Origin of the sequence: Arthrobacter sp. B1805 (assembly GCF_002929745.1) — a bacterium.
Taxonomy (GTDB): Bacteria; Actinomycetota; Actinomycetes; order Actinomycetales; family Micrococcaceae; genus Arthrobacter_D.
Map to the genome: position 1 here is coordinate 114,011 of NZ_PJIQ01000008.1, position 109,580 is coordinate 223,590.

The window sequence follows — 109,580 nt, forward strand, 5'->3', positions numbered from 1 at the left end:
CGTCGCGCAGGGCAAGGACGAGGGCGCCTGGCCCCTCGTTCGCGCGGCCGTCGATCCCACCGTCCCGAACGGGGCCTACTGCGGGCCCGACGGCTGGTTTCAGCTCAAGGGAAGACCAGTACTCGTGCGGGCGGAGCCACGCGCCCGCGAGGCCAACACCGCGTCGAGGCTCATCGACCTCTCGGCCGAACTCACAGGCATCGAGCTCCGATTCTGACGGGGACGGCGGACCTGCGGACTACTGGCTGTCCTCGGGCCAGCGCCCGCCCGTCATCTGCAGGAACTCGGCTTCCGACAGCACCTCGATCTCCTGGCCGCGTTCGTGCAGCTCCAGGACCCGACGGGCCTTGCCGGTGACGCGCCCGGTGCGCAGGTCCGATGCGACGAACCCGTCGCCGACGACCAGGACCGTCGTGCGGCGCGTGACCGAGCTTGCAGGCTGGGCACCGAGGCGGGCCGCGCGCTCCTTCGCCTGGGGACGCGGAATGCCGAGATTCCCGGTGAAGACGACGGTCTGCCCGTAGAGCGGGTGCCGCGGATCAGCCTGCGCATTGGCGTGGGGGTTCTCCCCCTCCTCCGGCCAGCCCGACCAGCCCGTAGGGGACGACCCCCGCTGCAGCACCGTGCGGGTGGCCTTCGAGAGCTCGTCGAGGCCCGGCGCGTAGGGCTCGGCGCGGGAGAGCGCGAGGTTGTGGCATCCGAGCACGTCCTCCACCGACAGAGCGTCGTACCGCCGCGCGATATCGATCATGATGCCTGCGCACGCCCGGGCGTCCTCGACGGCGTCGTGGTGGTTCACCAGTGGGACACCAGCCGCCTCGGCCACGAACGGCAGGGAGTAGGAGGGGAGCGAATAGCTCTTGCGCGACAGCACCACTGTGCAGGCGTAGTCCCAGGCCGGGCCGGCCAGCGCCGATACCTCGAGCGCGGAGCGGATGACCCCGAGGTCGAAGGCGGCATTGTGCGCCACCAGCACGTCGGATGCGATGAACCCGCCGATTTCCGGGAAGAGCTCTCCGAAGCGCGGGGCGTCCTCGACCATACGCGAGGTGATTCCGTGGATCGCGATGTTGCGCGAATCGAATTGGTCGTGCCCAACGGGGGGCCGCATCAGCCAGGAGGCCTCGTCCACGATCCGCCCGTCCCTGACCTTCGTCAGTCCGACGGCGCACGGGGAGCCACGGAAGCCGTTCGCAGTCTCGAAGTCGATGGCCGTGAACGCAATTCCCACGAGTCGAGTTTACCGCCGCGGTCCCCGTGCGCCGTTCATGCAACGTTCATCGTCCGCTCGGCGCGTCCCAGGGGTAGTGGTTCTACCCTGAACCATGGCCCGCACGAACAGCTCCCGCCGGTGGTACCTCTTCGACTACGGCAATGTGATCTCGACTCCTCCGACGCGCGAGGACTGGGAGGTGCTCGCCGAGGCGACCGGGGTGCCATCGCTGCAGGAGTCCACCTCGCCCTACTGGCAGCACCGCTACGCCTACGACGCCGGTGCGCTGACGTCCGACGAGTACTGGTCGCTCGTGTGCGGTGAGCGCACAGGCCCCGCCAGGGCCGCATGGCTCGACGTCCTCGACGGCAACCAATGGTCGCACCCGAACCTCGACACCCTGGACGTGCTCGAGGACCTCGATGCACAGGGCGAGCACCTGGCCCTGCTGTCGAACATGCCGGCAGCGATGGTCTCGCAACTCGGCGACGCCGCGTGGGCGCGACTCTTCGAACACCGCTTCTTCAGTTCGTCCCTCGGGCTGGTCAAACCCTCGGCCGCCATCTTCGAACACGTACTGACCGCGCTGTCGGTGGAACCCGGCCTCGTCACCTTCGTCGATGACGCTCCCGCGAACATCGCGACGGCCCGCTCCTTGGGGATCGATGCCCGGTTGTTCGACGCATCGCTGGATCTGTCCCGCATGCTGGCCCGCGAGCCTGCGGGACCGCCGCGGTCCGCGCAGGCGGCAGGGGTTGCCGCAGGAATGACCGTCACGGCTCCGGGCGTCGGTCCTTCGCGCCAGGAGTGAGGACTGCCAGCGCTGCCGGAGCTCCCCGCACCTGGACCGTCCACGCCGGCTGTACGAAGTCCTCGCGCATGAGCAGCACGTTCTGCTGCAGCTGCATTTCGCCCTATCGGGCCTTCACCAGCGCGGTGCCGTTCAACGAGTAGCCAAGCCGTCGCGACACGCCGAGGGCTGCTCCGTGAGCAAGGCTCCTCCGGTCACTGCACCCGCTTCTTCGCGCGGTGCTTGCGCACCTTGGAGACCACGAAGTAGATGGCGAACAGGACGACGGCGACGATCACGATCTTCTGAAATGTATTCGCGTACTGCTCGACGATGTGCCAGTTCTCGCCGAGGTAGAACCCGGCCAGCACGAAAATCACGTTCCAGATAAGGCTGCCCGCGGTGGTGAGCAACAGGAACTTACCGACCGGCATACGCTCGATCCCCGCCGGGATGGACACGAGACTCCGGAAAAGAGGAATCATCCTCCCGAAGAAGACGGCACGGTACCCGTGCCGGTTGAACCAGGCCTCCACCCTGTCGACGTCCTCGAGGTCGATGAGCGGGACCTTGGAGACGAGCCGACGCATCCGGTCTCGACCGAGCCAGGCGCCGAGAGCATACAGGGCGTAGGCTCCGACCACCGATCCGAGTGTCGTCCAGAGGATCGCCTCGAACAGCGAGAAATTGCCGCGGCTGGCCGTGAACCCGGCAAGCGGCAGGATCACCTCGCTCGGAAGCGGCGGAAAAAGGTTCTCGAGCGCGATGGCGAGCCCTGCACCGGGAGCACCGATGGTCTCCATCAGGTTGACCGCCCAGTCCGTGACACTTCCGAGGGCGGAGCCGTCCGACGTCGTGGTCGCCGTTGCGACCTGGACTGCTTCGACTGCCTGGATGATGCTCACGGTGGTATCCGTCCCTCTCATGGTGCGTCCCGATGGGCGCCCGGTGGGTGGTGCTGGGTCTCTGGTGGTCTATGCAGGGTCTTGATGCTGGTCAGGTGATCAGGTCAGTGCGTCGACGAGGTGCGGCAACAGCGCCCTGAACGCGATGCCCCGGTGGCTGATGGCGTTCTTCTCCTCCGACGACAGTTCAGCGCAGCTGCGATCGAGGCCGGTCGGAACGAGGAGGGGGTCGTAGCCGAACCCTCCTGCGCCCCTGGGCGCCGCGAGCAGCGTACCCCTCAGCTCACCGCGCTCGGTGCGGCTTCCGATCCCGCCGCCCACGGGCAGCGCGAGGGCCGCCGCGCAGACGAAGGCCGCACCCCTGCGCTCCGCAGGGATATCGGACAGCTGTGCGAGCAGCAGCTCGAGGTTGGCGGCGTCATCCCCGTGCCTGCCCGCCCATCGGGCGGAGAAGATGCCCGGCGCGCCCCCGAGGACGTCGACGGCGAGGCCGGAGTCGTCGGCGACAGCGATCATGCCGGTGGCGCGGGCTGTCTGCTCGGCCTTCAGCAACGCATTCTCCTCGAAGGTGGTGCCGGTCTCGACGACGTCGGGAGCCCCGGCGGTAGCGGCGTCGACCACCTGCGTGTCGACATCGAGCCCCGGCACCTGCCCGCGCAGCAGCTCACGCAGCTCCCGTAGCTTGCCGGCGTTGCGGGTTGCCAGGACCAGTCGGGGTGCAGGCGCGTCAGGCACCCTGGGAGTCCCGGAGCGTATCGATCTGGATCTGTGCGAGCTGTGCGGTACCCAGCAGTGCGAGATCCAGCAGGGCGTCGAGCTCGGCGCGGTCGAAGGGGGCGCCCTCCGCCGTGCCCTGCACCTCGACGAACTTCCCTGAACCGGTGACGACGACGTTCATGTCGGTCTCCGCGCGGACGTCCTCGACGTACGGGAGGTCGAGCATGGGGACACCGTCGATGATCCCGACACTGATGGCGGCCACGGTGTCCGTCAGGGGGGAGGCAGAAGCGGCGATCAGCTTCTTGTCCTTCGCGTAGCGGATCGCGTCCGCGAGCGCCACGTAGGCGCCCGTGATGGCTGCCGTGCGGGTGCCGCCGTCGGCCTGGAGGACGTCGCAGTCCAGGACGATGGTGTTCTCGCCGAGCGCCTTGGTGTCGATGATGGAGCGCAGTGAGCGACCGATGAGGCGCGAGATCTCGTGCGTCCTGCCGCCGATCTTGCCCTTGACCGACTCGCGGTCGGAGCGCGTGTTGGTGGCGCGGGGAAGCATCGCGTACTCGGCGGTCACCCACCCCTTGCCCTCACCCTTCAGCCAGCGAGGCACGCCAGTCGTGAGGGAGGCGGTGCACAGTACGCGGGTGTTGCCGAATTCGATCAGGGCGGACCCCTCGGCCTGCTTCGACCACCCGCGGGTGATGCTGATGTTGCGCAACTGGTCCGGCGTCCGGCCGTCCGCCCGCAGCACAGGAGTGTCGGTACTGGCAGGAGGCACGGGCGTGGAATTCGCGGAGGTCATGATTTCCAGTCTAGACGGGAGCACTTGGGAGATGGCTGGCAATCGTGTGAGCCCGGTCCCGAAGCCCTTGCCCGTGAACCGCTCACACCGTGTAGGACACACCCGCGACGGCGACCGCGAGGTGCCCGTCATAGCTCTGGCGGGCCTCGCTGACGGCGAGGTTCGCATCGTTCCACACAGGAAGGTGCGTCAACAGGAGGCGCTTGGCCGAAGCGCGGGTCGCGACGTCGCCGGCGCGCTTGCCGGTCAGGTGAACGCCAGTGATGGCGTCATCACGGCCCTCGTGGAAAGCGGCCTCGCAGAGGAAGATGTCGGCGTCGCGGGCTGCATCGACGAGGCCGTCACATGCGTCGGTGTCGCCGGAGTAGGTCAGGACATGCTGCCGCACGACTCCCTCGGCGTCGGCCTCTGCCACCTCGACCCGCAGTGCGTACGCCTCCTCGATGGGGTGCAGCACCCGGTAGGGCGTGATCGTGAACGGACCCACCGATACCGGGCCACGTTCGCTCCACGACCGGAAATCGAAGTCCTCGTGCATGCCCGGGTCGAGTTCGAGCCCATAGGCGCTCGCCATCCGGTCCGCCGTCGCGGCCGGTCCCCACACGGGGATGCGGGGCAATCCCCAGCCGGAGGGGTCCCAGTGCACGGCGACGTGCAGTCCGCAGAGGTCCATGCAGTGGTCCGGGTGGAGGTGCGACAGGAACACCGCATCGATCTCGCGCAGGTCCATGTAGCGCTGCAGCGCCCCGAGGGACCCGTTGCCGAGATCGAGCAGGATCCGCCAGGTGCGTCCCTCCCACTCCGCGCTCAACAGGTAGCAGGACGCCGGGGACTGCGGCCCGGGGAACGATCCACTGCACCCGACGATGGTGAGTTTCATGCGGGCGGGAACCCGGCGGCGGCGATCATCTCCGGCGTGATGCGCGCCAGGCTGCCCGTGGGGTACTGCGCGGCGACGTGGTCCACATGCTGCACGCTCACCACTTCGGGGCCGAGGAATCGGCGCGCGAGCACTTCGAAGCTGGCGGCATCCCCGGTGGCGATGAAACGGTGCTCGGCCCGGGAGGCGTTGTCCCGCTCGAGCTCGTGCGACACGAGAGCACGGTACACGTCCTTCGCCGTCTCCTCGGCACTGGAGACGAGCGTGACGGCGTCGCCCATGACATAGGAGATGACCCCGGTCAACAGGGGATAGTGCGTGCAGCCCAGCACGAGGGTATCGACGTCCGCGGCCTTCAGCGGAGCCAGGTATTCCTCCGCCGTCCTCAGCAGGGCCGCACCGCCGGTGATACCCGCCTCGACGAACTCGACGAAGGCAGGGCACGCGACCGACGTGACGTCCAGGTGCGGTGCTGCGGCGAAGGTGTCGTCGTACGCCCGTGACCCCACCGTCGCGGAGGTCCCGATGACGCCGATACGGCCCGAGCGGGTCGAGGCCACGGCACGGCGGACGGCCGGCTGGATGACCTCGATGACGGGTATGCCGTACCGGGCGGTGTAGCGTTCCCTCGCGTCCCGAAGGACTGCCGCCGACGCCGAGTTGCAGGCGATCACCAGGAGCTTGACGCCGGAGTCGACCAGTTCGTCCATCACATCCAGGGCGTGCGCACGCACCTCGGCGATGGGAAGGGGCCCGTACGGTCCGTTGGCGGTGTCACCCACGTACATGATGGACTCATGCGGCAACTGGTCGATCACCGCGCGCGCCACCGTCAGTCCCCCGACGCCGGAGTCGAAGATGCCGATGGGCGCTTCGCTGCGCTCCCTATTCGCTGGCTCTGGGCTCATAATCCTCTGAGAATATGACGTGCCGCCGATGAAAACTATTCGCCGATCCGTGGGTTATGTCACAGGGACCCGATGATTCCGGGCGAGCGGTGCGCTGCTGCAGGAATCAGCGGTCCAGGCGGGTGGCCTTCAGCATGGCCTGGACGAGTGATTCCTGGAGCCACGTGACGAAGTTGTAGACGAGCGCGAGATAGGACTCGACGTCGTCGACATCCTTCGAATCCGCGATGTCGTGCAGGTGCTCGGCGTCCTCCTCCGTCTCGATGCTCAGCCGGTCGGCGAGGACGAGGCGGACGTCGTTGAGAGCCTGGGCGAACAACCTCGCCTGCTCGTCGTTGAGCGTCATGGGACTGGATTCGATCAGCAGGGCGGTGCCTCGCAGGGCCCCGATCTTCTGCTCCCGCAGCGATCGCTCGGTCAGGCGGCGGAAGGCGAGCGCCTCGTCGTCGTCGCCGCGTACGGCGTCGGGCAGCAGGCGCCGCACGGCGGAGTCATCGGGGGCGGTCGCCTCTGCATCGAGCCCGGACATTCCGACGAGGGCGGCCAGCGGATCCTCGCTGGGCGCCGTGTCGGGCTCGAGCATCGAGATGACGTCGTCGAGCAGGGCACCGAGGAGGCGCGCCTCGCCTGGCTCCAGCGCACCCGTGATGCCGCGGCGCGTCGATCTGAACGGTTTCGCCACGGGGACTACTCGCTTCCGGCTTTTTCGAAGGTGGCCCACAGGCCGTACGAGTGGAGAGCGACGGTGTCCTGCTCCACCTTCTCGCGGCTGCCCGACACGACGGCCGAGCGGCCCTGCTCGTGGACCTCCAGCATCAGCGTGCGAGCCTTGGCCTCGCTGTAGCCGAAATAGGTCTGGAACACGTAGCTCACGTAGCTCATCAGGTTCACGGGATCGTTCCAGACCACCACGACCCAGGGCTGGTCGAGGTCGGTCTTCTCCTCTGTCCGCACCTCTTCCCGGGTATCGGTGCCGGTCGCAAAGCCTACTGTCATACCTGCCATTCTAGGGTTCAACCCTCCTGCCCGGAGGCCGGGTACTCCTACAGCGGACGCCCCGCTATCGTTTTGGGGGTGACCAATGCCCCCACCACAGACCCGCCTGCCGCCTCGTCGGCGGCTCCCGTCATCAACGTTCCGAACAGCGCGCTGTTCACCGACCAGTACGAGTTGACGATGCTCCAGGCCTCGCTGCACTCGGGCGCCGCCCATCGTCGCTCGGTGTTCGAGGCGTTCGCTCGCCGACTGCCCGCGGGCCGCCGCTACGGGATCGTTGCGGGTACGGGACGCCTGCTCGAGGCGCTTGCCACCTTCCGCTTCGAGGACGCCCAGCTCGCGTTCCTCAGCGACCACCGGATCGTCGACGACACGACTCTCGCGTGGCTCGCCGACTTCCGCTTCACCGGCTCGATCTCAGGGTACGCGGAGGGCGAGGCCTACTTCCCGAACTCACCCATCCTGACGGTGGAGTCGACGTTCGCCGAGGCGTGCATCCTGGAAACGCTCATTCTGTCCGTCCTCAACCACGACAGCGCCATCGCCTCCGCCGCGTCCCGCATGACCGGCGCAGCGGCGGGTCGGCCCTGCATCGAGATGGGCTCGCGCCGCACGCACGAGGAGGCCGCGGTCGCCGCAGCGCGCGCGGCGATCATCGGAGGCTTCGCCAGCACGTCGAACCTCGAAGCGGGTCGGCGGTACGGCCTGCCGACCGTCGGCACGGCCGCCCACTCCTTCACGCTCCTGCACGACTCCGAACGCGCCGCCTTCGAGGCGCAGGTCGCCTCGCTCGGTCGCGGAACGTCGCTCCTCGTGGACACGTACGACGTCGAACAGGGCGTCCGCACGGCCGTGGAGGTGGCGGGACCCGAGCTCGGCGCGGTACGCCTCGATTCCGGTGATCTCGTCGGCCAGGCGCGCTGGGTACGCGAACTCCTCGACGACCTCGGCAACCACAGCACGAAGATCGTGGTGACGTCCGACCTCGACGAGTTCGCCATCGGCCTCCTCGCTTCGGCTCCCGTCGACTCCTATGGCGTCGGCACCTCGCTCGTCACAGGATCAGGTGCACCGACCGCAGGCATGGTCTACAAGCTGGTGAGCCGCCAGGACGACGACGGGACCTTCGTCTCGGTTGCCAAGGCCGCCAAGAACAAGGCCTCGGTAGGCGGCCTCAAGCACGCCCTGCGGCGTCTCGACGAGAACGGGGTCGCGCAGGCCGAGGTCGTCGGCATCGGCCTCACTCCGGCCGACGACGGCAACGACCGCCCGCTCATCCAGCAGTTCGTCCGGGACGGCGTCGTCCTGCCGGGCTGGACCGGTGCCGAGGGTGTGCTCCGCGCCGCGCAACGCCACCAGGAGTCCCTTGCCGAACTGCCGGGGGCAGTGCGGCGCCTGCAGCGGGGCGAACCAGTCATTCCCACCGAGTACGAGGAGCCAGCACAATGACGCGCGCACTGATCATCGTGGACGTGCAGAACGATTTCTGCGAGGGCGGGGCCCTGGCCGTCGAGGGCGGTGCCCAGGTCGCAGCGGACATCAGCGACCACATCGACGAGCAGGCCGGCTCCTACGACTACATCGTCGCCACGCAGGACTGGCACATCGATCCGGGAAGCCACTTCTCCGACGAGCCCGACTTCGTCGACTCCTGGCCCGTCCACTGCGTCGCAGACACCAGGGGCGCCGACTTCCACCGCGACCTCGATACCGAGAGCATCGACGCCATCTTCCGCAAGGGCCAGTTCGAGGCGGCCTACTCCGGCTTCGAGGGCGTCAAGGCACCCGATGACGAGGTACCGACGGGAGAGCAGAAGCTCGGAGGCGAAGCCGTGGACAACGACGAGGATCCCATGACCCTCGACGACTGGCTCCGGGACCACGAGGTCGACGACGTCGTGATCGCAGGCCTCGCGACCGACTACTGCGTGCGGGCGACCGCCCTCGACGCCCTGCAGGCGGGCTACTCCGTCACCGTGATGGCGGGACTCACGCGCGGTGTCCACGCGGACGGCTCCGAGGACGCCCTCGACGAACTGGAGTCGGCCGGCGTCGAGCTGGTGCGCTAGGTCGGAACCACGAAGGCCGGGCTGGTCGTTCCAGCCCGGCCTTCGCGTTCCCTGCTACTTCTTCCCGCTACTTCTTCCCGATGAACCAGTCCTGCAGCTTCTGCAGCCGGCGCTGGAGTTGGTCCTCGTTGGCCTGCGCCACCGCGGGTCCGCCGCACTGGCGTCGGAGTTCGGTATGGACCTGGCCGTGGGGCATTCCCGTCCTGGCCGCCCACGCGGAGACATTCTTGGCGAGCTGCCCGCGCAGTTCCGTGAGCTGCCGGTGGTCCACCACGAGGGGCTCGGCGGCAGGCGCCGCGGGCGACTTGGCCTTCCGGCGCGACTGCTGTTCCTGCTGGCGCTGGCGCAACAGCTGCCCCACCTGGTCGGCGTCCAGCAGTCCGGGAATACCGAGGAAATCGAGCTCGTCCTCGCTCCCCATCTCGCCACCGGTACCGAATTCGCCGCCGTCGAAGAGCACGCGGTCAAACGACGCCTGCGATTCGAGCGCCTCGAACTTCTGCTTGGTCAGGGAGTCGGAGGCTTTCTCCTCCCGATTCGCGGCCTCCATGAGCCCGTCCTCCGGGCCGAACCCCTCGTCGTCCTTGTCCGGCCGGTCGAGAGCGTGGTCGCGTTCCATTTCGAGCTGGTTGGCGAGTGCCATCAGGTTCGGGACCGACGGCAGGAAGATCGACGCCGTCTCCCCCCGCCGTCGTGCGCGGACATAGCGGCCGACCGCCTGCGCGAAGAACAGCGGCGTGGCAGTCGAGGTCGCGTAGACGCCGACGGCGAGGCGCGGCACGTCGACGCCTTCGGAGACCATGCGCACGGCGACCATCCAGCGCTTGTCCCCGTCGGAGAACTCCTCGATCTTCGACGAGGCCTTCGCGTCGTCGGACAGGATGACGGTCGGGGACTCCCCCGTGATCCGCTTGAGCTGGCCCGCATAGGCGCGTGCGTCGTCGTGGTCCGTCGCGATGACGAGGCCACCGGCGTCGGGCACGGTGCGCCGCACCTCCGTGAGCCGCTTGTCGGCGGCGGCGAGAACCGCGGGGATCCATTCTCCGGCCGGGTTCAGCGCGGTCCGCCACGCCTGTGCGGTGATGTCCTTGGTGACGGCGGCTTCGCCGAGCGACGCTGCCATCTCCTCGCCGCCGCTGGTCCGCCAGCGCATCTGGCCGGAGTAGGCCATGAACATGACCGGGCGGACCACGTGGTCGCGGAGCGCCTGCCCGTAGCCGTAGGTGTAGTCGGCTCGCGAGCGGCGGATGCCGTCACGGTCCTCGACGTACTCGACGAACGGGATCGCGGCGGTGTCCGATCGGAACGGCGTGCCGGTGAGGGCGAGGCGGCGGGCAGCAGGCTCGAACGCCTCGCGGATGCCGTCACCCCAGGAGAGAGCGTCGCCGCCGTGGTGGACCTCGTCCAGGATGACCAGGGTGCGGGCGGCTTCGGTCTTGGCCCTGTGCAGCATGGGCTTGCTCGCCACCTGGGCATAGGTCACGGCGACGCCGATGAAGGCACCACCGTGCCGGCCGTCCGCGTTCTTGAAGTTCGGGTCGATGGCAAGGCCGACGCGAGCCGCGGCGTCGGCCCACTGGCGCTTGAGGTGGTCCGTAGGGGCGACGATGGTCACCCGGTTGACGACTCCACCGTCGACGAGCTCTGTCGCTACCCGGAGGGCGAAGGTCGTCTTGCCCGCACCGGGGGTGGCCACGGCGAGGAAGTCGGTCGGGGATTCCCGGAAATACTTCTCCAGCGCTTCGCTCTGCCACTGGCGCAGCTTGGGGGCGGTCCCCCACGCTGCACGCTCCGGATACGCGGGAGGCAGGGCTGCGCCGGCACCGAACAGGGTGTCATTACTCACGCCGAGACAGTACCTTCCATTGACTTGCTGGGGGTGAGGTCGGAGCCGTCAGCTGATGACCTGGCCCCTCTCAGACCCGAAACTATACCCGCTGCCGTGAACACCCACAGAGCCAGCCAGATCGCAACAAAGGTCGGTACGTGTCCGGGATCCGCGTCGTCGTGGAGGAGGGCGAACAGCGCACCCGCGCCTGCCGTGCCAACCACTCCGCCGAGCTGGTCGGAGAGTTGAAGGGCCGCCGAATTGCGCCCCTGCTCGCTGCGCTCCGATAGTTTCAGTACCAGGACCGAGGTGCTCGAGAGCGTCATTCCCATCGCGAACCCGGACAGTCCCCAGACGACCACGAGTACCCAGAGGGGGGCTTCCACCGCTGTCGCCAGGGCGAACGCGGCGAGCGATGCCGAGAGGACGGACGATCCCGCGACCAGGAGCCACTGACGTCCGAACGTGACCCGAGCCTGCACGAAGGATCCCGCGCTCCAGCCGAGCGCTCCGGCGCTCAGTGTGAGCCCGGCGGTTCCGGGATCGATCTCGCGTGAGTTCACGAGCATCAGCGGGATGAAGGCCTCGGTGCCGAAGAATGCCACGTTCACTATGCCGCGCGTCGCGATGATGCTGGGCAGTCCGCGAGCCAGCATCAGGGTGCCCTTGGGCAGGAGGGCGGGCAGGACGACCAGGGCGACGACGACGCCGACCGCTGCGATGCCCGTCAGCCCCAGGACCGTTCCCGGCGTGGGGCTATCCCTATCGGCGAGGTGGACGACAGACCATTGCGCCGCGAAGACGCCACCCGCGAGCGCGAGACCGCGTAGTACCCGGTCCTTGGCGGGAGACTCGTGCGCAGCGTCGATCGGCCCGAGCTCTCGTGTTTTCGGCCAGACGATCAGGACGGCGGCCACCACGACGGGCACGACCCCGAGGAACACCCATCGCCAGCCGAAGTGCTCGGTCACGAAGCCGGCGACCACCGGTCCGACAAGCGCAGGCACCACCCACGCCGCGGCCAGCCAGCCGAACACCACGGGCTGCGCCTGCTGGGGGAAGGAGCGCCCGATCACGACGTACACCGCAACGATCATGAAGCCCCCGCCGAGCCCGGAGACGGCGCGGCCGACGGTCACGAGCCAGAAGTCGGGTGCCACCCCCGCAGCCAACAGCCCGACGATCATGAGGGACATTCCTACGGCGAGCGCGGGCCTCGGACCCTTGCGGTCGCACCAGGAACCGGCGACGACGGTGCCGAGCAACGACGCAGTCAGGTACATCGAGAACGCGAGTCCGTAGCTCGATTCGCCGGAGAGCTCTCGGGCGACCGACGGCATAGCGGTGACGACTGCCATCGCCTCGAAGGCCGCACACGTGATGATCGCGAGGATGCCGATGGTGAGGGGACGCAACTCCGGAGACATGGCTCCGGAGGGCTTGCTCGCATTCTTTCTCATGGGCCTTTTGTACTGGTTGTCGGTCCTGTGGTTGCGTGAGCGGCGTACCTCGTGCGTGATCCGGACGGACACGTGAACGACGGCGGGAGGCTGGGCTTTTCGCGCGGCGGTGGTGCCTAGGACCGAGCAAAGCAGGTCGACCAGAATCACTGCCAGAGACAAGCGGCCTTGTACCTCCATTACACGCTCCGGATGACGCGCCCGCGCCGGGTCGACGTCGGCGCAGCCAGTGCTCGGTTGGCGCTTCGTCAGCGCTTCGGTCATCGCTTCGGTCATCGCGCGGGCCCTGTCGCCGGGTATCCGGGCCAATCGATCAGTCGGCGCTCCCCTAACGGAGCTGGCCGGTCCTGGCCGGTCCTACCGGTGCTGGCCCGTGCCGCCCGGTGCTGGCCCGTGCCGCCCGGTGCTGGCCCGTGCCGCCCGTTGCTGGTTGTGGCGCGTCAGCCCTTCGGCTTGTCGTCCCCTGGGCGCAGGCCGTTGTAGATCTCCTTGCATTCCGGGCAGACCGGGAACTTCTCCGGATCCCGGCCCGGAGTCCAGACCTTGCCGCACAGAGCGATGACTGGCTCGCCCGTGAAGGCGGACTCCATGATCTTCTCTTTGCGCACATAGTGGGCGAAGCGCTCTGCGTCCCCCGGCTCTACCTCCTGGCGCACTTCCTCGCGTTCGATGGTTGCGGTGGAGCCGCCAGTGCCACCGTCCAGGGGATCGTTTGCAAAGGGATCTGCAGGCATAGTCATGCTTCCAGTCTATCGCTCGCTCTACACGGACAGGAGGTCTGAGTACGCTGTCCTCACACGGGCACACCCTGCTGCAGGACATGCCGCGGTGAGACCCGGCCGATTGTCGCGCCTCACTCAGCAGGTTCCCCATCCGCCCGAAGAATGTCAGTGGCGGACGCGACAATAGGTCTATGCAGAAAGCAGCGAAACATCTGTCTCAGTTCGATCGGATCTCCGATCGAATAGTGTCGCTGACCGCTGATAAAGCCCGCATCGAGGCGGAAATTGCTGTCGCAACTGAAGATTTGCGGCGGCTTTTCGAAGACCGTGCGATGCAGGGCTCTGGGAGCGCGAGCCGTCGCACGAATATCGCTGACACAACCACTGCGTCGGAGCTTGCTTGTCTGCTGAGGATTACAGAGAGATCAGCTCATCGACTCGTTCAACACTCCGCACTCCTGGTAAACCACCACCCGAATACTCTCGAGGCATTGCGTTCCGGTTCCATCTCCTGGGCACACGCAACCACCCTGCTTCATGAATATGCCGGGCTGCCGCCGGGAACCGCCGTGAACATCGAGAAGACGCTGCTGCCAGTAGCAGAAGCGACCACTGTCCCCCGGTTGTCGTACAGAGCTCGGACCCTGAGGACCACCCTTCACCCCGTGGCGCTCGATGAACGTGCACGAACGGCGCGCAGCCGGCGACGAGTCGATTTCGAGCCGGCCGATGACGCCATGGCGTGGCTGCATATCCACCTCCCAGCCACTGACGCAGCCGGTATCGACACGCGCCTGACCGATGCTGACCGCGCCCTCCAGGGTCCCGGCGACCATCGCACGTTGCAGCAGCTGCGAACCGATGTGGTGATGGATCTCCTCCTCATCGGTGCGAGTCCCACGGGGTGCAACCACGGCCTTCCTCACGGCGGTTCCGCCGAGAACACGTCGACACCAGAGTGGGTTGATTGTCCACACGCTTCTGCTGCCCCGAGGGTTCGCGCCCACATCAACGTGACAGTGCCGGTTCTCACGCTGCTGGGGGTGGACGACGCACCCGCTGACCTCGAAGGGTACGGGCCTATACCGGCAGACGTAGCCCGGCGCCTGGCTGCACACGCGCCGTCCTTCACGAGGCTACTCACGCACCCCGAATCCGGCGCCGTCCTCAGCGTCGGCAGGACCACCTATGCTGTGCCGGCCGATCTCAAGAAGTGGTTACGCGTGCGAGACAGGACCTGCCGACATCCCGGCTGCGCCGTTCCTGCAGCCAGGTGCGACTTGGACCACACGAGACCGTGGTCTCAGCAGGGGACGACAGCACACAACAACCTCGCACATCTTTGCCGCAAGCATCACATGCTGAAGAGCGAGGGCATCTGGCACTACCGGCAGCCGAGCCCTGGTGTACTGACCGCAATATCCCCCGCCGGTAGGACGTATCGCTCCACGGTGGACCCGCTCCTCGCATAGACGAGTCCTCGCGTAGACGAGCACACGCCTGATCGCAGTGCCCGGTCTGGATCAACGGATAGGGGCCTCGCAGCCGATGCCGGTCGGATTCTCTATGCAGTTCTCACTCACGTTGTGCCCGCGCGTGCGCCAGATACTCATGAGGTGTGGCTGCGATTGGACGGCGGCCTCACCTGCGACGGGTTGGAAGGGTCCGCCGTCGACCGAATAGTCGCCTGCAAAGAACGTGGTCAGCGTGAGGTTGAAGTCGCCGGTCTGGGCGTACTGGTGACTCGTGGCGGTTCGAGTGTCGAAGGTATTACCTTCCACTGGGCCGCCAGGGGTCGCGGTTGTCGCGCTCGTGCCGTCACCATAGCTCCATTGGTAAGACACCGGTCGAGCTTTCAGGACGATGGTGGCGTCCTGAAACTCGAAGGTGAATTCCTGTTCCTGCGCCTCTGCATAGACGTTCGAATGCGCGTTCCTCAAGCCGAAGTTCAGCGGCTGGGACACGATGGTCGCCGCAACCACCGGCTGCTTCTGGAACTCCTCGAGAGTGATCACGATCGGAGCCTCTTCGGTTGCGTCTGCGCCTTCAACGGGTGGCATCGGAGGCTCACCTGGATACATGCACGACGATCGCCCTGTCGGAGTCTCGGTTGCTGGTTGTGCGTTGTTGTTGACCTCGATCCAGTTGACCAGCACGCCGCCCTCGCGAGCGTCACACTGCGCATTCATCGTCGGGCACGTTGCAGGATTCAAATCACTGCCGACGCCGGCCGTGCAGGCACGCTCATAAATGATGTCGATGCCGTCTTCAGGCGAAAGTACCGCAACCGCGGCAGGTTCTGTATCGCGGGCGGTCACACCCGGCAGCTGCTCTTGCTCTCCTGACACCTCCTGTTTGCCTGTATTTGTTGCCTTCACAAAGTGGTCTTCAAAGTCAATCCCAGTATCTGCTGCGAAAGACGCCTGTGGAGCAGCAGTCATTGCAAGCACAATGGCGGAAATGGTGATGACCCTGCGAGCCAGTCGAAAATCTCGCGCCATCAGTCAGTCCCCTCAGGCGGACCAAAATCGAGCATAAGCCATTCGTTTTGTTCGTACACTGCAAATGTTACCGACACTCTCGGTTCTTTCTTAGGATCGTCGCCGGTTAAAGTTCCACCCTTGCTATAAGTGCGCGTTTCATGCTGAACAACCTGCACAATGGAGCTGACCGATCCCCGCGTATTCGTGCGGAAATCAGTTGAATAGTCAGTGACACTTGATTGGGCTCCAACAACCCATCCGCCAGATGCATAGATATCTTTGACGGCCGCGGAGACACCTATACAAGTTCCACAACCGGGGTCCGTGACTCTTTCGAAATGCGACCAGTCATTCGTCGCGTATCCATATGAAAAGAGCTCGAACCAGTACCTCGTGAAAGCTTCCAGGCCCTCCTTGGAGTTCTCGTCGGCGAGTGCCGGCTTCACGGGAACGGGCAGATTTGCCGCCGGGCCGAGCGACGATGCAGGGGAAGGCTCAGGACTCGACGAGGCTGAAGCGGAGGCCTCCGCGGTCGCGGACCCCACTGTCGGCGACGCTGAATCGGACGTTCCGCTGGCTGAGGGTTCGGCATCGCCCTGGCATCCCGTTACCAGCATCAACACGACCGCAGCCGCCGCCATCGCTGGTGCCCTACTCCGCCCACCATTCGCACGCACGGAAATCACGCAACTCCCCCATTACATCTAGTTGCTCACCCGGAACGGCCCCAGCATAGCCCGCAGCTTCCAGCGGTAGAGCGGTTATACACAGGGGCTAGCGGGTATAGCTCCTACAACCTGTGCGGCTCTTGCCAGGTCGACAAGGGCGATCTATGGTGCGTCCAATTCGATCGGCTCACGGCTGCATCCTGGAACAGTCAACGGTTCCCGGACACCGCAAGCAGCAATTCGGGTGCCCTCCGGTCATACCAGCGACCACCCACCCGAATACCGACCACCAGGAAAATCACTCCCAGCACAACACCGACCAGCAGGGTCAGCCATCCGAACAGTGCATCGCCGGTCACGAAGTACACGATGGTCAGGATGATCTCCGGCAAGGCGAGCAGCAGCATGACCAGCCACCCGATGAACTGCACGGCGAACATCAGAAAATTCGTTCCCGGTGGTGTCTTGAAGGCACTCTCGCCGGGAAGCGGCACGTTGTAGGTGTACCTCGCCGACACAATGCTCGACAGGCCCGCACCGGTCAGCAACAAACCCGTGGACAAACCGAGCATCACCGGCAGGTCCTCGGCCTGGCCGGTGATGAGTAGGGGCAGCACCGTGAAGACCAGTGCCACCGGCACCGCGAAGACGAGCAGGGCACCGGCGCGTCCGAGCCGATCATCGCGACCGCTCACGCCTGTCGAAACGTGCAGGCTGAACGCCGTGTTGTCGTACGAGATATCGGCAGAGATGGACCAAGCCAGCAGGAACGCAGTGATAGGGCCGAGAAATATGAAGGCTCCACCCGAAGCACCACCGGAGAAGTACAGGAGAACCGCAAGGAACGGGATGATGACGAGTGATGCGGAGTAGCGCGGGTCGCGGAGCCAGTACGTCAGTGCCCTGGCTCCCACCGCGCCTGCGGGCGTTGCCGGGAAGCGACCGAACCACCCGAGATGTCCCGCACCCCGCTTGGTCACCGCGTTGTAAGGCGGGGTGACCAGGGCATGGCCGAGACTGCGGCTCCACAGCACCAGGAACAGCACCAGCGTCATGCCGCCGATCAGGAATCGCACCACAGCGAGGCCCGCATTGCCCGCGGCAACGTCTGCGGGAGCCGCCCACAGCGCGCCCAGTGGTGTCCACGCGAGCACGTCCGCCAGGGAAGCGGCAAAGCCCGGTGAATTCTGGAACCCCGCTGTCACTCCCCCGATGATCGGGCCGAGGAAGATCAGCGGGATGAATGCAACGATGCCGTTCACGTCCTTGAAGCGGCGGGAGCCCGTCATCGAGGACACCGCCGTCGTGACGAGTCTCGACGCGACCACGCACAGCAGGACGGCGACCAGCCCGCACACCAATGCCGTCACCGCGGCTGCCGGGTAGCGGATCCAGGTCAGCACCTGGGCCAGGGACGCGACGAGTGTCACGACGCCGGGGACGCCCACGAGCCCTCCCAGGACCAACCCGGTGAGCAGCTGGCGCATCGGGATTGCGAATGTCACGAAGCGGGCCGGATCGAGCGTCATGTCGATACCCGTGGCTGCGATCGGGATGATGATCCAGCCCAGCACGGTCGCCGATCCACCGATCACGAGGATGGTCCGGATGAGCTCGATATCGGCGGTGCCGAGGAGTACGAGTCCGACGACGACGGCGCCGAGGATGCCCAAACCGTACAGTGCGCCGAGGATGACCCCGATGAGTTGCGCCGTGCTGCGCTTGAACGAGTTCCGCAGGAGGACGAGCTTCAGCCTCAGGAGGTCCGCAACCACGACAACCCTTCCGACGTGCTGCGACCCCCGACGAGCTCGACGAAGCGATCCTCGAGCGTCGCATCCCCGCGGACCTCGTCGATCGTCCCCGCGGCGAGAACGGCGCCTCCGGCGATCACCGCCACATGGTCACACATCCGCTGCACGAGATCCATGACGTGACTCGAGACGATGACCGATCCCCCGGAGCGCACATAACCCGTGAGGATGTCCCGGATGTTCGCGGCAGACACAGGGTCGACGGACTCGAACGGCTCATCGAGCACCAGCAGCTTGGGCGCGTGAATGAGCGCCGAGGCGAGGGCGATCTTCTTCGTCATGCCCGCGGAGTAGTCCACCACCAGCGTGCCGGCGTCGTTCGTGAGGTCCAGGGCGCGCAGTAGGTCGCCCGTTCGTTCGACCACCGTGTCGCGGTCCATTCCGCGGAGCAGCCCCGCGTATGTGACGAGCTGCTCACCCGTCAGCCGGTCGAACAGGCGCACGCCGTCCGGCAGGATCCCCATGAGCTTCTTCGCTTCGAGGGGCTGCGCCCAGACGTCCACTCCATGGACGAGGACCTGGCCGTAGTCAGGGCGCAGGAGCCCGGTGGCCATGGAGAGAGTGGTCGTCTTGCCGGCCCCATTCGGTCCTACGAGTCCGTAGAAGGACCCGGGCGGCACCTCGAGGCTCACCCCGTTCACGGCGATCTTCTCTCCGAAGCGCTTGGCGAGACCGCGAACGCTCAGCGCTGCTGCCCCTGCCCTGGCCTGGGGATTGTTCTCATCGGACGGTGGTGGCACGAGGGAACTCATGATCCCACGCTAACAACGCGCCCCGACCGCCCTCGTCATCCCAAAGGAGGAGAAGGGCGCTGGTTCACCCGGTCAGAAGGTTCCTGCTCGCTCGTACTGCGGCGCGGGAACGAGGTCATGACCCAGTTCGTGTGCAGCCCGCATCCACCAGTGCGGATCGCGCAGCGCGGCACGCGCAATCAGGACGACGTCGGCCCGCTCTTGGCGGATCACCTCATCCGCCTGGCGCGGCTCGCTGATCAGGCCGACGGCGCCGGTAGGAACACCGGAGGACCGCACCTCCTCGGCGAGTGCGACCTGATAGCCCGGGCCGACCGGAATCGATGCTGCCGGAACCGCACCTCCGGACGACACGTCCACGAAGTCGACACCCTCCTCGGCCGCGCGCTTGGCGAGCCGAGCGGACACCTCGCCGTCGATCCCTCCCTCGGTCCAGTCGGAGGCGGATATCCGCAGCAGGAGTGGCATCGACTCGGGGATGACGCGCCGCACTTCCCGAATCACCTCGAGAGTCAGGCGGAACCTCGCGTCCTCCGAACCTCCCCAGGCATCCGTCCGTGTGTTCACCAGGGGTGACAGGAACTGGTGCAGCAGATAGCCGTGCGCGGCATGGATCTCGATGGTGTCGAACCCTGCGTCGACGGCGAGGGCGGCTGCGGCTCCGAAATCGCGGATGACCTCGTCGATGTCCTCGTCCGTCATCGCGCGGGGCGCCGCATACCTGCCGAAGGCCTCGTCAGTAGGGCCGACGGTCTGCCAGCCCCCCTCGGCCTCGGGGACGGAGTCGTGCTTGCCGCTGAAGGGCCAGTAGGTCGATGCCTTGCGCCCGGCATGCGCCAGCTGCACGGCGGTTTTCGTACCGATCGCACTGTGCTCGTGGATGAAATCGTTGATCCTGCGCCACGCGTCGGCCTGTTGCCGGGTGTAGATCCCCGCGTCGCGCGGGCTGATCATCCCCTCATGGCTCACGGCCGCAGCTTCGGTGATGATGAGCGCGGCTCCCCCCGTGGCGAATTGCCCGAGGTGCACGAGATGCCAGTCCGTCGGCACGCCGGGGGCGGTTGCCGGGTCGCAGGAGTACTGGCACATCGCCGCGACCCATCCGCGGTGGGGCAGGTCGAGCGACCGGAGCGTCATCGGGTCGAAGAGGCCGGGGGTGCCGGTCCGTGCAGCTGCGGAAGTCATGACATCCTTCGGATCGTCTGCGTGGAGCATCGTTGACAAGGGAACGGACCGTGAGCGGAACCTGACGGGTCCGGGGTCAGAAGAGGGCGCGGGCGAGCGCGCTGCGCGCCTTCGTCACTCGAGGATCGGCGACGCCGACGACGTCGAAGAGGTCCAGCAACCGCTTCCGCGCCGTTTCCCTGTCCTCACCTGCGGTGCGCCCTACCAGCGCGATGATGCGGTTGAAGGCGTCCTCCACATGGCCCCCCACGAGGTCGAGGTCGGCAACCGCGAGTTGGGCCTCGACGCCCTCGGGCTCATCGGCCCCCCGCTGCCGGACCTCGGCGGCGTCCACGCCCTCGACGCGCTGCATCAGTTCGACCTGCGCGAGCCCGGCCTTCGCGTCGGCGTCGGCGGGCTGCTCGGCGAGCGCCCGGCGATAGGCTGCTGCGGCGGCGGCATAGTCCCCGCGCTCGATCGCGTCGAACGCTTCCTGGTGCAGCGGCGGCAGCGGCGGTTCCTCCGCTGTTCCGGGCGCGGGCCGGGTGCCGTCATTGAGGGTTCCGGTCACACCGTTGGCCTCGGCGACCTTCATGAGCTCGTCCAGGTACGCGCGGATCTGTGCGTCCGGGAGGACGCCCTCGAACAAAGGCACCGGCTGGCCCTTCACCACGGCGACGACCGTCGGAGCTCCCTGCGCCTGGAAGGCCTGGGCTATCTGCGGCTGGGCCTGCAGGTCCACGTTCGCGAGCAGCATGCGGCCGTCCGCCTCGACGACCACTGCTTCCAGCACTGAGGTCACCTGGTTCGACTGCTCGCTCCACGGTGCCCGGAGGTTGACGACGACCGGAACCTGGGACGAGAGCTGTACCAGCTGCGGGAACGTCTGCTCCGTCACCTCGACGATGTAGGGGCTGGGAGCCGCAGCTGCCTGCGCCGCCGGTCGAGCCGCCGCGTCGGCGCGTGCCTTCAGGGCGGACAGGTCGACTGCTCCCCGCAGGTTCATGGTCGACGGCGGCAATCCGCCCCGCTGTGCTGGTGTGGACAATGCTCTGCCTTTCTCTGGCTGCTGGTCGAACCTGGACTGCTGTCGGCGTCAGCTTCAGCGGAGCGTGGCCGACAGCAACTGCTGGGCTGCGCCGATGACCCGTATCCTGTCGTCGCTTCCGGCGGGCGGTACGTACATCATCACTGCCTCACCGTAGTTGACGTCGATGCCCTTTTCGCTGGTGTCCTGACCGGTCAGGGACTGGTAGACGGTTCCCTTCAGGTCGATGGTGTCGCCTTCGGCCTTCGGGATGCTGGAGTAGGTGTGGGTGAGGTACCCGAAGACCATCGCCCCGCCGTCGCCCGTCAGCAGCGCCTGCGTGCGGTCCGGCTGGGCCTTGTGCGTGAAGGTGATGTTGGCGGCCTGGTTGCCCGGGTCGGCGACGACGCTCGACTGGAACTCGGTAATCGCCTCCGCGAAGGAGTTCTTCTCGAATGTCTCGGCGTGCGCCCCGCCGGGCGTCGTGAGGAAGTCGGCGATGGACGCCACCGCGTCCTGGGGCGCAGTAGCGAGCGCACCGGCCTCATCCAGCGGAACCGGACCGCTTGCGCCGGGAGCGGCGGGTGACGGGAAGGTGCTGCCGGGCAGCATCTGCACCGCCGACGTCAGCTTGTAGTTCTCGCGGGGGGACTCCTGCACGAGCAGGAGCGCCTGTGGTACAGGGTTGTCGTCGCCCTGGGTGAGGGCGACGATGGTCCGCGGCCACTCGGTATCGGTCGGGATCATGCTCAGGCGGACGGGCTCGGCCGCGACGGGGGCGGGGGCAGCTGCCTGTTCGTCCTTGGTACGCACGGCGTAGGCGCCGGTACGGAGATCCAGCGCCGCACCGTCGGCACGGGCGGCGAGCCGCTTCGCGTCGGAGGCAGCGTCGGCGTCCGACACTGTCGATGCCACAGCTGCCAGAATGCGTTCGAGCTGACTGTCGAGGACGACTGGCGGACCGCTGGCCGCACTGCCAGCGGAGGGCGCTCCCTCGGCAGCCGGGTTGGACGACGCGGTGGGTGAGGACGTGGACGACGCCGTCGGCGAGGCAGTCGATGAGGCGGTCGAGGTGGCAGTGGAGGTGGCCGACTCGGACGGTGACGGTGTCGTCGTCGCCATTCCGGGCGCGATGCCCAGCAACGATCCGGCACCCACGAGCCCGGTGACGACCAGGATCGAGCCCGGAGCAGCGATCGAAGGCGATCCCTGCGAGGAACCGGTCCGGGCATGCCGACGGGCGTACGAACGTGTGCCCTCGGCAGCATCACCGCTGCGACCGCCCCGGCTGCGCGGAGCGATGAAGAGCAACGCGATACCGAGAACGACCACGAGCGCGCCCCCGATGATGAGTGGCAGTGCGAAGGGGGTGGACTGGTCGTTCGGGCGTGTGACGGAGACCTGCGTGGGCGCCGGTGCCTCGCCGTCGGCCGCGAGGAGGATCGACCAGTCGCCCTCGACGGGTTCGCTCCAGCGATAGGTCAGGGTTCCGTCACCCGGCTCCTCGCTGATCCAGAGGTCGCTGCCGCTGGGATCGGGCACGGTCTCCTCACCGTCGGAGTACTGGGAGGACAGTGCGTCCTCGCTGATACCGGTGACGCTCAGGTGCGCCGCCTCCCCGACCCAGGCCTCGACGTCGGACGATCGTCCGACGGCGAAGGTGAAGGGGCCATCGGCTTCCACTGTCACCTCCACGGGTCCGCTCGCGTCACCACGCGCACCGGGCTCGATCACCGTGACGGGTGCGGACTCGACGTCCTGTGCCACACTCGCTGTGACCGTCTCGGCCGGAGCCCAGATGGTCCGCTGCCCGATGCCGAGGAGCATCAGCAGGAGACCTGCGACGATGATCGGTACTGCTGTCTTCACACGCACTGGTTGCCTATCGTTGTCCGTTACGGCGGACCGCGTGGCCCCTTCCGCTCTGATGACCCGGCGCAGCGTATGCCGCACCGGTGCCGACTCAGGAATAGTCACTCAATGGTAACGAAGTTCGCCGGTCCGGCACGGGCGGTGTGCACAGCCTCACGTCCGGAGGCAGGCGGTGTGCACAGCCTCACGTCCGGAGGCAGGCGGTGTGAGGGATCGCGCGCCCGGGACGCCGGCCGTGCCTCGTCAAGAGAATCGCCGAAATGTTCCCGGCTGTTAGGGTTTCGCTAGTCGGACAACCCGCGGTAGAGGCACCGCTCACGTGAAAGCAGAGCTCTTCGTTGACAGACCACCAGGACGTCCCGCTGGACCAGCCGCTCCCGCGACCAGAGCCTGCCGGAAGCAACGAGGACGCGCACCTGGGCACCGAGACCCCGCGTGCAGCGAGCGTCGCCGCACCGCCGTCCACCCTGCGGTCGCTGTTCACGCTCGCTCGCAGATCCCTCCCGACCGCACAGCCCAGGCCGCGCTTCGAGTTTCCCCCCACACCTGACCCGGTACCGGTCGACCCTGATGTCGCCCTCACGGACGAGCGGCTCAAGTTCGGGGATCCCTATCCGAGGAGCATGAAGTCCCACCCCATCCACTTCGGCTTCATGGTGAGCGTGGGGGTGGGCCTGGCGCTGCTTGCCTTCTTCATCATCACCAATGTGGGTCAGCTCCTCGTCTGGATCGGCGCAGCGCTCTTCATCGCGCTCGGGCTGGATCCGATCGTCCGGTCGCTCGAGGCGAAGCGGGTACCCCGGCCGGCGGGCATCGCGGTCTCCCTTCTGGTCCTCGTGGGGATCGTCGTGGGGTTCTTCGCGCTGCTCATCCCGACCATCGTGAACCAGTCGTCGCAGATCATCGAACGCGCACCGGGCTATGCGGACGATTTCCTCAATTCCGAGTTCTTCACCACCGTGGACGAACAGTTCCAGGTCCGCGAGCGGGTGAGTTCCGAGATCGACAAGTTCTTCGCCAACAGCGAGGCCGTCGGAGGAATCTTCGGCGGCGTCCTGGGCGTCGGGACAGTGATCGTCAACGGCCTCTTCGGAGCCTTGGTGATCCTAGTCCTCGCACTGTACTTCCTGGCGTCCCTTCCCTCGATGAAGAAGTGGGCGTACAGGCTTGCCCCGCGCTCCCGCCGCCCCCGCGTCGAGGTCCTGTCCGAGGAGATCACCCGCAGTGTCGGCATGTACGTGATCGGACAGGCATGCGTCGCACTGCTGAACGGCACGTTCGCTTTCATCGTCATGTCGATCGCGGGGGTCCCGTTCTCGGTGCTGCTCGCCTTCGTCGTCGCGCTGCTGGCGTTCATCCCGCTGGTGGGTGGCACGATCGCCGCCGTCCTCGTGAGCCTGATCGCCTTCACCGTGGGCTGGCACACGGCGCTCCTGTTCGCCATCCCGTACGTCGCCTACCTGCAGTTCGAGGCGTACTTCATCTCCCCGCGCATCATGCAGCGCGCGGTCGCTGTCCCTGGTGCCGTGGCGGTCATCGCCGTCATTGCTGGCGGCAGCCTTCTCGGTGTCCTCGGCGCCCTGATAGCCATCCCCACGGCAGCGGCCGTGATGCTGCTCCTCAAGGAAGTCTTCATCGCTCGCCAGGACAGCCAGTAGGCCTGCCCGTTCAGCCGGCGGGGAGCGGCGCCGGCGCGACGGCGGCCGGTCCCGTCCACTGCGAGGGCAGCGGGAGTTCGACGTCGGGGCGGACGACGGCGACGATCTCGTTGAGCGCCCGAGCGGCGTACTTCTCCCCCACCCACAGGTGCTTCGCTCCTTCGATCCCCGTGACATCGGCCTGCGGCACGCGCGAGAAACGATCAGCCGCCGCGTCGGGCACCAGGTAGTCGTCGAACTCGGGGACCAGTACCTTCAGGGGCAGCCCGCTCGCGCCCCAGGCATCGAGGTCGTCGTCGCCCGCGCGATGCAGCGGCGGAGACAGCAGGACCGCCCCCTCGATCAGCTCCGCTACCGGATCCTGGGCGCCGTACTTGAGGCACAGTTCGGTGCCGAACGACCATCCGACGAGCCAGATGTTGTGGAGACCCTGCGCGACAGCCCAGTCGACCGCTGCCTGCAGGTCGAGGCGTTCCCCGTTGCCGCCGTCGAACTCGCCCTCGCTGCAGCCGCGCGGGGAGCAGGTACCGCGGGTGTTGAACCGGAGGACCGCGATCTCGGCCAGCGCCGGCAGCCGGAAGGACGCCTTCTTGTAGACGTGGGAGTCCATGAATCCGCCGTGCGTCGGCAGGGGATGCAGCGTGACGAGGGTGGCCTTGGGCGCGCGCCCGACCGGCGCCGCGAACTCGCCGACAAGCGTCAGGCCGTCCGCGGTGCGCAATTCGATGTTCCGGCGCTCCGCCGGCAGCACCGTGGAGGCGCGGATCTCGATGGGTTCGGGGCTGGTCGAGAACGTGTAATCGGGGGTTTCGCTGGCCATTGCCCCAGTCTAGGTCTGACGGCAACCGGGTTCAGCATGGGCGACGGTTGTCAGTGTCGTGAGCTCAGTGGCGGAAGCTCAGTGGCGGAAGCTCAGTAGCGGAAGCTCCGGGTCTGCCAGCACCTCAGATGCCAGTGCCTCCGGTCGGCCAGGGCCGTCTCGGGGCCGAACAGGGAGTCCTCGCGCCACACGACGAGATGGGCGATGCCCGGCGGGATCGACGAGTGGCAGCCGGGGCAGGTATAGGTCTTGGCCGCGTTCCGTTCGGTGATCCGCCGCACCGACCACTCACCGTCGGGCGCCGATTCCCGCATCGGCAGTCCCGCTCGCGCCCGCTCCAGATCCACCTCCGGCGTAGCCCCCCATTTGGCGCGTGAGGAGCCGCGGGGACGATTCGGGCGATTGGAACGGGGCACGGTCCAAGTCTGCCTGATACGGCCCCCGGAACAGGACACCCGGAATGCTCCCCGCGCACCCGGCGAACATGATCGAAGCCGCGGCCGGTAGAGTTTCCGTCGTGCGTCTTGTCATAGCCCGCTGCTCCGTCGACTACATCGGCCGCCTCCGTGCCCATCTCCCGCTGGCCACCCGGCTCCTGATGGTGAAATCGGACGGATCCGTCCTGGTGCACTCCGACGGCGGCTCCTACAAGCCGCTCAACTGGATGAGCCCTCCAGCTACCCTGCGGGTGAGCGCGCCGGATGACGCCGACCGCGCCGAGGGGATCACCGAGGTATGGACCGTGCAGCATGCAAAGAGTGACGACCGGCTCGTGATCAGCATCCGGGAGCAGTTGCACGATTCGTCGCACGATCTCGGTGTAGACCCCGGGCTGGTGAAGGACGGCGTCGAAGCGGACCTCCAAAGGCTCCTCGCGGAGCAGATCGAGCTCCTGGGCGCCGGCTACTCCCTCATCCGACGCGAATACATGACGGCGATCGGACCCGTGGACATCCTCGCGCGCGACGCCGAGGGACGGACCGTCGCGATCGAACTCAAACGGCGCGGTGACATCGACGGCGTCGAACAGCTCACCCGCTACCTCGAGCTGCTGAACCGCGACCCGCTCATGTCGCCGGTGCGCGGAGTCTTCGCGGCGCAGCAGATCAAGCCCCAGGCGCGCGTGCTGGCGACCGATCGTGGTATCGACTGCCTGACGCTCGACTACGACGCGATGCGCGGCGTGGACGACAGCGAATCCCGCCTGTTCTAGTCCGCCGCCCCGGGCCCGCGGCGCCGACCGCCTAGAATCGGACCATGGCCCTCGCGAGCAGCACGCCCACTGCACTGTCCGGACGACTGGTGACCGAATCAGGGATCATCGACGACGGCGTCCTCCGTTGGGACGGCACCCGCGTGGTCGAGGCCGGGCCCTCCGCCGGCGCTCCGGGCGGCCGGCAGCTACCCGAGGGATACCTCATTCTTCCGGGGCTCATCGACCTCCACTGCCACGGCGGAGGGGGCGGCGACTTCACCTCCGGTTCGGGTGACGACGTCGAACTGGCCGCCCGGCACCTGCACCGCGCCGGGTCGACGACCGTCCTCGCCAGTACCTGCGCCGCGCCCCTGGAGGAACTGGAAGCGGCTTTCGAGAGGCTCGCGACGGCGGCCGAAGCCGGGCTGGTCGCCGGAATCCACGCCGAGGGTCCTTTCCTCTCCAAGGAACGCAACGGGGCGCACGACACGGCGTTCCTCCTGCTGCCCACGCAGGAGGATGTAGCCCGCCTGGTCGCCGCCGGCCGGGGTCACCTCGCCTCGATGACCTACGCGCCTGAGCTGCCCGGCAGCGACGTTCTCGTCTACGAACTGGTCATGCACGGTGTCATCCCCTCGATCGGGCACACCGACAGTTCGACCGAAGAGACGACCGCTGCGCTCGACCTCATCAACGAGGAGCTCGCATCGACGGGTTTTGCGGGTTTCAGCGGCCGTCCTACGGCCACGCACCTCTTCAACGCGATGCCCGCCATCCACCACCGCTCCCCCGGGCCGGTGCCTCTGCTGCTGCAGCGCGCACGTGCCGGAGAGATCGCCGTCGAGCTCATCGCGGACAACGTGCATTTGCATCCCGAGACGGTGCGCATGGCCTTCACGATCGCCGGGTCCGAGAACATCTGCCTGGTGAGCGACTCGACTGCTGCGGCAGGCTGTACCTCAGGCGTTTTCCGCCTGGGACGGAGCGAGGTAGCCGTCGTCGACGGCTCAGCGGTGCTCACGGCTACCGGTGCCCTTGCCGGAGGAGCAGGCAGCCTGCTCGACGTCGTGCGCTGCACCGTGGAGGCAGGAGTCGGCATCGTCGATGCGGTCCGGTCCGCGACCGCCGTTCCGGCCTCCGTGCTGGGACTGGCCGACGAACTCGGGGCGTTGCGGAGCGGGTTGCGGGCCGATGCCGTCGTCGTGACCCCGGACCTCGAGCTGGCGGGCGTCCTGCGCGGCGGTGTGTGGATCAGGCCGCTGGAGGACTAGGCCATGCGGTCGACGCTTCACCCAGCGCTCGACTACCGCCAGGTTCCGACGCCGATCACCGGGCCGGCCTCGATCCAGGAGGAGAGGCCTGCGTAGACGTCGTACTTCATTGCCAGGTCGAAGGGCTCACCCTTGTAGGCCAGCTGGACGATGATGGCCCCCGGCTGGATCCGCACGCGTTCCGCATCCGTCGGTGCACGCCACCCCTCGACTTCGAGGGAGCTGCGCAGGAAGCGGAACTTGGGGATGGGACTGAGCGAAAGAAGACTGAGCCACTCGAGGTTGTTGTCCGTATAACGACAAACCCCCACCCGCCAACCCTTGGGGGGAAGACGGATGGAGGCGTCGAAGGTGCCGAGGGCACGGTTGAGCTGGTATCGACGGAGGAGGAAGGCGCCGATCACGAGCACGAGGAGGCCGAAGACGGCCGCAAGGCAGATGAACGTCACACCCAGAGCCTCCACGCCGGAAACCCTAGCGGGATTCCGATGTCACCGAACCGCCGACCTTGGCGTTGTCCGCCACGATCACCACGCGGTTGGAGTCGACCGAGAAGAAGCCTCCGTCCACACCGACCACCAGGCGCTCACCATGAACAGGCTCCACCGAGAGTTCGCCTGCTTCGAGGATCGCCAGGATGGGCGAGTGACCGGGAAGAATCCCGATCTGCCCGTTGGCAGTGCGTGCGTTGACCATGCGCGCCGCGCCCGACCACACGAAGTGGTCGGCCGCGACGATTTCGACCTCGAGTTCGCCGTTCGATGCCATCGGCGTTACTTTCCGGTCTGCTCTTGGATCTTGGCCCACTGGCGCTCGACATCATCGAGGCCACCGACGTTGAAGAACGCCTGCTCCGCGATGTGGTCGAGATCGCCGTTGCAGATCGCCGAGAAGCCCTCGATGGTGTCCTTGATGGAGACCGTCGAGCCTTCCACGCCGGTGAACTGCTTGGCGGTGTAGGTGTTCTGCGAGAGGAACTGCTGGATACGACGCGCACGCGCGACGATGACCTTGTCCTCTTCGCTGAGCTCGTCGATGCCGAGGATCGCGATGATGTCCTGCAGTTCCTTGTTCTTCTGAAGGATCTGCTTCACCCGGACGGCCGTGTTGTAGTGGTCGTGGCCGATGTACTGCGGGTCCAGGATGCGCGACGTCGACGCGAGCGGATCCACGGCCGGGTACAGGCCGCGGGACGCGATCTCGCGTGACAGTTCGGTGGTGGCATCGAGGTGCGCGAAGGTGGTTGCCGGAGCCGGGTCGGTGTAGTCGTCGGCAGGAACGTAGATCGCCTGCATGGACGTGATCGAGTGGCCCTTGGTGGAGGTGATGCGCTCCTGGAGGAGGCCCATCTCGTCCGCCAGGTTCGGCTGGTAGCCCACGGCGGACGGCATGCGGCCCAGGAGGGTCGACACCTCCGAACCGGCCTGGGTGAACCGGAAGATGTTGTCGATGAACAGCAGCACGTCCTGGTTCTGGACATCGCGGAAGTACTCCGCCATGGTCAGTGCTGAGAGCGCCACGCGCAGACGCGTTCCAGGCGGCTCGTCCATCTGGCCGAACACGAGGGCGGTGTCCTTGAGGACGCCCGCCTCTTCCATCTCGACCCAGAGGTCGTTGCCCTCACGGGTGCGCTCACCGACACCGGCGAACACCGAGGTGCCACCGAAGTTGCGTGCTACACGCGTGATCATCTCCTGGATCAGGACGGTCTTGCCCACGCCGGCGCCGCCGAACAGGCCGATCTTTCCACCCTTGATGTAAGGGGTCAGGAGGTCGATGACCTTGATGCCGGTCTCGAGCATCTCGGTCGAACCCTCGAGAGACGCGAAGTTCGGCGCCTTGCGGTGGATGGGCCAGCGCTCAGTGATCTCGAGAGCGGACTCCTCGATGTCCAGCGGCTTGCCGAGGACGTTGAAGATGTGGCCCTTCACGCCGTCGCCGACGGGTACGGAGATCGCTGCTCCGGTGTCCTGCACGACCGTGCCGCGGACGAGTCCGTCGGTGGCCTGCAGGGAGATGGCACGCACGAGGTTGTCGCCGAGGTGCTGCGACGTCTCGAACGTGATGAGGCGTGTCTCGCCGTTGAGGGTGACCTCGGTGGTGAGTGCGTTGTACATTGCGGGGATTGCGTCGGCCGGGAACTCGACGTCGACAACCGGGCCGATGACACGTGCAATACGGCCGGTGGCGCCGGGGGCAACTGAGTCCGTACCGTGTTCAACAGTCTGGGCAGTCATCTCTCTCACTTCATTTACGTAGATGGCGTGGAACTAAGTCTAGCTGTGCACCCGACGCCCCCGAAGGGTCCGGGCGGGAAGGACGTCAGGACGCGCTCAGCGCATCCGCGCCGGCCACGATCTCCGAGAGCTCCTGGGTGATCTCGGCCTGACGGGCGGTGTTACGCAGGCGGGTGTACTTCTTGATGAGTTCCGTCGCGTTGTCTCCGGCGGACTTCATGGCGCGCTGCCGTGCGGCAAGTTCACTCGCGGCTGCCTGGAGCATCGCCGCGAAGATCCGCGATTCGATGTACCTCGGCAGGAGTGCGTCCAGGACCTGCTCGGGCTCCGGCTCGTACTCGTACAGGGGCAGCAGATCGCCATCCTGCGGGACCTGCTCGTCCACGACCTCGAGCGGGAGCAGTCGCATGACCGACGGCTCCTGCACGACCATGGAGCGGAACTTCGTGTACACCACGTGGATCTCGTCCACGCCGCCGTCCTCGTAGTCCTTGAGGAAGGTCGACAGGAGCGCCTCACCGACCTCGCGGGCGGTGCTGAACTCGGGAGCGTCGGTAGCGCCGGTCCAGACCTGCTCGTAGCTACGCCCGCGGAAGTCGAAGTAGGACTGCGCCTTGCGGCCGATCAGGTAGGCCTGGATCTCCTTACCTTCGGATCGCAGCGTCTCGAAGAGACCCTCCGCCTGCTTCAGCGCACTGGCGGAGTACGACCCTGCAAGGCCGCGGTCCGAGGCCAGCACCAGCACGGCGGCACGTCGCACCTCACCGTGTTCGGTGGTCAGCGGGTGGTCGATTTCCGACTGCGACGAAACGGCCGACACGGCGCGGGTGATCGCATTGGCGTACGGCAGAGCTGCCGCGACACGCGTGCGTGCCTTGCCGATGCGAGAAGTCGCGATCAGCTCCATCGCCTTGAAGATCTTCCGCGTCGACGTCGTCGACGCGATCTTCTGGCGGTAGACCCGGATCTGGGCTCCCATTCTTGTCCTTTCCTCCGCTCCCGCTCTGGGAAGCGATCAGGCCAGGGTCCTGCGGGCCGGGAGGGGGATTCCCCTCCCGGCCGCGGGTCCTCTAGCGCTTCTGCCTGACGATCTTTTCCTGCTCGACCGAATCGGCGTCGATTGCTTCGTGCTCCTCGTGGCCCGGGCCGAAGCCGTTCGCGCCGGCACCGAAGAAGCCCTGCTTGAAGCCCGTGATCTGGGTCTTCAGCTCATCGACCGTCGAGTCCTCGAGCTTGCCCGTCTGGGCGAGGGTGTTGAGGATCTGCGACTTGTGGCCGAGGTGCTCCAGGAACTCCGTCTCGAAGCGGTTGATGTCTTCGACAGGAACGTCGTCGAGGTAACCGTTCGTTCCGGCCCAGATGGAGACGACCTGCTGCTCGACCGGCATCGGCGAGTACTGGCCCTGCTTCAGCAGTTCCATCAGGCGCGCACCACGCGTCAGCTGCTGGCGCGACGCGGCGTCGAGGTCGGAGGCGAACATCGCGAAGGCCTGCATGTCGCGGTACTGCGCGAGATCCAGCTTCAACGTGCCCGACACCTTCTTCATCGACTTCACCTGGGCGGCACCACCGACACGGGACACCGACACGCCGACGTCCACGGCGGGACGCTGGTTAGCGTTGAAGAGGTCCGACTGCAGGAAGATCTGGCCGTCGGTGATGGAAATGACGTTGGTCGGGATGTATGCCGACACGTCGTTGGCCTTGGTCTCGATGAGCGGAAGACCGGTCATCGAGCCGGCTCCGAGATCGTCGGAGAGCTTGGCACAACGCTCCAGCAGGCGGGAGTGCAGGTAGAACACGTCGCCCGGGTAGGCTTCGCGGCCCGGCGGGCGGCGGAGCAGCAGGGATACGGCGCGGTAGGCCTCTGCCTGCTTCGACAGGTCGTCGAACACGATGAGGACGTGCTTGCCGCCGTACATCCAGTGCTGCCCGATGGCGGAACCGGCGTAAGGGGCGAGGTACTTGAAGCCCGCGGGATCGGAGGCCGGGGACGCGACGATCGTTGTGTACTCGAGCGCGCCCTTGTCCTCGAGGGTCTGGCGGACGGCAGCGATCGTCGATGCCTTCTGGCCGATCGCGACGTAGATGCAGCGCACCTGCTTCGTGACGTCGCCCGAAGCCCAGTTGGCCTTCTGGTTGATGATCGTGTCCACCGCGATGGCGGTCTTGCCGGTCTGGCGGTCGCCGATGATGAGCTGGCGCTGGCCGCGCCCGATCGGGATCATCGCGTCGATCGCCTTCAGGCCGGTCTGCATCGGCTCGTGCACCGACTTGCGCTGCGTGACACCGGGAGCCTGTGTCTCGAGGGCACGGCGTCCCTCGGACACGATCTCGCCGAGGTCGTCGATGGGCTGACCCAGGGGGTCGACCACGCGGCCGAGGAAGGCGTCGCCGACGGGAACCGAGAGGATCTCGCCGGTGCGGTGTACTTCCTGGCCTTCTTCGATTCCGTTGTAGTCACCGAGGACGACGACACCGATTTCACGGGTGTCGAGGTTCTGGGCGAGTCCGAGCGTGCCGTCCTCGAATCGCAGCAGCTCATTGGCCATGACGGAGGGAAGACCCTCGACACGGGCAATGCCGTCGCTGGCGGTGGTCACGCGGCCGACTTCGACGCGCTCCGCGTTTCCGGGCTCGTAGGACGCCGCAAAGTCGTTCAACGCACTACGGACGTCTTCGGCGTTGATGGTCAATTCGGCCATCTCAGTCCCTGCTCTCCTGTGTTGTGATCACCATGGAATGCGTGGCGACCGGTGTGTAATTCAGTGGTTGTGACTGGGAGGTCACGGGCACGGGTGCCCTATCCCGCCAGCTTGCGGCGGAGATCGGACAAGCGCGTGATGACGGTGGAGTCGACCATTTCGTCTCCGACGCTGACACGGACTCCGCCGATGAGTGAGGGATCAACAGTGACGTTGACCTTGAGTTCGCGCCCGTACATGGAGTTCAGTCCCGACACGAGCCGTTCGTACTGGCTTGCCGACAGCGGACGGGTGACGCTGACGTTGGCAATCCAGCGTTGCTGGCGCGCGGCGACCAGTTCCAGGAACCGTTCGACGAGGGCCGCAGGCTTGAGTCCGCGTGGCGAACGCACGGCCTGCGTGATCAGCAGACGAGCTGCCGGTCCGGCCTGCGGCACGAGCTTCAGGCCGAGTTCGACCTTCGCGTCGGCGCCGGCCTGCGCGTCGGATAGGGCCCTCTGCAGGGCATGGTTCGAGGCGACCACCTGGATGAAGGAGTACAACTCGTTCTCGAGCTGTTCCAAGCCCTCCACACCGCTGCCCTGCTCCGCAACCGAGATGACCACGGTCGCCGCGAGGGTCTCCAGGGCATCGCCGATGTCGCGTGCGTTGGCCCAGCGCTCGTTGACGAGATCCCTGACCACGCCGGCCGCCTCCGGGGAGACACGACCGGCGATAAGCTGATCCACCAGCACGGCCTTGTCCTTGCCGGTCCTGGAGGGGTCGGTCAGCGCACGCCGGAGCCCGGCATTGCTGTCCAGGATCGCCAGGACGCCGAACAGGTCCTCGGCGAGCGCCAGGGTCGCTCCGGGCAGTCGGGACTCCAGTCCTTCACGGACTGTTGCCAGGGAGACGCTCGATACTCCTGCCATTACTTCGCTGCACCTGCGCTCTGCGACGAGGACTCGAGATCGGCGAGGAAGCGGTCGACCACGCGCGACGAGCGGGCGTCGTCGGCCAGCGACTCACCGACGATGCGGCTTGCGAGCTCGGTCGCGAGCGTTCCGACCTCGGCACGGAGCGAGACCACAGCGGCCTGCCGCTCGGCTTCGATCTGAACGTGTGCCTGCTCGGTGATGCGAGCGGATTCGGCCGCAGCCTTCTCCTTCAGGTCCGCGAGGATCTGAGCACCTTCGGCGCGGGCTTCCTCACGGATGCGGTTGGCCTCGGTGCGAGCATCCACAAGCTGCTGCTTGTACTCGTTCAACGCTGCATTGGCTTCCGCCTGTGCTGCTTCGGCCTTCGCGATACCGCCCTCGATAGCTGCGGTGCGCTCGGCGAACGTCTTCTCGAACGCCGGCATGACGAACTTGATGACGATGAACATCAGCACGGCGAAGCCGGCCAGCGTCACGAGGAATTCCCACCAGTTCGGTGCGAGCGGGCTCGAGCCCTCCTCCGCTGCCATGATTGCTGCGTTAAGCATTTTTCACCCGTCTTTCTTCAACTGGTCTTCGGTCGATCAGGACGGCGGTATCAGGCGCCGATGACGAAGGCGAAGACGAGGCCCAGGATGGCGAGGGCTTCGGTGAGCGCGAGGCCCAGGAAGGCGATCGGCTGGAGGACACGCTGTGCCTCAGGCTGGCGAGCTACGCCATTGATGTAGGCCGCGAAGACGAGACCCACACCGATACCACCGCCGATTGCGGAGAGACCGTATCCAACGAGGTTGAGGCTACCCTGTACTTCCATTGTGTTCCTTTCAAGATGCCGCCTTGATGCGACAGGTTGTTTGGGATCATCCCCGACGGGGAAGACTTGTGTGAATCAGTGGGCGTCGGCGTGCAGAGCGCCTTCGATGTAGATCGCAGCGAGCAGCGTGAAGACGTAGGCCTGCAGGATCATGATCAGGGCCTCCAGCATGTACATCGCGACCGCACCGACGAGGACCAGGACGCTCGTACCCTGCAGCAGGATGTTGCCCGTGGAGACCATGTACTCGATCGCGGAACCGGCGAGGGTCACGATGAGGTGCCCTGCGAGCATCGTCGCGAAGAGTCGGAGCGAGTGCGTCACCGGCCGGACGATGAAGTTCGAGATGATCTCGATCGGCACCACGATGGGGAGGATGTACCAGGGAACACCCGACGGTACGACTGCGAGCTTGAAGTAACGCAGGCCGTGCTTCTTGATGCCGATGCCCACCCAGAGGAGGTAGAAGATCGCCGCGATCGCGTAGGCGCTGCCGGGGTGCGAGAAGCTGGGCAGCTGCAGGAACGGGATGGCACCGAAGATGTTGTTCACGAGGACGAAGAAGAATGCGGTGAAGAGCCACGGCACGTACTTCAGGAAGTCCTTACCCCCGATGATGTCCTTGCCGATCGAGTTCCGCACGAATCCGTAGGCGGACTCCCCCAGGAACTGCACTTTGCCCGGAACCAGCTGGCTGCGGCGGGAGGCGATCAGGAAGAAGGTCGCGATGAGGACCACCGACAGGATCACCATGAGCATCTGCTTGCCGAAGCCGGGATCGAACCAGACTCCGTAGGCATCGCCCCAGGGAAGGATGTCCCGATAGTGGGTGTCCTCGATTGTCGGGGCTACGAATCCCTCTTCGGTAGTTGCGGCCGGGAGCGCAAGCGCGATCAACGCGTTTCCTCTCTGCAGTGTCCATCGTTGGGCAAGATCTGTTCGGCCGCAGGGTGACTGGTCCGACTCGTTAAGTTATGGGGATTCACTCGGATTCAGCCTCGGCACCGGAAGTGGTCCGGGATCCGCTCGGCGAATTCGGTGTGTGGTCCCGGGTGAGGTTGTGCTTGTGGGAGAGATAGAAACCCCCAGCTGCACCTAAGAATGCTCCCGCCAGCACCAACCAGCGCGTGTCGAGGAGATTATCCAGCCCCCAGCCTATCAAACTCCACACCAGGATCCCGCCAATCATGTAGCTGAAGACGGCTATGCCCGCGTTGTAGCCGCCGTTCGAATACCGGGCGTCATCCTGCCGGGGAGGGGTGCCCGAAGCGTCCTCGCGACGTGGCGCGGCCTCATCCATCACGGCGTCCTTCGGCAGGGGTCTCGGCGGGGGCGAGCGACGGAGCGGCCGACGACGTACCGGATGACAGGCCGTCCGCTACCGCCGCGGCATCGGCGTCGTCGTAGAGGGGTGTCCTGACACGGGAGAAGGCGAAGACCTCGGCGACCTGCCAGGCGATGACGGTCGCGAGCGCCCCGCTGAAGAACCAGGTGCGGTCGAGCCACCCCGGGGTCCCGAGGAAGAACAGGACGGCCGCGAACCCGACGACCTTGATCGCATAGGTGACGGCGAACAGCCCGAGGGCACCGGAGGGGTTCGTCCGGCCCGTGTAGTGCCCGATCAGGAGGCTGATGCCGAAGAAGGCGATGACGACGACGGCCCCGAATCCGACGCTCAGTGCGGCGGCGGGGGACGTGACGAACGCGGCGACCACTGCGAGGAGCAGTGCGATTGCTCCACCCGAGGCGGCGCTCCTGGCGAGGATTCCCAGCCAGGGGGACGCCGTGGCGCCCGACGCCGTCACGCGGTTCTGGTTCTCGTTCCCGGTGGCCGGGTTCTCCGGTCGTGGCACGTTCTGTCCGCTCTGTCGGCTGCGCCGTCCGGCGCCCTGCTGGCCCTTTCCGACGGCGTCGGGAGGGCTGGCGCCGGGTCGGCGGGAATGACGTCGTCGTGCCCGGCGCCTGAAATTCTACAGCACCACGAACATCCGGCCCCGGCCGTCAGGCCCCGGCTGCTGCCCTTCGGCGGGCGAGCGCACGGAAGATCCGCGGAGAGTAGAGGTAGAGGGCGACGACGACGGCGGCGAACAGGGAGGCCGACACCGCGCGCGGCGCGGATGCAGTGGCGGCCACGAATCCGGCCGCTCCTGTCAGCGCGGAGACCACGCTGACGAGGACGGACACCTGCACATGGCTGAGCCCGGTGTCCGTGAGGCGCTGGTACACGTGCTGGCGGTGGGCGGTTGCCAGGTGCTCCCCCCGGCGGGCCCGCCTCAGGAACGTGGTGAAGGTGTCCGCGAGGTAGATCAGTACCGGTGAGAGGAGGTACTCGAGGTAGACCCCGGCGAGCAGCCCCGTCACGGCGATCGCGGCGATGGACGCGCCCAGCAGGTAGCTCCCGACGTCACCGAGGAAGACGAATCCCCTGCCGAGGTTCCAGGGGAGGAATCCCGCAAAGGCCGCAGCGACGACGAGCCCGGCGACCGTCAGCCACGACTGGTCGCTGAGCATCCCGGCGAAGGAGTAGAACAGGCCGACGACGACACCGTGCATGCCCGAGATCCCGTTGATGCCGTCCATGAAGTTGGCGGCGTTGATGTACGTCGCGACGGCGATCGCGCCGATCGGCACCCACCAGTAGCTGCTGTTGTCGATCGTCGTAGCGAGCACCGCGGTACCGACGGCACCCACAAGGAGTTGCGCCCCGGCACGGACGCGGACCGAGAGCCCCCGGAAGTCCTCGATCCACCCGAGCGTGGCGGCGGCCGCGACCATGCCCATGACGACCAGGATGAGCGAGCGGTCGACGGCGACGAGTCCCGTCGCCAGCGACAGCGCAAGGGCGACGAGGATCGCCACCGCGACGGCGACCCCCATGCCCCGGATGACGGTCGTCGTGTGCGAGGAGCGGTTGTTGGGTATGTCGATGACGCCCAGCCGCTTCAGCATGGGCTTGACGACGACGGGCAACGCGAGCGACAGCCCGAGCGCGGTCAGCCCGATCAGGACGAGGAGCCAGATCACGACACCACTCCCCCGGCGTTCGAGGTCGGCTGCGCGGCGGGTGCAGCAGGTCGTTGATCCGTGCGGGTGGGCGAGGTTCCAGCCCTCTTCGTTCCCGCTGATCCAGGCTCCTTGGAGCCTGGCGCGCCGGGCGCTTCGGCGGTGATGCTGGTGTGGACCTGCGTGAAGCCGCCCTCGGTCTTCCACTTCTTCAGGCTCAGTTGCTGCGGGTCCAGGGGCGCAACCGACGTGTGGGAGATCTTCGGGTGCAGCGGCCGCGAGTCGCTCTCGCCGACGCCGATGAGGTCCTCGTGCATCTTCTCGCCGGGCCTCAGGCCGGTGAACACGATGTCGATGTCCTTGCCGGACATTGCGATCATCCGCTGGGCGACGTCGAGGATCCTGACCGGCTCGCCCATGTCGAGGATGAGGACCTCCCCTCCCCTGCCGATCGCGCCCGCCTGGACGACGAGCTGGCACGCTTCCGGGATGGTCATGAAGAAGCGCGTGACCTCGGGGTCCGTGACGGTGATCGGTCCGCCGTTGCGGATCTGCTCGGTGAACAGGGGCAGCATGGACCCGCGACTGCCGATCACATTGCCGAAACGCACGGAGACGTACTTCTGCCCGGTGCGCTCCGCATGCCAGGAGGTCAGCTTCTCCGAGACGCGCTTGGAATGCCCCAGGACGCTCGTCGGATCGGCAGCCTTGTCCGTCGAGATGTTGACGAAGTTGGTGACGCCGACCGCCGCCGCGGCCCGGAGCACGTTGAGCGAGCCCTGCACATTGGTCTTCCAGGCCTCCTCCGGGTACTGCTCCAGCAGGGAGACGTGCTTTAGTGCGGCGGCATGGAAGACGACCTGGGGCTTGCGGTCCTCGAAGATGTCCAGCAATGCGTCGGCGTCCCGGATGTCGGCCAGCACGGTGTCCCGTCCCGTCAGCAGTCCGCGGCCCGTCATGGAGATCTGGGTCGACTGCAGTCCGGTCTCGTCGCGGTCCAGCATGATGAGCTCCGCCGGCTCGAACCCCGCGAGCTGGCGGCACAGCTCGGAACCGATCGAACCGCCTGCCCCGGTGACCAGGACGCGCTTGCCCGTGATGTACCCGGCCACTTCGTCCGGGTGGATGTCCACGGGCCGGCGCCCGATGAGGTCTTCCACGGCCACCTCACGGAAATCCGCCATGCCCGCGCCCGCGGCGCCGAGCATGTCGCGCAGCGGCGGCAGGACGAGCACCTTGATGCCGAGGCCCGCCACCAGATCCGAGACCCGCCGCACCTGCGCGGCCTCGACCTCCGCGAAGGCGATCACGAGTACCGAGGCCTGGGTCCTCGCGACGATCTCGGGCAGGTCGTCGACACGTCCCAGCACGGGGACGGTGGACAGCCGCAGGTGCTTCTTCGCGGGATCGTCGTCGATGAGACCGACCGGGAAGTAGGGAGAGTCGGGATCCTGCATCATCCGGCCCACGAGTGAATTGCCGAGGAAGCCGGCTCCGTAGATAAGGGTCCGCTGGGCGTTCTCCCCCGGCTTGGCCTTGCTCTCGACGTACATGCGCTTGAGGTAGCGGGTAGCGGCAAGGAACATGCAGGCGAACGGGAACGCGATGATGCCGATGCTGCGCGGAACCTCGATCACGGTGAAGAACGCGACGCTGACGAGCACCAGGATCACGGCGACGAGCACGGCGACGACGACCAGGAGCCGCGCCTCGTGGAAGCTTCCGAAGCTGTACCTGCCGCGGTACAGGGCGAAACTGAGACCCACGAGCAGCTGGGCGATGACGGCGACGGCGCAGAACACCGCGATGCCCGGAACATTGACCTCCTTGACCAGGAGTTCGTAGCGCAGGATTAGTGCGAGGAGGATGGCGACGATCCAGGCGGCGGCGTCGAGCAGGTACTGCGACCACAGCCAGATCGCCGGCTTGTCGCCGGTGGATGCGCCTGCGGTGGAGCCTGGTGTCCGGGCGGGAGCCCGGCCTTCGTTGAGTCCCATGATTCCTAACGGTGTCATGCAGGCTGTCACCGCGCTCCGACCAGAATGAGCATCCGGCGGGGCAGGAACCTCCGGCACCGCTGGTGCCGGGCCCGGCCCGGCAGGGGTGGAGCACGGTGTAATAGACTGCTACTACCCGAGAATACTAACTGCACCACCCGTGCCGGACCCGATGCACGGTGCCATGGCGCGGCCCGGAAGGAACACGTTGCACGTCGCTGACGCAAGCAATCCCCGCGTGTTCATCGTGATCACCACCTACAACCGCGCCACTCATCTGCAGGAACTCCTCAGCTCGATCGCCGGCCTCGATCCGGCCCCCGCCGGCGTCGTCGTCGTCGACAATGCGAGCACGGACAACACGGCGGAGGTGCTCGGCGCCCTCGACCTCCCGGTCCCTGTCATCGTCGAACGCCTGCCCCGCAACGTCGGCGGATCGGGCGGTTTCGCGGCCGGGGCGGCCCGCGCGCTGGACGAGGGCGCCGGGTGGCTCTGGCTCATGGATGACGACGTCGTCGTGCTGCCGGACGCACTGGCCTCCTTCGCGCCCTGGATGCCCCGCTACTCCTGCATCCACGGCCGCCGCTACGACCACGCGGGTAACCCCTTCTTCTGGCAGCACATCCTCAATGAGACCATCGGAGTCCACCTGCCCGTCCGTGGGGACGTCTTCCAGCAGTCGCCCGTGTTCCACACCAATGTCGGCTGCTTCGAGGGAATGCTGGTGTCCGCGGACGTCGTCCGCGAGATCGGCCTGCCCGACGCACGGTTCTTCCTCAACGGCGATGATCTCACCTACGGCTGGCTCATCTCGCAGCGGTACCCGGTGGCCTACGTCGATGCTTTCGTCCTGCGGAAGACACGGGCGCAGCGCCAGGTGGACCTCGGAGTCCGACACCTCAACGACTCGAGCGACCTGTCCAGGTTCTGCGGCATGCGCAACCGGGGTCACCTCGCGCGCTACCTGCAGCTCCACGGGCGCTACAGCAGGCTCGGTTTCGGCGTCGGAACCCTCCTGTCCGCTGCGAAGGAGATCATCCGGCTGGTCGCCGTCGAGCACTCACTCGCCGGCTCGTCGTCCGTGTGGCGCGGCTGGCGCGCCGCGCGGACCATCCTGCGTGATCCTGACTGGCAACCGGAGCCGCCCCTGGAGCCGCAGCCGCGACGGACGGCCGACGCCGACCGGCCGGGGGCGGCACGATGAGCTGGCTCGTCCTCGGCGGTACCGGCTTCGTCGGCTCCGCCGTGCTGCACGCCCTGCATTCCGCCGGTTTCGAAGCGCACGCTGCCCGGGCGCCACGCCTGACGACGGCGGCGGACACTCCCACTGCCCTTCTCGAGGCCGCGGCGGTCATCGACATCACGGAACTGCTGGCCGCGATCCGCGGTCACGACGTCGTCGTCAATGCGGCAGGACTGGCAACACCGTCCTCGGCCGGAGGCGACGGCCTGCTCGGGGCGAACGCCCTGCTTCCCGCGGTCGTCGCCCGCGCCGCTGCAGCGGCGGGCGCCCGGCGCGTCATCCACCTGAGCAGTGCCGCCGTGCAGGGGCGGACGCCGGTCCTGGACGAGACCGACGCCGTCCGGCCCTTCTCCGCGTACTCGCGCAGCAAGGCGCTCGGTGAGCAGGCACTGGCCCTGGCTGCGGACCGGGAACCCGCGGTATCGGTCGTCACGATCCGCGCCACGTCGGTGCAGGGACAGGGACGACCGACGACGACGGCACTCGTGCGGCTCGCCCGTTCTCCGCTGGCGTCGGTGGCTTCACCCGGAGACGCGGCATCGCCGATCACGTCCGTCGACGCGCTCGCCGAACTGGTGTTCGCCGTCGGCCGGCACGAGGGCCCTCTTCCGGCCCGGGTGCTGCAGCCCTGGGAGGGACTCACTGTCCGGTCGGTGCTCGAAGCGGCCGGCGGGCATCCGCGCGTCCTGCCTGCCGGGTTGTGCAGGATCGCGGTCGGGATCGGATATGCACTGTCAGCCCTGGTCCGCGGGCGCCTCGACGGTCATGTCCGGCGGGCCGAACTCATGTGGTTCGGGCAGGACCAGGTGGCGGGTTGGGCCACCGACCACGGCCTCGAACCGACGGCGAGGGTGCAGTCCGTACTCGCCGCGGCAGCAGGGGCGCGGTCGGACGCCGCCTGACCCTGGCCCACCTGCCGGTCCGCTACCGATCCCGCCGGATGCTTTCTTCCCCGTCGATGCCGTCGATCCCGACGACTCCTGGAACGACCTCGCGCAGGCGCTCCAGCGACAGCGTGCCCTGGCGAACGACGCGCAGTACCTCGCCGGTCGCGTCCACGATCGTGGAGCCCGTCCCGTCGCCGGACGTTCGCGGCCCGGCGTCGAGGTACACACTCACGGACTCGGCGAGCTGGGCTGCGGCATCCGCTGCCGTCGTCGCGGCGGGCTGACCGGTCCGGTTCGCGGAGGACACGGCGAGCGGGCCCGTGAGCGTGAGCAGTTCCAGGGCGACGTCGTCGTCCGGCATGCGCAGGGCAACCGTTCCCAGGGTGTCCCCGAGGTCCCAGGTCAGGGAGGGCTGCGCGTGGAAGATCAGCGTGAGGCCGCCGGGCCAGAACGCCTCCGCGAGCCTGCGGGCATCCGGGTGGACGTCCGTCGCGAGGCCGTCGAGTGTCTGGATCCGCGGAATGAGGACGGGCGGCGGCATGTTCCGGCCCCGGCCCTTGGAGGCTAGCAGCGTGGCGACCGCCTGCGGGGAGAAGGCGTCCGCGCCGATCCCGTACACCGTGTCGGTCGGCAGGACGACACACTGCTTGAGCGACACGGCGCGCTGGGCCGCAGCGAGTCCTTCCGTGCGCTGGGCGGGATCTGAGCAGTCGTAGCTAGTGGTCACGGGTTCATCCTTCCATTCCCGGCGGGGACTCTGCACATCGCGATCCTGCTGCGTTCCACCAGCCCCTGATCCGATCGGCGGAGCCCCTTCTGAAGCATCAGGCCGACGGCGGCGGACCGAATCCCGAGCCGCGAAGCCCGGCGGAATACGCGGCGAACCAGGCACGCAGTCCCTTGAGGTCACCGTGAGTGAGGAAGTAATAGGGGAACCCGATGACGTCGGCGCCGAACCATCGGAGGTTACGGTACTTCCGGGCGAGGTAGGCCCGATTGCGGAAGTAGGAGAAACGCTTGAACTCGCCGTCCGGGATGACCGGGGTGATGAACCCACCGAAGATCGGCTTCATTTCCGACCAGGTGGCAGGGTGCCGGACAGCCACCGTGGCCAGCGTGCCGTACTTCAGGCCCGCCCTGCGGACACGTGCGAGGAAATCCACCTCGTCGCCGCGGATGAAGAACTTCATGTCCGGCAATCCGATCCTAGAGAACACGTCCGCACGGATCAGTGCACCGTTGAAGAAGTGCACCATGTTGGGCAGGTACCCCATCGGCTCCAGGACGGCGCGGTCGTTCGTGAGCAGTCCGTTGATACGGAAGTTGAAGGACAGCCGGGTCGGGTCCGAGGTCGCGGCCACCAGCGGGCTCACGATGTCCAGATCGTGCTCGTGGGCCGCGCGGAGCAACTCGGCGAGGCACCGCTCGTCCTCCGGGTGGCCGTCGTCGTCCATCAGCCAGATCCACTGCGCACCGCTTGCGATGGCCGCGAGGATGGCGAAGGCGAAACCGCCGGCACCGCCCAGGTTGGCCTCGGAGCGCAGGTAGTGGATCGGGGCTCCGGCCTCCCCTGCAGGGCCGGAGTTCGCCGCACGTGCCGCGTCGACCACGGCGGTCGCCGGCTGCGTGCCCGAGTCCACCAGCGCCACGGTCCGGATCGGTGCACTCTGCACCGCCAGGGAGCGCAGGAGTTGTGCCAGCTCCTCGTGGCGGTCGTAGGTGACGGCCGCGACGGCAACGGTGTCGGTGATGCCGTCGCCGGCGCCGTCGGCCCTGTCGCTGGCGCCGTCGCTGGAAGCGTCCGTGGTGCGGTCCGTCATCGTGCTGCCTTTCGGGTCGGGTCCAGCGGGACCGGGGTGGGATCGAGCACGGCGCTGGTCGCCCTGTCGCGGCCGCTGAGGTCCTGGTGGGTCGAGATCGACGTCCACACTCCCGCCTGCTCGAGGAACGAGGCGACCCAGGGTGCCTGCACCTCCGCATGCTCCATGACGAAGTAGCCACCCACCCGGAGGAGGCGAGCCGCCGAAGCAGCGGCCGCACGGGGCAGCTGCATGCCGTCCGCTCCCCCGCCGTAGAGCGCCATCTGCGGATCGTGCTCCGCCACCTCGGGCTCGTTGGGCACCGCGTCCGCGGGGATGTAGGGCGGATTGGACACGACGATGTCGAAGGTGCCGTCGTGCTCGGGGAGCGCCGTGGCCAGATCGCCCTGGACGAGCCGCACCCCGAACGGCGCCAGATTGGGACCGGCCCAGGCCAGCGCGAGGTCGCTGAGTTCGACGGCGTGGACGTCCGCGCCGGGCACTTCGTCGGCGACCGCCGCCGCGATCGCTCCGGATCCGGTCCCCAGATCCACGATCTTCGGATTCTGCAGCCCGGCTGCACGGTCGATGACCAGCTGCGCGACGGTCTCGGTCTCGGGCCGCGGCACGAAGACGCCAGGCCCGACGGCGAGTTCGACGCGCCGGAAGGACGCGGTGCCGGTGAGGTGCTGCAGCGGCACGCGGCGGGCGCGCTCGTCGACGATTTCCTCGAAGCCCGCCGGCGTCTCCGCCCCGGTCAGCGCCAGGGCGCGCAGCCGGCCGCGGGAGACCCCGAGGAGGTGGGCGGCGAGGAGCTCGGCATCCACGCGGGGGCTGGGCACGCCGGCCTCGCGCAGCCGCCGCTCGGCTGCCCGCAGGGCTTCCTCCACTCCTACTCGTCCGAGCCGATGGCGTCCAGGCGTGCCTGCTCGTCCATCTCGATCGCGGACTGCACCACGGGCTCGAGCTCGCCGTTCATGACGGCATCGAGGTTGTAGGCCTTGTAGCCCGTGCGGTGGTCGGCGATGCGGTTCTCCGGGTAGTTGTAGGTGCGGATACGCTCCGAGCGGTCCATGGTGCGGATCTGCGACTTCCGGATGTCCGAGTTCGCGGCATCGATCTTCTCCTGCTCGTGCGCCAGGATGCGTGAACGGAGAACCCGCATCGCTGCTTCGCGGTTCTGCAGCTGCGACTTTTCGTTCTGCATCGCGACGACGATCCCGGTGGGAAGGTGGGTGATGCGCACGGCGGAGTCCGTGGTGTTGACGGACTGCCCACCGGGCCCCGAGGACCGGTAGACGTCGATCTTCAGGTCGTTCTGGCTGATCTCGACCTCTTCCGGCTCGTCGACCTCGGGCAGCACGAGGACGCCTGCCGCCGAGGTGTGGATGCGGCCCTGCGATTCGGTGACCGGCACGCGCTGCACGCGGTGCACGCCGCCTTCGAACTTGAGCCGGGCATAGACGCCCTCGGCAGGATCGTTCGAGGACCCCTTGATGGCCATCTGGACGTCCTTGTAGCCGCCGAGGTCGGACTCGTTCGCCGAGATGAGCTCGGTCTTCCAGCCCCGGGACTCGGCGTACCGCGCGTACATCCGCAGCAGGTCGCCGGCGAACAGGGCGGCCTCGTCGCCACCCTCGCCACCCTTGACCTCGATGATGACGTTGCGGCCGTCGTTGGGGTCGCGCGGGATCAGCAGGCGGCGCAGTCGCTCCTGCGCCGTCGCGAGCTGCTCCTGCAGCACAGGCACCTCTGCAGCGAACTCGGGGTCCTCGGACGCCATCGAGCGGGCCGCCTCGAGGTCGTCGTTGAGGGCGGCCCATTGGTTGTGCGCGTCGACGATGCGGCCGAGCTCCGCGTACCGCCGGCCGAGCTTCCGTGCCAGCGCCTGGTCGGTGTGCACAGCGGGATCGGCGAGCTGGTCCTGCAGCTCGGAGTGTTCGTCGAGCAGCCCCTGGATGGACTCAAACATCGGGTGTACCTCTTTCGGCTTGTGCAGCCAGTCTACGAAGGACGGGACGGCGGGACCGACCGGGTCGCGGCCGAGCGGTGTCATGCCTGTCGTCCCGGCGCCGGTCGTTCCTCCCGGCGCGTGGGCTTAAGCAGGAAACCGCCCTGGAACGGGCCACCGAACCCGTCGCACCCGGCAGGCAGTCCTGCCTGCCGGGTGGTGTCGAGTCATGGCCGCGTTCCGGGCGGTTCCGTGGTGCTAGTCGGAGTCCTTGGAGCCCAGCGTCGTCTTCTGGACCTGCATCAGGAACTCGACATTGGACTGCGTCTCCCGGATCTTGTTGGTGAGCAGTTCGAGTGCCTGCTGGGTCTCCAGACCCGACAGCACGCGACGCAGCTTCCACATGATCTTGACCTCGTCGGGCGAGAGCAGGTTCTCCTCACGGCGCGTGCCGGACGCGTTGACGTCCACCGCCGGGAAGATGCGCTTGTCGGCGAGGCTGCGCGAGAGGCGGAGCTCCATGTTGCCCGTACCCTTGAACTCCTCGAAGATGACCTCGTCCATTTTGGACCCGGTCTCGACGAGTGCCGTCGCGAGGATGGTGAGAGAGCCACCGTTCTCGATGTTGCGGGCGGCGCCGAAGAAGCGCTTCGGCGGGTAGAGCGCTGCCGAGTCGACACCACCGGAGAGGATGCGGCCCGACGCCGGAGCGGCCAGGTTGTACGCACGTCCGAGGCGGGTCATCGAGTCGAGGAGCACGACGACGTCCATGCCCATCTCTACGAGGCGCTTGGCGCGCTCGATGGAGAGTTCGGCGACCGTGGTGTGGTCGTCGGCAGGACGGTCGAAGGTCGAGGCGATGACCTCACCCTTGACCGTGCGCTGCATGTCCGTGACTTCCTCGGGGCGCTCGTCCACGAGGACCATCATGAGGTGGACCTCGGGGTTGTTGATCGTGATCGCGTTGGCGATGGCCTGCAGGATGAGTGTCTTACCGGCCTTCGGGGGCGAGACGATCAGACCACGCTGGCCCTTGCCGATCGGAGCCACGAGGTCGATCACGCGCGGACCGATCTTCTTGGGATCGGTTTCGAGGCGCAGGCGGTCCGAAGGGTAGAGCGGCACGAGCTTCGCGAACTCGACGCGGTCCTTCAGGTCCTCGGCGGGCTTGCCGTTCACCGAGGTGACGCGGACGAGCGCGTTGAACTTCTGGCGGGCACTGGCCTGGGTCTCGCCCTCGCGGGGTGCACGGATGGCGCCGACGACGGCGTCTCCCTTGCGCAGGTTGTGCTTCTTCACCTGGGCGAGGGACACGTAGACGTCGTTCGGCCCCGGCAGGTAGCCGGAGGTGCGGACGAACGCGTAGTTCTCGAGCACGTCGAGGATGCCCGCCACCGGCAGCAGGACGTCGTCATCGGTGACCTCGACGTCGTCGACCTCGGGGTTCTGGTTGCGGCCGCGGCGACGGTCGTTGCGCTCGTTACGGTCGCGGAAGCGGCTGTTGCGGTCCTCGGGGCCGTTGGAACCGTTGCGGTTCGCGCGGTTGCGACGGTTGCGCCCGCCACCCTCGACGTCGTTGGCGCCATTGCCGTTCGAACGATTGTCACTGCGCTCGCTGCCGTTGCGGCCGTTGTCGCTCTGGCCATCGCCGTTGGAAGCGCCGCTGTTGGAGCCGTTGCTGCGGTCGTCGTCGCGTCCGCTGCGGGAACGGCTACGGCGCTCGTTGCGGTCGCCGCGACCCTCGCCCTGCTGGCCGGACGGGACATCGGCCTGGGCATCGTTCTGTCCGGCGTTGTCGGAATCACCCTGGCCGCTGGACTGCGTATCGTTCTGCCCCGACTGGACGTCGGAACGGTCCTCGCCCCGGCGGTTGCGGCGGTTGCGCTGGTTGCGGCCACCGTTTTCGCGCTCGGTGCGGTCGCCGCGGTCCTGCTGCTCGCCGGTGGCGTCCTCGACGGCGTCGCGCGACGGGGCCTCGACCTGCTCGCCCGTTCCGACTGTGACGTCGGCGGCGGGTGCGGAGACGACGCCGTCACTGCCTGCGCGGCGGTTGCGGTTGCGTGTGCGCGGCTGGCGCTCGGCCGGCGCGGACTGCTCGTCCTGGGACCGGTCGGTGGCGGGCTCGGCCGTGGTGCTGGCGGCGGGGCGCTCGGCGTCGGCGCTGCGCTCGGTGCGCACCGCCGGGGCCTTCTGGCGGTCCGCGACGGCGGACCCGCGCTGGTGGTCGGAGATCGCCGACACGAGGTCGCTCTTGCGCATCCTCGATCCGCCGGTGATCCCCAGCTGGCCGGCAAGGGCCTGGAGCTGGGCGAGCTTGAGGCCTGCGAGGCCACTGCTCTTGGAAGTCGATGCGCCGGTTGCTTCAGCGTCTTGGGTGGCCACACCTGGTAACAGGTCAGTGGTTTCAGTCACGAAGGATCCTTCCCCCTCGTCGGGCGGCCACCTGATCAGTGGTCCGCGGTGGTTTGCCCCGTGCCGCAAGGCAGTCCGGGTGGCCGGAGGCGATCCGGCTGCGGCTGGGTGTGCTGTGAGCCTGAGGATGTCGATGTGCAGGAGGTTGGTTCCGCACGCACAAAGAAAAGGTCGGAGGCTACACCGGAGGTTGTGCCACTGCTGATTAGACCTGCAGTTTCGTGGCGGTCTAGAGAAGAAGACGGCCAGCTCAACAGAAGCACACGGTGCCTGTCGACTGACTGGGCAGTTTCACTAGGCACAGCAGATCCGCGTGAACGGTGTACTACCCTCGGTGCACTCCCACTTTAGCACCTTCCCGCTCCACCACGAGCCGGAGAATCCGCCAGTTCTGCGGCGTGTCGCCCTGTCCGATCACCCGGCGGATCGCTTCCTCGGCGGCGAGAGCGCCGTCCTCCCCCACGGCGAGGGTCAGGATGCTCGGACCGGCCCCGGAGATGGTGCTGGCGAAGCCTGCCGAACGGAGTCCACGCAGCAGCGTGGCGCTCGGCAGCATGGCCTGGGCCCGGTAGTCCTGGTGCAGGGAGTCCTGGGTGGCGAAGAAGAGCAGCGACGGGTCCGTGCTGATGGCGTGCACCAGGAGCGCGGCGCGGCCGGCATTGGCGGCCGCGCTGTGGTGGGACACCGACGGCGGGAGGAGTGCACGGGCACTCTCCGTGGAGAGCGCGACGTCCGGCACGGCGACCACGGGAACGACGTCGGGGTGCACATCCACGCGCGTGCTGTGGAAAGCGCGCCCGCTCTCCCACGAGATGGCCAGCGACCCCATGAGGGCAGGCGCGACGTTGTCGGGGTGACCTTCGATCGAGGCCGCCCACTGCAGGAGGTGACCGGCGTCGAGCCGCTCGTCGGCGGGCAGCAATGCATTGCCCGCGAGCACGCCGGCCACGATCGCGGCGGCGGAGGACCCCATTCCCCTGCCGTGCGGTATGACGTTGGTCGTGTCCAGCTCGAGCCCGGGCGCGCGGCGCCCCGCCCGGTGCAGCGTGCTGATGAGGGACCGGGCGATCAGGTGGCTCTCGTCGGTGGGGAGACCCTGGGCGCCCTCACCTGTGGCACGGACGGTCGTCATCCCGGACGCCGTCGTCCTGACACGGACGGTATCGTGCAGCGTCAGTGCGAGTCCCAGGGTGTCGAACCCCGGTCCGAGGTTCGCGCTCGTCGCAGGAACGGTAACCTCGACCTCCTGCCCGGCATCGACAGTCGGCAGGTCGAGGACGTCCGCGGGTCGCGGTGCCGCGTGGAGGCCCGGCATGTCAGTCCTCGAGACCGAGCGCGGCGGCGACGCTCACGACGTCGAACTCGACCTTCGTGGGCTCGACGTCGGCACCGTCCGCCGTGCGCAGCGCCCACTGCGGGTCCTTCAGCCCGTGACCCGTGACGGTGATGACGATCGTCTTGCCCGCGGGGACCATGCCCTCCGCGTACTTCTTGATGAGTCCCGCGACCCCGGCCGCCGAGGCAGGCTCCACGAAGACTCCCTCGCGGGAGGACAGCCACCGGTGCGCGTCGAGGATCTCCTCGTCCGTCACGGCCTCGATGAGTCCACCGGACTCGTCCCGTGCGGCGACCGCGAAGTCCCAGGAGGCGGGATTGCCGATCCGGATGGCGGTCGCGATCGTATCGGGCTCCGTGATCGGGTGACCCTTGACGAGCGGCGATGCACCCTCGGCCTGGAAGCCCCACATGATCGGGGTGCGCGTGGCGACGGCGGGAAGCTCACCGTGGTGCATCGAGGCGTAGGGTGCCGCGTACTCCTTGTAACCCTTCCAGTACGCGCTGATGTTGCCGGCGTTGCCGACGGGCATCAGATGGTAGTCGGGAGCATCACCCAGGGTGTCGACGACCTCGAAGGCGGCGGTCTTCTGACCCTCGAGGCGCGCAGGGTTGACCGAGTTCACGAGGAACACGGGATAGGCCTCCGCGAGCTTCCTGGCGACGTCGAGGCAGTTGTCGAAATTCCCGTTGACCTGCAGGAGCTGCGCGCCGTGTGCGATGGCCTGGCTCAATTTGCCCATGGAGATCTTGCCGTCGGGCACCAGGACGGCGCACGTGATGCCGGCCTGCGTGGCGTAGGCGGCGGCGGAAGCGGACGTGTTGCCCGTCGACGCACACACGACGGCCTTGGCTCCGGCAGCTACGGCAGCCGTCATGGCCATCGTCATGCCACGGTCCTTGAACGACCCCGTGGGGTTCATGCCCTCGACCTTGAGGTAGACGGCGGAACCCGTCAGCTCCGAGAGGTGCCGTGCGTGCACGAGTGGCGTTCCACCCTCGCCGAGGGTGATGACCTCGGTGGCATCGGTGACGGGCAGGCGTTCGGCGTACTCGCGGATGACTCCGCGCCACTGGTGGGCCACTTAGATTCCCTCTACTCGGAGAACGGATGATACGGCGGTGATGACATCGAGAGCGGCGACCTGCTTGACCGTCGCGGCGAGGGACGCCTCGGGCGCACGGTGCGTGACGATCCGCAACGCGGCCGTGGTGCCGCCGTCGGGCCCGCCCTGGTGGATGCGCTGGCGCATCGTCTCGATGGACACGCCGTTCTCGGCGAAGATCTGCGCGATGCGCGCCAGGACGCCGGGCTGGTCGGCGACCTGCAGGCCGATGCAGTAGCTCGTCCGGACGGTGTCCAGGCTCAGCGGCGGAACGTGGCCGGTGGTGGTCTCCGTGCGGCCCGGGCCACCGAGCACCATCCTCCGTGCGGCACTGACGACGTCGCCGAGCACGGCCGACGCCGTAGGGGTACCGCCTGCACCCTGGCCGTAGAACATGAGCTCGCCGGCGTTCTCGGCCTCGACGAAGACGGCGTTGAAGGCGCCACGGACGGCTGCGAGCGGGTGTGACCTCGGCAGGAGGGTCGGGTGGACGCGCACGCCTACCCCCGGCGCACCGGCGTCGTCGGTCAGCATCTCCGCGATCGCCAGCAGCTTGATGACGTAGCCGTCCTCGGCGGCGGCCGCGATGTCGTCGGCCGTGACGGCGGTGATGCCCTCGCAGTAGACGTTCTCAAGGGCGAAGCGTGTGTGGAAGGAAAGCGAGGCGAGGATCGCGGCCTTCGCGGCGGCGTCGTGCCCTTCGACGTCGGCGGTCGGATCCGCCTCGGCGTAGCCGAGGTCCTGGGCGGCCTTCAGGGCGTCGGCGAACTGTGCTCCCGTGGAGTCCATCTGGTCGAGGATGTAGTTCGTCGTCCCGTTGACGATGCCGAGTACGCGCGTGATGCGGTCTCCGGAGAGGCTGTCGCGGATCGGGCGGAGGATCGGAACGGCACCCGCGACGGCGGCCTCGTAGGACAGCTGGACGCCCGCGGCGTCCGCCTGCTCGTAGAGCTCGGGACCGTCCTGCGCGAGCAGGGCCTTGTTGCCGCTGACCACGGTGGCGCCGTGGCGGATCGCGCGCAGGATGAGCGTCTTGGCAGGCTCGATGCCTCCCATCAGCTCGATGACGATGTCCGCCTTCTCCACGAGCGCCTCGGCATCCGTCGTGAGGAGCCCGTCGGGGAGCACGACGTCGCGCTGCGCATCCAGGGTGCGGACGGCCACGCCGACGAGTTCGAGCGGGGCGCCGGCACGACGGCCGAGGTTCTCCGCGTCCTCGAGGAGGATGCGGGCTACCTGCGACCCGACGTTGCCGCAGCCGAGCAGGGCTACGCGCAGGGGCTGTGCGGTGGGCGTTGATGGGTAGTTCATGCTGTCCGTGAGGCTCCTGGATCCGTGGCGGGCACTGCGGTTTCGCGCTGGACGTCCCTGCGGAACAGGTCCTCCTCCGTCTCGCCCCGCACGATCAGCCGAGCGACACCGTCGGCCACCGCCACGACGGGCGGACGCGTCAGGTAGTTGTAGTTGCTCGCGAGCACCCAGCAATAGGCGCCGGTGCCCGGAACGGCGAGGAGGTCACCGGCGCTGGTGTCCTCGGGGAGGTAGACGTCCCTCACCACAATGTCACCGCTCTCGCAGTGTTTTCCAACCACGCGTGACAGTACGGGCTGCGCCTCGGGCGTCCGGGAGGCCAGGACGGCCGAGTAATCCGCGCCGTAGAGCACCGGACGCGCGTTGTCACTCATGCCGCCGTCCACCGACACATAGCGTCGTGGATGCGTAACGGAGGTGTCGACCGCGACCTCCGATCCGTTCGCAGCCGCGTCGACGCGCACCGTCTTCGTGGTGCCGGCGGTGTACAGCGTGAAGGTGGTCGGGCCGACGATAGCGCGTCCGGGCTCGATCGAGATCCGCGGCACGCGCAGCTCCAGCTCGCCGCACGTCGCCCCGACGACGGCCGCCATGGCCTGCGCGATCTCCGCCGCGGGCCGCGGCTCGTCCGCCTCTGTATAGGCGATGCCATACCCGCCGCCGAGATCGAGTTCCGCGAGTTCGACGCCGTGGCGGTCACGCACTCCCGCGAGGAAACCGAGGAGTCGCTGCGCCGCGAGCTCGAACCCTTCCGGTTCGAAGATCTGCGAACCGATGTGGCAGTGCACGCCGAGCAGGTTGATGCCCGGGTGCGCCAGCGCGTCGGCGACCGCGCGGGCTGCCGGCGAGCTGCCGCCGTCGTCGTTGCCATCCGCCTGGCCCGGGCCCTGCTCCGTCGTCAGCGACAGACCGAACTTCTGGTCCTCGTGCGCCGTCGCGATGAACTCATGGGTGTGGGCGTGGACGCCCGGCGTCAGCCGGATCATCACGTTGGCCTGGCGTCCGAGCTGCAGCGCGAGGTCACCGACGAGCGAGACCTCCTGCAGGCTGTCCACGACGATCCGGCCCAGATCGGCCTCGATCGCACGCGTGATCTCCGCCGCGGACTTGTTGTTGCCGTGGAGTCCCAGTTTGTGGCCGGGAAGTCCCGCGCGGAGCGCTACCGCCAGCTCTCCCCCGGAGCACGTGTCGAGCCCGAGGCCCTCCTCCCGGACCCAGTGCGCCACTTCCGTGCACAGGAAGGACTTGCCCGCGTAGAACACGTCGACTCCCCCGCACAACTCCCGGAAGGCGTCGTCGAAGGCGTCCCGGAACGTTGCGGCACGGGTTCGGAAGTCCCTTTCGGACACGACGAACAACGGCGTGCCGTACTGCTCGGCGAGCTCCGACACGGAGACTCCGTCGACCCGCAGGACGCCGTCCGGTCCGCGGTCCACGTCCTCGGCCCACAGCTTGGAATCGAGCCGTGCCTGGTCTGCGGGAACGGACAGCCAGGAGGGTGCCAGCGGGGATGCTTCGGCGGCCACGGTCACATCCTCTCCGGTGCGGACACACCCAGGAGGTGAAGGCCGTTGGCCAGGACCTGCTGCGTGGCGTTGTTCAGCCACAGGCGGGAGCGGTGGACGTCCTCGACCGGCGCGTCACCGAGCGGTGCGACACGGCAGGCGTCGTACCAGCGGTGGTACGTGCCCGCGATGACCTCGAGATGGCGGGCCACGCGATGCGGCTCGCGGAACGTCGCGGACTGCGCGACGACGCCGGGGAACTGTCCGAGGGCGGCCAGCAGTTCACCCTCGGTGGGGTGGCTGAGCGAGGCGGCGTCGAAACCACTCGTGTCGACACCGGCTGATACGGCGTTGCGGGCGACCGCGTGCGTCCTCGCGTGGGCGTACTGCACGTAGAACACCGGGTTCTCGTTCGTGCGCCTGGTGAGGAGATCGAGGTCGATATCGATGTTCGAGTCGGCGGAGAACCGGGCCAGGGTGTACCTGGCGGCGTCGACACCGACCGCGTCGACCAGGTCCTCCAGTGTCACCACGGTCCCCGCGCGCTTGGACATGCGGACGGGCGCACCGTTCTGCACGAGGTTCACCATCTGACCGATGAGGACCTCGACGGTGTCGGGATCATCGCCCAGGGCTGCGGCTGCAGCCTTCAGCCGTGCGACGTAGCCGTGGTGGTCCGCACCGAGCATGATGATGTTGAGGTCGAAGCCACGCCTGCGCTTGTTGACGTAGTAGCCGATGTCGCCCGCGATGTAGGCCGGCGATCCGTCCGACTTGATGACCACACGGTCCCGATCGTCGCCGAAGTCGGTCGACCTGAGCCACCATGCGCCGTCTTCGAAGAAGAGGTTCCCCGATTCCTTCAACTGCTCGAGGAGGCCGCCGACGAAGTCGTTCTCGAACAGGGAGTGCTCGTGGAAGTAGACGTCGAAGTCGACGCCGAAGTCATGGAGCGACTTCTTGATGTCGGTGAACATGAAGTCGACGCCGACCACGCGGAAGCGCTCGATCGCCTCCGCCTCCTCGAGGGACAGGATGTCCGGTTCGGCGGCGACGACACGCTGCGCGATGTCCTCGATGTACTGACCGCCGTAGCCGTCCTCGGGAGCGGCGTTCCCCGACGCGCTCGCATGGAGCGAGCGGGCGAACCGGTCGATCTGCGCTCCGTGGTCGTTGAAGTAGTACTCGCGCACGACCGAGGCGCCCTGCGACTGGAGCACGCGGGCGAGTGCATCCCCGACTGCGGCCCAGCGGGTACCGCCGATGTGGATGGGACCGGTGGGATTGGCGGAGACGAATTCGAGGTTGATCTTCTGGCCGCGGAGGGCGTCGCTGCCGCCGTAGGCCGGACCCGCCTCGACGATGGTGCGGGCGAGCTCACCTGCCGCTCCGGCGTCGAGCGTGATGTTGAGAAAGCCCGGACCGGCGATGTCGACACTCTTCACGCCGTCGATCCCGGCGAGCCGATCGCTGAGGAGCTGGGCGAACTCACGCGGGTTCATCCCGGCCTTCTTGCCCAGCTGCAGGGCGATGTTCGTGGCCCAGTCGCCGTGCTCCCGGTTCTTCGGCCGCTCCACGCGCACCTCGGAGGGGAGGTCGACGCTGAAGGCACCGGCCTCGACGGCGTCCTTCAGGCATGCGGAAATAGCGGCAGAGAGTTCTTCGGGAGTCACCCGTCAAGCATAGCGGCGCGGCCTCCGGCACCCCGGATTTCGTGACGCGGGCAACGGGAAGCCCACGGCCCCGCCCGCCCCGGAGGAGAGAAGTGACGCGGATAACAGTCCATACCGCCGGAGGAAACGAATCCAGTCATGGAACGTTGGACCTGACAGAACGATCGGTCGTAGATTCAACCTTCTCCTTCGGTGCGGAACCATCCGCCCGGTCCCGACCCGACGATCCGCCAGGAGCACACAGTGACCAGTACAGGCCAGACCGAGACCCCCTCGACGACGCTCGCCCCGCGAACGGCGTTCCCGCTGCACAAGCGCGTGCTGACAGCCCTGGCCGCCGTCTCGATCCTCGGGGCAGCGGGGTGTGCCGGGGCGGAGGCCGAGAGCCCGGCGTCCGGGTCACCGGCAGCCGAGGCCCCGACCGGCGCCACCACGACCGCACCGACGAGCACTGAGGAACCGGCGACTGCGGCGCCCAGCGGGTCCGCGGCGGCGAACGACCCGGCGCCCACGGCGGCTGCAGCCAGCGACCAGACCTACACGGACGGTACCTACACCCAGACGGGCTCCTACCAGTCCCCCGCGGGTCCGGAGGAAGTGGGCGTGACGATCACGCTCGAGGCCGACGTCGTCACCGCCGTCGAGGTCGAGCCGATGCCCGACAACCCGACCACCACGATGTACCAGGAGCGCTTCGCCGGCGGTATCTCCGACGCCATCGTCGGGAAGAAGCTCGATGAGCTCGCTGTCGACAAGGTGGCGGGTTCCTCCCTGACCAGCGGCGGCTTCAACGAAGCGACCGGCAAGATCAAGAGCGAAGCGCAGATCTAGGCGTCCCGGCGTGGCCGACTCATTCAGCTTCGAGGCGATCGGCACGAGCTGGCGCGTGGACAGCCGTGCGCCGCTGCTGCCGCGCCAGCGCACCGAACTCCTGCAACTCGCCGAGGAGTACGACACGCTCTATTCGCGCTTCCGCCAGGATTCGGGCGTCACGGCGCTCGCGGAGTCCGGGGGGCACCTCCCGCTGCCGCGCCACGGGGCCGCGCTGGGCGCCCTCATGCGCACGCTGCACGACCTCACGGGTGGTGGCGTCACGCCCCTGGTCGGCGAGCGCCTCGCGGCGCAGGGGTACGACGCCGACTACTCCTTCGTCCCCACAGCACCTCCATCGCCTTCCCGCGCCTGGGACGACCTCCTGGACTGGACGACCGACGGCGTCACCCTGGCCGAACCGGCCCTCCTCGACGTCGGTGCCGCGGGCAAGGGCCAGCTTGTGGACCTCATGGTGGAGAGCCTCGTCGCGGCCGGGCACCAGGACGTGATCGTGGATGCCAGTGGGGACATGCGGCGGGTCGGGGACGGATCCATCACCGTCGCCCTCGAGCATCCGTACGACGCATCGTCCGCCATCGGTACTGTCGGCCTCGGCTCCGGTGCGCTGTGCGCGTCCGCCTCGAACCGCCGCACCTGGGGTGACGGCCTGCACCATGTCCTCGACGCCCGGACCGGCCGCTGCGTCGACACCGTCGTCGCCTCGTGGGTCCTCGCCGAGGACGCCATGACCGCCGATGGACTGTGCACCGCGCTGTTCGTCGCGGACCCCGTCGAGCTCGCAGGATCGTTCGATTTCGACTACGTCCTGATGTACTCGGACGGACGCGCCCGGTTCTCCACCCCACTTGCAGGAGCCCTGTTCTCATGACCGCAGCACTCGACGGCCTGCTGGGCCGCATCACCATGTATCGCCTGACGCTGATCCTGCTCCTGGTGCTGACCGTCGAGGCGCTCGTGCTCTCCCTGACCGGACTCCTCGCCTACACACCGGCCGAGATCGGTGGCACCCTCGTCGCCGCGGTCGGAGGAACCATCATCGGGACGCGGCTCATGGCCCTGATCCTGAGGTTGCGCCCACACGGCGACTCCTCGCTCATCACGGGGCTGATCGTGTTCCTCATCATGTTCCCGTCGAGCACCGCGGCCGGGCTGGGGGGCGTCCTCGTCGCCGGTGTCGCGGCCGGCGCGTCGAAGTTCCTCCTGGCCTTCAAGGGCCGGCACATCTTCAATCCGGCGGCGACCGGCGCCGTCGTCGCGACCCTGTTCGGCGTCGGCGCGGCGGCCTGGTGGGTTGCCAACGCCTACATGCTGCCCGTCGTCGCCGTCGGTGCGGCCCTGCTCCTCTACCGGACGCGGAAGCTCTCCATGGCCGCGGTGTTCCTGGTGGTGGCCCTCGGCATCCTGCTGTTCAACCTCGTGCAGGGCGGGATGCTCCCCGGGGCCGGCCTGCAGCTCGTCCTCACCTCCTATCCCGTCCTGTTCCTGCTCGGTTTCATGATGACCGAACCCCTTACCCTCCCGCCCCTGCGCTGGCAGCAGTGGCTCTTCGCTGCGATCGTGGCCACCGTCTTCGCCCTGCAGGTATCCATCGGACCCGTCTTCCTCGGTCCGGAGTTCGCGCTGGTCATCGGCAACGCAGTGGCCTTCCTTCTGGGGCAGCGGCGGGGCGTCCGGTTGTCCTTCGACGGATCGCGCCAACTCACGCCGACCAGTACGGAGCTCGTCTTCAGGCCGGCGAAACCCGTGCGCTTCCGGGCCGGCCAGTACATGGAACTGAGCATGCCGCACCGTGGTGCCGACAGCCGGGGCAGCCGCAGGGTCTTCAGCATCACGTCCGCGCCCCAGCAGTCCGAAGCCGTGACCTTCGGACTGAGGACGACGGAATCGGGAAGCTCCTTCAAGAAGGCCCTCCTCGAGCTGCCGAAGGATGCGAGCATCACCGGCACCGTCGTCGGCGGCGACTTCACCCTGCCCCGCGATCCGTCCGTGCCGCTGCTGCTCGCCGCCGGGGGCATCGGCGTCACGCCCTTCATCAGCCAGCTCCGGGAACTCGCCGCACGGGGCGAGGAGCGCGACGTCGTCCTCGTCTACGCGGTCCGCAGCGAGCAGGAAATCGCGTTCCGCGACGAACTGACCGACCTGGGCACGCGCGTCGTGGTGTTCATGCCCTCCGCGGGCGGCCTGCCGTCGCTCCCGGACGGCTGGACCTACGGAGGCGAGCGACCAGCCGCGGAGAAGCTCCTCGCCGCCGTACCGGACCTGAAGCAGCGCAAGGTGCTCGTCTCGGGATCGCCCTCGTTCATCGGGGACTTCCGCTCGGAGGTTCGAACGGCAGGTGTTTCGCGAGTGCGGACGGACGCCTTCCTAGGGTACTGACGGCCGGCCCGGCACATACCGGGACGGTGCGGTCGTCGTGTAGCCGTGGTGCGCTCGCGTTTTCCCGACCCTTCCGGCACCTGCTAAGCTCGATAAGTCCCTTACGGGTACGGGAGTTCCCGTGTCTGCCTTCGTAGCTCAGGGGATAGAGCGTCTGCCTCCGGAGCAGAAGGTCGTAGGTTCGAATCCTATCGAGGGCACCAAGACTCATGCAGAGTCCACCGCCGTCGGCCATCAGGCCGACGGCGGTTCTGCGTTCCGGGACCAGCCAGAAGTTCCGAAAACCCTCCAGAATGAGGACAGTTCCTGTCCTCCTGTCGTCGTACCGTTGACCCATGATCGAGACCTCGGCGCGCCTGCTGCAACTCCTGTCGCTGCTGCAGCTGAGACGCGAGTGGACCGGACCGGCACTGGCCCAGCGCATGGATGTCACGGAGCGCACGGTGCGCCGGGACATCGGGAAGCTGCGGACCCTGGGCTACCCGATCAACGCCTCGCCCGGCGTCGCCGGCGGCTACCAGCTCGGCGCCGGCGCTCAGCTGCCTCCCCTCCTGCTCGACGACGACGAGGCGCTCGCCGTCGCGATCGGGCTCACCGCGGTCACGGCCAGCCCGGTCTCCGGCGTCGGTGAAGCCTCCGTCCGTGCTCTCACGAAGCTCGAGCAGGTCCTGCCGCCGCGACTGCGGCCCCGCTTCTCGGGCCTGCGCTCCGCCGTGACGCGCATGGCCGCGGCCAGCACCCCCGTCAATCCCGAGGTGCTCACGGCCCTCTCGGCAGCCATCACGGAACGGCGCAGTGTCGCCTTCCGCTACGACCGCCACGACGGCGAGTCGTCGCGACGCGTCGTCGAGCCGTACCGCCTCGTGGACACGGGACGGCGGTGGTACCTGGTCGCCTTCGACCGCACGCGCGACGACTGGAGGACGTTCCGCGTCGACCGCTGCCAGAGCGTGCCCGTGGCACGGGACCGCTTCGTGCCGCGTCCCCTGCCGGCCGCGGACCTGGCAGCGTACGTCCAGGAGTCGATCACGCGCTCGCCCTATTCCTACGACGCTGTCATCCGGTTCCACGCGCCCGTGCACGAGCTGGAGACCCGCGTTCCGTCGAGCACAGGGACGCTGGAGGCGGACGGCGACTACACGGTGCTGCGTGCCGGCTTCGACTCCCTCGATTTTCCGGTGGCCTACCTGGCGAGCTGGGACATCGACTTCGAGGTGCTGGAGCCCGCCGAGATGCGCGAGCGCGCCGTCGTCGTCGCCGAGCGGCTCCGCCGGTCCGCCGCGGCCCCGACGGCGAGCGCGACACCCGGCGTATCCGACGGCGCGGAGCGGGCGCACTCCAGCCCTCGGTGAACGCCCGCCTGCCGTCCGGTGCGAGGAACTAGACTGGCAGGCAACTATGGCACTGACAATCTCCTACCCCGCGGATCTTCCCGTCTCGGACCGCCGGGCCGACATCATGGCCGCGATCGCCGCCAACCAGGTCACCATCATCGCCGGCGAGACCGGCTCCGGTAAGACGACGCAGATCCCCAAGATGTGCCTCGAACTCGGGCTCGCGGAGCACGGGCTGATCGGCCACACCCAGCCACGGCGCCTCGCCGCGCGCACGGTCGCCGAGCGCATCGCGGAGGAACTGCAGGTCCCCCTCGGCGAGGAGGTCGGCTACCAGGTCCGTTTCACCGGATCCGTGGGACGGAAGACGAAGATCAAGCTGATGACCGACGGCATCCTGCTCGCCGAGATCCAGCACGACAGGATGCTGCGCAAGTACAGCACGATCATCATCGACGAGGCCCACGAACGAAGCCTCAACATCGACTTCATCCTCGGCTACCTCAAGCGCATTCTGCCGGAACGCCCGGACCTGAAAGTCATCATCACCTCGGCCACCATCGATCCCGAGCGCTTCGCTGCGCATTTCGCCGCCGACGCCGCCCTGGCCGAGACCTCGCCCGCACCGATCATCGAGGTGTCGGGCCGGACCTATCCGGTGGAGATCCGATACCGGCCGCTCGACCAGCCCCCCGGCGGGCTCGACGACGGCGACGGCGGCGCGGAGAGCGAGCTCGAGGAGGAGCGTGACCCCCTCGACGCCGTCTGTGACGCCGTGGACGAGCTCTCCGTCGAGGCGCCCGGAGACATCCTCGTGTTCTTCTCCGGGGAGCGCGAGATTCGCGACGCCGCCGATGCGCTCCGCGCCCGCATCCAGTCCACGGCGCGGCTGCGGGGCACCGAGGTCCTGCCCCTGTTCGCCCGGCTCTCGCTCGAGGAGCAGCACCGCGTCTTCCGCCCCACCGGCAGCCATCGCCGGATCGTGCTCGCAACCAACGTCGCGGAGACCTCGCTCACCGTTCCCGGCATCAAGTACGTCATCGACACGGGCACCGCACGCATCTCCCGGTACTCGCACCGCACCAAGGTGCAGCGACTGCCGATCGAGCGCGTCTCGCAGGCATCCGCGAACCAGCGGTCGGGCCGCAGCGGACGCGTCTCCAACGGCATCGCCATCCGCCTCTACTCCGAAGAGGACTTCGCTTCGCGGCGGCCCTTCACAGAACCGGAGATCCTGCGGACCAGCCTGGCGGCGGTCATCCTGCAGATGGCGGCGATGGGCGTCACGCGCGGGCCGAAGGACATCGCGGACTTCCCCTTCCTCGAACCGCCGGAGACGAAGGCGATCAATGACGGCGTCGCCCTCCTGCGCGAGTTGGGAGCGCTGAAGGACGACGGCGGGCTCTCCGCCGTCGGGCGCAAGCTCGCCCAGCTGCCTGTGGACCCGCGCCTCGGGCGCATGATCGTCGAGGCCGGAACGCGCGGGGCGGTCAAGGAGGTCATGGTCCTCGCCGCCGCGCTGACCATCCAGGATCCGCGCGAGCGCCCTTCCGCGGACCAACCCGCGAAGCAGCAGCAGGCAGCCGAGAAGCACAAACGCTTCGTCGACGAGAATTCCGACTTCACCGCCTACCTGAACCTGTGGCGGTACCTCCAGCAGAAGCAGGACGAGCTCTCCTCGACGCAGTTCCGGAAACTGTGCCGGACAGAGTTCATCAACTACCTCCGCGTGAGGGAGTGGCAGGACCTGTTCCACCAGCTGCGCCAGCTCGCGAAGCCACTCGGGATCACCCTGCCTGCGGGACCGGTGGACCCCGTCGGACTGCATGATCCCATCCACATCAGCCTGCTCGCGGGCCTGCTCAGCAATATCGGGCTCTACGACCAGCGCAAGCGCGAGTACGCCGGCGCCCGCGGGACGCGCTTCGCCGTCTTCCCGGGTTCCGCGCTCTTCAAGAAGTCACCCGACTGGGTGATGGCCGCCGAACTGGTGGAGACGTCGCGCCTGTGGGCACGCGTAGTGGCCCGGATCGACCCCCTGTGGGCGGAGCAGGTGGCACCGCACCTCGTGAAGCGCACCTACAGCGAGCCCCACTGGTCCCGGAAGATGGGCTCGGTCATGGCGTACGAGAAGGTGACCCTCTACGGCGTGCCGATCGTGCCGCAGCGCCGCATCAACTACGGCCGCATCGACCGCGAGGTCGCCCGCGAGCTGTTCATCCGGCATGCTCTGGTGGAGGGCGACTGGAAGACCCATCACACCTTCTTCAGCCGCAACCAGGCCCGTCTCGCCGAGGTCGAAGAACTCGAGAACCGCCTGCGACGGCGCGACCTCCGCGTCGACGACGAGACGCTGTTCGAGTTCTACGACCAGCTCATCGGCCCTGACGTCGTGTCCGAGAGGCACTTCGACTCCTGGTGGAAGAAGACGCGCCAGGACCACCCCGACCTGCTCGACTTCGATCCGGAGCAGCTCCTCAGCGAGGACGCCGCGGAGCTCGACGAGGCCGCGTTCCCGAGCGTGTGGCACCAGGCGGGCTTCGAACTGCCGCTGACCTACGAATTCTCACCCCTCACGCCGGGAGCGCATGACGGGGTGACGGTGACGATTCCCGTCCTGTTCCTGAACCAGCTCGAGCCGAAGCCCTTCCGCTGGCAGATACCGGGGCAGCGCGTGGAACTCGTCACGGCCCTCATCAAGTCCCTGCCGAAGCAGGTGCGGAAGAATTTCGTGCCCGCGCCCGATGTCGCGCGGGGCGCGGTCGCCGCGTTGGAGGCCGATTTCGATCCCGCACAGGACGACCTCGAAGCGTCACTCGAACTCGCGCTGCGGCGGCTGCGAGGACACATCATCCCGCCGGGCTCGTGGAACTGGTCCGCCGTTCCCCCGCACCTGCTCATGATGTTCCGGATCGTCGACGCCGAGGGCCGGGTGCTGGACGAGTCCCGTGACCTCGAGGCGCTGAAGGAATCACTGGCACCCGCCGTCAGCCGCGCTATCGCCCGGTCACTCGGTGCCACCCCCGGCAGCACGAGGCCATCGGGAGGCGCCGGGCGCGGGAACGGGCGCACAGCGGATAGCACCGGCCCTGCAGGCCGGCCCGCGACGACGGGTGGCAGGGACGGTCGGGTCACCGCGAACGTCCAGCCCGCTGCCGCACGCTCGGCCGCCGGTCCCTCGTCCGGCGGAGGCGTCGCGGTGGCAGAGGCACCCGCGGTGGCGGAACGGACGGGCGAGAGGGCATGGGTCTTCGGAGCCATCGAGCGCGAGGTGTCCCGCACCGTCGCCGGGCACCGTGTCACGGGCTTCCCCGCGGTGGTCGACGAAGGCGCCTCCGTCGGATTGAAGGTCTTCCCGACGGCGGGCGAGCAGGCCACCGTGATGCGGGCCGGCATCATCCGGCTGCTGTCCCTGCGCATCCCGAGTCCGGCGAAATATGTCCTCGAGCACCTCAGCAACACCGAGAAGCTCACCTTCAGCCAGAACCCCCACGGCAGCGTCGCCGAACTGATCCGGGACTGCTCGCTGGCCGCGATCGACAAGCTCGTGCCGGAGGAACTGCCGTGGACCGAGAAGGACTTCACCACGCTGTACGAGGAGGTCCGGGCCGAACTCATCGACACGGTGTTCACCGTCACCGCCACGGTGGAGAAGGTGCTGGCGAGCAACCGTCGCATCCAGAAACAGCTCAAGGGCACCACGAGCCTCCCGCTCATCTCGGCCCTCAACGACGTCCGGAGCCAACTCGAGCACCTCGTCTATCCGGGCTTCGTCGCGGCGACGGGCTATGCGCAGCTCGCCCACCTTCCCCGGTACCTGCGTGCCATCGAGATCAGGCTGGAGAAGCTTCCAACGAACGTCCAGCGCGACAGCCTCGGCATGGCCGTGGTGCAGCGGCTGGAGGACGAGTACGACGACGCCGTCGCGTCGCTCGCCGCTGGTCGCCACCGTCCGGCCGCCCTGCGCCGCGTGCGCTGGATGCTCGAGGAGTTGAGGGTCAGCCTGTTCGCGCAGGACCTGGGAACGGCCTACTCCGTATCGGAGAAACGCGTGCGCACCGCCCTCAGCGAGGCCCTCGCAACCGCGCGCCAGGGATAGCTGCAGGGCGCCCGTCACGGAGTGTCGACGGCGGCGAACTCCTGGGCCCTCCGCGCGACCGACCGGCGCGTATCCTTCGCGAGCCGCCGGAGGTGCGGCTGCAGCCAGGTCCGGAGTCCGGGGTCGCCGTCGGACCACTGGAACAGCGTGTCCATTGTCCGGATCAGCACGATCCAGTCCGTCTGCTGCTCCAGGTTGCGCTTCAGTAGTGCCGTGGCCCGGTCCCGCTGGCCGGCCGTCATGTCCGCTCCCAGCCGGAGGAAGAGCTCTGCCAGCGTCCATCGGGCCGATGGCTGGTCCAGTGTGCCGACGTCGTCGATCAGTTCGTCGAGCAGAGGGACGAGCCACGCGTGGTGCGCGGCCTCGACGCGTTTCAGCGCACTGGACGTCCGCATCCGGACCACGGGATCCCCACTCCGGTAGCACTCGACCAGTTCCTGCAGCCTCGACCGATCGGCTACCACCAGGCCGACGACCTCGTCGGTGCGCCCGAGCGAATTCGGGTGTCCTCCCGCCAGCATCGCGGCGATCACTTCCATGGGACGTGAAGGTAGCACCCGGGCGCGGCCTGCGGTAGCAGCTCAGCGGATCAGCGGGGCACGTACGCGTCGTGCCCCGCTTTCCGCAGGGCGGCCCGCAGCGCCTCGGCCGAGCTGTCCATCGCCGCTGGGTCCGGCGCCGGGTCGATCCGCCGGACATCGAAGTCCGCGGGTGACTGGGTCGGCCACACGTGCACGTGGAGGTGGGGCACCTCGTAACCCTCGATGAGGACTCCGACGCGCTTCGCGCCGAAGGCCTGCTCCTGCGCGCGGCCGACGGTCTGCGCGACGGCCATCACCTTCGTCAGCGTCTCCGGGTCTGCCTCGAGCCAGTGTTCGATCTCCCGCCGCGGCACCACGAGCGTGTGACCGGGAGTGATCGGGGCGATCGTGAGGAACGCGACGACGTCGTCGTCCTGCCAGACGAAGCGCCCGGGCACCTCGCCGTCGATGATCCTGGTGAAGAGCGTCGTCAACGGACCTCCTGGGGTTGCAGCCGGAAGGACGCCACCGCCGGTACGACCGGCAGGTAGCTCGGCTCCGCCGCGCAGGGGCGGCGGTACGGGGCGTCCTGGGTTCATCCCCCGACGCTACCGCGCCCTCGACCGCCGAGCCAGCAGGAGCCCGTCTGGGCCCTCCGGAACCTCACGGGGAACCCGGCAGGGCCCGGACAGGGCGCAGCCCGGCTGCTGCAGGGCCGGCCCGGCCACGGAAGGGCTCCGGCGGAGGATCGCAGGAGGGGACGCCGCAGCACCGGCGCGCCGTCGGCGCCCGCCGTCGTCAGGCGCCGACCGCGACGGGCAGTCCGTCCGTCGTCGACCACTGGGACCAGGAGCCGGGGAAGAGCGACGCCTCGATGCCGGCGACGTCGAGCGCTGCGATCTCGTGCGCGGCGGTGATACCGGAACCGCAGTACACCGCGACGCGTCCTCGGTCGGCACCCAGGGCACGGAAACGGCGACGGAGCTCGTCGCGTGATCGGAAGCGCCCGTCGGGGAGGAGATTTTCCGAGGTCGGCGCGCTCACGGCTCCGGGAATGTGACCGGCCCGTGGGTCGATCGGCTCGTGCTCGCCACGGAAGCGCTCACCTGCTCGGGCGTCGAGGACGACGTCGACCGTCGACGGCTGGACGAGATCGGAGATCGAGACGGCGGGCATGTGACCGGTGGTCAGGTGCACGGTGCCCACGCAGTGGCGCTCCTCCCCTCCCTCGGTATCGAGTCCCGCAGCGTGCCAGGCAGCGAGCCCGCCGTCGAGCAGGCGGACCGAGGGAAAGCCCGCGTTGCGCAGCAGCCACCAAAGGCGTGCTGCAGCGAGGTTGCCCGAGTCGTCGTAGGCGACCACTGTGTCGCCGTCGTCGATACCCCACTGGCGCGCGCTCTCCTGCAGGGCGTCCGCGTCGGGGAGCGGATGCCGCCCGAGCCCGGGTCCACCTGGAGCGCACAGCTGGGTCTCGAGATCCACGTAGACCGCACCCGGTATGTGCGCTTCGCGGTAGTGCTCGTGGCCTCGGGGATCGCCAAGGGCCCAGCGAACATCGAGCAGGATCGTCTGCGCGCCGGAGATCATCCGGTCCTGCAGTTCCTGCACATCCATCAGAGTCTTCATCGAGATCTCCTGTCGGAAGTGGCGACCGGGACTTGGTGGTCACCACGCCCGGTCCTGATGCACGCCAGTCCACCACACCCCCGTCCCCGCACCAAGCAGTGATCCGGTACTCCTGCTCGTTGGCATCGGACGGGCTTGTAGGCTGACGGGATGCCCAGGTTCACCGCCGCTGACAGATCGTGGTCCGACGACGCCGTGCGGCGCATCGAGGCGGACGGGAACCGGTCGGCCGACACCCACCTCTTCGCCGTACCCCTCCCGCCGCGCTGGGGCGTGCAGGTGTATCTGAAGGACGAGTCCACCCATCGCACCGGCAGCCTCAAGCACAGGCTTGCACGGTCGCTGTTCCTCTTCGGACTGGTCAACGGATGGATCACCGAGGGAACCACCATCGTCGAGGCCTCGAGCGGATCGACGGCCGTCTCCGAGGCCTATTTCGCCCAGCTGCTCGGCCTTCCGTTCGTCGCCGTCATGACGGCGACGACCAGCCCGGAGAAGATCGCCCTGATCGAGCAGTACGGCGGGACCTGCCGTTTCGTCGACCACGCCTCCGAGGTCTACGACGCGGCCGAGGAGGTGGCGAGGGAGACGGGAGGGCACTACATGGACCAGTTCACCTTCGCCGAGCGGGCGACCGACTGGCGAGGGAACAACAATATCGCCGAGTCCATCTTCGAGCAGCTGGCGCTCGAACCCCATCCCCTGCCGGAGTGGATCGTGGTCGGGGCGGGAACCGGGGGCACGAGTGCAACGATCGGCCGCTATCTCCGGTACCACCGGCACCCAACGCGCCTTGCCGTCGTCGACCCCGAGCACTCCGCGTTCTATCCCGCATGGGCGGAGCCGGGGTCGTCCCCGTCCGGCAGGCCCTCACGCATCGAGGGCATCGGGCGGCCACGGCTCGAACCGAGCTTCGTACCGTCCGTGATCGATGCGATGATCCGGGTGCCCGACGCCGCCTCCGTCGCTGCCGCCCGCCACCTGCGCTCCCTCACCGGGCTGCACGCCGGCCCCTCAACCGGGACGAACCTGTGGGGCGTGTGGCAGATCGTCGCGGATCTGGTCGCCGACGGACGCACGGGCAGCGTCGTGTCGCTCATGTGCGACTCGGGTGACCGGTACGCGGCGACCTACGACGACGACGCCTGGCTCGCGCGCCGCGACCTGGACCCTTCAGGCCCGCGCGAGGTCCTCGAGGAGTTCTTCGCAACGGGAGTGTGGCCGGCGACCGCTACGAGCTGACGCTCCGCCGGCGTCCTGCAGGGGTTCAGGTACACCCCTGCGCCAGGAGCAGCCCGATCGTCAGACGTCGACGCTCTCGCGGACCGCAAGGTGCCGGAAGGACGTGCCGTACCGCGATCCGAGACGCTCGATGTGTCCCTCGACCATGCCGAGCCCGGTGTCGTTCAGGAGAGCATCGTGGATCTGGAATGCCCTGGGCGCCCGGACGGACGCCACGAAGTCCACGACCTCGGCGAGCTTCGACCACGGGGCATGCACGGGAACGAGAACGGTGCCGACGTCGACCCCGTCCGGGACGATGAAGGAGTCGCCAGGGTGGTAGACACTGCCCTCGATCAGGAACCCTACGTTGGCCACGATCGGGATCAGCGGGTGGATCAGCGCGTGCTGACCGCCGAACGTCCGCACATCGATGCCCGCGGCCGAGAACTTCTCGCCGCCGCCCACTGCGTGGATCCGCCCAGCCGAGGTGTCGCCCAGTCGTGCCGCCATGACGTCGGCCACGCCCTGCGGCGCCCACAGCTCGATGGACGCATCCGCCGCCAGCACGGCCGCCACGCGGTCGACGTCGACGTGATCGGGGTGCTCGTGTGTGACGAGGACGGCATGGGCGCCGTCGAGGGCCTCTTCGACCTCCGAGAACGTGCCCGGGTCCAGTACCAGTACCGAGGCGTCCCGCTCGAGCCGCACGCAGGAATGGGAGAACTTGGTCAGCAGCATGCGCACAGACTACCGTCGGCACCGCTGATAATCTTGACTCTGGCCGAGCACGCCCCAGTGACACCCGAGTGCCCGCGGAAAGGGTATGACATGACGCCTGAGGTGACATCCGAAGCAGTGCCGACAGCCGGCGCAGGGGCCGCCCAGTCGGTCCGCAAAGGGTCGGAACAGCGCGTGACGCGCCAACGGCGGGCAGTCAGCGCGGCGCTCGACGAGCTCGACGACTTCGTCAGCACCCAGGAGCTCCACAGGGTCCTGCACGACCGCGGGGAATCCGTCTCGCTCGCAACCGCCTACCGCATCCTCCAGTCGATGGCGGATGACGGTCTCGTCGACGTCCTGCGCAACGGGGACAACGAGGCGGTCTACCGGCGCTGCGCCGTCGAACACCACCACCACCACCTGCTATGCAGGAACTGCGGCAGGGCGGTGGAGATCGAGGCGCCCGCGGTGGAGCAGTGGGCAGCACGCATAGCAGCGGAGCACGGCTTCACCGACGCCGCACATACGGTCGAGATCCAGGGCCTCTGCCCGGAGTGCTCGGCGCCGGCTGCACGGTCCTGACGCCTCGGCGTCTCGAGGCTCCGGTTGATGACGAAGGTTACCGCTCCCTGGCAGGGGCCGCGCACGGTGCGGGCAGGGACGTCAGGCCCTGATGGTGTCGGCGCCGTCGATTAGGCTGGGGACGTGAGCCTCCACGACAGCACCACCCCCTCCGGCGCGCCGTCCCCTGTGGCGGGCTCCGACGAGGGCCGGTTGGGCGAGGGCCGGCTCGACGAGCTGGTGGACGCCGTGCGCCGCTATCGCAACGCGGAGAGGTTCATGCGTGGCCAGAGCAGGGCTTCGATGCACCTCGGCAGGACGGACATGACGGCGCTGCGTCTCATGCTGCATGCCAGCCAGATCGGGCAGCCGCTGACGGCCGCCGCGCTGGCCCGCGAGCTCGACATCTCGACCGCGGCGACGACGGTCCTGATCGACCGGCTCGAGAAGAGCGGCCATGCGGAGCGGCGTCGGAAAGGCAGCGACGGGCGCTCGATCGAGATCTGGCCCACCGCGACGACCGACGGGGAAGTGCGCTCGACGATGGGTCCCATGCACGAACGCATGCTGGCCATCGCCACGGACCTCTCGCCGCAGGAAAGGCTGACCGTGCGACGGTTCCTCGCCGCACTCGGGAGCGCGATGGCCGATCTCGACGTCCCCCGTCCTGCACCCGGCACGTCCGGTACCTGAACTGCCCGGTGGGCGGAATGATGTGCGCTCTTACCTAGAAAGATTGACTACTAGTTGGTCTAAACTGTAGGCATGGAATCTTCGGACGCACGGCAGGGAGCAGGTTACTGGTATCCGCCATCCGCCGAAGGCGCCTCCGATGAGGTTGCAACGGGCGTCGATGTCCTCAATGCGTTGAGAGCCTATCGCGAGGTGGAGAGCGGACTCCGACGGCGGCTGAGTCAACGCCTCAACATCAACGAGACAGATCTCGGAGCCCTTCGTCACCTCCTCGGAGTCTGGCATCGGGATCAGGGCGCCAGCCCGAAGGACCTGGCACTCGCCCTCGGAATCTCCAGCGCCTCCACGACACTCGTCATCGACCGCCTGGAAAGGGCCGGCTTCATCCGCAGGCGCCGGCACCCGGTGGATCGCCGTGCGGTCATCCTCGAACCCGGCGACAAGGCCACGGAGGAGTTCAGGTCTGCCTTCGACGTCGAGAAGCGCGGCGTCCTGGCTGCCGCCGACAACCTGACGAGCGAGGAGACCGAGACGGTGACACGCTTCCTGCGCAGTATGGAGCAGGCCATCTCCGATGCCGTCGGACAGCCGGACCGGCCGCAGCGCCCCTGACGCCGGCACGGACCGCAGGGATGGACCGCGACGACCGGACGGCTCTCGAGCCGCACGGCCTGTGCCGCTACCCGGGTCAGGCGGTCATCGCCGTTGCCTCGGTCAGGCGACGACCGCCGGTTTCGCAGGACGCGCGCGGCGCACTGCCCGGCGCGACCCCAGCAGACGACAGGCGAGATAGATCGCGAACGAGATCGTGGTCACGTAGGGACTGATCGGTATGCGGCCGCCGAGCGCGAGCAGGATGCCCCCGACCACGGCCGTGCAGGCGAACGCCACGCTGAGCAACACCACGAGCCCGGGCGCCGAGGTCACCTTCAGTGCGGCCGCAGCCGGTGTGATGAGCAGGGCGAGCACCAGGAGCGCTCCGACGACCTGGATGGACAGCGCCACCGAGATGCCCAGCAACACCATGAAGAGGATCGAGAGCCCCCGTACAGGCACGCCGCGCGCCTCCGCGAGATCCGCGTCGGCGCTGGCGAAGGTGAGCGGGCGCCAGATCGCGGCAAGAGCGACGATGACGACGACGGCGCATCCGACGAGCAGGTTCAGCTGGACGTCGTCGACCGAGACGATCTGACCGGTGAGCAGACCGAACTTGTTGGCCGCGCGACCCTCGTACAGTGCGAGGAACAGGATGCCCAGACCCAGCCCGAAGGGCATCACGACGCCGATGATCGAGTTCCGGTCCCGGGCACGTATCCCCATGAGGCCGAGAACGAGTGCGGCCAGGACGGAACCCACCAGCGATCCGGCGACGACGTTCGCTCCGACGAGCAACGCGAAGGCAGCGCCTGCGAAGGACAGCTCGGCGATGCCGTGGACCGCGAAAGCGAGGTCACGCATCATGACGAAGGTCCCGATCAGCCCGCCGAGCAGTCCCAGGACCGCTCCCGCGATCAGCGAGTTGCGCACGAGGGGCAGCAGTTGGGCATAGTTGTCGAAGGTGAAGATGGCGCCGAAAATCTCCTGGAAGTCCATGGCCTAGGCGCTCTCGTGGTGGTGGGTAGTGGCATCGGGCAATCCGACGACGACGATCCGCCCGTTGCTGTGCAGGACCTCCACCGGACTCGCGTAGAGGTCGGACAGCACCTCGCTCGTCATGACCTCCGACGGCGAGCCCACACGGAATCGGCCGTCGGCGAGGTAGAGGACCCGGTCCACGTAGTCGATGACCGGGTTGATCTCGTGGGTGACGAAGACGACGGCACTGTTCTTCTCGTGGCACTGGCGGTTGATGAGTGCGCTCACCGCCTGCTGGTGGAGCAGGTCGAGCGACAGCAGCGGTTCGTCGCACAGGAGCACCGTCGGGTCGGTGGCCAGCGCTTGGGCGGCCCGCAGCCGCTGCTGCTCGCCGCCGGACAGGAGCCCGACCGGAGCATCCGCGTACGACGAGGCTCCCACGTCCCGCAGGAGGGCGTCCACGCGCTCGTTGTAGTCCCGGCTGCGCACACGCAGTCCCCAGCGGTGCCCGTCCACTCCCAGGCCGACGAGATCGCGGGCGCGAAGTGGCGTCTCCGGGGGGAAGGATTTCTGCTGCGGGATGTAGCCGAGGGTGCGGCTGCCGCGCGTGATGGGCCTGCCGTCGATCGACGCGGTACCGGCGTCGAGGGGCTGCAACCCCAGGAGTACCTTGAGGAAACTCGTCTTCCCCGACCCGTTCGGTCCCAGCACGGCGAAGAATTCACCGGGCATGATGTCGAGGTCGAGGCCTTCCCACAGCGTGCGGCTGCCGAAGGACAGTGCTGCCCCACGCAGGCTGATGGCCGGCATGGCTCCCGCCCCGACCGGGGAAGGATCACGCCGTGCCGAGGTCGGAGTCATGCGGCGGGGCTTCCAGTCTCTCGTGGTTCAGGTGCCGCGGGCCGCGGCACCCTCAGGACAGGGCAGCCTCGATGGTATCCGTGTTGGCGGTCATCCATGAAATGTAGTTCTCGCCGTCGGGCAGGGTCTCGGTGAAGTCGAGGACCGGAAGTCCCGCCGCGTCAGCCGCGGAGCGCACCGCTTCCGTCTGCGCCCCCTCGGTCTGGTCGTTGTAGGCGAGGAAGGCGAGCGTCTTCCCCGAGACGAGCGCCTTCATCTCCTCGAGCGCCGCCACCGGGACGTCCGCCTCCTCCTCGATCGCCTCGCTGAACTCCTCCGGGGTGACGTTCTCGAGCCCTGCGTCCTCGAGGAGGTACACGGGCACGGGCTCGGTCACCGCTACCTTGCCGCCGGACCCCTCGGAAGCAAGAGCCGCCAGCCGGTCCTGGATCGACTGAAGCTCAGCGGTGAAGGCATCCGCACGGCTGCGGTACTCATCTGCATTGGCCTCGTCCAACCGGCCGAGCTCATCCGCGATGGCGTCGGCGAGAGTCGCCATGGCGGGCAGGTCGTACCAGACGTGCTCGTTGAAGGCACCATGGTCGTGGCCCTCCTCGTCGGCGTGCTCCCCCGTCGGCTCGTCGCTGTGCTCCCCCGTCGGCTCGTCGCTGTGCTCCCCCGTCGGCTCGTCGCTGTGCTCCTCGGTGCCGGCCGCTGCTTCCAGGCCGGACAGTTCGACGGCGCTGAGCACGGTCTCGACGCCCGTCTCCTCGGCAAGGCGACCCAGGAACGTGTCGTATCCCCCGCCGTTCTCGATCACCAGATCGGCCTCCGACACGGACAGCTTGTCCTGCACGGTGGCCTCGTACGAGTGCGGGTCCTGGCTGAGGCTGTTCACGATGGAGGTGACCTCGACGTCGTCCCCGCCCACGGCAGCTGCGATGTCGCCGTACACGTTCGTGGCGGTCACGATCGTGATCGCCCCTTCGCCGCTCGCAGTGCCCGTCTCACCGGGAGCTGCGGATCCACCGTCCCCGCAGGCGGCGAGGGAGAGTGCGGAGACTGCCAGCAGGGCGGGCACGGCAAGACGACGAGCAACGGGCATGACAACCTCGATCGGACCTAATGAGAATTATTTACGTTAGCGCATCGACCATATCCGAAACGCGAACGGTTCGCATTCTTTGGAACCTGCACCCGTCAGGCCACCGGCGTCTCGGTTCCGTTCACTCCCTCGCCCGTCCGCCGCGCTCCCTGGTTCTGCGTCGCATCCCTGATCTCACCGATCAGCTGCTCGATGACATCCTCGAGGAAGAGGACACCGCGCGTCGAACCGTCGGGGCCAAGGACGCGCGCCAGGTGGGACCCGGTCCGCTGCATGACGGTGAGCGCGTCCTCGATCTCGTCGTCGACCGACAGGTTCGCGAGCGTTCGCACCTTGTTCTCCGTGATCGGCTTCCGGTACATCGCCTGCGGCATGGACATGATGTCCTTCAAGTGCATGTAGCCCGTCAGGTTGCCGTCGTCGTCCACCATCACGAAGCGCGAGAACCCGGTGCGCCCCACAGCCCGCTCGAACTCCTCGGGCGTCGCATCGGTGCGGACGGTCACGAGCTCGTTGAGCGGCACCATCGTGGTCTCCGCGGTCTGCCCGGAGAACTCGAGCGCGCCTGTGATCAGGCCCGACTCGTCGTCCACGAGGCCACTCTTCGTGGACTCCTCCACGATCGACTGCACCTCCTCGAGCGTGTAGGTCGAGGACACCTCGTCCTTCGGCTCGACCTTCAGCGCCCGCAGGATGTGGTTCGCGGCCCAGTTCAGCGAGGAGATGACAGGATTCACGACGCGCGCGATCATGACGAGCGGCGGGGCCAGCAGGAGTGCGGCCTTGTCCGCCACGGAGACGGAGATGTTCTTCGGCACCATCTCTCCGAAGGTGACGTGGAGGAAGGTGACCAGGAGGAGCGCGAGGGCGAAGGCGACGCCGTCCGCCAGTCCCTCCGGCACCCCGACCGCCTCGAAGGGAACCACGAACAGATGGTGGATCGCCGGTTCGGCGACCTGCAGGATCAGGAGCGAGCAGACGGTGATCCCGAGCTGCGAGCAGGCGAGCATGAGGGACACATGCTCCATGGCCCAGATGGTCGTCTTCGCCCGTTTGGAACCCGCGTCGGCCAGCGGCTCGATCTGACTCCGGCGCGCCGACATCACGGCGAATTCCGAGGCGACGAAGAAGGCATTGCCGATCAGGAGGATTACCAGCCAGAGAATTCCCGCCCAGTCGCTCATCGGTTGTCCTTTCGTCCTGCGGTGGTGCCCGCGAGCGCGGGTCTGGCCGCTTCACGCACGCCCTGGTCCTGGGGGACACTCTGGTGCTCGGGAACGACGGCGTCCTGCGCCACGTCGGCAGCCGCTGCCGGAGCGGGCCTGAAGCGGACGCGGTCGATCCGTCGGCCGTCCATCCGCTCGACCAGAAGAGCCCCGGCGGGCACGTCGACCTCGTCGCCCGGCACGGCGACCCGTCCGAGCTCGGCCATGATGAATCCGGCGACCGTCTCGTAGCCTGCTTCGTCCGGCACCACGAGCCCGGGGATCTGCACCGTGACCTCGTCCGGACGCATGAGCCCCGGGAAGAACCAGTCCCCCGCCGCACTCTGCAGGACGCCGGGCTTCAGCTTGTCGTGTTCATCCTTGACCTCGCCGACGATCTCCTCGACGAGGTCCTCGAGCGTGGCCACACCGGCGGTTCCGCCGTATTCATCGAGCACGACGGCGAGCTGGAGGTTCGCCTCCCGCAGTTCACTCAACAGGGAGTCCAGGTGGACGGTCTCGGGTACGCGCAGCACATCCGTCATGATGGTGCCGGCCGGCAGTTCGGCCCGCTTGTGGCGAGGAACCGCGACGGCCTTCTTCACGTGGACCACGCCGCGGATATCATCCGCCGAGTCACCGATCAGCGGGAAGCGCGAGTACCCCGTCCGTCGCGCCGCTTCCACGACGTCGGCAACGGTCTGGTCCGAGTCGATGACCTCCATGCGGATGCGCGGGGTCATGACGTCGGCCGCGGTGCGCTCGGAGAAGCTGAACGTGCGAGCCAGGAAGTTCGCCGTGCCCTGGTCCAGGGTGCCCATCTCGGCCGAGCGCCGCACGAGGGACGAGAGCTCGGAGGGCGTCCGCGCTCCGGAGATCTCCTCCTTCGCCTCGAGCCCGAAGACGTTGAGGACCCGATTGGAGAAACCGTTGAGCACGATGATGGCCGGCTTGAACACTGCCGTGAAGAGGAGCTGCGGCCGGGCCAGCGCCTTTCCCACCTGGAAGGGCAGGGCGATGCTCAGGTTCTTCGGCACGAGCTCGCCGATGAGCATGGACAGCAGCGTGGCCAGAATCATCGCGATGATGATCGATGCCGAGGCGACGAGCGCTTCGGAGAGACCGAGCGCGGTCAGGGGCGCCTCCAGGAGCCGTCCGACGGACGGCTCCATGACGTAACCCGTGAGCAGCGTGGTCAGGGTGATGCCGAGCTGGCAGCTCGAAAGTTGCGTCGAGAGCGACTTCAGGCACCGCAGCAGCGGCTCGGCCCTGGTGTCGCCCTCGTCCACCGCACGTTGGACGTACGTCTGATCCAGCGCGACGAGCGCGAATTCGACGGCCACGAAGAATCCCGTACCGAGCACGAGGAGCAGGCCTGCGACGAGGTAGATCCATTCCACCGCTACATCCCCTCCTCGGCAACGCCTGGGCGGGTGTGCAGCGGTCCGCGTCTGAGGGGGTCCGCGGCGTCGGACTGGAGGGATGCTGCGTCCTGGTCGGAACCGACATCGGCCGGGGCGTCGGCACCGGGCAGCGGATGGGCAAGAGGAGAGGGTGCGCCGGCGTCGAGCCGGCCCCTAGAAGGACTGTCCATAAGGAGACCAGTCTATCGGCTTGGCAGCAGCAGCGGCGCAGGGATTCCGCCGACGACGCATGGAAGCCCGGACGGGCCGTGCCTACCAGCTCTGCTGGAGAGGCCGGCCTTCCTCGTAGCCTGCTGCCGACTGCACGCCGACCAGCGCGCGCTCGCGGAATTCGGCGAGTGACGCCGCACCTGCGTAGGTCATCGAGCTGCGGACGCCTGCCGTGATCATGTCGAGGAGGTCCTCCACACCCGGACGGGCAGGATCGAGGTACATCTTCGATGTCGAGATGCCTTCCTCGAACAGGCCCTTGCGAGCGCGCGCGAAGACGTCGTCGCGCCGTGTGCGGTTCTGAACCGCACGCGCCGAAGCCATCCCGAAGCTCTCCTTGTAGCGCCGCCCGTTGCTGTCGGTCTGGAGGTCGCCCGGGCTCTCGTAGGTCCCGGCGAACCAGGAGCCGATCATGACCTGGCTCGCACCCGCCGCCAGGGCGAGGGCGACGTCCCGGGGATAGCGCACACCGCCGTCGGCCCAGACGTGTGCGCCGAGCTCCGCAGCGGCCTGGGCGCACTCGTGGACGGCGGAGAACTGCGGGCGGCCCACGGCCGTCATCATGCGCGTCGTGCACATGGCACCGGGTCCCACGCCCACCTTGATGATCGAGGCACCCGCGGCGACGAGGTCGCGGACGCCGTCCGCGCTGACCACGTTGCCCGCGACGATGGGGACCTTGGGGTCGAGGCTGCGGACGACGGCGAGGGCGTCCAGCATCTTCCTCTGGTGGCCGTGTGCGGTGTCGACGACGAGGACGTCGACACCGGCCTCGAGCAGCGCCGCGGCCTTCGCCCCGACGTCACCGTTGATGCCGACGGCGGCCGCAACGCGAAGCCTGCCGGCGGCGTCCAGCGCGGGATCGTAGATCGTGGATCGGAGCGCACCCGTCCGGGTGATCACACCCTGGAGCACCCCGTCGCGCACGACCGGCGCCAGCGACACGCGCGCGCCGTCGAGGTCCTCGAAGGCCTTCTGCAGCGCGGTGGCGGGATCCTCGTCGAACAGTGAGGCCTCGAAGGCCGCGGGCGCAGGCCGCATCACCGACTCGAGGGAGGCGAACCGGTCCACCTCCTCGCAGTCGGCCGCGTGGACCACGCCGACGCATGCCCCCGCGTCGTCGACGACGAGCACCGCACCGTGGGCACGCTTGTGCATGAGGTGGAGCGCGTCGATCACGGTGTTGCCCGGCTGCAGTTTCAGCGGCGTCTCGAAGACCGGGTGGCGATCCTTGACCCACGACGTGACCTCGGCGATGACCTCGACCGGCACGTCCTGCGGCAGGACGCCGATGCCGCCGCGCCGCGCAACCGTCTCGACCATGCGGCGTCCGGTGACGGCCGTCATGTTGGCCACGACGAGTGGGATGGTGGTTCCCGTGCCGTCGTCGGACGAGAGGTCCACATCGAATCGGGAGATGACCTCCGATGCGGACGGTACGAGGAAGACGTCCGAGTAGGTGAGATCGGTGGTGGGCGGATTGATGAAGCGCATGGCTCTCCCTGTTGTGGCGACCGCGTGCAACGGCCGCAAAGAGTCTAGTGCCTCGCACCGTCGCCCGCCCATTCGCCCGCCCGAGGGAGCCCACGTCACGCCCGCCGCCGGTGCTCGGGCGCAGTATCGCACGCCGCAGCTCCGGCCGAGACGCCTGATTGGATTGTTCGTTACTACTATCACTACACTTGAACGGGGTCCAGACACGGCTTTTCGCCGATCTTGCCGCCCGCACCGCGCTCAGGGCAACTTACGGAAGAGGCGTATACCAAGTGCCAGAACAAACCAGCCACCGTCTACCTGAAGAGTTCGGCGGGAACGAGTGGCTTGTTGACGAGCTGTACCAGCAGTTCCAGCAGGACCGCCACTCGGTCGACAGGAAGTGGTGGGACCTGTTCGATTCCTTCGACGCGGAGAACGCTCCGGGGGAGAACGGCCGCCACTCCGCGGAAAGGCCCGTGGAACCGGCATCGGCTCCCGCTGCCACGGCCTCCGCGCCCAACGGGACCACGCCGGCAGCTCCCTCGTCCGGCACCCCGGCGTCCGGTGCTTCGACCGCCGCCCATCCCCCGACGAAGGAACTGCCCGTCGTCAAGGCCGAGGCGCCGGCGCCCAAGGCGTCCGGTGAGAGCCCCGCGAGCACCCAGCAGAGTGGCAAGCCCCCCGTGGCCAAGGAGCCGGCGAAGAAGCCCGACGCTCCGAAGGATGACAAGCCCGCCACGAAGCCCATCCCGGCCCAGCTCCCCGCCTCCGCGCTCAACGGCGACATGGAGGAGAACAGGGTCAGCGTCCTCCGCGGACCGGCCAAGGCCATCGCCACGAACATGGAAGCCAGCCTGAGCGTCCCGACGGCGACCAGCGTCCGGGCCATCCCCGCCAAGCTGCTGATCGACAACCGCGTGGTCATCAACAGCAACCTGGCCCGCGCGCGCGGCGGCAAGGTGTCGTTCACCCACCTGATCGGCTACGCCATCATCCGGGCACTGGCCCAGTTCCCGTCGCAGAACGTCTACTACGACGTCATCGACGGCAAGCCCTCCGCGGTCCAGCCCGCCCACGTGAACTTCGGCCTCGCGATCGACATGCCGAAGCCCGATGGCACGCGCTCGCTCGTGGTTCCGAACATCAAGAAGGCCGAGACCATGAACTTCTCGGAGTTCTGGCAGGCCTACGAGGACCTGGTGAAGAAGGCTCGCGCCGGGAAGCTCGGGGCCGACGACTACGCCGGTACCACGGTCTCCCTCACCAACCCGGGAGGCATCGGTACCGTCCACTCGGTCCCCCGCCTCTCGAAGGGCCAGGCGTGCATCATCGGTGCCGGCGCCCTCGAATACCCTGCGGAGTTCCAGGGTTCGAGCGAGAAGACCCTCGCCAAGCACGCCATCAGCAAGACCATCACGCTCACCTCGACCTACGACCACCGCGTCATCCAGGGCGCCGGCAGCGGTGAGTTCCTGCGGATCATCCACCGGTTGCTGCTGGGTGAGCAGGGCTTCTACGACGAGATCTTCGAGTCGCTCCGCATCCCCTACGAGCCCGTGCGGTGGAGTGCCGACATCCAGGTCGACCCGGTGGACCAGATCAACAAGGTCGCCCGGATCCAGCAGCTCATCCACGCCTACCGCGTGCGCGGCCACCTCATGGCGGACACCAATCCGCTCGAGTACGTGCAGCGCAAGCACGCCGACCTCGACATCCGCACCCATGGGCTCACCCTGTGGGACCTCGACCGGGAGTGGCCGACGGGCGGCTTCGGCGGCCAGCCCATGCTCAAGTTCCGCGACATGCTCGGGGTGCTGCGGGATGCCTACTGCCGAACCACCGGTATCGAGTACATGCACCTCCAGGACCCGGCAGAGCGCCAGTGGTTCCAGGACGAGCTCGAGCACCCCTACTCGAAGCCGAGCCGTGAGGAGCAGCTGCGCATCCTGCACAAGCTGAACTCGGCGGAGGCCTTCGAGACGTTCCTGCAGACGAAATTCGTCGGCCAGAAGCGCTTCTCGCTCGAAGGCGGGGAATCCCTGATCCCGCTGCTGGACGCCGTGATCTCGGGCGCGGCCGACGACGGCCTCGATGAGGTCGCCATCGGCATGGCCCACCGGGGACGCCTGAACGTGCTCACCAACATCGCCGGCAAGACCTATGCGCAGGTCTTCCGCGAGTTCGAGGGTACGCAGGATCCGCGCTCCGTCCAGGGCTCGGGCGACGTGAAGTACCACCTCGGCACCGAGGGCACTTTCACCTCCGACGCCGGGAACCAGACGAAGGTCTACCTGGCCGCGAACCCGTCGCACCTGGAAGCCGTCGATCCCGTCCTCGAGGGCATCGTCCGCGCCAAGCAGGACCTCCTCGACCAGGGCGACACCTTCCCCGTGCTGCCGATCCTCATCCACGGTGACGCAGCCTTCGCCGGCCAGGGCGTCGTGGCCGAGACCCTCAACCTGTCGCAGCTGCGCGGGTACCGCACCGGTGGCACCATCCACGTGATCGTGAACAACCAGGTGGGCTTCACCACGAGCCCGACGTCGTCGCGCTCCTCGGTGTACTCCACCGACGTCGCGAAGATGGTCCAGGCGCCGGTCTTCCACGTGAACGGGGACGACCCCGAGGCCGTGGTGCGCGTGGCGCAGCTGGCGTACCAGTTCCGCCAGCGGTTCAACAAGGACGTCGTCATCGACATGGTCTGCTACCGCCGTCGCGGCCACAACGAGGGCGATGATCCTTCGATGACGCAGCCCATGATGTACAACCTGATCGAGGCCAAGCGTTCGGTGCGCAAGCTGTACACCGAGGCCCTGATCGGTCGTGGGGACATCACCCAGGAGGAGGCGGAGCAGGCGCTGCGCGACTACCAGGAGCGCCTGGAGCGCGTCTTCGCCGAGACGCATGCTGCCCAGACGTCGCCGATCCCGGTCGTGACCAAGGACCCGCAGGCGGTCTCGGACCTCGAGCGGCCGTACGCGCAGCAGGCGGACGGCGGCGACAGCGACGCCCGCCGGACCGCCATCAGCGCAGAGATGCTGGCGCACATCGGCGCCGCTCATACCGCTGTCCCAGAGGGCTTCACGGTGCACCCGAAGCTCAAGGCCCTCCTGGAGAAGCGCGAGCAGATGTCGAGGGAAGGCGGGATCGACTGGGGCTTCGGTGAGATCGCGGCCTTCGGTTCGCTCGTCATGGAGGGCGTGCCCGTGAGGCTCGCGGGCCAGGATTCGCGCCGCGGTACCTTCGTGCAGCGCCATGCGGTGTTCCACGACCGCGCGACCGGCCACGAGTGGCTCCCGCTGGACGACCTCAGCGCGGACCAGGCGAAGTTCTGGGTCTACGACTCCCTGCTGTCCGAGTACGCGGCCATGGGCTTCGAGTACGGCTACTCCGTGGAACGGCCGGATGCGCTGGTGATCTGGGAGGCCCAGTTCGGCGACTTCGTGAACGGCGCGCAGACCATCATCGACGAGTTCATCAGTTCCGCAGAGCAGAAGTGGGGGCAACGCTCCTCCCTCGTGCTGATGCTGCCCCACGGGTACGAAGGCCAGGGGCCGGATCACTCCTCCGCCCGCATCGAGCGCTTCCTGCAGATGTGCGCCGAGGAGAACATGGTCGTCGCCAACCCGAGCACCGCGGCGTCGCACTTCCACCTGCTGCGTCGCCACGCGTACAAGCGTCCGAGGAAGCCGCTGGTGATCTTCACGCCGAAGCAGCTGCTGCGCCTGAAAGCCGCCGCCAGTTCGGTGGAGGACTTCACGCAGGGCACCTTCCAGCCCGTCATCCCCGATACCACCCTCGGCACTGCCGGGAGTGACGTCGAGCGCGTGATCCTCGTGTCCGGTCGCCTCTACTACGACCTCCTCTCCTCCCGGCAGAAGCTGGACGACGGCAGGACTGCCATCGTCCGGGTGGAGCAGCTGTACCCGCTCCCTCTGGAGGAGATCAGGGCGGCACTGGCCGAGTACCCGAACGCGGAGATCGTCTGGGCGCAGGACGAGCCGGCCAACCAGGGGCCTTGGCCGTTCATCGGCCTCAACCTGCCGCAGGAGCTGGACCGGCCGATGCGCCTTGCGTCCCGACCGGCGTCCGCTTCCACGGCGACGGGATCGGCCAAGAGCCACGCGGTGGAGCAGGAACTCCTCATCAAGAGGGCCTTCGGCCGTCAGTAGCAGGCCATCAGTATGATGTTGGGTGGGGCCGAGGCCCCACCCAATGTCTTTAACCGAGCCATGCCTCGGACAGAGTTAATGTCTTCAGGAGCGTGCGCCGCTCATCCGGCGGCCCGCACCCATCCGACGACCAGCACACCGAGGGACCAGTGGAACAACGCAGAATCCGACTAGCAGCAGTGGGCGACGAACTCCTCGCGGGGCTCGGTGATCCGCGAGCGCTCGGGTGGGTCGGACGCGTGATGGCCCGTACCCGCCCCGACAACGCCTCGCTGGAGGCATACAGCCTCGCGGCGCCCGGAGAGGGCACCGAGGCACTGGCGAACCGCTGGCTGCAGGAGGCGGGGCGCCGCTTCGACGACGGCGCCGACAACCGGCTCGTTATCGGTCTCTCCGACCGCGATCTGGACCTCGAACTGTCGACCGCGCGGAGCCGGCTCAATCTCGCCAACATCCTCGACGGGGCAGCCCAGATGAGCGTCAAGGTGCTCGTCGTCGGGCCTCCTCCCGGACTCGACGCCGAACGCAACCGCCGCCTCGCCGACCTCTCGGCCGCTTTCGGCGACGTGACGACGCGTCGCAAACACGTCTTCGTGGACACCTTCACGCCACTGCTCGCGCACGAGCAGTGGCGCCACGATCTCGCTGCCAACGGCGGAACGCCCGGGCAGGCCGGGTACGGGCTGATCGCCTGGCTCGTGCTGCACCGCGGCTGGTTCCAGTGGCTGGATGTGCCCGCGCCGGAGTAGGCGCCAGGCGTCGACCCTCCAGGTCGCCGTAGTACCGACAGGGAACCCTCGAGTGGAGGGTTCCCTGTCGCGTTCCGGGCCACGCCCGGGTCAGTGGCGGAAGACGATCTTGCCGAACACGTCGCCGTCGAGCATGCGCTGGAAACCCCGGGGCGCGTCCTCGAGGGGCAGCACCGCGTCGATGACGGGCCGGATGCCGGTCGCGACCAAAAAGCGGGTGAGCCGCACGAGCTCCTCACGGGTACCCATCGTGGAGCCCAGCACGCGCAACTGGAGGAAGAACACCCGGTTGAGGTCCGCCGAGGGCGCGGCACCGCTCGTGGCGCCGCACGTCACGACTGTTCCTCCGGGCACGAGCGCCTTCAGGGAGTGCGCCCAGGTGGCTTCACCCACCGAGTCGAAGACGACGTCGACGCGCTCGGGCAGCCGTGCACCGGCGTCGAACACCTGGTCCGCTCCCAGCTCCAGCGCCTGCTGCCGCTTGGACCCGCTGCGGCTCGTCGCCCAGACGCGGAAGCCGGCGGCCGCTGCGAGTGCGATCAGGGCGGACGCGACGCCACCGCCGGCTCCCTGCACGAGCACCGTGGCGCCGGGTGCCGCCGGGGAGACGGTGAACAGCATGCGGTAGGCCGTGAGCCAGGCCGTGGGCAGACATGCGGCTTCCTCGAAGGACAGTTCCGGCGGTTTCGGGACCAGGTTCCGCTCGGGCACCCACACGTAGTCCGCCATGGTTCCCGGGTACCGCTCCGACAGGAGCGACCGCTGCGGGTCCAGGGTCTCGTCGCCCCGCCACTGCGGCGAGGACACGACGCCGTGGACGATCACCTCGTTGCCGTCGTCGTCCCGTCCGGCAGCGTCGCACCCGAGCACCATCGGAAGCCGGTCCTGGGGCAGCCCGACGCCCTTCAGCGACCACAGGTCGTGGTGGTTGAGGCAGGATGCGACGACCTCGACCCTGACGAACCCCTCAAGGGCAGCCGGGACGTCGAGGTCGCCGACGACCAGGCCGCGGAGCGGATCGTCCCCCGACTGGGTGGCGGCGTAGGCGGCACGCATAGGTCATCTCCTTCGATCACGGACGGTGCCCCCATCCTAGGGGTAGCGCTGTCGTCGGAGCTGTCTTCGGAGCTGTCTCAACGCCGCGTGCAGTGCGGCCGTCGCGCTGGGGTCGGGGGCTGTTTAGGCGACGCCGGTCGCGGTATGGGAGACTTGGGTGCAGTTCTGCACGTCTACAGTGCCTGAAGAAGAAGGAGGCAGCCATGAGCAAGCGAGCACGCAAGCGTCGCGACCGGAAGCGTGGAGGCGCGAACCACGGTAAGCGCCCCAACACCTGAGTCCAGGCGTTACAAGCACCGCCAGTACGAACGACAGAACCTCCGGCCCGTCAGGGTACCGGAGGTTCTGTCGTGTGGGGCTCTGTCGCCTCGCGCGTCCGCAGGTGCCGGGGAGTCAGTGATCCACGGTCTTGAGCTGGCTGATGCGGTCGAGGATGCTCGCCTTCAGGGTCGACGGCGCAACCTCCGTGCAGGATCGCTTGACGACCGACCGAATCACGCATTCCAGATCGTGCTCCTCGGCGCACTGCGGGCACCCGTTCAGGTGGTCCTTGATCTCGACGAGATCCTGGTGGGACAGCGCGCCGTCCAGGTACTCGTACAGCCTCTCGATCCTCGAGTCGGCGCAATCGCCCATACTCTCGCAATCGCTCATTTCTCCATCTCCTGTTCCTTGCCCGCTGCGCCCGCCCCGCTCTGGGTCTTGGCACCAGCACCCGTGGTGACACGGAGTCCCCGCTCACGCGCGTACTCCGCGAGGAGTTCACGCAGCAGCTTGCGGCCGCGGTGCAGCCGGGACATGACGGTCCCGATGGGCGTGTTCATGATTTCCGATATTTCCTTGTACGCGAAGCCTTCGACGTCCGAGAAGTAGACCGCCAACCTGAATTCCTCCGGGATCGCCTGGAGCGCACTCTTCACGTCGGAGTCCGGCAGGTGGTCCAACGCCTCGGCCTCTGCCGAGCGGAGACCGGCGGAGGTGTGCTCTGCAGCCTTTGCGAGCTGCCAGTCCTCGATGGTGTCGGAGTGCGATTGCAGCGGCTCCCGCTGCCTCTTGCGATACAGGTTGATGTAGGTGTTGGTGAGGATGCGGTACAGCCACGCCTTCAGGTTGGTTCCCGGCTTGTACTGGTGGAAGGCGGAGAACGCCTTCGTGTAGGCCTCCTGCACCAGGTCCTCCGCGTCGCTGGGATTGCGGGCCATGCGCATGGCAGCGGAGTAGAGCTGGTCGACATACTGCATGGCGTCACGCTCGAAGCGCGCCTTACGGTCGGCTTCCGACTCCGTCGACACGTCCAACTGTGCATCTTCGGCCTGGCTGCTGCCTGCGGGGGCTGTTGTATTCATCGTGCCAAAGTCTACGCGTCCCCGCTGTCGCGGCGCCGTTGAAGCCCGCCGCTGGACCGACGTCGACAGCTGGAAATCCGCCGGTACCACCGTCCCGGTCTGTGAGCCCGTCACACGCGCCTCCGATGTCCCGTTCCGAATGCTTCCATGGTTCTTCCAACCCCCTCGAGAACCGCCTTATTCCTGCGGCAGGCCACCCCGGCCGGTGTCACTACCCGCGCTTCCCCGCCCTCGCCGCCGCCGCCCCTGCCGCAAGCGCCGATACGGAAGCGGCTCCGGATCGCGCGTGCTGGTGCGGCATGCAAAACTAGACCCAGCGTGCTTCGTACCCGTGAACCCAATGCTCGGCGGATTCCGCCGGTAACCAGGAGGCAATTGTGACCCTTGTCCGCGTCATCGCCCGACCCTTGATCGCCAGCAGCTTCGCACTCTCGGGCGTGGACCGGCTCCGCACTGCCGGCACCACCGCTCCCCAGCTCAAGCCCGTCCTCGCTGGTCTGACCAAGGTGGTCCCCTCGGCAGCAGCGGTCACCGGCAACGAGAAGCTCGTGGGTCAGGTGCTCGGCGCCACCCAGGTCGGAGCCGCACTCCTGCTGGGCATCGGGCGGTTCTCCCGCGTCGCGGCCCTCCTGCTCGCCGTGACGGCCACGGTCAACACCCTTGTCGACTACCGCTCGGCCGATGCCTCGACCACGGAGGGCAAGAAAGCCCGCCGCTCGCAGCTGCTCAGGAACCTCTCGCTGATCGGCGCCGTCCTGCTGGCCACCGTCGACACGAACGGCCGTCCCGGCATCGCCTGGCGCGCCGAACACCTCGCGATCGACGCCAAGAAGGGCGCTGCCGGCCTCGGCCGGGATGCCCGCAAGCAGCTTCAGAAGGCCGACCAGGCCGTGCGCAAGACCGCTGCCGACGTCGTCGGTTCATAAGTTCCGTGACAGCGTCATCAGGCGGGGGATCCGACCAGCACGTATGGCGGGCACCCCGCCTGACCCGTCCCGTGGATGCCGAGATCTCGGTTCCGGGCTCGAAGTCACTCACCAACCGCTACCTGGTGCTCGCCGCACTGGCCGACGGACCCTGCGTCATCCGGCGCCCACTGCACTCACGCGACTCCGCCCTCATGGTCGCTGCCCTTCGCTCCCTCGGCGCGGTGATCGACGAGGTGCCGGGCGACGGCGATTTCGGCCCGGATCTGCACGTCACTCCCCTGCCGGGCAGGATGGACGGTGGGCAGTCCCGTGCCGTGGATTGTGGACTCGCCGGCACGGTCATGCGATTCGTCCCTCCGCTGGCCGGGCTCGTGCCCGGTTCCACGAGGTTCGACGGCGATCCGCACGCCCGGCGTCGTCCGATGGGGGGCATCGTCGAGGCGCTCCGGGGTCTCGGGCTGTCCGTCGACGACGGCGGATCCGGCTCCCTGCCGTTCACCGTGCGCAGCGAAGGCAGCGTCCGCGGTGGGCGCCTCGTCATCGACGCCTCCGCCTCCTCGCAGTTCGTGTCCGCGCTCCTCCTCGTGGGCGCACGCTTCACGGAGGGCCTACACCTCGAACACGTGGGCAAGCCCGTTCCCAGCCTCGACCACGTCCGCATGACCGTCGAGACACTGAGGTCACTCGGCGTATCCGTCGACGACGCCGTGCCGGACAACTGGAGGGTCTGCCCCGGTCCCATCGCCGCATTCGACGTCGCGGTCGAGCCCGACCTCTCCAACGCGGGTCCGTTCCTGGCCGCGGCCGTGGTCACCGGCGGAACCGTCCGCGTGCGGAACTGGCCCGCGGGGACCACCCAGGTGGGCGATGACTGGCGGCGGATCCTTCCGCTGATGGGTGCCTCAGCCCGTCTCGAAGGTGACGTGCTCACCGTGACGGGCGGCGCCTCGATCTCGGGCGGGACCTTCGCGGACACCTCCGAACTCGCTCCGACGGTAGCGGCCCTCTGTGCCCTCGCGACGACGCCGTCGACCCTCACGGGAATCGCGCACCTCCGCGGGCACGAGACCGATCGGCTTGCAGCGCTCGTCGCCGAGATCAACGGACTCGGCGGTGACGCCGAGGAGACGGTGGACGGGCTCATCATCCGGCCTGCACCCCTCCACGGTGGCCGCTTCCACACGTACGAGGACCACCGTATGGCGACCGCCGGCGCGATCATCGGGCTCGCCGTGGAGGGCGTGGAGGTGGAGAACATCGCGACGACGGCCAAGACCATGCCTGAGTTCCCCGAGCTCTGGGCTGCCGTCACAGCCACCGCCTCCGCCACCACCGCCGTCTCCGCGCGGGAAGCTCACGCATGAGCGAGGCCGGCAACCGCCGCGGATCCCGGTCCTGGGACGAGTCCGACATCAGGATTCGGCCCAACAAGAAGGGATCCCGCCCCCGGACCAAGAACCGTCCGGCGTACGACGACGCCGTGACCGGACGCGTGGTCACCGTGGACCGCGGCCGGTACACCACCGTCGTCGACGAGGACACACCGGACGAGCGGATCGTGATCGCAGCCCGTGCGCGCGAACTGCGCCGGAACGCCGTCGTCGCAGGTGATCTCGTGGCACTGGTGGGCGACCTGTCCGGCGGTGCCGACTCACTCGCTCGGCTCGTGCGCATCGAGGAGCGCCGCACCGTCCTGCGGCGCAGCGCCGACGACACCGATCCGGTCGAGCGGGTGGTTGTCGCCAACGCCGACCAGCTCGTGATCGTCGTCGCCGCGGCCAATCCCGAACCGAGGACGGGCTTCATCGACAGGGCGCTCGTGGCGGCCTACGACGCCGGGATCGAACCGCTGCTGTGCATCACGAAGGCGGACCTGCGGGATCCCGCCGCCCTTCTCGCCAACTACGAGCACCTCGACCTGCGCGTGATCATCAGCAGGACGGACGAGGCCGTGGGCATCGAGGCGAGGTCCGACGACGGCGAATCAGCCCGCCTGGCACACGGGGCCGTCGACGCACTGCGGGACGAACTCGACGGCCAGGTGAGCGTGCTGCTCGGGCATTCCGGGGTGGGCAAGTCGACCATGGTCAACGCGCTGACCGGCAGTACCCGGGCCACCGGCGGAGTGAATGCGGTGACGGGCAGGGGCCGCCACACGTCCTCGTCCGCGCTCGCCCTCAAGGCTGCGGACGCTTCGCCGGGCACCTGGATCATCGACACACCGGGCATCCGGTCCTTCGGCCTCGCTCACGTGGACGCGGACCGCATCCTCAAGGCATTTCCCGACCTGGAACCGGGGACGCAGCGCTGCGAGCGCGGGTGCCGCCATGATGACGTCGCCGTCGACTGCGGACTGGACAGCTTCGTGGCGGAAGGCCTGGCCGGCGAGTCCGGCCCGGTACGCCTGGCCTCCCTGAGGCGCCTGCTCGGCGCGGGCATCGCCGACGCCCGCGGCAGCAGCCATGATGCGAAGGAACTCGGTCAGCAGTAGGCGGAGCAGCTGGTGGAGCAGCAGGTGGTCGGGGCTGGCCCCGGAACACTGCTAGACTGGGGGCTGTTGTTGTTTGCGCATTAAATTTCAAGCCTTGACCCTCCACCTGGAGTTCGACAGCTTTTGACGATAAGCGAGTAACGAACACCACGATGAGCACCCGAACGTCGGGAGGCTCTCCCAGGTAAGGAAATACACCATGGCTTCAGGCACAGTGAAATGGTTCAACGCCGAAAAGGGCTTCGGCTTCATCGCTCCCGACGACGGAGGCGCTGACGTCTTCGCTCACTTCTCGGCGATCAACTCGAACGGCTACCGTTCCCTCGAAGAGAACCAGAAGGTCAACTTCGAGACCACCCAGGGTCCCAAGGGCCCCCAGGCCGAGAACATCACCGTTCTCTAATACCTCTCCTGCCGCTCTGCGGCATGGTCAGGAAGCCACCGCTCGGCGCATGCCGGCGGTGGCTTTCTGCTGTTGCGGGGCTTTCCGCGCCCCGGCGCGGGAAGGGTCTTCCGAGACGATAGGTTGAGTCGTATGAGTTTCACGCAGGGTTACAACGACGACCTCCGACTCGCCCACATCATGGCCGACTCGGTCGATGACCAGACGATGTCCCGCTTCAAGGCCCTCGACCTCCGCGTCGAGACCAAACCCGACTTCACCCCCGTCACCGATGCCGACAAGGGTGCCGAGGAGGCGATCCGCGGACAGTTGTCCCGGGCCCGTCCGCGGGACGCGGTGCTGGGCGAGGAGTTCGGCAGCACGGGCTCGGGAACCCGCAGGTGGGTTATCGATCCGATCGACGGCACCAAGAACTTCGTGCGCGGCGTACCGGTCTGGGCGACGCTGATCTCCCTGATCGACAACGGCAAACCCGTGGTCGGCGTCGTGAGCGCGCCCGCTCTGGGTAAGCGCTGGTGGGCGGCCGACGGAACGGGCGCCTATACGGGCAAGTCGCTCGCGGCAGCCCAGCGCCTCCGGGTCTCCAACGTCTCACGTCTGGAGGACGCCTCGCTGTCCTACTCGAGTCTGTCCGGCTGGCGGGAGCGCGGCGCGTTGGACGAGTTCGTCGATTTGACCGACCGCGTGTGGCGAACCCGGGCGTACGGCGATTTCTGGTCCTACTGCCTCGTGGCGGAGGGCGCCGTCGACATCGCCTGTGAACCGGAACTGAACCTGTACGACATGGCGGCGCTCGTTCCGATCGTGACCGAGGCCGGTGGTCGCTTCACATCGCTCGACGGCGAGGAAGGGCCCTTCGGCGGCAATGCCCTCGCGACCAACGGCACGCTGCACAGCGACGTGCTCCGCACGCTCAATCCCGATGTGGATGACCTGTTCTAGGCGCGGCCCCGACGCGGCACCCCGGGGCGTAGCACGGTGAGCCGCGGTCCGCGTCTCGATGAGGAGCGACGCCGGCACATGGCGAGCGCCTACCTCTCCGGGGCGGGCCGCTACGACCGTGTCCGTCCGGGGTACCCGGCAGCAGTGGCGGACTGGATCATCCCCGGACACGCGCGTCGGGTCGCCGATATCGGTGCGGGGACAGGACTGTTCACCTCCCTGCTCACCGGACGTGGGCTCGAGGTGACGGCCGTGGACCCGTCCGAGGACATGCTGACCGTCCTCACGGCACGGTTGCCGCAGGTTCCCGTCCTGCTGGGCACGGCGGAGCATTCCCTGCTGCCGACGGCATCGATGGACCTCCTCACACTCGCGCAGACCTGGCACTGGTGCGACCACCCCGCAGCACTGCGCGAAGCAGGCCGTGTGCTCCAACCGGGAGGGCGCATCGCGCTCGTCTGGAACCAGCTCGACGTCTCGCTTCCCTGGGTCCACAGGCTCTCCCGCATCATGCACGCCGGGGACGTCTTCTCGCCGGCGTACCGGCCGGACTTCGGTGGGGCCTTCGGTCCGGCGGAGGAGATGCTCGTGCACTGGACCCAGGAACTCGCCGTCGCCGACGTCGTCGACCTCGCGCGCTCCCGCAGCTACTACCAGCGCGCGTCGGCGCCGCTGCGGGAGCGCGTCGACTCGAACCTGCTCTGGTACCTCACGGAGTACCTTGCGTTCAGCGGCGACGCTGTGATCCGTATCCCGTACTACACCCATGCATGGAGAGCATCCCTACGCTAGATTTCGCCATGCCTAAACGCTACTTTTAGGTATGCCTCAAAAATCGAGTGCCCTGCGGCTGGTCGCCGGCTGCTGCACCGCCGCGGCGTTGCTCCTGACCGGCTGCGCCCCGGGTCCCGAGGCGCAGGCATCGCCCGCCTCCGCCGACTCCCGGCCCCTGGTACTCACCACGTTCTCGGTGCTCGCGGACCTCGCGGACACCGTGGGCGGTGGGCACGTGCGCGTGGAGTCGATCACCAAGGTCGGGGCTGAGATCCATGGGTACGAACCGACGCCCTCCGATCTCGTCCGGGCCCAGGACGCCGACCTCATCCTCGACAACGGACTCGGCCTCGAGCGGTGGTTCGAGCGCTTCCTGCAGTCCGTCGACGCGCCGCATGCTGTCCTGTCGGAGGGCGTTGAACCGGTCGACATCCGCTCGGGCGACTACTCCGGTCTCGCGAATCCGCATGCCTGGATGTCTCCGCTCGCGGCGCAGACCTACGTGGACAACGCCGTCCGTGCCCTCACCGAGCTCGCCCCCGAGCACGCCGCCGAGTTCGAAGCGAACGGTCAGCACCTGAAGAACCAGCTCGGCGAGCTCCTCGACGGGTTCCGCGCGGACCTCGCCCACGTCGACGGCGCGGCGCTCGTGACCTGCGAGGGAGCTTTCTCCTACCTCGCCCGGGACGCCGGACTGGACGAGGCATTCATCTGGCCGGTCAACGCGGACGCCGAGGGAACGCCACGCCAGATCCGGGAGGTCATCGGTTTCGTGGAGGAGAACGGGGTGCCCACGGTCTTCTGTGAATCGACGGTCAACCCCTCGGCGCAGGAGCAGGTGGCCCTCGCTACCGGTGCGGAGCTGGGCGGCATGCTCTACGTGGATTCCCTGTCCGAGGCGGACGGCCCGGTCCCGACCTTCCTCGACCTGATCCGCCATGACCTCAGGACCATCACGGAAGGACTCGCGCGATGACCACCGTCCACCCGGCAGAAACAGCGGACGCGCCGACGACGTCGCCCGTCCTCGCAGTGCGGGGCCTCAGCGTCCGCTACAACGACGTCCAGGCTCTCGACGACGTGACGCTGAGCCTCGACGCCGGCCGGATCTGTGGTCTCATCGGCGTCAACGGATCGGGCAAGTCGACTCTGTTCACCTCGCTCATGGGGCTCCTTGTTCCCCAGCACGGCACCGTGGAGCTCTTCGGCATGCCCACGGCGGGCGCCCGGAAGCAGGGGCTGGTGGCATACATGCCGCAGGCCGAGGGGGTCGACTGGACGTTCCCGGTGTCCGTGGTCGACGTCGTCGCCATGGGCCTCTACGGCCGCCTGGGTTCCGCCCGCCGTCTCCGTGCGGCCGATCGCGCCGCGGTCGACGAGGCCCTCGAGCGGGTGGGGCTGGCGGACCTCAGGAGGCGCCAGATCGGCCAGTTGTCGGGCGGACAGCGCAAGCGCGTGTTCATCGCCCGAAGCATCGCCCAGGACGCGCGGTTGCTCCTGCTCGACGAGCCGTTCGCAGGGGTCGACCGCGCCAGCCAGACAACGATGACGCACTTGCTGAAGGCGCTGCGCGACGAGGGACGCTCCGTCCTGATGTCGACACACGATCTCGCGGGCGTGCCGGAACTGTGCGATGAGGCGGTCCTCCTGCACCGGCGGGTCCTGGCACAGGGCGTTCCGTCGGAGGTCCTGACGCAGGGAAATCTCGCCCTCGCCTTCGGGCCGGCAGCATCCGATGATTCCCCGCCAGCTTCCTCATCCACTACCCCGGAAGGGAATTCCTGAGATGGACATCGTCGCCTTCGTCCTCGAACCCCTCCAGTACGGCTTCCTGACCCGGGCCCTCGCCGTCACGGTCGCAGCGGCCGTCGTCGCCGCCGTCCTCTCCTGCTGGCTCATCCTGATGGGGTGGTCGCTCATGGGTGACGCCGTGTCCCATGCCGTCCTGCCCGGCGTCGCGCTCTCCTACATCATCGGCATTCCCTTCTCGATCGGGGCCTTCGTCTTCGGCGCCGCCGCCGTGGCGCTGATCGGGATCGTCCGGTCGACGACGAAGCTGAAGGCGGACACTGTGATCGGCGTGGTCTTCACCGCACTGTTCGCCGCGGGACTCGCCATCGTCTCCGCCACGCCCTCCCAAATCGACCTGATGCACATCCTGTTCGGCAACGTGCTCGGCGTCTCCGCCGCCGAGGTCTGGCAGGTGCTCGTCCTCGGGGCCCTGACGCTCGCCATCCTGCTGTTCAAACGGCGCGACCTGACCCTCCTGGCGTTCGACCGCACCCACGCCCACGTCATCGGTCTGAACACCCGGCTGCTGTCGGCGCTGCTGCTCGGCCTGCTCGCGCTCACCGTCGTCGTCGGACTCCAGGCCGTCGGGATCATCCTGGTCGTGGCCATGCTCATCACCCCCGGGGCGACGGCGTTCCTGCTGTCCCGCAGTTTCGACCGGATGCTCGTGATCGCCGTCGTACTCACCGTCGCGGCGTCGATCACCGGCATCTATGCCAGCTACTACCTGGACATCTCGACAGGGGCCGCCGTCGTGCTGTGCCAGGCGCTCGTGTTCACCGTCGTCTACCTCGTGGCACGGCCGGACGGGGTGGTGTGGCAGGCGCTACGGCGTGTGCGGTCCCGAACCGGCGCCGGGTCCGGAACCGACCGTCCCACCGCTGGAAGCACGGCCACGCAGGCGGCACCGGCGGCGATGCCACGGTCCCCCGGCGCCGCGGCGCGCGGGGACGCGTGATGGCGGGCAGGCGGGGCGCAGTCCTCAGCATCGAGTCGACAAGCGTGCAGGACTACGTCAAGGCCATCTACTCCTTCACCGAGTGGCAGGGCGATGCCATGACCGCGACGCATCTGGCTGCGCGCCTCTCGGTCGCCAACTCCTCCGTCACCGGGATGGTCGCGAAGCTGGTCGACCTGGGGCTGGCCCACCACCGCAAGTACGGCCCCATCAGCCTCACGTCCTCCGGTGAGGCCCTCGCCCTCGCCATGGTGCGCAGGCACCGGCTCCTCGAGACGTTCCTCGTCACCGAGCTCGGCTACAGCTGGGACGAGGTGCACGACGAGGCCGAGCTGCTCGAGCACACCGTCTCGGATGCCTTCATCGAACGGCTCGATGCAAAGCTCGGCCGCCCGAGACGCGATCCACACGGCGATCCCATCCCCGCTGCGGATGGCACCGTCCACTACCCGCCCGCGCACCGCCTCGACGACCTCGATGACGGGCACTTGGGCCGACTGGTGCGCGTGAGCGACGACGACCCGGACGTCCTGCGTTTCCTCGACCGCAACGGGATCTCGCTCGACGACGACCTGCTGCTCGCCGGGCGGGAGGTCGGTGTGCGGCTTCGCCTGCGCCTCGGTGCGGAGGCCTCCGCGCCGCACCTCGCCGTCGACACGGCCCTCGCGCGTGCCCTGTGGATCGAGAGCACGGCCTCCCACGAGGGTTGCACGATCACCAGCGGCACCCGTTGACGCGCCGGGACACCGCTTCGGGCGCCCGGGGACGCCACGGGGTGTGCATAATTTCTGCGCGGGTGGCTCTTAGACTGGTTCGGATGCCTGCACGCCCCTCCTTCTGAACGGAGTTCCCCGATGACCACTCTCGGCCTCGAGGAGGAATACCTGCTGCTCGAACCGCGATCGGGCCTGCCGGCGCACCGCGCCGGGGAGGTCGAGCGCCTGCTCGAATCGACGCCGGAGATCAGCGATGACGAGATCCAGCGGGAACTGCTGTCCTGCCAGATCGAGACAGCCACCCCGGTGTGCGAGACGCTGACGCAGGCCGAGGAATCCCTCCTGAACTTCCGGCGGAAGTTCGCGGGCGCGGCAACGCGCGTGGGAACCGTCGGTGCTGCCACCGGAACTGCTCCCTGGATCCGGCAGGCGTACCCGGAGCTGACCGACAAGCAACGCTACGAGGACCTGAGGGCCAGCGCGCCGGGAATCGTGGGCGACCAGTTCGTCAACGGGCTCCATGTGCACGTCGGTGTGCCGGACCAGGAGCGTGGCGTCCAGGCACTCAACCGCATCCGTCCCTGGATCCCGCTACTCACCGCGCTCAGCGTCAATTCGCCCTACTGGCTGAGCCGGGACAGCGGCTTCGGCAGCTGGCGCGTCATCCACTACCGCCGATGGGCCGTCCAGGGCATCCCGCCGTACTTCGCCGATGCCGCCGACTACGAGCGCAGGATCACCCGTCTCGGCGCCAGTGGAGCCATTTTGGACCGCGGGGTCCTCACCTGGGTGGCAAGGCTCTCGGACCACTACCCCACGCTGGAGCTCAGGGCCTGCGACGTGCAGCTCGAGGCGCAGGACTCCGTGCTGCTCGGTGCCCTGACGCGCGCGCTCGTCGTCACCGCCCTCGGCGACGCCGAGCGGGACAGCACTCCCCTCGTCCCGGACCCGGAACTCCTGGACGCCGCGCTCTGGCAAGCTGCGCGGGACGGCGTGGAAGGCACGCTCGTCGACCCGGTCGCGGCTGAACCCGTGCCTGCGGGTCAGCTCCTCGAGGCGTTCCTCGAGCACGTCGGCCCGGCACTCGCATCCGAGGGCGACGCCGACTGGGTGCGCGCCGGGGTGGAGACGATGAAGGAACGGGGCACTGGCGCCGAGCGGCAGCGCCGGGCGATGCGCGACGGCGGCATGGAAGCCCTGCTGTCCCTCTACGGCCACTCGCTGACGTTCGAGCCCTAGCGGAGCCCTGCCATGCCGTCGACGGCTTGATCGGCCTGGTCGCCGCGCAGTTCGATGAGCAGCGTCTGCTCGGGCAGCAGCACGGGAGCCTGGAGTCCGGAATGGCCCAGCACCCGGCCGGAAAGCCGCAGCGGCTCGCCGTCGAGTGCCGCGTGGAGCCAGGCGAGCGGTGACTGCCCGCTCCCGGGGTGCCCCTCCTGCGGGACGGCGAGGCGCACCTCGTAGACCGCCTCGGGATCGAGCCCGGGGAACGTCAGCGGACCCGGCGGATAGCTCGCGCTGGAACCGGTGAGGGAGTAGCCGAAGAGGGCGCGCCGGCGGTCCTGGGAGACGATGCCCCGCAGGTCCATCGAAGGATCGACCAGGTCTGCGTGGACCAGAGTGCCGCGGTGCAGGTCGTCGCGCCACGCACGGTGGAGTCCGATGTAGCGCGCCAGGATCTCGTACTCCCCCTCCGTCCGGTCGGAGATGTCCCACTCGATGCCGTAATGACCGAAGATGGCCGTGCCGGCGCGGAACGGCAACGAGTGGGCGCGGCCCGTGGAGTGCGAGGCAGGGCCGCCGATGTGCATTCCCATGAGTTCGGGCGGGACGACGAGCCCGGTGTACTTCTGGTTGACGAGCCGCTCGATCGGATCGATGCAGTCACTCGTCCAGATCCGGTCCGTACGGGCGAGGATGCCGAGATCGACGCGGGCCCCGCCAGACGCGCAGGACTCGATCTCGAGGTCGGGATGGCGGGTCCGGAGTTCGTCGAGCAAGCGGTAGAGCGCCTCGACATGACGGTGGACTGCTGCCCGGCCGGTGCGCGCGTCGGCGGCCTCGAGCAGGTCCCTGTTGTGATCCCACTTCACGTACGCGATGTCGTTGGCCGTGAGGATGTCATCGAGGCGCTCGAGGATGTACGCGTAGGCATCAGGATGGCCGAGATTCAGCACCTGCTGTTGCCTCCCGGGAAGCGGCAGCCGCCCCTCGGGCTGCAGGATCCACTCCGGGTGCGCACGCGCGAGGTCGGAGTCCGGGTTGACCATCTCGGGCTCGAACCAGAGCCCGAACTCCATGCCTAGTCCGCGCACATGGTCGATGATCGGAGCTAGGCCGTCCGGCCACACCGTCTCGTCCACATACCAGTCACCAAGGCTCGACGTGTCATCACGCCGCCCACGGAACCATCCGTCATCCAGGACGAATCGTTCGACGCCGAGGGCCGCGGCCCTGTCGGCGAGGGCCTGCAGGCGCGTGATGTCGAGGTCGAAGTACACGGCCTCCCAGGTGTTGAGCGTGACGGGCCGTGGCCGCCGGGGATGGACCGGCCGAGACCGCAGGTGCCGGTGGAAGCGGCCGGACAGCTCGTTCAGCCCGTCACCCCAGGAGCCGATGACCTCCGGGGTGGAGTAGCTCTCCCCCGGGGCGAGCACGACCTCCCGCGGCGCAAGCAGCTCGCCGGCAGCCAGGAAGGCATCTCCGGCCGGCGTCTTCTCGGCCAGGACGTGCTGGTTACCACTCCATGCGATGTGTATTCCCTGCACCATGCCCTGCTCGAAGCCGAAACCTCTGGTGCCGGCCGCAAGGAGCACGGTGGCATCCGCTCCCGGTCGTCCGCGCCGGCTCGTCCGTGCGTACGTGCCGACGGTGAGGTCGTGGCGTTGCGGTGAACGCTCCCGCAGGTGCCGCCCGGTGGTGTCGAGAACCTCAGCGGCCGCGTGGGACAACGGGAACGAGAGATTGAGGGATCTGACCTCGTAGTCGTCATGGCCCGTGTTGGTCACGACCAGCCGCTGCGTGAAGAGGCCTGATTCGCTCAGGCCCACGTGCGCGCTCAGTGCGAGTCCGGCGTCGTCGTCCCGAGCCTCGATCGTCGCGGCTGCCCCACCGACGCCGGCGGTCATCGAGACGACGGTGAAGCGCGGGTAGAGGTGGGTTCCCGCGCGGTCACCGGTCAGGCCCGGCGTCCCTTGCCAGCCCGCGGACTCGAGGGGCAGGAGGGACAGCCTCGCGGGGACATCGATACCACCGGAGACACGCTGCGGCCGCTGCGCCGCTGTGAGCGCCGCCAGTTGATCGGCGTCGAGGTCGCCCAGATCGGGCCCCCAGTAAGCGAGGACCGGCAGTCCGTACTGGTGGGGATCGAGCACCACGCTGGTGCCGCCGCGGGAAAGGTGGAGGGGGGTGATCGTCACTGATTATTTTTATCGTGTAACTAACTGTCCGGCAAGCCGTCAGCCGCCTACCGCTGCCGGTTGTCCCGCCGCAGCAGGCCAACGATGAGGCACAGAAGACCGAGCAGGAGTGGAACCAGCGTGAAAAGGGTGTGGGTGCCACCCAGATAGCTCATCACGAAGATATAGGCGAACGTCCCGCCCACCAGGATCCAGCCGAGCACGATCAGACCTCGACCCCTGTTGGGCGGTGGCAGTGGCGGGAGCCACCCCGGCGGCCTGTCAGTCCAACTCATCGCCCAAGTCTAGTTGTCCGGCGGGCCGACGGACGGGGTGCTCGGAGCAAACGCGATACTCGCTGCCGCCCCGGTTTCGGAAGCCGATACCAGGCACGCTGCAGACGACACAGCGCCCCGTCGGAGTCCGACGGAGCGCTGTGAGGTTGTGGAGATGGCGGGAATTGAACCCGCGTCCGATGCAGTGTAGTCAGGGCTTCTCCGGGCGCAGTTTGCGTCGGTTTTTCTCGGCTTCAGCCATCGTGCAAACAAGTGGCTGCCAAGCCCAGTTGTATAAAAGTCCCCCCGGTCCCTACAACGAGGACCGGGAGCAGTGGCCCTCTAAATGACGCCAGTATCCGGGGCGAGAGCAAACCCGGGCTGACGGACTAGCTAGGCTGCTTAGGCAGCGAGAGCGAAGTCAGTGCGCTTTTGTTCGGCACTTATTGTTTTACAAGGAGCGTTTACGAGATAACCCTGTATCCTCGGCCCGCTTCCCCTGTCGCGACTAACATCGTCGAAACCTGTCATCCCCATGTTCAGTTATCAAGTGATTCCTGCTTCAACCGGCCCAGCGGCCGATCGACCTTCCTATTCTAGCGCACCTTCCCCGCCCGTCCACGTGCTTCGCCCACGGAGAACGGGCGGACTACTGGCTGACGATGATCCCGAGGATCACGATCGGGGACTGCCACAGGCGCACGACGACGAACGCGAGGGTCACGAACGCGATGCCGAGGGCTGCAAGAGCCGTGGTGCCGGCCTGCTTGCGACGGAAGCTCCACCAGAAGATGGCGATGTTCAGCAGTAGCATCACCGGCGAAATCCAGACGAGCAGCTGCGCGAAGTAGACATAGACGAGGAACACGAACGGAATGAGGGAGAGGATTCCGACGGGCACCACGACCAGCAGCAGGATCAGATCGACCAGCGCGCCGGCCGTCACCCACCAGGGGCGCTTGTAGGTCAGCTCCGACGGCTCAGGCTCGCCGTCCTCCTGTGCCTCCCAGAAGACATCACTCACGCGCCGAGGTTCTTCTCGCGCATGGCGCGCAGCGCCTCCCGGTTGTCCTGCTTCTCCCGCAGCGTCTGACGCTTGTCGTAGTCACGCTTGCCCCGGGCCACCGCGATCTCGACCTTGGCCTTGCCGTTCGAGAAGTAGAGCTGCAAAGGCACGAGGGTGAACCCGGATTCGCGGATCTTCTGCGAGATCTTCGTGAGTTCCTCGCGGTGCAGGAGGAGCTTCCTCCTCCGACGCGCGGCATGGTTCGTCCAGCTGCCCTGCGAGTACTCGGAGATGTGGATGCCCTCGAGCCAGAGTTCGTCCCCGTAGAAAATGGCATAACCGTCCAGGAGCGAGGCCTGTCCCGCGCGCAGCGACTTCACCTCGGTACCCATCAACGCGATGCCGGCCTCGTAGGTGTCGAGCACCGCGTAGTCGTGGAAAGCCTTCCGATTGGTGGCCACCACTTTCCGGCCACTTTCCTTCGGCACGGCACAACTCCTTCGACGACGATGCTGCGGACGGCAGTCCGCTGGACGGCAGTGCCTTCCATCCTACGACCTAGAGCAGACCCATCGGGTCCACCAACGTACCGTTCAGCATCGTCTCGAAGTGGAGATGGCATCCGGTGGAATTGCCCGTGGTGCCGGTGTAGCCGATGAGCTGGCCCGCACTCACGCGCTGACCGACCGAAACGAGGTAACTCGTCAGGTGGTAGTAGTTCGTAGCAAGGGCGTTGCCACCGACCACTCCGTGGTTGAGGACGATCCGGTTGCCCGCGCCCGGCAGGACGTTGGAGTCCGCATACCAGACCTCACCGGCCGCGGGTGCGTAGAGAGGCGTACCGCATCCGACGCCGTAGTCGATACCGGTGTGCATGTAACCGCCGGTGCCGTTGAAGTCGATGGTGCCGACCGGCGTCGGACGCCAGCCGAAGCCCGAGCTGATGGGAGCGTTGACAGGCGCGCGAAGGCCGAACGAGCTGGGGTTCGACGGCGGCGCCGCCGGGGGCGCCGCTACCACGGGGGCTACCGGTGCAACCGGCGCGGGCCGGACCGGCGCAGGAGCCGGTCGGTTTGCCGCTGCGGCTTCTGCTGCCCGCCGCGCTGTCTCCGCGGCTGCCGCGGCTTCCGCTTCGGCCTGGCGGCGGGCCTGCTCGGCGGCTGCCGCGGCTTCCGCTTCAGCCCGGAGCCGCTCCTGCTCCGCCTTCTGGCGGGCTTCCTCGGCCTTGCGTGCTTCCTCGATCTGGCGCCGCTGGCGCTCGGCGATGTCTGCGTTCACCTGCTGGTGGGCATTCTCGACGCTTGCCAGCTTGGCTTCGATGACGGGTTTCTGTTCCTGCAGCTTGGCCGACAATGCCGAGGTGTCGGCTACGAGCTTGTCCACCTTGACCTTCTCGCTCGCGGCAGCGTCGCGCGCCGACTGCTCGGCGGCCAGCGCGTCGTCGGCCTTCTGCTTGAGCTTGGTGATCTCGGCCTCGACGGCGACGAGACGGGCCTGGCTGTTCGCGTTCGTCGCGTTCTGCTCCGACAGGCGCTCCATCGCGGCGTTCTGGCTCCGCAGTGCCTGGTCCACCATGTCCATCGACTCGGTGAAGTCCTCGACGCCCTCGGCTCCCAGAAGCAGCGAGACATTCGTCGGCACGCCACCGTTCTTGTAGGCTTCCGTGGCGATCTGCCCGATGACCCTGCGCGTCTCGTCCATTTTCTGCTCGTCGGCGCGGAGTTCCTCGGTGATCTTCGTCTTCGTCTCCTGCGCCAGGTCGACCCGGACCGCAAGTGCACCCACTTCGTCGGTCGCCGCTTCCACCCTGCCCTGAGCGTCGGCGAGCGCCTGCTGGGCGCCGGGGAGCTGGCCTTGATAGGTCTTCAGTGCGCCGATGGTTTCCGCGATGTCGCTGTCGAGGTACTCCATCGACTGCTGGACCTCGGCGATCTCGTTCTCGAGCGCACTCTTGCGGTCGTCGAGTTCGTCCGCGACCACGGGCGTGCTGAACCCGAGGGCGAGAGCGACGACGAGAGCAACCGACGTGCCGGCGGTGCCCCGCACGACGAAAGCCTTCTTGTCCTGCCGGGACCACCAGGTTGATGGGTGGCGCACGTATCCCCTGGCGCTGAGCGGCATCGTTTTAGACCTTTACGTATCGTCGGAGAGTGAGCAGGGACGAGAGTCCCGCAAGGATTGCTCCCAGAAGGATGAGAGCGGGAACCAGCAGCAGCACTTGCTGGGAGGAGATGAACGCCGTCTGCGGGAAGGTGTTGACGAGCCAGCCGTCGATCAGGAATCTCGACGTCCCCCACAGCGTGACCGACGCGAGGACCGCGCCGATGACTGCAGCGATGACTCCCTCCAGGATGAACGGCAGCTGGATCACGGCCTTCGAAGCGCCGACGAGGCGCATGATGCCCGTCTCCCTGCGGCGGCTGAACGCGGAGAGCCGGATGGTGGTCGCGATCAGCAGGATGGCGCAGAAGGTCATGATGCCGGCGATCACGAGCGCGACGACGGAGGCCCAGTTCATGTAGCGGAAGATCGCCTCGAGGAAGTCGCGCTGGTCGCTCACCGCGTCGACGCCCGGCTCCGAGGAGAACGCTTCGTCGATGACCTCGTACTTCTCGGCATCCACCAGGCTCACGCGGAATGACTCGGGGAGCTGGTCTGCGGTGACCGAGTCGACGATCGGGGAGTTCGCGAACTGGTCCCGGAAGTGGCCCAGCGCCTCCTCCTGCGACTCGTAGGACACGGTGTCCACGTACGGAGCGAACTGCTCGGACTCCAGCTTGGCCTGGATCGCGGCGCGTTGCTCCTCGGTCACCGGGCCCGTGGCGCAACTCGTCTCCGACGAGTTGTCGACGCAGAGGTAGATGGTGACCTGCACGCGGTCGTACCAGTACCCCTTCATCTGGTTGATCTGCAGTTGGAACAGGCCGGCCGCGCCGACGAAGGTCAGCGAGATGAAGGTCACCAGGATCACGGACGTGACCATGGACAGGTTGCGGCGGATGCCCGAACCGATCTCGGACAGGATGAACGCGAGCCTCATTCGGCCAACGCTCCTGCTTCTCCCACGTAGATGCCCTGCGCGTCGTCGCGCACGACCGAGCCATTGTGGAGTTCGACGACGCGCTTGCGCATCGTGTTGACGATGTCGTCGTCGTGCGTCGCCATGACCACCGTGGTGCCGTTCTGATTGATCCTGTCGAGGACCTTCATGATCCCCATCGACGTCGTCGGATCGAGGTTTCCTGTGGGCTCGTCGGCGAGCAGGATTCCGGGCCGGTTGACGATGGCGCGCGCGATCGCGACGCGCTGCTGCTCACCGCCGGAGAGCTCGTGCGGCATGCGGTTGTTCTTGCCCTCGAGTCCGACCGTCGCGAGCACGTCCGGCACGGTCTCGCGGATGACGGCTCGGCTCCTGCCGATCACCTGCATCGCGAAGGCGACGTTGGAGAACACCGTCTTGTTGGGGAGCAGCCGGAAGTCCTGGAACACGACGCCGATTCCACGGCGAAGGCGGGGAACGCGCCAGCTGGGGATGTTCGCGACGTTCTGGCCGGCCACGTAGACCGCGCCCTTCGACGCCTGGTCCTCCTTGAGGACGAGGCGGATGAAGGTCGACTTGCCCGAGCCCGAAGCGCCGACGAGGAAGACGAACTCGCCGCGGTCGACGTCGAGGGAGACGGCATCGAGAGCAGGCTGCGACTTCTGGTCGTAGGTCTTCGTGACGTTGTCGAATCTGATCATGATCACTCTGCGCCCATGTGTCCGCCGGGGCACGGGCATCTGTTGGGGGAAGGAAGCACCGGCTCCTCGACTATAACGACGACGTCACGATGCGCCCGCTACCCCGGCGGGTGTGTCGCACGCAAGGACGGATTTCACGCCCGCGCAGGGACGACGGGCGGGCCCGACGCCGGTCAGGCGGCCGTGCGATCGCCCGGACACCTCGCAGGCCGGCCGGGTGGCTCCGCTACGAGACGTCGTTGCGATTGTTGGTGCGCCAGCGGATACCGGCATCGATGAAGTCGTCGATCTCGCCGTCGAACACGGCAGAGGTGTTGCCCACCTCGTGGTTCGTGCGGAGGTCCTTGACCATCTGGTACGGATTGAGCACGTAGGAACGCATCTGGTCACCCCAGGATGCCTTCACGTCACCGGCGAACGCCTTCTTCTCCGCGTTCTCCTGCTCTTTTTTCAACAGCAGGAGGCGTGACTGGAGGACACGCATGGCAGCGGCGCGGTTCTGGATCTGCGACTTCTCGTTCTGCATCGACACCACCAGTCCGGTGGGAAGGTGCGTGAGGCGGACCGCGGAGTCGGTGGTGTTGACCGACTGCCCACCAGGTCCGGATGAGCGGAACACATCGACGCGGATCTCGTTGTCCGGCACCTCGATGACATCCGTCTGTTCGATGAGGGGGATCACCTCGACGGCGGCGAACGAGGTTTGCCGCCTGCCCTGGTTGTCAAAGGGACTGATCCTGACAAGCCGGTGAGTTCCGGCCTCGACCGAGAGGGTGCCGAACGCGTAGGGGGCCTTGACCTCGAAGGTCGCGGACTTCAGTCCCGCTTCCTCCGCATAGGACGTGTCGAGGACCTGAGTCGGATAGCCGTGGCGTTCGGCCCAGCGCAGGTACATGCGCAGAAGCATCTCGGCGAAGTCGGCAGCATCCACTCCCCCGGCTCCCGATCGGATCGTGACAACCGCCTCGCGCTCGTCCCACTCGCCGGCGAGGAGCGTCACGATCTCCAGATCGTCCAGGGACCTGCTCAGCGACACGAGTTCCTTCTCGGCCTCCGCGAGCGAGTCCTCGTCGCCTTCGTCCTGCGCCAACTCCACGAGCACCTCGAGGTCGTCGATGCGGCCCTCGAGGGTCTCCAGGCGCTCGAGTGCCGACTGCCGGTGCGACAGCTTCGACGTCACCTTCTGGGCAGCTGCGGGATCGTCCCACAGGTCCGGCGCGCCGGCTTCCTCGCTCAGCTCGTCGATGTCCTTGCGGATCCCCTCGATGTCCGAAACCTGCACGATGGACTGGTACTTCGCGCGGAGGGCGCGGATTTCTGCGGGAAAATCAGTGGTTGCCATGGTGATTCCAGCCTACGTCATGGCCGTGGGATGGCAGCGGGGGCACCAGAACGGGGAAATTCGTCCGCGGGCGCACTGCTCACGACCACACCACTCCTACGCAGACAGAGCCCCGCTTGTGCCGGTGTCCGGTCAGCCTGGGGCGTGCCGGTCTTGTCTCCCGTCCTGCAGCTGGACGCACCCGAGGCCGCGGCAGGGTGGGGTTCGTCCCCCTCCCGTCACCGGGTGAGCTGCGCGCGCGTTGGCCTGCGCAACGATCGGGATACCGTCCGGCACGAGGACGTTGACGATGGGCGGACGCACGACGGCGGTGAGGACGACGCGGGCTGTCCGACCGTCAGGTGCCCCGGTGGCCGGATCGATGGAGAGCGTCTCGAAACGGGTACCAGCACCTGTTGCGGCAAGGTAACCCTCGGCCGACTCCTCGACCCCGGCGTCGCGCAGCGTAGGCCTGGGCGTCGTCGTGCCGCCCACGGTTCCGATGTCGATGCTGTAGTCATCGGCAGCAGCGAGCGCTGCACCGTCGGCCGCCGAGAGCAGCTTCTTGTGCTCGATATAGACAGCGGTTACGGCGAGGACGACCGTGAGAACGAGCAGTGATACCAGCAGGTAACCGATCACCAGGATCCCGACCTGTCCGTCCTCACGGTGCCCGTGCCCCGTGTCATCCCCGGGGTCCCGTACACCCGGGGATACGGCCTGCTCCGGTTCCGGCCGCGGGGCCGAACTCATCATCCTGTCCGGCATCAGCCGAACCGCTCGACGACCTGGGTCGCCACCGCATCCACGGTCGCTGCCGAGGGGTAGGAACCGGCGACGGTGGGCATCAGTGGAAGAGGGACGTCGAGGCGCACTGTCACGGTCACGGTGGAGCCCGGCGCAAGGCACTGGGAGGTGCACGCTATGGCGACCAGCGCCTGGCCCTGACTGAAGCCGAAGTCGGACAGGGCGATGTCCGTGGCTTCCCGAGCCCTCGCCTCCGCCTCTTGAGGGGTCGGGGCATCGACATACACCTTGGCAGCCTGATCGGCGGCACCCACGACGGCGAAAGAACCGGCCTGAAGCTGACCGACGGCCAGGACAAGGTACACGACCGGCACCAGCAGCAGGACACCGAGGAACACGAACTCGACGACCGCGCTTCCCGATTCATCGCTGCGCCGTGTGGCGCAGACCATCCGTCGCAGTAGGCCCATCCCGGCCGACTCATGATGCTGCGTGTCCTGGTCAGGACGGAAGTGCTGCATGTCCACGCACCTCCATGATCCCGGCCGGACCGATGAGACCGATGACGGGCAGGGGCGCGCGGACGACGACCTCCAGCGTCCTGACGCCGGCGACGGTGCTCTCGCCGACGGAGATGTCGGACCCGTAGGAATCGGCGAGTGAACCGCGGATCAACTCCTCCGTGCGACCGAGGGCGTCCTGCGGGTTACGGTCGGCCAGCGTGCCGTAGCGCGCACCCGACGCTGCTGCATCGATCAGGGTGTTCCGCACGTGCAGCACGAGCGTCAACTGGATGATGGCGATGAAGGTGACCGTCAGGAGCCCTCCGATCAGCGCGAAGTCGACGACGGCGGCGCCCCGCTCACTGCCACTCCGCGCGCCGTCCCCCTGCCTGGGCCTGGTGTGCGCCCTTTCCCACGGCAGCTTCACCTAGGGCGAGACCTGATCGATCGCCTGGTTGAAGAGCCCTTCCAGGGCTGGGCCAGCGATCGCCAGCAGTGCCGCTACGAGGACGGCCGACATCAACGTGATCATCACCCAGCCGGGGACGTCGCCCCGTTCGGGATCATCAGGTGCGCGAAGCACCGTCGCTGCGAAGGCGAGGAGCGGCAGGGCGCGGCGCACTGTGCTGGTCATGATTCTCATACTGGTTCCCCCGTTGTTGTGATGGTCGAAAGTTCAGAAGCCGAGGTTGATCAGGGCGATTCCCGGATAGACCGCGAACAGGACTGTCAGCGGAAGGACGCCGAAGACGAGTGGCACCATCATGGCGATCTCCTTCTTGCCCGCGGACTCCATCAGATCCCGCTTGGCCAGATCTCGGACATCCTGCGCCTGCGCCCGCAGCACGTCGGCGAGAGGAGTGCCGCGTTGGACGGCAACCGTGATGCCGTCCACGAATCGTGCGAGCGGAGCGAGGCGGGTCCGGTGAGAGAGGTTCTGGAGTGCGTCGACGAGTGGAACGCCCGCCCGCGTGGCTGCGAGGACGAGGGTGAATTCTTTTGCCAGCTCGCCGTTCGCCGTCCTGCAGATACGTTCGAGCGCCCCGGTCGTGCTCTCGCCTGCAGAGACCGCGAGCGCCATCAGTTCGGCCAGGCTGGGGAATTCTGCGAGCATGCGCGTCTCGCGCCGTTTGATGTCGCGGGAGAGGGCATAGTCCCTCCCGGCGAAACCCAGTACGGTGCTGGCCAGGACGATCACAGCCGCCAGCGGCAGATTGGCGAAACCGGATGCCGCCAGGACCACCATGACCAGCGTGGAACCAGCCATACCGCCTGCCGCCCAGAGGAGTTGCTGAGCCCTGAAATCACTCGTCGTCTGTCCCTGGCCCCCCTGGGCCAGCCGGCGCGCAAGAGCGGCACTCGCAGGGTTGAACCGGTGCGACCAGGACACGGCATCGGCCAGCAGGGGTTTCATGATCCTCTCGAGCGGACCGAAGGGAGTGACGTTCGCGGGCGCATCCGTCAGCAGCCTCGATTGAAGGTCGACCGCTCTCAACTGCGGCCGGACCCGTTCCGTCAGGGAGATCGCCCGCAGGGCCGGCAGACGAACGATGAACAGCCATAGACCCACGCCGAGAACCAGCCCGCAGAGCGCCGCCAGAGCGACGACCGGATTCACCTGAGAACCCGCTCGTCGTCCGGCAAGGCACCGATGCGCAGCATGACGCGATAGCAGACGACGGAGACGACGAGTCCGCCGAGCAGTACGGCAGCTCCGGCCGCCGAGTTGTATGCACGGATCGCCTCTGGTCGGGTCGCCAGCAGCATGAGGACGAGCCAGGGAGCGGCGACGGCGAGCCGTGCAGCGTTGACGGTCCACGATTGCCGAGCCTCGAGTTCGCTTCGTGTTCGTGCAGCATCCCGCAGGAATTCCGATAGCGTCCCGAGCAGCCGGCCCAGGTCCGACCCTCCCACCTCGCGCGTCATCCGCAGCGCCTCGACGATCCGGTCGGCGACCGGATCGGCCAGCCGCTGTTTCAGCCGGTTGAGCGCGTCGTCGAAACGGCCGCCGGCGCGGTAATCGGATCCGAAGGCGCGGAAGGCGGGGCGCAGTTCGAGGGGACCCTTGTCACCCAGTTGTATGAGCGCCTCTGGGAGTGAGAGTCCCGCCCTGATGGCAGAGCGGAGGTGATCTACTACATCGGGCCACAGCTCGCGGAGTGAAGCCGTCCGTCTCACTGCTCTCCACCTGACGATGGAGAGCGGCAATATTCCACCGAAGAGTGCGAAGCAGAATGCGATCGTCGCGGAACCCGTCAGAACGAAGCCGAGCAACAGGACGAACGTGCATACCCCTCCGCACGAAGCGATGAGCCCGAGCGACGATACGCGTTCGACGCCGGCTCGCAGGAGGAGTTCGTCAACTCTCCGTCGTCGAGCAGGTGCGCGCCGCCTCTTGACCGGACGCTCCCAGCAGGACCACCACATCAGGAAGAATCCTGCACCGAGGCCCACCCCGAGCGCCGTGCTCATGCTCGGGCGCCGAGCAAGGAGGACACGTCGACACCAGCGGCGCTGAACTTATCCTCTGCCGGCATTCCGCTCGCTGTTACCTGGAGGCTTCCGTCGATGCGCCGGAACACGTGGGAGGACTCGATGACGCCGTTCTCCACCCGGCGTCCCAGTGCAACGATCTCCACCACCTTCCGCTGGCCCCCAGCGAGCCGCGCGCAGTGGACAACAAGGTCGACAGAGGAAGCGACCGTCGGCACGACGAAACTGCTCGAGATGTTCGCGCCGGCAAGAAGCGGGAGTGTACAGATCTTCGTGATCGCGTCATGCGCGCTATTGGCATGGACACTGCACATGCCAGGCAACCCGCTGTTCAGGGCGATCAGCATGTCGAGGCTCTCGGCCTCGCGGACCTCGCCGACGATCAGCCGGTCCGGACGCATCCTGAGCGCCTCCTTCACGAGCCGCCGCAGTGGTATCTCTCCGTGGCCTTCGAGGTTGGGTTGCCGACACTGCAGTCCCACGACGTCCCGCAGCGGCAGTTGCAGTTCGAAGATCTCTTCGACGGTGATGACCCGCTCGCGGGGCCCGATCGACGCGCCGAGGCAGTTCAACAGAGTGGTCTTGCCCGCTTGCGTAGCCCCAGAGACGAGGATATTGAGCCCGCTCGCAACCGCAGCTCCCAGGAATCGCGCCGCTTGGGGGGACAGCGATCCCAGCTCCACGAGGTGCTCGAGCCTCGAGGCACGTGCGATGAACTTCCTGATGTTCACCGACCAGTGGTTGCGTGTGATGTCGGGGATCACGACGTGCAGGCGTGAGCCGTCAGGAAGGGAGGCATCGACGAACGGCGACGACAGGTCGAGGCGACGCCCGGACGACTTCAGCATCTTCTCAACCAGATCACGAACCTGCTGATCGGTCAGGGAGAGGGTCGTTAGCTCCGATTCGCCGTTCCGGGCGATGTACACCTCAGCAGGAGCGTTGATCCAGATCTCCTCGACAGTCGGGTCGTCGAGGAACGGCTGCAGTGCGCCGAAGCCGGCAACGGCGTCGTATATCTGTTTCCGTGCGAGATCGAGCCTGCCCAGGGGCGGAAGGACGCCGAGCACCGATCGTTCCTCGTAGTCGGCTACGGCGTCGTTCACGAGGAGTTGCACCTCGGTGATCTCGCGGGCGGGGTCCAGTCCGCGTCTTCGGACGAGCTCACGCACCTCGCCCTCGACCAAGCGCACTGCATCCATCGATGTCCCCCAACATGTCCGCGCGCTGCGGTCGGCATGGTGCCGTGGCCCCGTCAGCTTCTGCTGCCACCACCCTACTGATGGTCACTCCCTAGGACCAGAGTGCAGGCGCCCTGTGCATAAGTGCTCGAATCCTGCGAACGCAGGGGCCTGAGGGCTTGCGGCGACGCGACACGCGCAGCGAAATACTGCGACACGCGCAGGTTTTACTTAAGATTCCTCTTTCACTTCCGAATCGTTAGTCACACCAGTAACAGGAATGTATCCTTCTCAGGATTCACTCAGCTGGCTGACGCCCGAATTCCGCTGGAGAAACCTCGTGACCTTGCCCCTCCCCGCCCGGCTTCTGTATGCCGCTGCGCTGTCCTTCGGCCTCCTGGCCGGCGCAGTGCCTGCAGTGGCGAACGACGCGGTACCTGCACCCTCACCCTCCGCGACCGCTGCGCCTCTTGCCCCCGTCGAACAGGAATCCACCGCTGCGCCGGAAAGTGCGCCGACCGCTCCGAGCAAGGCGTCCGAGGCCCCCGTCGTCGGGGAGAGCACCGCATCGACCCCTGAAGACTTTGCTGCTGAGCCCGCGCCGACCTCTGTTGCGCAGGACGACGTCACTTCCTTCGTTCCTGACCTGAACTGGAACCCGCTGGACGACCCGAACTCCAATGCACGGTATGGCGAGCACTTCGCGCAGCCCATGACACCGATGAAAGCGGCCTCGCCACTGACTACCGACGGCAGCATGGGCACTGCAGCCATCGGACCCCGCACTGGGGAATTCAAAGTCACCCTCGTCACTGTGCAACTCTCCGGTAAGACGGTCGCTGATACAGACGCCATCAACATGACAGCGGCGCGCAACTCGATCACGAGCGCGAGTGCGTACTGGAAGTCAGTGTCTGACAACCGGCTATCGATGACCAAGGTGAATGAATACCGCCATGTGTCCGCGGCCAAGATCACCGATTCGTACGGAACGATCATGGCCACTGTGACGCGTGAGCTGAACTGGCAGTACCGTCCCTACGAAGCCCTCGTCATCTTCGTTCCGCATGCGGACTTGAACTACAACGGCTCCTGGGGCATCCTCGGTGGAGGCTTCACGGACAGCGCGACCAGTGGCCGCGTGATCATGCCCTACCCGTCGGCGCTGACCAACAATGTTGTTACCCACGAATTCGGCCACGTCCTCGGTCTGCATCACGCGAACTCGCTTGCCTGTTCCAACGGCCGGTTCGACGTCGCGCGGTCCGGCGCCTCCTGGGCTGACACCGCCTGTTACTCCTCCGAGTACGGCGACACGACCGACCTCATGGGGTTTGCACAGGTCAGTTCGCCCGTCATCAACGCGTTCATGTGGGAATACGGCGGATTCGGCCGCGGCGACGAGATCCGCAACCTGGGAGATGCGTCGGGATCGGTACAGCACGTTCTGAGGCCCTGGGCCGGAACGGAGCCGGGTCGGGCCGTGAAGTTCACCGACCCGGTCAGCAAGGAGGTTTACTACCTGGAGCACCGTGCACCGGCGGGATATGACGCGGCGACGGCCAGGAACGGCAACCAGGGCGTCAAGATCACCAAGAAGGACATTCTCGGCTGGAGCGGCAACGCGTCGGTGGTCCTCACTCCGAACAGCAAAGTCTCCGGATACAACAACCCGAACCTCACCTGGCAAGCCGGCCAGACCTTCACCACGCACAGCGGCACGAAAGTGCGCATCGATTCGGTCGACGGCGCCAGCGCCCGCGTGACTGTTACAGCATCTGGAGCAGCGTCGGTGGCTGAGTCTTCGATCACGTCAGTTGCGGGTAGGACGCCCGAGCTCGGCGCTGCGACCTCTGCTA

106 protein-coding genes, 1 tRNA gene and 1 other RNA gene (1 of these 108 cut by a window edge) are annotated in these 109,580 nt (G+C 67.6%); 35 read left to right on the plus strand and 73 right to left on the minus strand.

All coding sequences use genetic code 11. The annotated features are described in order from the left end of the window. Positions 1-217 carry the final stretch of an SDR family NAD(P)-dependent oxidoreductase gene (locus CXQ96_RS10745; protein WP_104118037.1) on the plus strand. 698 nt of this gene lie to the left of the window's left edge, so 217 of the gene's 915 nt are visible here — the last part of the coding sequence; its start codon lies off the left edge, out of view; it ends in the stop codon at positions 215-217. Between the two features lie 21 nt (positions 218-238). On the opposite strand, the gene CXQ96_RS10750 is transcribed toward CXQ96_RS10745, so the two are convergent. Beyond that, positions 239-1,231 carry an exonuclease domain-containing protein gene (locus CXQ96_RS10750; protein ID WP_104118038.1) on the minus strand — a complete coding sequence of 331 codons (993 nt, stop codon included), beginning with the start codon at positions 1,229-1,231 and terminating at the stop codon, positions 239-241. Between the two features lie 94 nt (positions 1,232-1,325). Between CXQ96_RS10750 and CXQ96_RS10755 the strand changes: the two genes are divergently transcribed. Continuing rightward, entirely contained in the window at positions 1,326-2,024 is a 699-nt protein-coding gene (locus CXQ96_RS10755) for an HAD family phosphatase (RefSeq protein WP_104118039.1), read from the plus strand. Positions 2,025-2,218: 194 nt separating this feature from the next. On the opposite strand, the gene CXQ96_RS10760 is transcribed toward CXQ96_RS10755, so the two are convergent. The 7 genes from CXQ96_RS10760 to clpS form a co-directional block, all read right to left on the minus strand. Beyond that, positions 2,219-2,899, minus strand: coding sequence for a DedA family protein (locus CXQ96_RS10760; protein WP_258059059.1), 681 nt, complete (start codon positions 2,897-2,899; stop codon positions 2,219-2,221). Between the two features lie 108 nt (positions 2,900-3,007). After that, positions 3,008-3,643, minus strand: a complete 636-nt coding sequence (gene rdgB / locus CXQ96_RS10765; RefSeq protein ID WP_258059038.1) for an RdgB/HAM1 family non-canonical purine NTP pyrophosphatase — start codon at positions 3,641-3,643, stop codon at positions 3,008-3,010. After that, positions 3,636-4,424 (minus strand): ribonuclease PH, encoded by a 789-nt coding sequence (rph, locus tag CXQ96_RS10770; RefSeq protein WP_104118042.1) that lies wholly within the window; start codon positions 4,422-4,424, stop codon positions 3,636-3,638. The genes rdgB and rph overlap by 8 nt, the downstream gene beginning before the upstream one ends. 82 nt (positions 4,425-4,506) lie before the next feature. Next, positions 4,507-5,304, minus strand: a complete 798-nt coding sequence (locus tag CXQ96_RS10775; protein WP_104118043.1) for an MBL fold metallo-hydrolase — start codon at positions 5,302-5,304, stop codon at positions 4,507-4,509. Beyond that, positions 5,301-6,212 carry a glutamate racemase gene (gene murI, locus CXQ96_RS10780; RefSeq protein WP_104118044.1) on the minus strand — a complete coding sequence of 304 codons (912 nt, stop codon included), beginning with the start codon at positions 6,210-6,212 and terminating at the stop codon, positions 5,301-5,303. Before murI ends, CXQ96_RS10775 begins: the two co-directional genes overlap by 4 nt. Positions 6,213-6,318: 106 nt before the next feature. After that, a complete protein-coding gene (locus CXQ96_RS10785) occupies positions 6,319-6,894 on the minus strand; it encodes a DUF2017 domain-containing protein (protein WP_104118045.1) in 576 nt (191 codons plus the stop codon). A 5-nt stretch (positions 6,895-6,899) separates the two neighbouring features. Beyond that, positions 6,900-7,208, minus strand: coding sequence for an ATP-dependent Clp protease adapter ClpS (clpS, locus tag CXQ96_RS10790; protein ID WP_104118137.1), 309 nt, complete (start codon positions 7,206-7,208; stop codon positions 6,900-6,902). 132 nt (positions 7,209-7,340) lie between these two features. Between clpS and CXQ96_RS10795 the strand changes: the two genes are divergently transcribed. Both CXQ96_RS10795 and CXQ96_RS10800 read left to right on the plus strand, forming a co-directional pair. After that, positions 7,341-8,657, plus strand: a complete 1,317-nt coding sequence (locus CXQ96_RS10795; protein WP_104118136.1) for a nicotinate phosphoribosyltransferase — start codon at positions 7,341-7,343, stop codon at positions 8,655-8,657. After that, positions 8,654-9,277 carry an isochorismatase family protein gene (locus tag CXQ96_RS10800; protein ID WP_104118046.1) on the plus strand — a complete coding sequence of 208 codons (624 nt, stop codon included), beginning with the start codon at positions 8,654-8,656 and terminating at the stop codon, positions 9,275-9,277. Before CXQ96_RS10795 ends, CXQ96_RS10800 begins: the two co-directional genes overlap by 4 nt. A 67-nt stretch (positions 9,278-9,344) precedes the next feature. Here the strand turns inward: CXQ96_RS10800 and CXQ96_RS10805 are convergent, their stop codons facing one another. The 3 genes from CXQ96_RS10805 to CXQ96_RS10815 form a co-directional block, all read right to left on the minus strand. Further along, a complete protein-coding gene (locus CXQ96_RS10805; protein WP_104118047.1) occupies positions 9,345-11,123 on the minus strand; it encodes a DEAD/DEAH box helicase in 1,779 nt (592 codons plus the stop codon). Continuing rightward, positions 11,120-12,565, minus strand: coding sequence for an MFS transporter (locus CXQ96_RS10810; RefSeq protein ID WP_181036431.1), 1,446 nt, complete (start codon positions 12,563-12,565; stop codon positions 11,120-11,122). The genes CXQ96_RS10805 and CXQ96_RS10810 overlap by 4 nt, the downstream gene beginning before the upstream one ends. 440 nt (positions 12,566-13,005) lie before the next feature. Beyond that, a complete protein-coding gene (locus tag CXQ96_RS10815) occupies positions 13,006-13,305 on the minus strand; it encodes a DUF3039 domain-containing protein (protein ID WP_104118049.1) in 300 nt (99 codons plus the stop codon). A 314-nt stretch (positions 13,306-13,619) separates the two neighbouring features. Here CXQ96_RS10815 and CXQ96_RS10820 point away from each other — a divergent pair, with 314 nt between their 5' ends. Continuing rightward, entirely contained in the window at positions 13,620-14,759 is a 1,140-nt protein-coding gene (locus CXQ96_RS10820) for an HNH endonuclease signature motif containing protein (protein WP_181036432.1), read from the plus strand. A gap of 51 nt (positions 14,760-14,810) precedes the next feature. Here the strand turns inward: CXQ96_RS10820 and CXQ96_RS10825 are convergent, their stop codons facing one another. Both CXQ96_RS10825 and CXQ96_RS19050 read right to left on the minus strand, forming a co-directional pair. After that, positions 14,811-15,788 carry a PKD domain-containing protein gene (locus CXQ96_RS10825; protein WP_146070862.1) on the minus strand — a complete coding sequence of 326 codons (978 nt, stop codon included), beginning with the start codon at positions 15,786-15,788 and terminating at the stop codon, positions 14,811-14,813. After that, positions 15,788-16,216, minus strand: coding sequence for a DUF6318 family protein (locus tag CXQ96_RS19050; protein WP_368783615.1), 429 nt, complete (start codon positions 16,214-16,216; stop codon positions 15,788-15,790). The genes CXQ96_RS10825 and CXQ96_RS19050 overlap by 1 nt, the downstream gene beginning before the upstream one ends. Between CXQ96_RS19050 and CXQ96_RS18865 the strand changes: the two genes are divergently transcribed. Then, a complete protein-coding gene (locus CXQ96_RS18865; protein ID WP_258059039.1) occupies positions 16,164-16,478 on the plus strand; it encodes a hypothetical protein in 315 nt (104 codons plus the stop codon). The two genes, CXQ96_RS19050 and CXQ96_RS18865, sit on opposite strands and share 53 nt — an antisense overlap. 169 nt (positions 16,479-16,647) lie before the next feature. On the opposite strand, the gene CXQ96_RS10835 is transcribed toward CXQ96_RS18865, so the two are convergent. From CXQ96_RS10835 to CXQ96_RS10855, 5 genes are all read right to left on the minus strand, one after another. Further along, entirely contained in the window at positions 16,648-18,213 is a 1,566-nt protein-coding gene (locus CXQ96_RS10835) for a transporter (protein ID WP_104118053.1), read from the minus strand. Further along, the gene (locus CXQ96_RS10840) at positions 18,195-19,004 is read right to left on the minus strand and encodes an ABC transporter ATP-binding protein (protein ID WP_258059040.1); all 810 of its coding nucleotides are present in this window, start codon (positions 19,002-19,004) and stop codon (positions 18,195-18,197) included. Before CXQ96_RS10840 ends, CXQ96_RS10835 begins: the two co-directional genes overlap by 19 nt. Positions 19,005-19,076: 72 nt before the next feature. Next, positions 19,077-20,189 (minus strand): NADH:flavin oxidoreductase/NADH oxidase, encoded by a 1,113-nt coding sequence (locus CXQ96_RS10845; RefSeq protein WP_104118139.1) that lies wholly within the window; start codon positions 20,187-20,189, stop codon positions 19,077-19,079. Positions 20,190-20,265: 76 nt separating this feature from the next. After that, positions 20,266-21,216, minus strand: a complete 951-nt coding sequence (locus CXQ96_RS10850; RefSeq protein WP_104118054.1) for a tetratricopeptide repeat protein — start codon at positions 21,214-21,216, stop codon at positions 20,266-20,268. Positions 21,217-21,270: 54 nt separating this feature from the next. After that, positions 21,271-23,064, minus strand: coding sequence for a hypothetical protein (locus tag CXQ96_RS10855; protein WP_146070864.1), 1,794 nt, complete (start codon positions 23,062-23,064; stop codon positions 21,271-21,273). 470 nt (positions 23,065-23,534) lie between these two features. Between CXQ96_RS10855 and CXQ96_RS10860 the strand changes: the two genes are divergently transcribed. Further along, positions 23,535-24,725, plus strand: a complete 1,191-nt coding sequence (locus CXQ96_RS10860; protein ID WP_258059061.1) for an AI-2E family transporter — start codon at positions 23,535-23,537, stop codon at positions 24,723-24,725. Positions 24,726-24,735: 10 nt separating this feature from the next. On the opposite strand, the gene CXQ96_RS10865 is transcribed toward CXQ96_RS10860, so the two are convergent. Together CXQ96_RS10865 and CXQ96_RS10870 are read right to left on the minus strand one after the other, a co-directional pair. Continuing rightward, on the minus strand, positions 24,736-25,545 hold the full coding sequence (locus CXQ96_RS10865) for an alpha/beta hydrolase (protein WP_104118056.1): 810 nt from the start codon (positions 25,543-25,545) through the stop codon (positions 24,736-24,738). Positions 25,546-25,637: 92 nt separating this feature from the next. Then, on the minus strand, positions 25,638-25,961 hold the full coding sequence (locus CXQ96_RS10870) for a hypothetical protein (protein WP_104118057.1): 324 nt from the start codon (positions 25,959-25,961) through the stop codon (positions 25,638-25,640). Positions 25,962-26,062: 101 nt separating this feature from the next. Between CXQ96_RS10870 and nucS the strand changes: the two genes are divergently transcribed. Both nucS and CXQ96_RS10880 read left to right on the plus strand, forming a co-directional pair. Next, positions 26,063-26,758, plus strand: coding sequence for an endonuclease NucS (nucS, locus tag CXQ96_RS10875; protein WP_104118141.1), 696 nt, complete (start codon positions 26,063-26,065; stop codon positions 26,756-26,758). A 44-nt stretch (positions 26,759-26,802) separates the two neighbouring features. Further along, positions 26,803-28,011 (plus strand): N-acetylglucosamine-6-phosphate deacetylase, encoded by a 1,209-nt coding sequence (locus CXQ96_RS10880; RefSeq protein ID WP_104118058.1) that lies wholly within the window; start codon positions 26,803-26,805, stop codon positions 28,009-28,011. 32 nt (positions 28,012-28,043) lie between these two features. On the opposite strand, the gene CXQ96_RS10885 is transcribed toward CXQ96_RS10880, so the two are convergent. The 13 genes from CXQ96_RS10885 to CXQ96_RS10945 all read right to left on the minus strand — a co-directional run bounded on the left by CXQ96_RS10885 (position 28,044) and on the right by CXQ96_RS10945 (position 39,684). Further along, positions 28,044-28,475: a DUF2550 domain-containing protein gene (locus tag CXQ96_RS10885; protein ID WP_104118059.1), complete on the minus strand. Its 432-nt coding sequence runs from the start codon at positions 28,473-28,475 to the stop codon at positions 28,044-28,046. 10 nt (positions 28,476-28,485) lie between these two features. Further along, positions 28,486-28,779: a F0F1 ATP synthase subunit epsilon gene (locus tag CXQ96_RS10890; RefSeq protein WP_104118060.1), complete on the minus strand. Its 294-nt coding sequence runs from the start codon at positions 28,777-28,779 to the stop codon at positions 28,486-28,488. Between the two features lie 5 nt (positions 28,780-28,784). Next, complete coding sequence (gene atpD / locus CXQ96_RS10895) at positions 28,785-30,248, minus strand: F0F1 ATP synthase subunit beta (protein WP_104118061.1); 1,464 nt, start codon at positions 30,246-30,248, stop codon at positions 28,785-28,787. Between the two features lie 85 nt (positions 30,249-30,333). Then, positions 30,334-31,227 carry a F0F1 ATP synthase subunit gamma gene (locus tag CXQ96_RS10900; protein ID WP_104118062.1) on the minus strand — a complete coding sequence of 298 codons (894 nt, stop codon included), beginning with the start codon at positions 31,225-31,227 and terminating at the stop codon, positions 30,334-30,336. Positions 31,228-31,318: 91 nt separating this feature from the next. Beyond that, on the minus strand, positions 31,319-32,953 hold the full coding sequence (gene atpA, locus CXQ96_RS10905) for a F0F1 ATP synthase subunit alpha (RefSeq protein ID WP_104118063.1): 1,635 nt from the start codon (positions 32,951-32,953) through the stop codon (positions 31,319-31,321). Positions 32,954-33,051: 98 nt separating this feature from the next. Next, the gene (locus tag CXQ96_RS10910; RefSeq protein ID WP_104118064.1) at positions 33,052-33,864 is read right to left on the minus strand and encodes a F0F1 ATP synthase subunit delta; all 813 of its coding nucleotides are present in this window, start codon (positions 33,862-33,864) and stop codon (positions 33,052-33,054) included. Further along, positions 33,864-34,418, minus strand: a complete 555-nt coding sequence (locus tag CXQ96_RS10915; protein ID WP_104118065.1) for a F0F1 ATP synthase subunit B — start codon at positions 34,416-34,418, stop codon at positions 33,864-33,866. The genes CXQ96_RS10910 and CXQ96_RS10915 overlap by 1 nt, the downstream gene beginning before the upstream one ends. 50 nt (positions 34,419-34,468) lie before the next feature. Continuing rightward, complete coding sequence (locus CXQ96_RS10920; RefSeq protein WP_019481292.1) at positions 34,469-34,684, minus strand: ATP synthase F0 subunit C; 216 nt, start codon at positions 34,682-34,684, stop codon at positions 34,469-34,471. A 75-nt stretch (positions 34,685-34,759) separates the two neighbouring features. After that, positions 34,760-35,581, minus strand: a complete 822-nt coding sequence (atpB, locus tag CXQ96_RS10925; RefSeq protein ID WP_104118066.1) for a F0F1 ATP synthase subunit A — start codon at positions 35,579-35,581, stop codon at positions 34,760-34,762. Positions 35,582-35,666: 85 nt separating this feature from the next. Then, positions 35,667-35,984, minus strand: a complete 318-nt coding sequence (locus CXQ96_RS10930) for an AtpZ/AtpI family protein (RefSeq protein ID WP_104118067.1) — start codon at positions 35,982-35,984, stop codon at positions 35,667-35,669. After that, positions 35,977-36,537 carry a hypothetical protein gene (locus CXQ96_RS10935; RefSeq protein ID WP_181036433.1) on the minus strand — a complete coding sequence of 187 codons (561 nt, stop codon included), beginning with the start codon at positions 36,535-36,537 and terminating at the stop codon, positions 35,977-35,979. Before CXQ96_RS10935 ends, CXQ96_RS10930 begins: the two co-directional genes overlap by 8 nt. 148 nt (positions 36,538-36,685) lie before the next feature. Then, entirely contained in the window at positions 36,686-37,708 is a 1,023-nt protein-coding gene (locus tag CXQ96_RS10940; RefSeq protein WP_258059043.1) for a glycosyltransferase family 4 protein, read from the minus strand. After that, positions 37,705-39,684 carry a nucleoside-diphosphate sugar epimerase/dehydratase gene (locus CXQ96_RS10945; protein WP_104118068.1) on the minus strand — a complete coding sequence of 660 codons (1,980 nt, stop codon included), beginning with the start codon at positions 39,682-39,684 and terminating at the stop codon, positions 37,705-37,707. The genes CXQ96_RS10940 and CXQ96_RS10945 overlap by 4 nt, the downstream gene beginning before the upstream one ends. Before the next feature lie 208 nt (positions 39,685-39,892). Between CXQ96_RS10945 and CXQ96_RS10950 the strand changes: the two genes are divergently transcribed. Together CXQ96_RS10950 and CXQ96_RS10955 are read left to right on the plus strand one after the other, a co-directional pair. After that, positions 39,893-40,888 carry a glycosyltransferase gene (locus tag CXQ96_RS10950; protein WP_219816127.1) on the plus strand — a complete coding sequence of 332 codons (996 nt, stop codon included), beginning with the start codon at positions 39,893-39,895 and terminating at the stop codon, positions 40,886-40,888. Then, the gene (locus CXQ96_RS10955; RefSeq protein ID WP_104118070.1) at positions 40,885-41,829 is read left to right on the plus strand and encodes an NAD(P)-dependent oxidoreductase; all 945 of its coding nucleotides are present in this window, start codon (positions 40,885-40,887) and stop codon (positions 41,827-41,829) included. The genes CXQ96_RS10950 and CXQ96_RS10955 overlap by 4 nt, the downstream gene beginning before the upstream one ends. 22 nt (positions 41,830-41,851) lie before the next feature. Here CXQ96_RS10955 and CXQ96_RS10960 read toward each other — a convergent pair whose 3' ends face one another. From CXQ96_RS10960 to argS, 10 genes are all read right to left on the minus strand, one after another. Then, entirely contained in the window at positions 41,852-42,541 is a 690-nt protein-coding gene (locus CXQ96_RS10960; RefSeq protein WP_104118071.1) for an L-threonylcarbamoyladenylate synthase, read from the minus strand. A 97-nt stretch (positions 42,542-42,638) separates the two neighbouring features. Next, positions 42,639-43,634: a glycosyltransferase family 2 protein gene (locus tag CXQ96_RS10965; RefSeq protein ID WP_308662779.1), complete on the minus strand. Its 996-nt coding sequence runs from the start codon at positions 43,632-43,634 to the stop codon at positions 42,639-42,641. Next, complete coding sequence (gene prmC, locus CXQ96_RS18870; RefSeq protein ID WP_258059045.1) at positions 43,631-44,503, minus strand: peptide chain release factor N(5)-glutamine methyltransferase; 873 nt, start codon at positions 44,501-44,503, stop codon at positions 43,631-43,633. The genes CXQ96_RS10965 and prmC overlap by 4 nt, the downstream gene beginning before the upstream one ends. 2 nt (positions 44,504-44,505) lie before the next feature. Further along, the gene (gene prfA / locus CXQ96_RS18875; protein WP_258059046.1) at positions 44,506-45,585 is read right to left on the minus strand and encodes a peptide chain release factor 1; all 1,080 of its coding nucleotides are present in this window, start codon (positions 45,583-45,585) and stop codon (positions 44,506-44,508) included. Positions 45,586-45,822: 237 nt separating this feature from the next. Continuing rightward, positions 45,823-47,976 (minus strand): transcription termination factor Rho, encoded by a 2,154-nt coding sequence (gene rho / locus CXQ96_RS10975; protein WP_104118072.1) that lies wholly within the window; start codon positions 47,974-47,976, stop codon positions 45,823-45,825. Between the two features lie 325 nt (positions 47,977-48,301). Continuing rightward, on the minus strand, positions 48,302-49,291 hold the full coding sequence (gene thrB, locus CXQ96_RS10980; RefSeq protein WP_104118073.1) for a homoserine kinase: 990 nt from the start codon (positions 49,289-49,291) through the stop codon (positions 48,302-48,304). A 1-nt stretch (position 49,292) separates the two neighbouring features. Continuing rightward, entirely contained in the window at positions 49,293-50,396 is a 1,104-nt protein-coding gene (thrC, locus tag CXQ96_RS10985; protein WP_104118074.1) for a threonine synthase, read from the minus strand. After that, on the minus strand, positions 50,397-51,728 hold the full coding sequence (locus CXQ96_RS10990; RefSeq protein ID WP_104118075.1) for a homoserine dehydrogenase: 1,332 nt from the start codon (positions 51,726-51,728) through the stop codon (positions 50,397-50,399). After that, entirely contained in the window at positions 51,725-53,260 is a 1,536-nt protein-coding gene (gene lysA / locus CXQ96_RS10995; RefSeq protein WP_104118076.1) for a diaminopimelate decarboxylase, read from the minus strand. Before lysA ends, CXQ96_RS10990 begins: the two co-directional genes overlap by 4 nt. Beyond that, positions 53,257-54,906, minus strand: coding sequence for an arginine--tRNA ligase (gene argS, locus CXQ96_RS11000; RefSeq protein WP_104118077.1), 1,650 nt, complete (start codon positions 54,904-54,906; stop codon positions 53,257-53,259). The genes lysA and argS overlap by 4 nt, the downstream gene beginning before the upstream one ends. Before the next feature lie 243 nt (positions 54,907-55,149). On the opposite strand from argS, the gene CXQ96_RS11005 reads away from it, so the two are divergent. The 6 genes from CXQ96_RS11005 (at position 55,150) to hrpA (ending at position 63,549) form a co-directional block, all read left to right on the plus strand. Beyond that, the gene (locus CXQ96_RS11005; protein ID WP_258059047.1) at positions 55,150-55,737 is read left to right on the plus strand and encodes an FMN-binding protein; all 588 of its coding nucleotides are present in this window, start codon (positions 55,150-55,152) and stop codon (positions 55,735-55,737) included. 10 nt (positions 55,738-55,747) lie between these two features. Further along, positions 55,748-56,608 carry an FAD:protein FMN transferase gene (locus tag CXQ96_RS11010; protein WP_104118078.1) on the plus strand — a complete coding sequence of 287 codons (861 nt, stop codon included), beginning with the start codon at positions 55,748-55,750 and terminating at the stop codon, positions 56,606-56,608. Beyond that, a complete protein-coding gene (locus tag CXQ96_RS11015) occupies positions 56,605-58,116 on the plus strand; it encodes an FAD-dependent oxidoreductase (protein WP_104118079.1) in 1,512 nt (503 codons plus the stop codon). The genes CXQ96_RS11010 and CXQ96_RS11015 overlap by 4 nt, the downstream gene beginning before the upstream one ends. A gap of 127 nt (positions 58,117-58,243) precedes the next feature. Beyond that, positions 58,244-58,319: transfer RNA gene (locus tag CXQ96_RS11020), tRNA-Arg, on the plus strand. 132 nt (positions 58,320-58,451) lie between these two features. Then, the gene (locus tag CXQ96_RS18880; RefSeq protein ID WP_104118080.1) at positions 58,452-59,468 is read left to right on the plus strand and encodes a YafY family protein; all 1,017 of its coding nucleotides are present in this window, start codon (positions 58,452-58,454) and stop codon (positions 59,466-59,468) included. Positions 59,469-59,514: 46 nt separating this feature from the next. Beyond that, positions 59,515-63,549, plus strand: coding sequence for an ATP-dependent RNA helicase HrpA (hrpA, locus tag CXQ96_RS11030; RefSeq protein WP_258059049.1), 4,035 nt, complete (start codon positions 59,515-59,517; stop codon positions 63,547-63,549). 14 nt (positions 63,550-63,563) lie between these two features. Here the strand turns inward: hrpA and CXQ96_RS11035 are convergent, their stop codons facing one another. The 3 genes from CXQ96_RS11035 to CXQ96_RS11045 all read right to left on the minus strand — a co-directional run bounded on the left by CXQ96_RS11035 (position 63,564) and on the right by CXQ96_RS11045 (position 65,696). Then, positions 63,564-64,088, minus strand: coding sequence for a hypothetical protein (locus CXQ96_RS11035; protein ID WP_146070866.1), 525 nt, complete (start codon positions 64,086-64,088; stop codon positions 63,564-63,566). Positions 64,089-64,138: 50 nt separating this feature from the next. Next, positions 64,139-64,564, minus strand: a complete 426-nt coding sequence (locus CXQ96_RS11040) for an HIT family protein (protein WP_104118082.1) — start codon at positions 64,562-64,564, stop codon at positions 64,139-64,141. A gap of 304 nt (positions 64,565-64,868) precedes the next feature. Further along, a complete protein-coding gene (locus CXQ96_RS11045; RefSeq protein WP_104118083.1) occupies positions 64,869-65,696 on the minus strand; it encodes a sulfurtransferase in 828 nt (275 codons plus the stop codon). A gap of 150 nt (positions 65,697-65,846) precedes the next feature. Between CXQ96_RS11045 and CXQ96_RS11050 the strand changes: the two genes are divergently transcribed. Continuing rightward, positions 65,847-66,938, plus strand: a complete 1,092-nt coding sequence (locus tag CXQ96_RS11050; RefSeq protein WP_104118084.1) for a PLP-dependent cysteine synthase family protein — start codon at positions 65,847-65,849, stop codon at positions 66,936-66,938. A 60-nt stretch (positions 66,939-66,998) separates the two neighbouring features. Here CXQ96_RS11050 and CXQ96_RS11055 read toward each other — a convergent pair whose 3' ends face one another. Then, complete coding sequence (locus tag CXQ96_RS11055; RefSeq protein WP_104118085.1) at positions 66,999-67,658, minus strand: MBL fold metallo-hydrolase; 660 nt, start codon at positions 67,656-67,658, stop codon at positions 66,999-67,001. Positions 67,659-67,748: 90 nt separating this feature from the next. Here CXQ96_RS11055 and CXQ96_RS11060 point away from each other — a divergent pair, with 90 nt between their 5' ends. The 3 genes from CXQ96_RS11060 (at position 67,749) to CXQ96_RS11070 (ending at position 69,506) form a co-directional block, all read left to right on the plus strand. Beyond that, positions 67,749-68,222 (plus strand): Fur family transcriptional regulator, encoded by a 474-nt coding sequence (locus CXQ96_RS11060; RefSeq protein WP_104118086.1) that lies wholly within the window; start codon positions 67,749-67,751, stop codon positions 68,220-68,222. A gap of 123 nt (positions 68,223-68,345) precedes the next feature. Then, positions 68,346-68,894 carry a MarR family winged helix-turn-helix transcriptional regulator gene (locus CXQ96_RS11065; protein WP_146070867.1) on the plus strand — a complete coding sequence of 183 codons (549 nt, stop codon included), beginning with the start codon at positions 68,346-68,348 and terminating at the stop codon, positions 68,892-68,894. Positions 68,895-68,966: 72 nt separating this feature from the next. Continuing rightward, positions 68,967-69,506, plus strand: a complete 540-nt coding sequence (locus tag CXQ96_RS11070; RefSeq protein WP_104118088.1) for a MarR family winged helix-turn-helix transcriptional regulator — start codon at positions 68,967-68,969, stop codon at positions 69,504-69,506. A gap of 102 nt (positions 69,507-69,608) precedes the next feature. Here CXQ96_RS11070 and CXQ96_RS11075 read toward each other — a convergent pair whose 3' ends face one another. The 7 genes from CXQ96_RS11075 to CXQ96_RS11100 form a co-directional block, all read right to left on the minus strand. Beyond that, positions 69,609-70,487, minus strand: coding sequence for a metal ABC transporter permease (locus tag CXQ96_RS11075; RefSeq protein WP_104118089.1), 879 nt, complete (start codon positions 70,485-70,487; stop codon positions 69,609-69,611). A gap of 3 nt (positions 70,488-70,490) precedes the next feature. After that, on the minus strand, positions 70,491-71,330 hold the full coding sequence (locus CXQ96_RS11080; protein ID WP_258059051.1) for a metal ABC transporter ATP-binding protein: 840 nt from the start codon (positions 71,328-71,330) through the stop codon (positions 70,491-70,493). A 52-nt stretch (positions 71,331-71,382) separates the two neighbouring features. Continuing rightward, a complete protein-coding gene (locus CXQ96_RS11085) occupies positions 71,383-72,414 on the minus strand; it encodes a metal ABC transporter solute-binding protein, Zn/Mn family (RefSeq protein WP_104118090.1) in 1,032 nt (343 codons plus the stop codon). A 95-nt stretch (positions 72,415-72,509) separates the two neighbouring features. Continuing rightward, complete coding sequence (locus CXQ96_RS11090) at positions 72,510-73,598, minus strand: hemolysin family protein (RefSeq protein WP_104118091.1); 1,089 nt, start codon at positions 73,596-73,598, stop codon at positions 72,510-72,512. Next, positions 73,595-75,019 carry a hemolysin family protein gene (locus CXQ96_RS11095; RefSeq protein WP_104118092.1) on the minus strand — a complete coding sequence of 475 codons (1,425 nt, stop codon included), beginning with the start codon at positions 75,017-75,019 and terminating at the stop codon, positions 73,595-73,597. The genes CXQ96_RS11090 and CXQ96_RS11095 overlap by 4 nt, the downstream gene beginning before the upstream one ends. A gap of 2 nt (positions 75,020-75,021) precedes the next feature. Continuing rightward, complete coding sequence (locus tag CXQ96_RS18065; RefSeq protein WP_146070868.1) at positions 75,022-75,213, minus strand: hypothetical protein; 192 nt, start codon at positions 75,211-75,213, stop codon at positions 75,022-75,024. A gap of 82 nt (positions 75,214-75,295) precedes the next feature. Further along, on the minus strand, positions 75,296-76,747 hold the full coding sequence (locus tag CXQ96_RS11100) for a GuaB1 family IMP dehydrogenase-related protein (protein WP_104118093.1): 1,452 nt from the start codon (positions 76,745-76,747) through the stop codon (positions 75,296-75,298). A gap of 272 nt (positions 76,748-77,019) precedes the next feature. Here CXQ96_RS11100 and CXQ96_RS11105 point away from each other — a divergent pair, with 272 nt between their 5' ends. Beyond that, on the plus strand, positions 77,020-80,901 hold the full coding sequence (locus CXQ96_RS11105) for a multifunctional oxoglutarate decarboxylase/oxoglutarate dehydrogenase thiamine pyrophosphate-binding subunit/dihydrolipoyllysine-residue succinyltransferase subunit (protein WP_104118094.1): 3,882 nt from the start codon (positions 77,020-77,022) through the stop codon (positions 80,899-80,901). Between the two features lie 149 nt (positions 80,902-81,050). After that, on the plus strand, positions 81,051-81,650 hold the full coding sequence (locus CXQ96_RS11110; RefSeq protein WP_104118148.1) for a GDSL-type esterase/lipase family protein: 600 nt from the start codon (positions 81,051-81,053) through the stop codon (positions 81,648-81,650). Between the two features lie 90 nt (positions 81,651-81,740). Here the strand turns inward: CXQ96_RS11110 and CXQ96_RS11115 are convergent, their stop codons facing one another. From CXQ96_RS11115 to CXQ96_RS11130, 3 genes are all read right to left on the minus strand, one after another. Further along, a complete protein-coding gene (locus CXQ96_RS11115) occupies positions 81,741-82,706 on the minus strand; it encodes a zinc-binding dehydrogenase (RefSeq protein ID WP_104118095.1) in 966 nt (321 codons plus the stop codon). Positions 82,707-83,099: 393 nt separating this feature from the next. Further along, positions 83,100-83,360, minus strand: a complete 261-nt coding sequence (gene rsrA, locus CXQ96_RS11125; RefSeq protein WP_104118097.1) for a mycothiol system anti-sigma-R factor — start codon at positions 83,358-83,360, stop codon at positions 83,100-83,102. Next, the gene (locus tag CXQ96_RS11130) at positions 83,357-84,121 is read right to left on the minus strand and encodes a sigma-70 family RNA polymerase sigma factor (RefSeq protein ID WP_308662792.1); all 765 of its coding nucleotides are present in this window, start codon (positions 84,119-84,121) and stop codon (positions 83,357-83,359) included. The genes rsrA and CXQ96_RS11130 overlap by 4 nt, the downstream gene beginning before the upstream one ends. Before the next feature lie 308 nt (positions 84,122-84,429). Between CXQ96_RS11130 and CXQ96_RS11135 the strand changes: the two genes are divergently transcribed. From CXQ96_RS11135 to CXQ96_RS11185, 11 genes are all read left to right on the plus strand, one after another. Further along, positions 84,430-84,978: a DoxX family protein gene (locus CXQ96_RS11135; RefSeq protein WP_104118099.1), complete on the plus strand. Its 549-nt coding sequence runs from the start codon at positions 84,430-84,432 to the stop codon at positions 84,976-84,978. Between the two features lie 5 nt (positions 84,979-84,983). Next, positions 84,984-86,345, plus strand: coding sequence for a 3-phosphoshikimate 1-carboxyvinyltransferase (gene aroA / locus CXQ96_RS11140; RefSeq protein ID WP_258059052.1), 1,362 nt, complete (start codon positions 84,984-84,986; stop codon positions 86,343-86,345). Continuing rightward, positions 86,342-87,472 (plus strand): ribosome small subunit-dependent GTPase A, encoded by a 1,131-nt coding sequence (locus CXQ96_RS11145; protein WP_104118101.1) that lies wholly within the window; start codon positions 86,342-86,344, stop codon positions 87,470-87,472. Before aroA ends, CXQ96_RS11145 begins: the two co-directional genes overlap by 4 nt. A 199-nt stretch (positions 87,473-87,671) precedes the next feature. After that, on the plus strand, positions 87,672-87,875 hold the full coding sequence (locus tag CXQ96_RS11150; RefSeq protein WP_104118102.1) for a cold-shock protein: 204 nt from the start codon (positions 87,672-87,674) through the stop codon (positions 87,873-87,875). A gap of 132 nt (positions 87,876-88,007) precedes the next feature. Beyond that, entirely contained in the window at positions 88,008-88,817 is an 810-nt protein-coding gene (gene hisN / locus CXQ96_RS11155) for a histidinol-phosphatase (protein WP_104118103.1), read from the plus strand. Between the two features lie 78 nt (positions 88,818-88,895). After that, a complete protein-coding gene (locus CXQ96_RS11160) occupies positions 88,896-89,609 on the plus strand; it encodes a class I SAM-dependent methyltransferase (RefSeq protein WP_104118104.1) in 714 nt (237 codons plus the stop codon). Between the two features lie 31 nt (positions 89,610-89,640). Then, positions 89,641-90,567 (plus strand): metal ABC transporter substrate-binding protein, encoded by a 927-nt coding sequence (locus CXQ96_RS11165; RefSeq protein ID WP_104118105.1) that lies wholly within the window; start codon positions 89,641-89,643, stop codon positions 90,565-90,567. Further along, complete coding sequence (locus tag CXQ96_RS11170; RefSeq protein ID WP_104118106.1) at positions 90,564-91,376, plus strand: metal ABC transporter ATP-binding protein; 813 nt, start codon at positions 90,564-90,566, stop codon at positions 91,374-91,376. The genes CXQ96_RS11165 and CXQ96_RS11170 overlap by 4 nt, the downstream gene beginning before the upstream one ends. Position 91,377: 1 nt before the next feature. Next, positions 91,378-92,340 (plus strand): metal ABC transporter permease, encoded by a 963-nt coding sequence (locus tag CXQ96_RS11175; RefSeq protein WP_104118107.1) that lies wholly within the window; start codon positions 91,378-91,380, stop codon positions 92,338-92,340. Then, positions 92,340-93,074 carry a metal-dependent transcriptional regulator gene (locus CXQ96_RS11180; RefSeq protein ID WP_104118108.1) on the plus strand — a complete coding sequence of 245 codons (735 nt, stop codon included), beginning with the start codon at positions 92,340-92,342 and terminating at the stop codon, positions 93,072-93,074. The genes CXQ96_RS11175 and CXQ96_RS11180 overlap by 1 nt, the downstream gene beginning before the upstream one ends. A gap of 120 nt (positions 93,075-93,194) precedes the next feature. Next, positions 93,195-94,295 carry a glutamate--cysteine ligase gene (locus CXQ96_RS11185; protein ID WP_104118109.1) on the plus strand — a complete coding sequence of 367 codons (1,101 nt, stop codon included), beginning with the start codon at positions 93,195-93,197 and terminating at the stop codon, positions 94,293-94,295. Here CXQ96_RS11185 and CXQ96_RS11190 read toward each other — a convergent pair. The 16 genes from CXQ96_RS11190 to CXQ96_RS11260 all read right to left on the minus strand — a co-directional run bounded on the left by CXQ96_RS11190 (position 94,292) and on the right by CXQ96_RS11260 (position 107,742). Next, on the minus strand, positions 94,292-96,475 hold the full coding sequence (locus CXQ96_RS11190) for an alpha-galactosidase (RefSeq protein ID WP_181036435.1): 2,184 nt from the start codon (positions 96,473-96,475) through the stop codon (positions 94,292-94,294). The two genes, CXQ96_RS11185 and CXQ96_RS11190, sit on opposite strands and share 4 nt — an antisense overlap. A gap of 47 nt (positions 96,476-96,522) precedes the next feature. Then, complete coding sequence (locus CXQ96_RS18070) at positions 96,523-96,750, minus strand: hypothetical protein (protein ID WP_137367997.1); 228 nt, start codon at positions 96,748-96,750, stop codon at positions 96,523-96,525. Positions 96,751-96,896: 146 nt separating this feature from the next. Next, positions 96,897-97,264: a transfer-messenger RNA gene (gene ssrA, locus CXQ96_RS11195) on the minus strand. Positions 97,265-97,378: 114 nt separating this feature from the next. Beyond that, positions 97,379-97,753, minus strand: coding sequence for a hypothetical protein (locus CXQ96_RS11200; protein WP_104118110.1), 375 nt, complete (start codon positions 97,751-97,753; stop codon positions 97,379-97,381). Next, the gene (gene smpB / locus CXQ96_RS11205) at positions 97,750-98,223 is read right to left on the minus strand and encodes an SsrA-binding protein SmpB (protein ID WP_104118111.1); all 474 of its coding nucleotides are present in this window, start codon (positions 98,221-98,223) and stop codon (positions 97,750-97,752) included. Before smpB ends, CXQ96_RS11200 begins: the two co-directional genes overlap by 4 nt. Positions 98,224-98,293: 70 nt before the next feature. Further along, the gene (locus tag CXQ96_RS11210) at positions 98,294-99,856 is read right to left on the minus strand and encodes a M23 family metallopeptidase (RefSeq protein ID WP_104118112.1); all 1,563 of its coding nucleotides are present in this window, start codon (positions 99,854-99,856) and stop codon (positions 98,294-98,296) included. Between the two features lie 4 nt (positions 99,857-99,860). Beyond that, complete coding sequence (gene ftsX / locus CXQ96_RS11215) at positions 99,861-100,775, minus strand: permease-like cell division protein FtsX (RefSeq protein ID WP_104118113.1); 915 nt, start codon at positions 100,773-100,775, stop codon at positions 99,861-99,863. Continuing rightward, the gene (ftsE, locus tag CXQ96_RS11220; RefSeq protein ID WP_104118150.1) at positions 100,772-101,476 is read right to left on the minus strand and encodes a cell division ATP-binding protein FtsE; all 705 of its coding nucleotides are present in this window, start codon (positions 101,474-101,476) and stop codon (positions 100,772-100,774) included. Before ftsE ends, ftsX begins: the two co-directional genes overlap by 4 nt. Before the next feature lie 226 nt (positions 101,477-101,702). After that, positions 101,703-102,818 carry a peptide chain release factor 2 gene (gene prfB, locus CXQ96_RS11225; RefSeq protein WP_104118114.1) on the minus strand — a complete coding sequence of 372 codons (1,116 nt, stop codon included), beginning with the start codon at positions 102,816-102,818 and terminating at the stop codon, positions 101,703-101,705. Between the two features lie 132 nt (positions 102,819-102,950). Then, entirely contained in the window at positions 102,951-103,550 is a 600-nt protein-coding gene (locus tag CXQ96_RS11230; RefSeq protein WP_104118115.1) for a pilus assembly protein TadG-related protein, read from the minus strand. 14 nt (positions 103,551-103,564) lie between these two features. Next, complete coding sequence (locus CXQ96_RS11235; RefSeq protein ID WP_258059055.1) at positions 103,565-104,065, minus strand: hypothetical protein; 501 nt, start codon at positions 104,063-104,065, stop codon at positions 103,565-103,567. Then, positions 104,046-104,468, minus strand: a complete 423-nt coding sequence (locus tag CXQ96_RS11240) for a TadE family protein (RefSeq protein ID WP_104118151.1) — start codon at positions 104,466-104,468, stop codon at positions 104,046-104,048. The genes CXQ96_RS11235 and CXQ96_RS11240 overlap by 20 nt, the downstream gene beginning before the upstream one ends. A 6-nt stretch (positions 104,469-104,474) precedes the next feature. Beyond that, positions 104,475-104,681: a hypothetical protein gene (locus tag CXQ96_RS11245; RefSeq protein WP_104118116.1), complete on the minus strand. Its 207-nt coding sequence runs from the start codon at positions 104,679-104,681 to the stop codon at positions 104,475-104,477. 42 nt (positions 104,682-104,723) lie between these two features. Next, positions 104,724-105,665: a type II secretion system F family protein gene (locus tag CXQ96_RS11250; protein WP_104118117.1), complete on the minus strand. Its 942-nt coding sequence runs from the start codon at positions 105,663-105,665 to the stop codon at positions 104,724-104,726. Then, positions 105,662-106,519 carry a type II secretion system F family protein gene (locus CXQ96_RS11255; protein WP_104118118.1) on the minus strand — a complete coding sequence of 286 codons (858 nt, stop codon included), beginning with the start codon at positions 106,517-106,519 and terminating at the stop codon, positions 105,662-105,664. The genes CXQ96_RS11250 and CXQ96_RS11255 overlap by 4 nt, the downstream gene beginning before the upstream one ends. After that, entirely contained in the window at positions 106,516-107,742 is a 1,227-nt protein-coding gene (locus tag CXQ96_RS11260) for a CpaF family protein (protein ID WP_104118119.1), read from the minus strand. Before CXQ96_RS11260 ends, CXQ96_RS11255 begins: the two co-directional genes overlap by 4 nt. A 319-nt stretch (positions 107,743-108,061) precedes the next feature. Between CXQ96_RS11260 and CXQ96_RS11265 the strand changes: the two genes are divergently transcribed. Beyond that, positions 108,062-109,580 (plus strand): hypothetical protein (locus CXQ96_RS11265; RefSeq protein WP_104118120.1); only part of this gene is annotated, 1,519 nt, incomplete at its 3' end.

Bases quoted from the DNA above. Each gene is read 5' to 3' on its own strand.
- CXQ96_RS10755 (WP_104118039.1), top strand. From the start codon at position 1,326: ATGGCCCGCACGAACAGCTCCCGCCGGTGGTACCTCTTCGACTACGGC.
- rph (WP_104118042.1), bottom strand. From the start codon at position 4,424: ATGACCTCCGCGAATTCCACGCCCGTGCCTCCTGCCAGTACCGACACT.
- CXQ96_RS10775 (WP_104118043.1), bottom strand. From the start codon at position 5,304: ATGAAACTCACCATCGTCGGGTGCAGTGGATCGTTCCCCGGGCCGCAG.
- murI (WP_104118044.1), bottom strand. From the start codon at position 6,212: ATGAGCCCAGAGCCAGCGAATAGGGAGCGCAGCGAAGCGCCCATCGGC.
- clpS (WP_104118137.1), bottom strand. From the start codon at position 7,208: ATGACAGTAGGCTTTGCGACCGGCACCGATACCCGGGAAGAGGTGCGG.
- CXQ96_RS10800 (WP_104118046.1), top strand. From the start codon at position 8,654: ATGACGCGCGCACTGATCATCGTGGACGTGCAGAACGATTTCTGCGAG.
- CXQ96_RS10810 (WP_181036431.1), bottom strand. From the start codon at position 12,565: ATGAGAAAGAATGCGAGCAAGCCCTCCGGAGCCATGTCTCCGGAGTTG.
- CXQ96_RS10815 (WP_104118049.1), bottom strand. From the start codon at position 13,305: ATGACTATGCCTGCAGATCCCTTTGCAAACGATCCCCTGGACGGTGGC.
- CXQ96_RS10820 (WP_181036432.1), top strand. From the start codon at position 13,620: ATGCAGGGCTCTGGGAGCGCGAGCCGTCGCACGAATATCGCTGACACA.
- CXQ96_RS10825 (WP_146070862.1), bottom strand. From the start codon at position 15,788: ATGGCGCGAGATTTTCGACTGGCTCGCAGGGTCATCACCATTTCCGCC.
- CXQ96_RS10840 (WP_258059040.1), bottom strand. From the start codon at position 19,004: ATGAGTTCCCTCGTGCCACCACCGTCCGATGAGAACAATCCCCAGGCC.
- CXQ96_RS10845 (WP_104118139.1), bottom strand. From the start codon at position 20,189: ATGACTTCCGCAGCTGCACGGACCGGCACCCCCGGCCTCTTCGACCCG.
- CXQ96_RS10865 (WP_104118056.1), bottom strand. From the start codon at position 25,545: ATGGCCAGCGAAACCCCCGATTACACGTTCTCGACCAGCCCCGAACCC.
- CXQ96_RS10880 (WP_104118058.1), top strand. From the start codon at position 26,803: ATGGCCCTCGCGAGCAGCACGCCCACTGCACTGTCCGGACGACTGGTG.
- CXQ96_RS10890 (WP_104118060.1), bottom strand. From the start codon at position 28,779: ATGGCATCGAACGGCGAACTCGAGGTCGAAATCGTCGCGGCCGACCAC.
- atpD (WP_104118061.1), bottom strand. From the start codon at position 30,248: ATGACTGCCCAGACTGTTGAACACGGTACGGACTCAGTTGCCCCCGGC.
- CXQ96_RS10900 (WP_104118062.1), bottom strand. From the start codon at position 31,227: ATGGGAGCCCAGATCCGGGTCTACCGCCAGAAGATCGCGTCGACGACG.
- atpA (WP_104118063.1), bottom strand. From the start codon at position 32,953: ATGGCCGAATTGACCATCAACGCCGAAGACGTCCGTAGTGCGTTGAAC.
- CXQ96_RS10910 (WP_104118064.1), bottom strand. From the start codon at position 33,864: ATGGCAGGAGTATCGAGCGTCTCCCTGGCAACAGTCCGTGAAGGACTG.
- CXQ96_RS10915 (WP_104118065.1), bottom strand. From the start codon at position 34,418: ATGCTTAACGCAGCAATCATGGCAGCGGAGGAGGGCTCGAGCCCGCTC.
- CXQ96_RS10920 (WP_019481292.1), bottom strand. From the start codon at position 34,684: ATGGAAGTACAGGGTAGCCTCAACCTCGTTGGATACGGTCTCTCCGCA.
- CXQ96_RS10930 (WP_104118067.1), bottom strand. From the start codon at position 35,984: ATGGATGAGGCCGCGCCACGTCGCGAGGACGCTTCGGGCACCCCTCCC.
- CXQ96_RS10945 (WP_104118068.1), bottom strand. From the start codon at position 39,684: ATGGGACTCAACGAAGGCCGGGCTCCCGCCCGGACACCAGGCTCCACC.
- CXQ96_RS10955 (WP_104118070.1), top strand. From the start codon at position 40,885: ATGAGCTGGCTCGTCCTCGGCGGTACCGGCTTCGTCGGCTCCGCCGTG.
- CXQ96_RS10965 (WP_308662779.1), bottom strand. From the start codon at position 43,634: ATGACGGACCGCACCACGGACGCTTCCAGCGACGGCGCCAGCGACAGG.
- prfA (WP_258059046.1), bottom strand. From the start codon at position 45,585: ATGTTTGAGTCCATCCAGGGGCTGCTCGACGAACACTCCGAGCTGCAG.
- thrB (WP_104118073.1), bottom strand. From the start codon at position 49,291: ATGCCGGGCCTCCACGCGGCACCGCGACCCGCGGACGTCCTCGACCTG.
- CXQ96_RS10990 (WP_104118075.1), bottom strand. From the start codon at position 51,728: ATGAACTACCCATCAACGCCCACCGCACAGCCCCTGCGCGTAGCCCTG.
- CXQ96_RS11015 (WP_104118079.1), top strand. From the start codon at position 56,605: ATGACCGCAGCACTCGACGGCCTGCTGGGCCGCATCACCATGTATCGC.
- CXQ96_RS18880 (WP_104118080.1), top strand. From the start codon at position 58,452: ATGATCGAGACCTCGGCGCGCCTGCTGCAACTCCTGTCGCTGCTGCAG.
- hrpA (WP_258059049.1), top strand. From the start codon at position 59,515: ATGGCACTGACAATCTCCTACCCCGCGGATCTTCCCGTCTCGGACCGC.
- CXQ96_RS11035 (WP_146070866.1), bottom strand. From the start codon at position 64,088: ATGGAAGTGATCGCCGCGATGCTGGCGGGAGGACACCCGAATTCGCTC.
- CXQ96_RS11045 (WP_104118083.1), bottom strand. From the start codon at position 65,696: ATGAAGACTCTGATGGATGTGCAGGAACTGCAGGACCGGATGATCTCC.
- CXQ96_RS11050 (WP_104118084.1), top strand. From the start codon at position 65,847: ATGCCCAGGTTCACCGCCGCTGACAGATCGTGGTCCGACGACGCCGTG.
- CXQ96_RS11055 (WP_104118085.1), bottom strand. From the start codon at position 67,658: ATGCTGCTGACCAAGTTCTCCCATTCCTGCGTGCGGCTCGAGCGGGAC.
- CXQ96_RS11060 (WP_104118086.1), top strand. From the start codon at position 67,749: ATGACGCCTGAGGTGACATCCGAAGCAGTGCCGACAGCCGGCGCAGGG.
- CXQ96_RS11070 (WP_104118088.1), top strand. From the start codon at position 68,967: ATGGAATCTTCGGACGCACGGCAGGGAGCAGGTTACTGGTATCCGCCA.
- CXQ96_RS11075 (WP_104118089.1), bottom strand. From the start codon at position 70,487: ATGGACTTCCAGGAGATTTTCGGCGCCATCTTCACCTTCGACAACTAT.
- CXQ96_RS11080 (WP_258059051.1), bottom strand. From the start codon at position 71,330: ATGACTCCGACCTCGGCACGGCGTGATCCTTCCCCGGTCGGGGCGGGA.
- CXQ96_RS11085 (WP_104118090.1), bottom strand. From the start codon at position 72,414: ATGCCCGTTGCTCGTCGTCTTGCCGTGCCCGCCCTGCTGGCAGTCTCC.
- CXQ96_RS11090 (WP_104118091.1), bottom strand. From the start codon at position 73,598: ATGAGCGACTGGGCGGGAATTCTCTGGCTGGTAATCCTCCTGATCGGC.
- CXQ96_RS18065 (WP_146070868.1), bottom strand. From the start codon at position 75,213: ATGGACAGTCCTTCTAGGGGCCGGCTCGACGCCGGCGCACCCTCTCCT.
- CXQ96_RS11100 (WP_104118093.1), bottom strand. From the start codon at position 76,747: ATGCGCTTCATCAATCCGCCCACCACCGATCTCACCTACTCGGACGTC.
- CXQ96_RS11115 (WP_104118095.1), bottom strand. From the start codon at position 82,706: ATGCGTGCCGCCTACGCCGCCACCCAGTCGGGGGACGATCCGCTCCGC.
- rsrA (WP_104118097.1), bottom strand. From the start codon at position 83,360: ATGAGCGATTGCGAGAGTATGGGCGATTGCGCCGACTCGAGGATCGAG.
- CXQ96_RS11145 (WP_104118101.1), top strand. From the start codon at position 86,342: ATGAGCGAGGCCGGCAACCGCCGCGGATCCCGGTCCTGGGACGAGTCC.
- CXQ96_RS11150 (WP_104118102.1), top strand. From the start codon at position 87,672: ATGGCTTCAGGCACAGTGAAATGGTTCAACGCCGAAAAGGGCTTCGGC.
- hisN (WP_104118103.1), top strand. From the start codon at position 88,008: ATGAGTTTCACGCAGGGTTACAACGACGACCTCCGACTCGCCCACATC.
- CXQ96_RS11160 (WP_104118104.1), top strand. From the start codon at position 88,896: ATGGCGAGCGCCTACCTCTCCGGGGCGGGCCGCTACGACCGTGTCCGT.
- CXQ96_RS11165 (WP_104118105.1), top strand. From the start codon at position 89,641: ATGCCTCAAAAATCGAGTGCCCTGCGGCTGGTCGCCGGCTGCTGCACC.
- CXQ96_RS11170 (WP_104118106.1), top strand. From the start codon at position 90,564: ATGACCACCGTCCACCCGGCAGAAACAGCGGACGCGCCGACGACGTCG.
- CXQ96_RS11175 (WP_104118107.1), top strand. From the start codon at position 91,378: ATGGACATCGTCGCCTTCGTCCTCGAACCCCTCCAGTACGGCTTCCTG.
- CXQ96_RS11180 (WP_104118108.1), top strand. From the start codon at position 92,340: ATGGCGGGCAGGCGGGGCGCAGTCCTCAGCATCGAGTCGACAAGCGTG.
- CXQ96_RS11185 (WP_104118109.1), top strand. From the start codon at position 93,195: ATGACCACTCTCGGCCTCGAGGAGGAATACCTGCTGCTCGAACCGCGA.
- CXQ96_RS18070 (WP_137367997.1), bottom strand. From the start codon at position 96,750: ATGAGTTGGACTGACAGGCCGCCGGGGTGGCTCCCGCCACTGCCACCG.
- CXQ96_RS11210 (WP_104118112.1), bottom strand. From the start codon at position 99,856: ATGCCGCTCAGCGCCAGGGGATACGTGCGCCACCCATCAACCTGGTGG.
- ftsX (WP_104118113.1), bottom strand. From the start codon at position 100,775: ATGAGGCTCGCGTTCATCCTGTCCGAGATCGGTTCGGGCATCCGCCGC.
- ftsE (WP_104118150.1), bottom strand. From the start codon at position 101,476: ATGATCAGATTCGACAACGTCACGAAGACCTACGACCAGAAGTCGCAG.
- prfB (WP_104118114.1), bottom strand. From the start codon at position 102,818: ATGGCAACCACTGATTTTCCCGCAGAAATCCGCGCCCTCCGCGCGAAG.
- CXQ96_RS11230 (WP_104118115.1), bottom strand. From the start codon at position 103,550: ATGAGTTCGGCCCCGCGGCCGGAACCGGAGCAGGCCGTATCCCCGGGT.
- CXQ96_RS11235 (WP_258059055.1), bottom strand. From the start codon at position 104,065: ATGCAGCACTTCCGTCCTGACCAGGACACGCAGCATCATGAGTCGGCC.
- CXQ96_RS11245 (WP_104118116.1), bottom strand. From the start codon at position 104,681: ATGACCAGCACAGTGCGCCGCGCCCTGCCGCTCCTCGCCTTCGCAGCG.
- CXQ96_RS11255 (WP_104118118.1), bottom strand. From the start codon at position 106,519: ATGAGCACGGCGCTCGGGGTGGGCCTCGGTGCAGGATTCTTCCTGATG.
- CXQ96_RS11260 (WP_104118119.1), bottom strand. From the start codon at position 107,742: ATGGATGCAGTGCGCTTGGTCGAGGGCGAGGTGCGTGAGCTCGTCCGA.